Source organism: Bacillus sp. FSL R9-9492 (assembly GCF_038007365.1).
In the GTDB taxonomy this organism is placed as follows: Bacteria; Bacillota; Bacilli; order Bacillales; family Bacillaceae_G; genus Bacillus_A; species Bacillus_A mycoides.
In genome coordinates this window covers 5,086,484-5,201,826 of sequence record NZ_JBBOXC010000001.1, presented here as the reverse complement: position 1 = coordinate 5,201,826, position 115,343 = coordinate 5,086,484, and the positions used below count along the sequence as shown (strand labels likewise).

At 36.2% G+C, this 115,343-nt stretch carries 111 protein-coding genes, 1 tRNA gene, 1 other RNA gene, 3 pseudogenes, 1 riboswitch and 1 other annotated feature (2 of these 118 running past the window's edge); of the genes and pseudogenes, 89 read left to right on the top strand and 27 right to left on the bottom strand.

Going from position 1 to position 115,343, the window contains the following annotated elements:
* From prfB to MKY70_RS26830, 8 genes are all read left to right on the top strand, one after another.
* Positions 1-191, top strand: a protein-coding gene (gene prfB, locus MKY70_RS26865; protein ID WP_140152393.1) for a peptide chain release factor 2 (it extends 908 nt beyond the left edge of the window). Within the gene, positions 1-191 belong to an annotated coding region that runs on past the window's edge; the region does not span the whole gene.
* A 458-nt stretch (positions 192-649) separates the two neighbouring features.
* The gene (gene cccB / locus MKY70_RS26860) at positions 650-973 is read left to right on the top strand and encodes a cytochrome c551 (protein ID WP_088033369.1); all 324 of its coding nucleotides are present in this window, start codon (positions 650-652) and stop codon (positions 971-973) included.
* A gap of 324 nt (positions 974-1,297) precedes the next feature.
* A complete protein-coding gene (gene ftsE, locus MKY70_RS26855) occupies positions 1,298-1,984 on the top strand; it encodes a cell division ATP-binding protein FtsE (protein WP_002016128.1) in 687 nt (228 codons plus the stop codon).
* The gene (gene ftsX / locus MKY70_RS26850; protein ID WP_002089596.1) at positions 1,974-2,867 is read left to right on the top strand and encodes a permease-like cell division protein FtsX; all 894 of its coding nucleotides are present in this window, start codon (positions 1,974-1,976) and stop codon (positions 2,865-2,867) included. The genes ftsE and ftsX overlap by 11 nt, the downstream gene beginning before the upstream one ends.
* 118 nt (positions 2,868-2,985) lie before the next feature.
* The gene (locus MKY70_RS26845; RefSeq protein WP_012261984.1) at positions 2,986-4,422 is read left to right on the top strand and encodes a S41 family peptidase; all 1,437 of its coding nucleotides are present in this window, start codon (positions 2,986-2,988) and stop codon (positions 4,420-4,422) included.
* 95 nt (positions 4,423-4,517) lie between these two features.
* On the top strand, positions 4,518-5,702 hold the full coding sequence (locus MKY70_RS26840; RefSeq protein WP_172798714.1) for a PDZ domain-containing protein: 1,185 nt from the start codon (positions 4,518-4,520) through the stop codon (positions 5,700-5,702).
* 128 nt (positions 5,703-5,830) lie between these two features.
* Positions 5,831-7,546 (top strand): ABC transporter ATP-binding protein, encoded by a 1,716-nt coding sequence (locus tag MKY70_RS26835; protein WP_002089591.1) that lies wholly within the window; start codon positions 5,831-5,833, stop codon positions 7,544-7,546.
* Positions 7,547-7,611: 65 nt separating this feature from the next.
* Positions 7,612-7,923: a heavy metal-binding domain-containing protein gene (locus tag MKY70_RS26830; protein WP_002068307.1), complete on the top strand. Its 312-nt coding sequence runs from the start codon at positions 7,612-7,614 to the stop codon at positions 7,921-7,923.
* A 133-nt stretch (positions 7,924-8,056) separates the two neighbouring features.
* Here MKY70_RS26830 and abc-f read toward each other — a convergent pair whose 3' ends face one another.
* The 4 genes from abc-f to MKY70_RS26810 all read right to left on the bottom strand — a co-directional run bounded on the left by abc-f (position 8,057) and on the right by MKY70_RS26810 (position 11,819).
* Complete coding sequence (abc-f, locus tag MKY70_RS26825; RefSeq protein ID WP_215574147.1) at positions 8,057-9,691, bottom strand: ribosomal protection-like ABC-F family protein; 1,635 nt, start codon at positions 9,689-9,691, stop codon at positions 8,057-8,059.
* A 264-nt stretch (positions 9,692-9,955) separates the two neighbouring features.
* Positions 9,956-10,501: a flavodoxin family protein gene (locus tag MKY70_RS26820; RefSeq protein WP_341026136.1), complete on the bottom strand. Its 546-nt coding sequence runs from the start codon at positions 10,499-10,501 to the stop codon at positions 9,956-9,958.
* A gap of 4 nt (positions 10,502-10,505) precedes the next feature.
* Positions 10,506-10,874 carry a MerR family transcriptional regulator gene (locus MKY70_RS26815; protein WP_002016114.1) on the bottom strand — a complete coding sequence of 123 codons (369 nt, stop codon included), beginning with the start codon at positions 10,872-10,874 and terminating at the stop codon, positions 10,506-10,508.
* Between the two features lie 51 nt (positions 10,875-10,925).
* Complete coding sequence (locus MKY70_RS26810; protein ID WP_341026135.1) at positions 10,926-11,819, bottom strand: LysR family transcriptional regulator; 894 nt, start codon at positions 11,817-11,819, stop codon at positions 10,926-10,928.
* Between the two features lie 152 nt (positions 11,820-11,971).
* On the opposite strand from MKY70_RS26810, the gene MKY70_RS26805 reads away from it, so the two are divergent.
* The 25 genes and pseudogenes from MKY70_RS26805 (at position 11,972) to MKY70_RS26685 (ending at position 34,423) form a co-directional block, all read left to right on the top strand.
* A complete protein-coding gene (locus MKY70_RS26805; protein ID WP_341026133.1) occupies positions 11,972-12,994 on the top strand; it encodes a YeiH family protein in 1,023 nt (340 codons plus the stop codon).
* A 236-nt stretch (positions 12,995-13,230) separates the two neighbouring features.
* Positions 13,231-13,428, top strand: a complete 198-nt coding sequence (locus MKY70_RS26800) for a helix-turn-helix transcriptional regulator (protein WP_000538359.1) — start codon at positions 13,231-13,233, stop codon at positions 13,426-13,428.
* Positions 13,429-13,439: 11 nt separating this feature from the next.
* Positions 13,440-13,828 (top strand): annotated as a pseudogene (locus MKY70_RS26795) (hypothetical protein).
* A gap of 18 nt (positions 13,829-13,846) precedes the next feature.
* The gene (locus MKY70_RS26790) at positions 13,847-14,068 is read left to right on the top strand and encodes a hypothetical protein (RefSeq protein WP_078184823.1); all 222 of its coding nucleotides are present in this window, start codon (positions 13,847-13,849) and stop codon (positions 14,066-14,068) included.
* A 309-nt stretch (positions 14,069-14,377) separates the two neighbouring features.
* Complete coding sequence (locus MKY70_RS26785) at positions 14,378-15,490, top strand: RNA-guided endonuclease TnpB family protein (protein WP_088033347.1); 1,113 nt, start codon at positions 14,378-14,380, stop codon at positions 15,488-15,490.
* Between the two features lie 120 nt (positions 15,491-15,610).
* A pseudogene (locus MKY70_RS26780) lies at positions 15,611-15,943 on the top strand (ATPase).
* A gap of 16 nt (positions 15,944-15,959) precedes the next feature.
* Positions 15,960-16,187 carry a hypothetical protein gene (locus tag MKY70_RS26775; protein ID WP_088033345.1) on the top strand — a complete coding sequence of 76 codons (228 nt, stop codon included), beginning with the start codon at positions 15,960-15,962 and terminating at the stop codon, positions 16,185-16,187.
* A 100-nt stretch (positions 16,188-16,287) separates the two neighbouring features.
* A complete protein-coding gene (locus MKY70_RS26770) occupies positions 16,288-17,049 on the top strand; it encodes a MerR family transcriptional regulator (protein WP_002034711.1) in 762 nt (253 codons plus the stop codon).
* Complete coding sequence (locus MKY70_RS26765) at positions 17,046-17,666, top strand: hypothetical protein (protein ID WP_088033343.1); 621 nt, start codon at positions 17,046-17,048, stop codon at positions 17,664-17,666. Before MKY70_RS26770 ends, MKY70_RS26765 begins: the two co-directional genes overlap by 4 nt.
* A 47-nt stretch (positions 17,667-17,713) precedes the next feature.
* A complete protein-coding gene (locus tag MKY70_RS26760) occupies positions 17,714-18,145 on the top strand; it encodes a DUF4362 domain-containing protein (RefSeq protein ID WP_341026436.1) in 432 nt (143 codons plus the stop codon).
* Between the two features lie 151 nt (positions 18,146-18,296).
* Positions 18,297-20,273 (top strand): excinuclease ABC subunit B, encoded by a 1,977-nt coding sequence (uvrB, locus tag MKY70_RS26755; RefSeq protein WP_002016097.1) that lies wholly within the window; start codon positions 18,297-18,299, stop codon positions 20,271-20,273.
* Between the two features lie 5 nt (positions 20,274-20,278).
* Entirely contained in the window at positions 20,279-23,149 is a 2,871-nt protein-coding gene (gene uvrA, locus MKY70_RS26750; protein WP_341074623.1) for an excinuclease ABC subunit UvrA, read from the top strand.
* A gap of 186 nt (positions 23,150-23,335) precedes the next feature.
* Positions 23,336-23,716 (top strand): phage holin family protein, encoded by a 381-nt coding sequence (locus tag MKY70_RS26745; protein WP_002089574.1) that lies wholly within the window; start codon positions 23,336-23,338, stop codon positions 23,714-23,716.
* A 156-nt stretch (positions 23,717-23,872) separates the two neighbouring features.
* Complete coding sequence (gene hprK, locus MKY70_RS26740; RefSeq protein WP_002016091.1) at positions 23,873-24,802, top strand: HPr(Ser) kinase/phosphatase; 930 nt, start codon at positions 23,873-23,875, stop codon at positions 24,800-24,802.
* 24 nt (positions 24,803-24,826) lie between these two features.
* Complete coding sequence (gene lgt, locus MKY70_RS26735; protein WP_002034719.1) at positions 24,827-25,639, top strand: prolipoprotein diacylglyceryl transferase; 813 nt, start codon at positions 24,827-24,829, stop codon at positions 25,637-25,639.
* Positions 25,640-25,705: 66 nt separating this feature from the next.
* On the top strand, positions 25,706-26,353 hold the full coding sequence (gene ppaX, locus MKY70_RS26730; protein WP_002089567.1) for a pyrophosphatase PpaX: 648 nt from the start codon (positions 25,706-25,708) through the stop codon (positions 26,351-26,353).
* 54 nt (positions 26,354-26,407) lie between these two features.
* The gene (locus MKY70_RS26725) at positions 26,408-26,914 is read left to right on the top strand and encodes an acyltransferase (RefSeq protein WP_002139159.1); all 507 of its coding nucleotides are present in this window, start codon (positions 26,408-26,410) and stop codon (positions 26,912-26,914) included.
* A 145-nt stretch (positions 26,915-27,059) separates the two neighbouring features.
* Positions 27,060-28,571 carry a tetratricopeptide repeat protein gene (locus MKY70_RS26720; RefSeq protein WP_088033339.1) on the top strand — a complete coding sequence of 504 codons (1,512 nt, stop codon included), beginning with the start codon at positions 27,060-27,062 and terminating at the stop codon, positions 28,569-28,571.
* A gap of 84 nt (positions 28,572-28,655) precedes the next feature.
* Complete coding sequence (gene trxB, locus MKY70_RS26715; protein ID WP_341026131.1) at positions 28,656-29,612, top strand: thioredoxin-disulfide reductase; 957 nt, start codon at positions 28,656-28,658, stop codon at positions 29,610-29,612.
* Between the two features lie 160 nt (positions 29,613-29,772).
* Entirely contained in the window at positions 29,773-30,579 is an 807-nt protein-coding gene (locus tag MKY70_RS26710; RefSeq protein WP_341026129.1) for a DUF368 domain-containing protein, read from the top strand.
* Between the two features lie 215 nt (positions 30,580-30,794).
* Positions 30,795-31,253, top strand: coding sequence for an NUDIX hydrolase (locus MKY70_RS26705; RefSeq protein WP_001190080.1), 459 nt, complete (start codon positions 30,795-30,797; stop codon positions 31,251-31,253).
* Positions 31,254-31,273: 20 nt separating this feature from the next.
* On the top strand, positions 31,274-32,155 hold the full coding sequence (rapZ, locus tag MKY70_RS26700; RefSeq protein WP_002016084.1) for an RNase adapter RapZ: 882 nt from the start codon (positions 31,274-31,276) through the stop codon (positions 32,153-32,155).
* 3 nt (positions 32,156-32,158) lie between these two features.
* Complete coding sequence (locus MKY70_RS26695) at positions 32,159-33,112, top strand: gluconeogenesis factor YvcK family protein (RefSeq protein ID WP_002016083.1); 954 nt, start codon at positions 32,159-32,161, stop codon at positions 33,110-33,112.
* Between the two features lie 88 nt (positions 33,113-33,200).
* The gene (gene whiA / locus MKY70_RS26690) at positions 33,201-34,151 is read left to right on the top strand and encodes a DNA-binding protein WhiA (protein ID WP_002016082.1); all 951 of its coding nucleotides are present in this window, start codon (positions 33,201-33,203) and stop codon (positions 34,149-34,151) included.
* 23 nt (positions 34,152-34,174) lie between these two features.
* Positions 34,175-34,423, top strand: a complete 249-nt coding sequence (locus MKY70_RS26685) for an HPr family phosphocarrier protein (protein WP_002068337.1) — start codon at positions 34,175-34,177, stop codon at positions 34,421-34,423.
* Positions 34,424-34,683: 260 nt separating this feature from the next.
* Here the strand turns inward: MKY70_RS26685 and clpP are convergent, their stop codons facing one another.
* The 8 genes from clpP to MKY70_RS26645 form a co-directional block, all read right to left on the bottom strand.
* Positions 34,684-35,265, bottom strand: a complete 582-nt coding sequence (gene clpP / locus MKY70_RS26680) for an ATP-dependent Clp endopeptidase proteolytic subunit ClpP (protein ID WP_001049163.1) — start codon at positions 35,263-35,265, stop codon at positions 34,684-34,686.
* Positions 35,266-35,505: 240 nt separating this feature from the next.
* Complete coding sequence (locus MKY70_RS26675; protein WP_002016080.1) at positions 35,506-36,375, bottom strand: DUF421 domain-containing protein; 870 nt, start codon at positions 36,373-36,375, stop codon at positions 35,506-35,508.
* Between the two features lie 20 nt (positions 36,376-36,395).
* Positions 36,396-36,602 carry a DUF1657 domain-containing protein gene (locus MKY70_RS26670; protein ID WP_002167398.1) on the bottom strand — a complete coding sequence of 69 codons (207 nt, stop codon included), beginning with the start codon at positions 36,600-36,602 and terminating at the stop codon, positions 36,396-36,398.
* Between the two features lie 9 nt (positions 36,603-36,611).
* Positions 36,612-36,962, bottom strand: coding sequence for a stage V sporulation protein AE (gene spoVAE, locus MKY70_RS26665; protein ID WP_000575919.1), 351 nt, complete (start codon positions 36,960-36,962; stop codon positions 36,612-36,614).
* Positions 36,959-37,975 (bottom strand): stage V sporulation protein AD, encoded by a 1,017-nt coding sequence (gene spoVAD / locus MKY70_RS26660; RefSeq protein WP_000938981.1) that lies wholly within the window; start codon positions 37,973-37,975, stop codon positions 36,959-36,961. Before spoVAD ends, spoVAE begins: the two co-directional genes overlap by 4 nt.
* Positions 37,976-38,452 (bottom strand): stage V sporulation protein AC, encoded by a 477-nt coding sequence (gene spoVAC, locus MKY70_RS26655; RefSeq protein ID WP_002129887.1) that lies wholly within the window; start codon positions 38,450-38,452, stop codon positions 37,976-37,978. It lies immediately after the preceding gene.
* 28 nt (positions 38,453-38,480) lie between these two features.
* Positions 38,481-38,969: a YhcN/YlaJ family sporulation lipoprotein gene (locus MKY70_RS26650; protein ID WP_002143725.1), complete on the bottom strand. Its 489-nt coding sequence runs from the start codon at positions 38,967-38,969 to the stop codon at positions 38,481-38,483.
* Between the two features lie 106 nt (positions 38,970-39,075).
* Positions 39,076-39,282: a DUF1657 domain-containing protein gene (locus MKY70_RS26645; protein WP_000216167.1), complete on the bottom strand. Its 207-nt coding sequence runs from the start codon at positions 39,280-39,282 to the stop codon at positions 39,076-39,078.
* A gap of 858 nt (positions 39,283-40,140) precedes the next feature.
* Here MKY70_RS26645 and MKY70_RS26640 point away from each other — a divergent pair.
* The 11 genes from MKY70_RS26640 (at position 40,141) to eno (ending at position 50,575) form a co-directional block, all read left to right on the top strand.
* On the top strand, positions 40,141-40,341 hold the full coding sequence (locus MKY70_RS26640; RefSeq protein ID WP_002129884.1) for a hypothetical protein: 201 nt from the start codon (positions 40,141-40,143) through the stop codon (positions 40,339-40,341).
* A gap of 355 nt (positions 40,342-40,696) precedes the next feature.
* Positions 40,697-40,772 (top strand) — tRNA-Arg (locus MKY70_RS26635).
* Positions 40,773-41,279: 507 nt separating this feature from the next.
* On the top strand, positions 41,280-41,477 hold the full coding sequence (locus tag MKY70_RS26630; RefSeq protein WP_341026124.1) for a DUF3955 domain-containing protein: 198 nt from the start codon (positions 41,280-41,282) through the stop codon (positions 41,475-41,477).
* A gap of 376 nt (positions 41,478-41,853) precedes the next feature.
* On the top strand, positions 41,854-43,161 hold the full coding sequence (gene rpoN, locus MKY70_RS26625; RefSeq protein ID WP_002016074.1) for an RNA polymerase factor sigma-54: 1,308 nt from the start codon (positions 41,854-41,856) through the stop codon (positions 43,159-43,161).
* A gap of 9 nt (positions 43,162-43,170) precedes the next feature.
* Complete coding sequence (locus MKY70_RS26620; RefSeq protein WP_002089547.1) at positions 43,171-43,416, top strand: glutaredoxin family protein; 246 nt, start codon at positions 43,171-43,173, stop codon at positions 43,414-43,416.
* Positions 43,417-43,551: 135 nt separating this feature from the next.
* Positions 43,552-44,580, top strand: a complete 1,029-nt coding sequence (gene cggR, locus MKY70_RS26615) for a gapA transcriptional regulator CggR (protein ID WP_341026122.1) — start codon at positions 43,552-43,554, stop codon at positions 44,578-44,580.
* A gap of 26 nt (positions 44,581-44,606) precedes the next feature.
* Positions 44,607-45,611, top strand: coding sequence for a type I glyceraldehyde-3-phosphate dehydrogenase (gene gap, locus MKY70_RS26610; RefSeq protein ID WP_002016071.1), 1,005 nt, complete (start codon positions 44,607-44,609; stop codon positions 45,609-45,611).
* 139 nt (positions 45,612-45,750) lie between these two features.
* On the top strand, positions 45,751-46,935 hold the full coding sequence (locus MKY70_RS26605; protein ID WP_002016070.1) for a phosphoglycerate kinase: 1,185 nt from the start codon (positions 45,751-45,753) through the stop codon (positions 46,933-46,935).
* Between the two features lie 32 nt (positions 46,936-46,967).
* Positions 46,968-47,723 carry a triose-phosphate isomerase gene (tpiA, locus tag MKY70_RS26600; protein ID WP_002016069.1) on the top strand — a complete coding sequence of 252 codons (756 nt, stop codon included), beginning with the start codon at positions 46,968-46,970 and terminating at the stop codon, positions 47,721-47,723.
* Positions 47,720-49,249: a 2,3-bisphosphoglycerate-independent phosphoglycerate mutase gene (gene gpmI, locus MKY70_RS26595; protein ID WP_002129880.1), complete on the top strand. Its 1,530-nt coding sequence runs from the start codon at positions 47,720-47,722 to the stop codon at positions 49,247-49,249. The genes tpiA and gpmI overlap by 4 nt, the downstream gene beginning before the upstream one ends.
* Positions 49,250-49,279: 30 nt before the next feature.
* Complete coding sequence (gene eno, locus MKY70_RS26590) at positions 49,280-50,575, top strand: phosphopyruvate hydratase (RefSeq protein ID WP_000103948.1); 1,296 nt, start codon at positions 49,280-49,282, stop codon at positions 50,573-50,575.
* A gap of 54 nt (positions 50,576-50,629) precedes the next feature.
* On the opposite strand, the gene MKY70_RS26585 is transcribed toward eno, so the two are convergent.
* Entirely contained in the window at positions 50,630-51,580 is a 951-nt protein-coding gene (locus tag MKY70_RS26585) for a nucleoside hydrolase (RefSeq protein ID WP_002034741.1), read from the bottom strand.
* Positions 51,581-51,866: 286 nt separating this feature from the next.
* Here MKY70_RS26585 and MKY70_RS26580 point away from each other — a divergent pair, with 286 nt between their 5' ends.
* The 8 genes from MKY70_RS26580 to MKY70_RS26545 all read left to right on the top strand — a co-directional run bounded on the left by MKY70_RS26580 (position 51,867) and on the right by MKY70_RS26545 (position 58,635).
* Positions 51,867-52,244: a CidA/LrgA family holin-like protein gene (locus MKY70_RS26580; protein ID WP_002016064.1), complete on the top strand. Its 378-nt coding sequence runs from the start codon at positions 51,867-51,869 to the stop codon at positions 52,242-52,244.
* Positions 52,241-52,933 (top strand): LrgB family protein, encoded by a 693-nt coding sequence (locus MKY70_RS26575; protein ID WP_002129877.1) that lies wholly within the window; start codon positions 52,241-52,243, stop codon positions 52,931-52,933. The genes MKY70_RS26580 and MKY70_RS26575 overlap by 4 nt, the downstream gene beginning before the upstream one ends.
* A 94-nt stretch (positions 52,934-53,027) precedes the next feature.
* Complete coding sequence (gene secG / locus MKY70_RS26570; RefSeq protein WP_002016062.1) at positions 53,028-53,261, top strand: preprotein translocase subunit SecG; 234 nt, start codon at positions 53,028-53,030, stop codon at positions 53,259-53,261.
* Between the two features lie 161 nt (positions 53,262-53,422).
* Positions 53,423-54,163, top strand: coding sequence for an alpha/beta hydrolase (locus MKY70_RS26565; protein WP_162836430.1), 741 nt, complete (start codon positions 53,423-53,425; stop codon positions 54,161-54,163).
* A 155-nt stretch (positions 54,164-54,318) separates the two neighbouring features.
* Positions 54,319-56,751: a ribonuclease R gene (gene rnr, locus MKY70_RS26560; RefSeq protein ID WP_445662079.1), complete on the top strand. Its 2,433-nt coding sequence runs from the start codon at positions 54,319-54,321 to the stop codon at positions 56,749-56,751.
* Between the two features lie 458 nt (positions 56,752-57,209).
* Positions 57,210-57,677, top strand: a complete 468-nt coding sequence (smpB, locus tag MKY70_RS26555) for an SsrA-binding protein (protein ID WP_002034685.1) — start codon at positions 57,210-57,212, stop codon at positions 57,675-57,677.
* A gap of 125 nt (positions 57,678-57,802) precedes the next feature.
* Positions 57,803-58,157, top strand: a transfer-messenger RNA (tmRNA) gene (gene ssrA, locus MKY70_RS26550).
* A 238-nt stretch (positions 58,158-58,395) separates the two neighbouring features.
* On the top strand, positions 58,396-58,635 hold the full coding sequence (locus MKY70_RS26545) for a topoisomerase C-terminal repeat-containing protein (RefSeq protein ID WP_341026434.1): 240 nt from the start codon (positions 58,396-58,398) through the stop codon (positions 58,633-58,635).
* 213 nt (positions 58,636-58,848) lie between these two features.
* On the opposite strand, the gene MKY70_RS26540 is transcribed toward MKY70_RS26545, so the two are convergent.
* The gene (locus MKY70_RS26540) at positions 58,849-59,724 is read right to left on the bottom strand and encodes an APC family permease (RefSeq protein WP_341026116.1); all 876 of its coding nucleotides are present in this window, start codon (positions 59,722-59,724) and stop codon (positions 58,849-58,851) included.
* Positions 59,725-60,289: 565 nt separating this feature from the next.
* Between MKY70_RS26540 and MKY70_RS26535 the strand changes: the two genes are divergently transcribed.
* The 9 genes from MKY70_RS26535 to MKY70_RS26495 all read left to right on the top strand — a co-directional run bounded on the left by MKY70_RS26535 (position 60,290) and on the right by MKY70_RS26495 (position 75,167).
* Positions 60,290-61,810, top strand: a complete 1,521-nt coding sequence (locus MKY70_RS26535) for a class I SAM-dependent DNA methyltransferase (protein ID WP_341026114.1) — start codon at positions 60,290-60,292, stop codon at positions 61,808-61,810.
* On the top strand, positions 61,800-63,065 hold the full coding sequence (locus MKY70_RS26530) for a restriction endonuclease subunit S (RefSeq protein WP_341026112.1): 1,266 nt from the start codon (positions 61,800-61,802) through the stop codon (positions 63,063-63,065). The genes MKY70_RS26535 and MKY70_RS26530 overlap by 11 nt, the downstream gene beginning before the upstream one ends.
* Positions 63,066-66,161 carry a type I restriction endonuclease subunit R gene (locus MKY70_RS26525; protein WP_341026110.1) on the top strand — a complete coding sequence of 1,032 codons (3,096 nt, stop codon included), beginning with the start codon at positions 63,066-63,068 and terminating at the stop codon, positions 66,159-66,161. It abuts the gene before it with no gap.
* A gap of 603 nt (positions 66,162-66,764) precedes the next feature.
* Positions 66,765-67,568 carry a hypothetical protein gene (locus MKY70_RS26520; protein WP_285603485.1) on the top strand — a complete coding sequence of 268 codons (804 nt, stop codon included), beginning with the start codon at positions 66,765-66,767 and terminating at the stop codon, positions 67,566-67,568.
* A gap of 97 nt (positions 67,569-67,665) precedes the next feature.
* Positions 67,666-68,607 carry a hypothetical protein gene (locus tag MKY70_RS26515; RefSeq protein ID WP_341026109.1) on the top strand — a complete coding sequence of 314 codons (942 nt, stop codon included), beginning with the start codon at positions 67,666-67,668 and terminating at the stop codon, positions 68,605-68,607.
* A gap of 510 nt (positions 68,608-69,117) precedes the next feature.
* On the top strand, positions 69,118-70,440 hold the full coding sequence (locus MKY70_RS26510; RefSeq protein ID WP_341026108.1) for a TniQ family protein: 1,323 nt from the start codon (positions 69,118-69,120) through the stop codon (positions 70,438-70,440).
* Positions 70,441-70,450: 10 nt separating this feature from the next.
* Positions 70,451-73,114 (top strand): TnsA endonuclease N-terminal domain-containing protein, encoded by a 2,664-nt coding sequence (locus MKY70_RS26505; protein ID WP_341026106.1) that lies wholly within the window; start codon positions 70,451-70,453, stop codon positions 73,112-73,114.
* A 6-nt stretch (positions 73,115-73,120) separates the two neighbouring features.
* A complete protein-coding gene (locus MKY70_RS26500) occupies positions 73,121-74,257 on the top strand; it encodes an ATP-binding protein (protein ID WP_341026104.1) in 1,137 nt (378 codons plus the stop codon).
* Positions 74,258-74,312: 55 nt separating this feature from the next.
* Complete coding sequence (locus MKY70_RS26495) at positions 74,313-75,167, top strand: TniQ family protein (RefSeq protein ID WP_341074622.1); 855 nt, start codon at positions 74,313-74,315, stop codon at positions 75,165-75,167.
* Between the two features lie 342 nt (positions 75,168-75,509).
* Here MKY70_RS26495 and MKY70_RS26490 read toward each other — a convergent pair whose 3' ends face one another.
* Positions 75,510-76,352, bottom strand: a complete 843-nt coding sequence (locus tag MKY70_RS26490) for a hypothetical protein (protein ID WP_341026101.1) — start codon at positions 76,350-76,352, stop codon at positions 75,510-75,512.
* A 925-nt stretch (positions 76,353-77,277) separates the two neighbouring features.
* Here MKY70_RS26490 and MKY70_RS26485 point away from each other — a divergent pair.
* From MKY70_RS26485 to alo, 6 genes are all read left to right on the top strand, one after another.
* Positions 77,278-77,955, top strand: coding sequence for a response regulator transcription factor (locus MKY70_RS26485; protein WP_113733821.1), 678 nt, complete (start codon positions 77,278-77,280; stop codon positions 77,953-77,955).
* A gap of 431 nt (positions 77,956-78,386) precedes the next feature.
* Entirely contained in the window at positions 78,387-79,400 is a 1,014-nt protein-coding gene (locus MKY70_RS26480) for a siderophore ABC transporter substrate-binding protein (RefSeq protein ID WP_341026100.1), read from the top strand.
* A gap of 19 nt (positions 79,401-79,419) precedes the next feature.
* Complete coding sequence (locus MKY70_RS26475; RefSeq protein WP_002166486.1) at positions 79,420-80,436, top strand: ABC transporter permease; 1,017 nt, start codon at positions 79,420-79,422, stop codon at positions 80,434-80,436.
* A complete protein-coding gene (locus MKY70_RS26470; protein WP_002089519.1) occupies positions 80,433-81,497 on the top strand; it encodes an iron chelate uptake ABC transporter family permease subunit in 1,065 nt (354 codons plus the stop codon). Before MKY70_RS26475 ends, MKY70_RS26470 begins: the two co-directional genes overlap by 4 nt.
* On the top strand, positions 81,494-82,246 hold the full coding sequence (locus MKY70_RS26465; RefSeq protein ID WP_002192292.1) for an iron ABC transporter ATP-binding protein: 753 nt from the start codon (positions 81,494-81,496) through the stop codon (positions 82,244-82,246). Before MKY70_RS26470 ends, MKY70_RS26465 begins: the two co-directional genes overlap by 4 nt.
* 568 nt (positions 82,247-82,814) lie before the next feature.
* On the top strand, positions 82,815-84,353 hold the full coding sequence (gene alo, locus MKY70_RS26460) for an anthrolysin O/cereolysin O family cholesterol-dependent cytolysin Alo (RefSeq protein ID WP_002167407.1): 1,539 nt from the start codon (positions 82,815-82,817) through the stop codon (positions 84,351-84,353).
* A gap of 51 nt (positions 84,354-84,404) precedes the next feature.
* Here the strand turns inward: alo and MKY70_RS26455 are convergent, their stop codons facing one another.
* From MKY70_RS26455 to MKY70_RS26445, 3 genes are all read right to left on the bottom strand, one after another.
* Positions 84,405-85,685, bottom strand: a complete 1,281-nt coding sequence (locus MKY70_RS26455) for a purine/pyrimidine permease (RefSeq protein ID WP_078173409.1) — start codon at positions 85,683-85,685, stop codon at positions 84,405-84,407.
* A 127-nt stretch (positions 85,686-85,812) separates the two neighbouring features.
* Positions 85,813-86,262, bottom strand: a complete 450-nt coding sequence (cynS, locus tag MKY70_RS26450; RefSeq protein WP_001081567.1) for a cyanase — start codon at positions 86,260-86,262, stop codon at positions 85,813-85,815.
* Positions 86,263-86,293: 31 nt separating this feature from the next.
* Positions 86,294-86,875: a beta-class carbonic anhydrase gene (locus MKY70_RS26445; protein ID WP_341026099.1), complete on the bottom strand. Its 582-nt coding sequence runs from the start codon at positions 86,873-86,875 to the stop codon at positions 86,294-86,296.
* A gap of 167 nt (positions 86,876-87,042) precedes the next feature.
* On the opposite strand from MKY70_RS26445, the gene MKY70_RS26440 reads away from it, so the two are divergent.
* Positions 87,043-87,474, top strand: coding sequence for an Lrp/AsnC family transcriptional regulator (locus MKY70_RS26440; protein ID WP_002016035.1), 432 nt, complete (start codon positions 87,043-87,045; stop codon positions 87,472-87,474).
* 270 nt (positions 87,475-87,744) lie between these two features.
* Here MKY70_RS26440 and MKY70_RS26435 read toward each other — a convergent pair whose 3' ends face one another.
* Positions 87,745-88,710, bottom strand: a complete 966-nt coding sequence (locus tag MKY70_RS26435) for a DUF4822 domain-containing protein (RefSeq protein ID WP_341026098.1) — start codon at positions 88,708-88,710, stop codon at positions 87,745-87,747.
* A gap of 459 nt (positions 88,711-89,169) precedes the next feature.
* Here MKY70_RS26435 and MKY70_RS26430 point away from each other — a divergent pair, with 459 nt between their 5' ends.
* The 7 genes from MKY70_RS26430 (at position 89,170) to MKY70_RS26400 (ending at position 92,559) form a co-directional block, all read left to right on the top strand.
* Entirely contained in the window at positions 89,170-90,129 is a 960-nt protein-coding gene (locus MKY70_RS26430) for a nuclease-related domain-containing protein (protein WP_341026096.1), read from the top strand.
* A 52-nt stretch (positions 90,130-90,181) separates the two neighbouring features.
* Positions 90,182-90,586, top strand: coding sequence for a phosphate-starvation-inducible protein PsiE (gene psiE / locus MKY70_RS26425; protein ID WP_044439305.1), 405 nt, complete (start codon positions 90,182-90,184; stop codon positions 90,584-90,586).
* A gap of 137 nt (positions 90,587-90,723) precedes the next feature.
* Complete coding sequence (gene speG / locus MKY70_RS26420) at positions 90,724-91,245, top strand: spermidine N1-acetyltransferase (protein ID WP_060749293.1); 522 nt, start codon at positions 90,724-90,726, stop codon at positions 91,243-91,245.
* A gap of 154 nt (positions 91,246-91,399) precedes the next feature.
* On the top strand, positions 91,400-91,609 hold the full coding sequence (locus MKY70_RS26415; RefSeq protein ID WP_002129860.1) for a DUF3955 domain-containing protein: 210 nt from the start codon (positions 91,400-91,402) through the stop codon (positions 91,607-91,609).
* Between the two features lie 31 nt (positions 91,610-91,640).
* The gene (locus tag MKY70_RS26410; protein WP_341026094.1) at positions 91,641-92,120 is read left to right on the top strand and encodes a DUF2975 domain-containing protein; all 480 of its coding nucleotides are present in this window, start codon (positions 91,641-91,643) and stop codon (positions 92,118-92,120) included.
* An 11-nt stretch (positions 92,121-92,131) separates the two neighbouring features.
* Positions 92,132-92,344, top strand: coding sequence for a helix-turn-helix domain-containing protein (locus MKY70_RS26405; RefSeq protein WP_341026093.1), 213 nt, complete (start codon positions 92,132-92,134; stop codon positions 92,342-92,344).
* On the top strand, positions 92,344-92,559 hold the full coding sequence (locus MKY70_RS26400; RefSeq protein ID WP_341026091.1) for a DUF3955 domain-containing protein: 216 nt from the start codon (positions 92,344-92,346) through the stop codon (positions 92,557-92,559). The genes MKY70_RS26405 and MKY70_RS26400 overlap by 1 nt, the downstream gene beginning before the upstream one ends.
* An 81-nt stretch (positions 92,560-92,640) precedes the next feature.
* Here the strand turns inward: MKY70_RS26400 and crcB (MKY70_RS26395) are convergent, their stop codons facing one another.
* Together crcB (MKY70_RS26395) and crcB (MKY70_RS26390) are read right to left on the bottom strand one after the other, a co-directional pair.
* Entirely contained in the window at positions 92,641-92,997 is a 357-nt protein-coding gene (gene crcB, locus MKY70_RS26395; RefSeq protein ID WP_002167412.1) for a fluoride efflux transporter CrcB, read from the bottom strand.
* Positions 92,994-93,398, bottom strand: a complete 405-nt coding sequence (gene crcB / locus MKY70_RS26390; protein ID WP_341026432.1) for a fluoride efflux transporter CrcB — start codon at positions 93,396-93,398, stop codon at positions 92,994-92,996. The genes crcB (MKY70_RS26395) and crcB (MKY70_RS26390) overlap by 4 nt, the downstream gene beginning before the upstream one ends.
* Before the next feature lie 54 nt (positions 93,399-93,452).
* Positions 93,453-93,512, bottom strand: a riboswitch (Fluoride riboswitch).
* 219 nt (positions 93,513-93,731) lie between these two features.
* Here crcB (MKY70_RS26390) and MKY70_RS26385 point away from each other — a divergent pair.
* The 5 genes and pseudogenes from MKY70_RS26385 to MKY70_RS26365 all read left to right on the top strand — a co-directional run bounded on the left by MKY70_RS26385 (position 93,732) and on the right by MKY70_RS26365 (position 97,852).
* A complete protein-coding gene (locus MKY70_RS26385) occupies positions 93,732-94,790 on the top strand; it encodes an endonuclease/exonuclease/phosphatase family protein (RefSeq protein WP_002167413.1) in 1,059 nt (352 codons plus the stop codon).
* A gap of 34 nt (positions 94,791-94,824) precedes the next feature.
* Positions 94,825-96,327: a DUF4077 domain-containing protein gene (locus MKY70_RS26380; RefSeq protein WP_341026090.1), complete on the top strand. Its 1,503-nt coding sequence runs from the start codon at positions 94,825-94,827 to the stop codon at positions 96,325-96,327.
* Between the two features lie 211 nt (positions 96,328-96,538).
* Entirely contained in the window at positions 96,539-96,934 is a 396-nt protein-coding gene (locus MKY70_RS26375) for an SET domain-containing protein (RefSeq protein ID WP_000573650.1), read from the top strand.
* Positions 96,935-97,064: 130 nt separating this feature from the next.
* Positions 97,065-97,544 (top strand): annotated as a pseudogene (locus MKY70_RS26370) (hypothetical protein); the annotation flags it as partial.
* Between the two features lie 20 nt (positions 97,545-97,564).
* A complete protein-coding gene (locus MKY70_RS26365; protein ID WP_060749387.1) occupies positions 97,565-97,852 on the top strand; it encodes a DUF3986 family protein in 288 nt (95 codons plus the stop codon).
* Positions 97,853-97,944: 92 nt separating this feature from the next.
* On the opposite strand, the gene MKY70_RS26360 is transcribed toward MKY70_RS26365, so the two are convergent.
* Complete coding sequence (locus MKY70_RS26360) at positions 97,945-98,064, bottom strand: DUF3967 domain-containing protein (RefSeq protein WP_002016020.1); 120 nt, start codon at positions 98,062-98,064, stop codon at positions 97,945-97,947.
* A 351-nt stretch (positions 98,065-98,415) separates the two neighbouring features.
* Here MKY70_RS26360 and murB point away from each other — a divergent pair, with 351 nt between their 5' ends.
* The gene (gene murB, locus MKY70_RS26355) at positions 98,416-99,333 is read left to right on the top strand and encodes a UDP-N-acetylmuramate dehydrogenase (RefSeq protein ID WP_002016019.1); all 918 of its coding nucleotides are present in this window, start codon (positions 98,416-98,418) and stop codon (positions 99,331-99,333) included.
* Between the two features lie 107 nt (positions 99,334-99,440).
* Positions 99,441-99,657: a binding site (T-box leader), on the top strand.
* A 57-nt stretch (positions 99,658-99,714) separates the two neighbouring features.
* Positions 99,715-100,977 carry a tyrosine--tRNA ligase gene (gene tyrS, locus MKY70_RS26350; RefSeq protein ID WP_012261963.1) on the top strand — a complete coding sequence of 421 codons (1,263 nt, stop codon included), beginning with the start codon at positions 99,715-99,717 and terminating at the stop codon, positions 100,975-100,977.
* 264 nt (positions 100,978-101,241) lie between these two features.
* On the opposite strand, the gene MKY70_RS26345 is transcribed toward tyrS, so the two are convergent.
* The 3 genes from MKY70_RS26345 to MKY70_RS26335 form a co-directional block, all read right to left on the bottom strand.
* Entirely contained in the window at positions 101,242-102,420 is a 1,179-nt protein-coding gene (locus tag MKY70_RS26345) for an NAD(P)/FAD-dependent oxidoreductase (RefSeq protein WP_002016002.1), read from the bottom strand.
* A gap of 44 nt (positions 102,421-102,464) precedes the next feature.
* The gene (locus tag MKY70_RS26340; RefSeq protein WP_002016003.1) at positions 102,465-102,905 is read right to left on the bottom strand and encodes a DUF1641 domain-containing protein; all 441 of its coding nucleotides are present in this window, start codon (positions 102,903-102,905) and stop codon (positions 102,465-102,467) included.
* Between the two features lie 435 nt (positions 102,906-103,340).
* Entirely contained in the window at positions 103,341-103,685 is a 345-nt protein-coding gene (locus tag MKY70_RS26335; RefSeq protein ID WP_088033313.1) for a winged helix-turn-helix transcriptional regulator, read from the bottom strand.
* 383 nt (positions 103,686-104,068) lie between these two features.
* Here MKY70_RS26335 and MKY70_RS26330 point away from each other — a divergent pair, with 383 nt between their 5' ends.
* From MKY70_RS26330 to MKY70_RS26320, 3 genes are all read left to right on the top strand, one after another.
* A complete protein-coding gene (locus MKY70_RS26330; protein ID WP_341026430.1) occupies positions 104,069-105,232 on the top strand; it encodes an MFS transporter in 1,164 nt (387 codons plus the stop codon).
* A gap of 15 nt (positions 105,233-105,247) precedes the next feature.
* Positions 105,248-106,087, top strand: coding sequence for an aldo/keto reductase (locus MKY70_RS26325; RefSeq protein ID WP_341026087.1), 840 nt, complete (start codon positions 105,248-105,250; stop codon positions 106,085-106,087).
* A 122-nt stretch (positions 106,088-106,209) separates the two neighbouring features.
* On the top strand, positions 106,210-107,148 hold the full coding sequence (locus MKY70_RS26320) for a thioester domain-containing protein (protein WP_341026086.1): 939 nt from the start codon (positions 106,210-106,212) through the stop codon (positions 107,146-107,148).
* Between the two features lie 41 nt (positions 107,149-107,189).
* Here MKY70_RS26320 and MKY70_RS26315 read toward each other — a convergent pair whose 3' ends face one another.
* The gene (locus MKY70_RS26315) at positions 107,190-107,828 is read right to left on the bottom strand and encodes an NAD(P)-dependent oxidoreductase (RefSeq protein WP_341026085.1); all 639 of its coding nucleotides are present in this window, start codon (positions 107,826-107,828) and stop codon (positions 107,190-107,192) included.
* A gap of 304 nt (positions 107,829-108,132) precedes the next feature.
* Between MKY70_RS26315 and MKY70_RS26310 the strand changes: the two genes are divergently transcribed.
* The 4 genes from MKY70_RS26310 to MKY70_RS26295 all read left to right on the top strand — a co-directional run bounded on the left by MKY70_RS26310 (position 108,133) and on the right by MKY70_RS26295 (position 114,378).
* Positions 108,133-109,563, top strand: a complete 1,431-nt coding sequence (locus MKY70_RS26310) for an alanine/glycine:cation symporter family protein (protein ID WP_341026084.1) — start codon at positions 108,133-108,135, stop codon at positions 109,561-109,563.
* A gap of 222 nt (positions 109,564-109,785) precedes the next feature.
* The gene (locus tag MKY70_RS26305) at positions 109,786-111,228 is read left to right on the top strand and encodes an alanine/glycine:cation symporter family protein (RefSeq protein WP_033708503.1); all 1,443 of its coding nucleotides are present in this window, start codon (positions 109,786-109,788) and stop codon (positions 111,226-111,228) included.
* Between the two features lie 299 nt (positions 111,229-111,527).
* Entirely contained in the window at positions 111,528-112,709 is a 1,182-nt protein-coding gene (locus tag MKY70_RS26300) for a NupC/NupG family nucleoside CNT transporter (RefSeq protein ID WP_002089478.1), read from the top strand.
* A 487-nt stretch (positions 112,710-113,196) separates the two neighbouring features.
* On the top strand, positions 113,197-114,378 hold the full coding sequence (locus tag MKY70_RS26295) for a NupC/NupG family nucleoside CNT transporter (protein WP_341026082.1): 1,182 nt from the start codon (positions 113,197-113,199) through the stop codon (positions 114,376-114,378).
* A 46-nt stretch (positions 114,379-114,424) separates the two neighbouring features.
* On the opposite strand, the gene MKY70_RS26290 is transcribed toward MKY70_RS26295, so the two are convergent.
* On the bottom strand, positions 114,425-115,343 hold the 3' portion of the coding sequence (locus tag MKY70_RS26290; RefSeq protein WP_088033286.1) for a DUF418 domain-containing protein. The gene runs 251 nt beyond the window's last position; only the last 919 of its 1,170 coding nucleotides appear in the window; its start codon lies beyond the right edge, outside the window — the gene reads right to left on this strand; it ends in the stop codon at positions 114,425-114,427.

Below are 115,343 nucleotides of genomic sequence, written 5' to 3'. Positions count from 1 at the left end.
AAGCACAATTAGATGAGATTCGCGGAGAGCAAAAAGAAATTGGATGGGGCAGCCAAATCCGTTCTTACGTATTCCACCCGTATTCTCTTGTGAAAGACCATCGTACAAATACAGAAATTGGTAACGTGCAAGCAGTTATGGATGGAGAAATTAATCCATTTATTGATGCGTATTTACGTTCTCGTATTTAATAAGAGAAAAAGCCAACAGAATTGTTGGCACATGCTGAGGTCCAAGAGGATATAAAGAGGTTTATCTTATTTATATTGATGAAATAAAGAGGAAGAGAAGTTGGAGGCTACAACTTCTCTTTTTGATGAGATTATATGTAGAATACAATGCCGTATATTGTTTTGTAAAAAGTAGAGAATAGTAAAACAGAGTGATAATAGAGTAGGACTTTATATGGGATTTCTCTGTTTTATTTTGGAGAAACAGGTTCTTTATAGAACTTTCTAATGTGTTCACAGAATTGAAACAATTTATGAAAGCTTTATTCTATTAAGGTTCTCACTATATTTGTAAAAAATATGAAATACACCTTAGTTTTTCTATATAAAGATAATGCTTATAATGAATATTGAATGTCTTATGAAGACTATTGCCTAGTTATGAATGAAAAGAGTATCAACAATGGGGAGTGATAGAAGTGAAAAAGAAATTGTTGGCTATTGCGTTAGGGACATCAGTTGTTCTTACTTTAGGAGCATGTGGAAATAAAGAAGAGAGTAAACCATCAAAACAATCTGCAAGCACAGATAGTGCAGAACAAATCTTCCAAAAAAGTTGTATAGGTTGTCACGCTAAAGATTTATCAGGAGCAACTGGACCAGATTTACGAAAAGTCGGACAGAAATACGATGCAGCAGAGATTGAAAAGATTATTGAAAAAGGCCGGGGTTCAATGTCACCAGGAATTATTCAAGGTGAAGATGCGAAAAAAGTAGCTGAATGGTTAGCGGAGCATAAATAAGAAACGTAATTAATAAACGAGCTGATTGTATAACTTGACCGAAAAGTGCTTCGAGTTAAGTAATTACATGAGCTCGTTTACCTTTTCTTAGGATGTAACATAACTGTAACAAAACTGTATCCGAATTGGAAACCGATTGATGTTACAATGGGGTTTGTAGAATTTTGATGAAATATATTACATAGAGTAGCATTGCTAATAAAAAGCATGTATGGAAGCTACCTTCAACAAGAATGGTCGAGCGAAAATAAAGGTTTTTCTTTTATTTTCAAATGTACAGAAAAGTATTTCGAAAAAAAATCATTAAGTATTGGGTGATAAATAATGATAAAAATGACGAATGTTTATAAGGAGTACCCAAATGGTATGAAAGCCATTGCTGGTCTCACAGTTAACATTAAACAAGGTGAATTCGTATACGTAGTTGGACCGAGTGGAGCCGGAAAATCTACATTTATTAAAATGATGTATCGTGAAGAGAAGCCATCTACAGGATCAATTAATGTAAATGGACTTGTAATTGAAACATTAGCAGAAAGAGATGTTCCATATTTCCGTCGTCAATTAGGCGTAATTTTCCAAGATTTTAAATTGCTACCTAAATTAACGGTATATGAGAATGTTGCGTTTGCTTTAGAAGTAATTGAAGAAGAGAAAGAAGCGATTCGTGAGCGCGTTACAGAAGTATTAGGTCTTGTTGGTCTTGAAGAGCGTGCCGATGCACTTCCAAATGAACTTTCAGGCGGAGAGCAACAACGTGTGGCGATTGCAAGAGCGATTGTAAATAAGCCAAAGGTTGTAATTGCCGATGAGCCAACAGGTAACTTAGATATTGAAACAGCTCTTGATATTATGAAGATTTTTAAACGTATTAATGAGCGTGGTACAACGATTGTTATGGCGACACATAACGCAGATATCGTAAATACAATTCGTCATCGTGTAATTGCAATTGAAGGCGGAAGAATTGTTCGAGACGAGATTGAGGGAGGATACGGATATGAAGGCTAAAACCCTTAGTCGACATTTGCGAGAAGGTGTGAAAAATCTATCCCGTAACGGATGGATGACATTTGCTTCTGTAAGTGCAGTAACAGTTACATTATTACTTGTAGGTGTCTTTTTGACAGCGATTATGAATATGAACCATTTTGCGACGAAAGTAGAGCAAGATGTAGAAATTCGTGTGCATGTTGATCCAGCAGCAAAAGAAGCTGATCAAAAGAAATTAGAAGAAGATATGAGTAAAATTGCGAAAGTAGATTCTATTAAATATTCTTCTAAAGAAGAAGAGTTGAAACGTTTAATTAAAAGCTTAGGCGATAGTGGAAAAACGTTCGAGTTATTTGAGCAAGATAACCCACTGAAAAACGTATTTGTTGTAAAGGCGAAAGAACCAACAGATACGGCAACAATTGCGAAAAAGATTGAGAAAATGCAGTTTGTAAGTAATGTTCAATACGGTAAAGGTCAAGTTGAAAAATTATTTGATACTGTAAAAACTGGTCGTAACATCGGGATTGCGTTAATTGCTGGTCTTCTATTCACAGCGATGTTCTTAATCTCTAACACAATTAAAATTACGATTTATGCTCGTAGTACTGAGATTGAAATTATGAAACTTGTTGGTGCAACAAACTGGTTTATTCGTTGGCCATTCTTGTTAGAGGGATTATTCCTAGGAGTATTAGGATCAATTATTCCAATTGGCCTAATTTTAGTTATGTATAATTCGTTGCAAGGTGTGTTTAATGAAAAACTTGGCGGAACAATTTTCGAGCTTCTACCATACAACCCATTCGTATTCCAATTAGCTGGTTTATTAATGTTAATCGGTGCATTAATCGGTATGTGGGGAAGTGTAATGTCAATTCGTCGCTTCTTAAAAGTATAAAAAGTTGCAAACATAATTCGTACAAGCTTATCATATAGTAGAAATAGGTAAAGGCATCACACATCGTGTGATGCCTTTTGCTACACCACCTGTGTGTTCTGGAAAGGGGAATTCCGCATTGAAACGTAGAGTTGCAATTATTGGAATGGTTGTTGCATTTTTAATTGGTGCTGGCGGGATGTTTGGTGGTATGTACTGGTTTGGGATAAACCCAGCGTATGTAACGCAAACAGTATCGAATGGTAATGCTGGCACAGCGCAAGGGAATTTGGTAAAGATTAATGAGGCGTATGCACTAATTGATTCACGTTATGTGGAAGACGTGAAAGACGACAAATTAGTCGAAGGTGCGATACAGGGAATGTTGTCTACGCTGAAGGACCCTTATTCCACGTATATGGATAAAGAAACGGCAAAACAGTTTAGTCAGTCACTGGATCCTGAACTTGAAGGGATTGGAGCTGAAGTGAACAAGACGGACGGTAAGCTTATTATCGTATCGCCAATTAAAGGTTCACCAGCAGAAAAGATAGGAATTAAACCGAATGACCAAATTTTATCTGTAGATGGAAATAGTGTGAAAGATTTATCACGTGAAGAAGCAGTATTAAAAATTCGTGGTAAAAAAGGAACGACTGTTGCAATTGAAATTAAGCGCGCAGGAGTGGCTGATCCGATAGAATTTAAAATTAAGCGTGAAAAGATTCCGATTTTCACTGTATTTAGTTCCGTAAAGCAAGATAGCGGAAAAGATATCGGTTATATGCAAATTACTTCTTTCGCTGAAAATACTGCGAAAGAATTTAAGGATCAGTTAAAAGAGCTAGAGAAGAAAAACATAAAAGGCTTAGTTATTGACGTGCGTGGTAATCCTGGCGGTTATTTAAATAGTGTAGAAGATATACTAGGAGACATCATGACAGATAAAAAGCCAATGCTACAAGTAGAACAGCGAAATGGTGAGAAGAAGAAATTCTCTACGGAACTGAAAGAGAGAAAGTCATATCCAATTTCAGTATTAATTGATAACGGAAGTGCTTCTGCTTCAGAGATTTTAGCTGGTGCGCTAAAAGAAGGAGAAGGATACGATTTAATTGGTGAAAAAACGTTTGGTAAAGGTACGGTTCAACAGGCTGTTCCATTTAAAGATGGCAGCAATATTAAATTAACAATGTTTAAATGGTTAACACCAGATGGCAATTGGATTCATAAAAAAGGAATCGCGCCAACTGTAGAAGTGAAGCAACCAGATTATTATCATGCGACACCAATTCAAATTGAAAAGACACTTTCATACAATTCAAATGATGTACAAGTAAAACACGCGCAAGAAATGCTTAAGAGCTTAGGATATGTACCAGGACGTGAAGATGGATACTTTAGCAAAGAGACAGAATCAGCACTAAAAGCATTCCAAAATGCGAATGAGATGGAAGCAACAGGACAACTTGATAAAAAGACAGCTGAAGCGATTCAAACTAAAATCATTGAAAAAATCCGTTCTGGAGAAAATGATTTACAATTACAGACGGCATTGAAATTAATAGCGAAATAAGAAAGAATACAGGCACTTTGATGCCTGTATTTTTTTATGTGTTAAATATGATAAGATAAAAAGAAAGAATGATATAAATGGTGGTGAATGAATTCGTGGAGGCATGGCTTTTTGAAATATTACGAGCAGTTGGACGTTTTTTCTTACACCCTGCTGTCTATGTATTTTTAATTAGTAGTATCTTCGTTGGATACTTACGTATATTACGAGAACGAAAAGATTTTTCTTTTAAAGTATATGATATTTGGTTTGAACTACGAACAACTCTATTTGCAGGTATTGGGTACGGATTAATCGTATCTATTATTACGATTGGGCTTGGGCTTGTTGTTTCAAAAGCGAGTTTATGGGCAATTTTACTTTGGACGTTATTATTCGGATTAACTGCTATGTATCGATATTTATCTGTAGCTTATACTTTCGGAATCGCGATTGCACTCGTGTTGTTATCGTCTAAGATGCCAGTTTCCTTCTTACAGCTTGGAGAAGGTGAAGAGGGTACGATTGTATCCCTTGCTATTTTACTAGGCGTTATGCTCGTTGTAGAGGGTTTGTTAATCTCTAAAAATGCAGTTCGTTATTCTACGCCAAAAATTAACAAAGGTAAGCGTGGACTACGAATTGGACTACATGAATCCAATCGTTTATGGCTTGTACCAGTATTTATTCTTATACCAGGAGACGCGGTGACAGGATTTATTTCTTGGTGGCCTGTCGTTTCAATAGGTTCGACTACATACTCTTTATTCCTCGTTCCATTTTTAATTGGATTTATGAGAAAGGTTAGAAGTTATGAGCCGACGGAAGCTTTATTATTTACAGGAAGACGCGTCTATGGTTTAGCGGGGCTCGTACTCGTTTTAGGTATCGCAAGTTACTGGTGGCACGTACTCGCAATTATCGCGATGGGAGTCGCAATGCTTGGACGCTTTACAATCTCGATGCAAGAGAAAATTGCAGACGAGAAAAGACCAGCATACTTTGCCGCACGTAATGATGGACTTGTTGTGTTAGATACAATTCCGAATACAATTGGGGCAGAGATGAATTTAAAGCCTGGAGAAGTTATTACGAAAGTAAATGGAATCATTCCAAGAAGTACCGAAGAGTTTTATGACGCGCTTCAAACGAAGACGACAGGAGCGTTTTGTAAATTAGAAGTAGTAGATACAAATGGTGAGCTTCGTCTTGCTCAAACGGCATTATACGCCGGGGGACATCATGAATTAGGTGTTGTATTTGTTCAGCAAGAGCACGAGTGGGATTCGGAAGCTATATAAAATAAAATGGAAACCTTCATCAAATATAGATGAAGGTTTTTTTAGTTTCATAGACGGATAACTTGAATAATTATTTGATAATGGTTATCATTTAGAGAGTCTTTTAATTTGGAAAAGGGAGGAAAGGTATGCTACGTAAATTTTTTTCTTACTATAAACCGTACAAAGGTTTATTCGTACTCGATTTTTCCTGTGCAGTTATCGCAGGTTTACTCGAACTTGGTTTCCCGCTTATCGTAAATCAATTTATTGATAAGTTATTACCAGGACAAAACTGGACGCTTATTTTATGGGCTTGTTTCGGTTTGTTCGTAGTTTATGTGTTAAATGCAGGTTTGCAATATGTCGTTACATATTGGGGACATATGCTTGGGGTTAACATTGAAACAGATATGAGGCAGAAATTATTTGATCACATTCAAAAGCTATCATTCAGATTTTTTGATAATAATAAAACAGGTCATTTAATTTCACGTCTTACAAACGATTTAATGGAAATTGGAGAAATTGCTCACCATGGACCAGAAGATTTATTCATTGCCATTATGACTTTAGTTGGAGCATTTTCATTTATGATGATGATTAACTGGAAGTTAGCACTTCTAACATTCTTCGTAATCCCGTTCTTATTATGGTTGGCACTTTACTTCAATAAAAAAATGACAGGTACGTTTAGACGTTTATTCTCAGACGTTGCTGATTTCAATGCATGTATCGAGAACAATGTAGGTGGTATCCGCGTTGTACAAGCATTCGGAAATGAAAAGTTTGAGAAAGAGCAATTTGCTGTAAATAATGCTCGTTTCCGTACAACAAAATTAATGGCGTATAAAATTATGGCGTTAAATTCATCGATTAGTTATATGCTGATGCGTCTTGTAACACTCTTTGTATTAATATGTGGTACATGGTTTGTTCTGCAAGGTGAATTAACGTACGGTGGATTTATTGGATTCGTTTTATTAACGAATATTTTCTTCCGCCCAATTGAAAAAATTAATGCGGTTATTGAAAGTTATCCGAAAGGAATCGCTGGTTTTAAAAGATATGTAGAACTTCTGGAAACAGAGCCGGATATTGTAGATTCTAAAGATGCAATAGAAGTTAAACATGTACACGGCGATATTCAATACAATAACATCACGTTCGGATATGAAAATAAAGAGCCGATTTTAAACGATATTAGTTTGAAAATACATGCAGGTGAAACAGTTGCTTTCGTTGGACCATCAGGGGCAGGGAAAACAACACTATGTAGTTTATTACCTCGTTTTTATGAACACTCATCTGGATCAATTCAAATTGATGGCATTGACACGAAAGAGATGACGTTATCGTCACTTCGTAAGCAAATCGGAATTGTACAGCAAGATGTTTTCTTATTCTCAGGAACAATTCGTGAAAATATCGCTTACGGAAACTTAAAAGCTTCAGAATCTGAAATTTGGCAGGCGGTAAAACGTGCTCAGCTAGAGGACTTAATTTACTCGCAACCAGACGGTTTAGATACAGTTATCGGTGAGCGTGGTGTGAAACTTTCAGGAGGACAAAAGCAGCGCTTGGCAATTGCCCGTATGTTCTTGAAGAACCCGCCAATTTTAATTTTAGATGAAGCAACTTCTGCGCTAGATACAGAGACAGAACTTGCTATCCAAAAATCACTTGCAGAACTATCTGTTGGTCGTACAACATTAGTTATTGCTCACAGGCTTGCAACTATTAAAAATGCAGATCGTATCGTTGTTGTAAATAAAGATGGTATTGCAGAACAAGGTTCGCATGAGGAACTAATCGAACGAGGCGAGGGTTACAGCCGATTGTATGAGGCGCAGTTTAGTTCGTAAATATAATTTCTGCTGAATTAGTGCACCATAAGTAAGTGGAAATCTTATATGGGAGGCTATAAAGCATGATTGTAACAACAACTTCTACAATTCAAGGGAAAGAAATTATTGAGTATATCGATATCGTTAATGGCGAAGCAATCATGGGTGCGAATATCGTGCGTGACCTTTTCGCTTCTGTCCGTGACGTTGTCGGTGGTCGCGCAGGCGCCTACGAAAGTAAATTAAAAGAAGCGCGCGACATTGCAATGGAAGAGATGAAAACTCTCGCAAGACAAAAAAATGCGAACGCCATTGTTGGTATCGACGTGGACTACGAAGTAGTTCGCGAAGGGATGCTAATGGTTGCGGTGAGTGGGACTGCTGTTCGTATATAAAGTGAAAAGCCGTGCTGGTGCACGGCTTTTTGTTGTTATTGTGTCTAACATGATAGGTAGGGTGATATTCTATGTCGAAGCCTCGATATTTCTTGGGAAATGTGGAAGGTCCCGTCGATATATGGGGAAGACATTAGAGCGCTTCTTTACACTGCCGAATTCGAACTAATAATTTTTCGTATTCTTGTTCGAGAAATGTGATGTCATCATGCTGATTTGGGATAGAAATCCGGCTGATGATTTCTGTTAATTTTGTTTGTAATCGTAATAATTCTTGTTCAGTAACGTTTACAGAAGCTTGGGTGGTTCTTTTTGTGTATTGCTCGTAATTGCCGTGGAATATTCTTGGTTCGCTCTCATCTACTTGTAGAATATGGTTTGCAACAGAACGAATAAAGGCACGGTCATGGCTAATGAAAAGTATTGTACCAGGATACTCCTGTAACATGCTTTCTAATTCTTCTTGCGTTGCCAAGTCTAAATAGTTTGTCGGTTCGTCGAGCAGAAGCATATTATAGTTTCCTAAAAATACTTTTGCGAGTGCAACCTTCATGCGTTCTCCACCACTTAAGATGTGCACAGGTTTATGAACATCTTCACGGCGGAATAGGAGCCGTGCAAGTATTGTTCGAACGAACGATTCTGTATAGTTTGTTTCTTCTAGAACGTTTTCTAAAATTGTTTTATCTGTTTTTAAAATAGATAATGTTTGTTCAAAGTATCCAATTTTACAACTTTTCGAAAGCTGAATGCCACGCTCGTTCGCGAGAAGCATTTTGAACAAAGTTGTTTTTCCGCTTCCGTTTTCCCCTAAAATAGCAAGCTTTGCCCCAGGGACAATTGTTCCATTCATATTTTTAAATAGTGTGCGATCCCCTATTTTCTTCGTTGTTTTATTAAACTGAACAACTGCTTTACTATGAATTGGTGTGTGGTATTGTACGTCAAACTGAGCTTGAGAAAAGTCCTTCGGTTTTTCTTTCTGTTCCAACTTTTCAAGGCGTGTTTCTAGTGCTTTCGCTACTTTGCTAACATTTTCTTGCCCATGAGCCCCGCTGCACTTATAAAGTTTAGATTCAGATGAACTGAACCGTGTTGGGATTTTTGTCATGCTAGAAGCACGTTGCTTTCTTTGTGAAATTGACTGTTCTAACCGATTTTTTTCTTGTATATATTGATCATATTCTGCCTGCTTTTGTATTCGCTCACGTTCTTTTTGCTTTCGATAGTTTGAATAATTACCTTTATATTCTTGAATAGTACCGTCTTCAACTTCGATGATTTTTGTACATATGGCATCTAAAAGATCACGATCATGCGATATTAAAACAAGTGCACCTTTATAAGATAAAAGTGCCTTTTCTAATTGCTCTGTACCGAACATATCTAAGTGACTTGTTGGCTCATCAGCAAATAGAATGCCTGCATCTTGTTCGAGGGCATGGGCGATCTTTAGGCGCATTCGTTCACCGCCGCTCATTGAATTTGCGACGTTTGAAATATTCCATTTGCCCTTAGCGAGGGAAGAAGCGGTTTCCGGTATTCCCTCGCTAAGCTGTGGAATGATGGCGATAGAACTATGATGAGTTACTGTGCCTTTGTCAGCTTCTATTTCTTTACTTAATATTTGTAATAACGTAGATTTTCCAGCTCCGTTGACTCCGACAATCCCTATACGATCGTTTGCTTGAATTTCTAGTGATGGTAACGTAAATATGGTGCGATCACCAAAGCTCTTTTCGATATTACGTGCGATTAAAATAGTCATAAAAAAACCTCCCTAGTTTCACTAGAGAGGATAAATGTCGCCCTTCAATGTAAAAATCGTACATAAATAAACGATTTTTTACATGATTGTATCGAAAGAAAGTATCGACAAATGGACAGACTAATCCTCTGCTAGTTTTCATCATTTTTGTTCACTATTTGTGATGGATGAAATAAATAAGAGAATTAGAACTTCATTGGTCAAAGTACCTTCCTTTCATAATATTATTTTTATTGTATGCGCATACAAATGGATTTGTCAAACTTATTTCTGTGTGCTATTTTTGAATTTATTATTATACAATTGTGCTTTTGCCAGCGCCTCAGCATCGTTCTTGATTTCATCTAGTCCATTCGCATCCCCAATAATATACCCTTCAAATGATGAACCAACAAAATCAAAGATATATTGAAACTGGGCGATAAGCGGCAATGCTTTCAGTTTTGGACTGTCTCCGCCAACGATGACAACGTACATTTTTTTGCCTTTCATTTTTTCTTTGAAATGAAGAGATTTATTACGCAAGCTTTGTGACCAGCGATCAACGAAGTTCTTCATGTGGCCACTCATTCCGTACCAGTATAGCGGTGTAGCGAAGATAATCGTGTCGTGCTCTAGCATGCGCTCAATTAACTGCTCGTAGTCATCATTTACAGGTTGAAATCCTTCTACATCATGGCGCTGATCTATGATTGGGTGGACGATATGATTACGCAAGTAAATTTGTTCTGTTTCAATCCCATCAATCACCATATGTGTTAAAGCTTCCGTATTTCCGTTTTGTCTTGAACTGCCATGTATAACAAACATGTAATCATCCCTTTTCTTTTGCTTGTTTTAGGAGTGAAACGTGTTTTTGCAAATTCGTTTGAATGTTGGAAAGTAATGTGATTTGCTTTGTTACCTCATCAAGTTTGTCTTCGTAAAGTGCAAGGATACTACTACACGGATTTTCGTAGAGATGTGGCTCGATTTCGAGGCAACGTAGCATTCGTTCTGTTTCTTCTAAATTTAAGCCGATTTGCAAGTACATTTGAATCAGCTCTACTTTTTCGATTGCACTTTCATCAAAATCACGGTAGCCATTTGCTAGGCGTTTCGAAGGGAGTAATCCCTTTTCTTCATAATGTCTTAGTGCCCTTTCGCTAACCCCAGTTTCTTTTGATAACTCTCCAATTCGCAATGCGTTTCACTCCTTTTACATGTATTGTAAACCTTCACACTAATGTGAAGGTCAACTTTGTTTTTTCGCAAAAGAATCTACGTGTTTTAAAAAGACTTGAATAGCTTTAGACGGGATAAAATATTTGCCGCGCACGATGGAGAATGGACGGATTAGCTCTTCGTTCGGAACAGGGATGTGGAATAGTTCTTTTGCTAATAGTTCTTTTCGAACAGTCCAATCTGAAAGGATAGCGATGCCAAGACCGGCTGCAACGGCTTCCTTCACGCTTTGAATACTGCTAAATGTAAAGAAGCGTTTCATTTTTAAATGATGTTGGTGTATAAATCGATCGCTATAGGCACGTGTGCCAGAGCCGCTCTCCCTTAATACCCAGACTTGGTCTTGCAATGCATTTTCGTTAATCCCCTTGATATGGAGCAATGGATGGTTTGGCGGGACGACGAGTTTCATTTCATCTTGCATAAAAGTTTCAACATCTACGTCAGCGTATACGACTTGGCCTTCCACTAAGCCGATATCAATTTGATTAGAGCGGAGACTTTGCAAAACTTCTTCCGTATTGGAGATAAATGTATGAACTTCGACGTGTGCATTTTCATTGGCAAAGCGCGCAAGTATTTTTGGAAGTAAGTATTCGCCAATTGTAAAGCTAGCGCCGATGCGAAGTGTTCCTGTTACAACGTTATGCAGCTCGTTAATTTCTTGTTTCGCATCTTCATAAAGTGAGAGCATCTGCTTTGCGTGTATGTATAATATGTTTCCAGCTTCCGTAACTTGGACGTGCTTTGGGGAGCGCTGAATAAGTGTAGTCCCAAATTCATTTTCCAGGTTGCGAATGTGCATACTAACGCCAGGTTGTGAAAGGTTTAATAGTTCCGCGGCGCGCGAAAAATGTTTTTGTTCAACGACAGTAACAAAGATTTTCAAAATGTCTACGTTCATTTGTTAGGCCCCTTTATTTTTGCTTTTATTTTATCATAAGTATTTCTGATGATAGGGATTCAATATTGATATTAAACTTATTATTAAAACTCTCTTATAATGTAACTAGAAAGAACATGCATGTTCCAATACGATTATTGGGGTGGTACAAAGTGGAACAAACACTTGTTATACAAAAGAAGAAGGGCTTTGGATTTTCGCAAGGTATTGGGATTACGTTATTAATCGCAATCGCCGCGAAATATTTAGCAGAGCTTCCATTTTTAAATATTATGGGACAATTAGTAATCGCTATTCTAATCGGGATGGTTTGGCGCGCGGCAATCGGGATTCCTCAAGAAGCGATAGTGGGAACGAACTTTGCGAGTAAGAAGTTGCTACGCTTTGGGATCATCTTACTCGGAATGAGGTTAAATTTTGTTGATATTGCGAAGGCGGGACCGAAAGTATTGGTCATCGCTGCGGTTGTTATTACATTTACGATTTTCGTTGTATATGGGCTAACGAAAGTATTTAAGGTAGAAAAGAAACTCGGAATTTTAACAGCGTGCGGAACAGCAATTTGCGGCGCGGCTGCGGTCGTGGCAATTGCACCGCAAGTGAAAGCGAAGGATGAAGAAACGGCAGTTGGGGCAGCGATTATTGCAATTTTAGGTACAATATTTACACTTATTTATACGCTATTATACCCAGTGCTTGGCTTCTCACCGTACGGTTACGGTGTATTCTCAGGTGCGACATTGCACGAAATCGCTCACGTTATCGCTGCGGCGGCGCCAGGAGGTAGCACGGCTGTAGACATCGCAGTTATTGTGAAATTAACGCGCGTTGCGATGCTTGTGCCAGTAGCGATTTTAATTGGATTATGGTTTGGTAAGAGTGAGGACAGCAAGGAAAAAAGATCGTGGCGCGACCTTCCGATTCCTTGGTTCATCTTCGGATTTTTAGCAATGAGTGCGGTGCATTCGATTGGGATTATCCCAGAAGTTGTTGCCGGATATATTGTAGTAATTGCGTACATGCTTATTGCAATGGCGATGGCAGGGCTAGGCTTAAATGTAGAGTTTAAAACGTTCCGCAAATTAGGAAGTAGGGCATTCGTGGCAGGGTTGATTGGCTCGGTTTGCCTATCTGTTCTTGGGTATGTTCTTGTGTATGCTTTAGGATTTATGTAGTAGGACGAAGAAGCTGTTCCAAAAGATATTTTGGGACAGCTTTTTTCTTATGATTATAGTGCTACGGATGTCGATATATTTAAAAAATCGCTGATATAAATTGAATTACTCTTGTACTTGGTTAGAGAAGATGTTCAGTGAAATGTTTTACTAAAATTTGTAAAGATATCTTTACTTGCAACTGGAAAATATTTATAATTAAAGTAAAGATATCTTTACTTTCGAAGGTGGAGCCTATGGGTGTGAAAAATAAAATAAAAGAGTTAAGAAAGCAACATCATATAACGCAAGTTGAAATGGCAAAGGCGATGCAGGTGACACGGCAGACGATTGTGGCGATTGAAAACCATCATTATAACCCGAGTCTAGAGTTATCCCTAAAAATCGCCAAATATTTTGGGGTGAAGGTGGAGGAAATATTTACGCTAGAGTAAGGGGAGAAAAAATGGAAGATACTAAAAAGTTATTGATTGGTGCGACTATTGGATTGTTTTTGGGAGACATTGTAGTTCATATTATGAATCCGGCTATACCAATTTTACCGCTCGTAGTGAGTAACGTTTTAGCAATTGTATTTTTGATAGTGTATGCCTATTACAAAAAGCGTAAGTACAAAAAAGAAGAACTTCCAGATATAGATGAGCGAGTAAATGAAAATATAAAAAATATGTAAATGTCTCATTTGTATTCGCGTTTCTATTGCTTATTGTTTATATTGTTGCGAGTAAAGCAATGGGCAGAGCTGTTATACCAGTGCAAGAAATATTTAGGATATGTAGTTCCTTATTTGCGGGTAGTCTCATCATAGGAGTCATGATAGGGAAACGAGCATAGAGATAGGAGGAATGAAAAATGCAAGATGAGTTTGAGAGATTCCAGTCAGATAAAGCGTTTAAATATGTAGGGTTATTTTTTACGATTAGTTTAGCGATATGGAGTTTATATAATTTAATTGTTGATGGAAATGCTGGTATGCCGTTTGTTTTATTTGTACTAGGGCAGTGGGTGTATTTTCTTGTGAACTATTGGCCGAAGTGGAAGTATAGAAATCAACAAGAGGCTGATCATGTATGAGTAAGTAAGATGTTATACGGTTCATAGGAAGTTTGTTTTTAGCGGGTCTTGCTTTAACGTATTATCCGAAAGAAGTCTCCTTCCTCAAGCGTGTGAAAGACGATAGTCTAGCGGCAGGTGGGAGATGAATTTCAGTTTGCGGTAGTCAGAAAATTGGTTTTCTTCTTTATTTTGCCTCTGATATAATCAGTCTTATAAGAGGTAAAGTTTGGTATAACAATGAAAGTAGATAATAATCTTGTAATGTTCAGGTTGTGTGATCACCGTCATAGCTTATGGGAAATGAAGCGAAAACTGAGGTGAATGGATATGACAAAGCAGAATAAGGCGTACAAATTTCGTCTGTATCCAACAGAAGAACAAGCACATCTCATACGTAAAACGTTCGGGTGTGTACGCTTTGTATATAATAAAATGTTGGCTGAACGAAAAGAAGTATATGAAAAACACAAAGCGAATAAGGAAGAACTGAAGAAGAAAAAATTTCCTACTCCTGCGAAATACAAGGCGCAGTATGAATGGTTGAAAGAAGTTGATTCATTGGCATTGGCCAACGCGCAATTAAACTTGCAAGCTGCGTATAAGAATTTTTTTAGTGGTCAAAATGATTTCCCTACATTCAAAAGTAAAAAAAGTAGAAAATCCTATACAACGAATCGAGTAAACGGAAATATTATGTTATTTCATGGTTATATCAAATTACCAAAATTGAAAATGGTGAAACTGAAGCAACATAGGGAGATACCGCCAAATCATATCATCAAATCGTGTACGATTTCGATGACACCTACTGGTAAATACTATGTGTCCATCTTGACTGAATATGAAAAAGAGATTGTACAAAAAGAAGTACAAAGTATAGTTGGATTAGACTTCGCAATGGCTGAATTGTACGTGAGTAGCGAAGATGAGAAAGCCAATTATCCTCGCTTTTATCGCCAGATGTTAGACAAATTAGCGAAGGCACAACGAGTATTAGCCAGACGTGTAAAAGGTTCAGAGCGCTGGAATAAACAGCGCATTCGTGTAGCGAAATTGCATGAAAAGGTCGCCAATCAACGTAAAAATTTCCTTCATCACAAGTCTAAAGAATTAGCTACGAATTTTGACGTTGTAGCAATCGAAGACTTACATATGAAAGGAATGTCACAAGCGCTTCGCTTTGGTAAAAGTGTAGCGGACAACGGTTGGAGGATGTTTACGACATTTTTAGCATATAAGCTACAAGAACAAGGAAAACAGCTTGTAAAAATAGATAAATGGTTTCCTTCTACAAAGATGTGTAGTCGTTGTGGCAACAAAAAAGAAATGCCATTATGTGAGCGCATGTATGTGTGTTCGTGTGGACTCACAATCAATCGTGACTATAACGCAGCGATCAATATCAAAAAGGAATCCATACGCTTATTAGCGTTGGCATAAATAGTAACAAAATAACCTTTGGAACAAGGGAGTTAGCTCGGCTGTCCTAGGACAAATTCGTTAGCTATCAAAAGTAGCGATGAACCGAGAAGCCCCCACTTAGGGGTAAGCTCGTAAGAGATATTAAGTGGGGGTAGTTCACGTATTTCTTGGGGAACGATCTTCATATCGAATGTAGCACTAGTCATTTTATATGGTATTTCGGAATATAGAGAACAGAAGCGTTTGAAAGAAGAGAGAGTACCGTCAATTGATGAGCGAGTTGTGAATAAGATGAAGTCATATTTTACGATTTGTATTACAAGCTGCGTTTTTTTGTTCATTATGTAACTTTGTGTAAATAAGTATTTAGATAGGCAAGTAGTACATGTAAATGAGTTATTATATATTGCTATTTTTGGTTTATTAATAAGTATGGCATCGACGAGTGTGTTAGCAACAAGGAATAGATAGAAAAAGGGGAACTGGGATGGGATTACCGGTATTATGTGTCGCTACGGCTATTTTTGCTTTGTTTTGGGGAATACAAAACTTCTCTCGTAATCCAGTGCCAAGTGCATGTATTATGATTGGTGCTGTAGGTTTATCATACTATTTATTAATTTTAGCGCATTATCATAAAACAGCAACAAGTGTTGTTGTAGGGGCAATTATTTTATTTTGTGGGCGTGCTATACAAAAGGGGTTATTTCCATAAAAGCTGTTTATACAAAAGGTATAAATAGCTTTTTGTATTTTTTTTACAAACTACTTGAAAGTTACGTTACGTCACCTTTTATAATGAAGGAAAAGAGGTGATGGAGTTGATTTCAATTCAAGAACTAACGAGGGAAACAGGGGTTACAGTAAGGACGTTACGTTATTATGATCAAATTGATTTATTAAAGCCGAGTGGGAAAACTGATGGAGGACATCGGTTATATAGCGAGAGAGATGTTGTTCGTTTGCAGCAAATTTTATTTTTAAAAGAAATGGGGTTTTCATTAAAAGAGATTACGAATATGTTAATAACGGATGAGCTCAATTTAAAAGTATCGCTTGAAAAGCAACTTAGATTTGTACAGGAAGAACAGAAAAAATTTAATCGAATGGAACGTATTTTACAGGCAGTTGTTTATTCAGTAGATGTGGAGGGAGAACTGGATTGGAAAGTTATGTTTGAACTCATTCAGCTTTCGAAACAGTCTCCGCGAATACGTGAGATGTTTCAAAATGAAGTTTTTTCTAAGGGAGAACAAAAGTTGCTTCATAATTTGCCGAACATGAGTGAAGAAGACCCGAATGTTTTAGAATGGGTAAATTTATTAAAGCAACTACGTAACTTTATGAAAGACGGTAAGGAAGCATCATGTGATGAGGTACAAGGCGCAACAAAGAAATTAATGCAGAAGTGTTTAGAGATGGCAAATGGTGATGAAGCATTTTTAGATAAATTGTGGGAAGTAAGAAAGTCAAAAGAAGATTCACAGAAAATGAGTATGTATCCAATTGAAGAAGAGCTTCTATTATATATGGATGAGGCTTTTCGTATATATGACGAAAGGGAGAGGGATAAATGAGTATACTTGCAGAATATCGTTGGTATTTTTTAATTGGGGCAGAGATTGTATTTTGGTTATCGGCTATCGGATTCTTTTTACTAAGGTATGGATTTCGCTTGAAAAAGGCAAGTTTTATTATGGGGATTGTGCTACTTGTAAATGAAGTGTTTATTTTAACTTTAGGAGTAGTGGACTACTATCAAACAGGGAAGTTCTCTAATTTTCAAATCATTACGGTAATCATTTTATTATATGCAGTTTTTTATGGGAAAAAGGATTTGAAGAAATTAGATATATATGTACAAAAATTAGTTGCGAAGTGGCGGAATGAACCGGCGCCTATTATCGAAGAACCACTTGAAGTAACAGGGATGGCGCATGCGAAGCAGGAAATAAAAAATTGGGTTTTACATCTTATTTTGTTTATTGCTGTTCATATATTCTTTTTCTTCATGTATGGGCTTATTCCAGTAGAACAGTGGGGAAATTGGTTAGAGTCAGGAATCGTTTTAAATAAAGCAGCAAGCCGTGTAAGCCAGGTATGGGCTATTATTCTTTTAGCGGATACTGTAATTTCATTTTCATATGTGATTTTTCCGAAGAAGGAGAAAGGAAACAAGAAGCTACTTTCATAGAGGAAAGTAGCTTTTTTCTAGTATACCAATAGTTTGTATAGGAGAGGATAACAATAGGAAAAAGAACAGGTTTTATATGCTTATTTCTCTTTAGTTTAGTAGCATGTTCACAACCTAACAGTGCAATTGATAAGAAGAATGATGTCTTTGCAAAGGGGGCGGAAATTTCTAATCTAGATAAATTCGAGAAGTTCGTTTGGAATGTGGAACAAGGGGAAGTTGATAAAATAAGAATTGTACAGTATACACATGAAGGTGACCCGATTTTTCAAACGTTAGAGCATAGTGAGAAAGATATACTTTATGTGTTAGATAATAGACAAGATCAATTTGCTGGTGACCATAAAGGGTTACATAAAGATAGTTGTAAAAGGATTGTTAAAGAGCAACGTGAATCAGAAACGGCATATAGGTTAATAGATTGTACGAATGAAAATGGGCGCAATGGATATGACTTATTATATGTACTTAAAAAATAGAGTTAGTAGAGGAAGGAAGTATTTATTCCTTCCTTTTTCTATATATAACTTGTCGAAAATTTTACCGAATATCTGTTCGTTTTTTTAGGTTTTTTATGGGCATTCGTGGTAAAATAATAATACAGATTTTTATGAGGAGGTCGGTTTTTAGTTGGAACATCCATTTGAAATTATCTCAGAGTATTCCCCGCAAGGTGATCAGCCGGGAGCGATAGAGAAGCTTGTAGAGGGAATTAATAGTGGAAAGAAAAAGCAAGTGTTGCTTGGAGCGACAGGAACGGGTAAGACATTTACGATTTCAAATGTCATTAAAGAAGTGCAGAAGCCAACACTTGTAATGGCTCATAATAAAACGTTAGCAGGACAGTTATATAGTGAGCTGAAAGATTTCTTTCCTAACAATTCTGTGGAGTATTTTGTTAGTTATTACGATTATTATCAGCCGGAAGCGTACGTACCACATACGGATACGTTTATTGAAAAAGATGCGCAAATTAACGATGAAATTGATAAATTACGCCACTCGGCAACGTCTTCCTTATTTGAACGAGATGATGTTATTATCGTTGCGAGTGTTTCGTGCATATACGGTTTAGGTTCTCCGGAAGAATACCGCGAGTTAGTTGTTTCGCTTCGAGTTGGTATGGAAAAGGACCGCAATCAATTGCTTCGTGAACTTGTTGATGTACAGTATGGACGTAATGATATTGATTTTAAGCGTGGTACATTCCGTGTGCGCGGAGATGTAGTTGAAATCTTCCCCGCATCACTTGATGAGCATTGTATTCGAATTGAATTTTTTGGGGATGAAATAGATCGTATTCGAGAAGTAAATGCATTAACGGGTGAAGTATTAGCAGAACGTGATCATGTAGCAATCTTCCCGGCATCTCACTTCGTTACACGTGAAGAAAAGCTGAAGGTCGCTATTGAAAATATCGAAAAAGAATTAGAAGAGCGTTTAAAAGAATTAAATGATAACGGTAAGTTGTTAGAGGCGCAGCGCATAGAACAGCGAACGCGTTATGATTTAGAAATGATGCGCGAGATGGGCTTTTGTTCAGGGATTGAAAACTATTCCCGTCATTTAACACTTCGTCCAGCAGGTTCAACGCCGTATACGCTTTTAGATTATTTTCCAGAGGATTTCTTAATCGTTATGGATGAGTCGCATGTATCGGTTCCGCAAGTAAGAGCGATGTATAACGGGGACCAAGCACGTAAGCAAGTGCTTGTTGATCATGGATTCCGTCTGCCATCAGCTTTAGATAATAGACCGCTCACGTTTGATGAGTTTGAAGAGAAAACGAATCAAGTTATTTACGTTTCGGCAACGCCAGGACCGTACGAGTTAGAGCAGTCACCGAAAGCAATAGAACAAATTATTCGTCCAACAGGGCTTTTAGATCCACCAATTGATATACGACCAATTGAAGGACAAATAGATGATTTATTAGGAGAAATCCATGACCGGATTGCGAAAAATGAACGTGTATTAATTACGACTTTAACGAAGAAAATGTCAGAGGATTTAACGGACTATTTAAAAGATGTAGGAATTAAAGTGAATTATCTTCACTCTGAAATTAAAACATTAGAGCGTATTGAAATTATCCGTGATCTTCGCCTTGGTAAGTTTGATGTACTTGTCGGTATTAACTTATTACGAGAAGGATTAGATATTCCAGAAGTATCACTTGTAGCTATTTTAGATGCTGATAAGGAAGGTTTCTTACGTTCAGAGCGTTCATTAATTCAAACAATTGGTCGTGCGGCGCGTAATGCAAACGGCCGCGTTATTATGTACGCAGATCGCATAACGAGATCAATGGGAATTGCAATTGAAGAAACACAGCGTCGTCGTAGTATACAAGAAGCTTACAATGAAAAGCATGGTATTACGCCGAAAACGATTCAAAAAGGAGTACGTGACGTTATTCGTGCGACAACAGCAGCTGAGGATACGGAAATATATGAAGCAACACCAGCTAAGAAGATGACGAAAAAAGAACGTGAAAATACAATTGCGAAGATGGAAGCAGAGATGAAAGAAGCAGCAAAGGCATTAGATTTCGAGCGTGCAGCTGAATTAAGAGATTTACTATTAGAATTAAAAGCGGAAGGGTGAAAAGAGTGAGTAAAGATTTTATTGTTGTAAAAGGTGCTAGAGCGCATAATTTAAAAAATATTGACGTAACCATTCCGAGAAATCAGCTTGTTGTTGTGACGGGATTGTCTGGTTCGGGGAAATCATCGTTAGCATTCGATACGATTTATGCAGAAGGGCAGCGTAGATACGTGGAATCTTTATCTGCGTATGCGCGCCAGTTTTTAGGGCAAATGGATAAGCCGGATGTTGATATGATTGAAGGTTTATCTCCAGCGATTTCAATTGATCAAAAAACGACGAGTCGTAATCCTCGTTCAACGGTTGGAACGGTAACGGAGATTTATGATTATTTACGTTTATTATTTGCACGAATTGGTACGCCGATTTGTCCGAATCATGGAATTGAAATTACATCACAAACAGTGGAACAGATGGTAGACCGTGTTCTTGAATATCCTGAACGTACGAAGTTGCAAGTGCTAGCGCCTATCGTGTCAGGGCGTAAAGGTGCGCATGCGAAAGTATTAGAAGATATTAAGAAGCAAGGTTATGTTCGTGTGCGCGTTGATGGAGAGATGCTGGATGTATCGGAAGAGATTACTTTAGAAAAAAATAAGAAGCATTCAATTGAAGTTGTTATTGACCGTATTGTTGTGAAAGAAGGAATTGCAAGCCGACTTGCAGATTCACTAGAAAGTGCTTTAAAGCTTGGCGGGGGCCGAGTTTTAATCGATGTAATGGGAGAGGAAGAACTTCTATTTAGTGAACATCATGCTTGTCCACATTGTGGTTTTTCAATCGGAGAATTAGAGCCGCGTATGTTCTCGTTTAATAGTCCGTTCGGCGCGTGTCCTTCTTGTGATGGACTTGGATCGAAGTTAGAGGTAGATTTAGAACTTGTTATTCCGAACTGGGATGTATCATTAAATGAACATGCGATTGCTCCTTGGGAACCGACAAGTTCACAATATTACCCGCAATTATTAAAATCTGTGTGTAATCATTACGGCATCGATATGGATATGCCGGTGAAAGATATACCGAAGGATTTATTTGATAAAGTGCTGTACGGAAGCGGGGAAGAGAAGCTTTATTTCCGCTATGTGAATGAATTTGGTCAAGTAAAGGAAAATGAGATTTTATTTGAAGGTGTTATTCCGAATATTGAGCGTCGTTATCGTGAGACGAGTTCTGATTATGTTCGTGAGCAAATGGAGAAATATATGGCAGAGCAAGCTTGTCCGAAGTGTAAAGGTGGACGCTTAAAGCCTGAGAGTTTAGCTGTTTTCGTTGGTGATAAAACGATTGCCGATGTAACGAAATATTCTGTTCAAGAAGTACAGGAGTTCTTCTCAACTGTTGAGTTAACGGAGAAACAACAAAAAATTGCTCATTTAATTTTAAGAGAAATTCAGGAACGTGTCGGGTTCTTAGTGAACGTCGGTTTAGATTATTTAACGTTAAGTCGTGCCGCAGGAACTTTATCAGGTGGTGAGGCGCAGCGTATTCGTTTAGCGACACAAATTGGTTCTCGCCTTACTGGCGTACTTTACATTCTTGATGAGCCTTCTATTGGTTTGCATCAGCGTGATAATGATCGTCTTATTCGTACATTGCAGGAAATGCGTGATTTAGGAAATACGTTAATTGTTGTTGAGCATGATGAAGATACGATGATGGCTGCTGATTATTTACTTGATATCGGACCTGGTGCAGGTATTCATGGTGGTCAAGTTGTATCAGCAGGTACACCAGCTGAAGTTATGCAAGACGAGAATTCATTAACTGGGAAATATTTAAGCGGTAAAGAGTTTATTCCGGTACCACTTGAAAGACGTAAAGGTGACGGACGTAAAGTGGAGATTGTCGGTGCGAAAGAAAATAACTTAAAGAATGCAAAAATGTCATTCCCTCTAGGAACATTTGTAGCAGTAACAGGCGTATCTGGCTCTGGAAAAAGTACGATAATTAATGAAGTACTATACAAATCATTAGCTCAAAAGCTATATAAGGCGAAAGCGAAGCCAGGGGCTCATAAAGAAATTAAAGGTCTTGAGCAGTTAGATAAAGTGATTGATATTGATCAATCACCAATCGGGCGTACACCACGTTCAAATCCGGCGACATACACTGGTGTATTTGATGATATTCGTGATGTATTTGCGCACACGAATGAAGCGAAAGTACGTGGGTATCAAAAAGGACGTTTCAGCTTTAACGTAAAAGGCGGCCGTTGTGAAGCGTGCCGTGGTGATGGAATTATTAAAATCGAAATGCATTTCTTACCAGACGTGTATGTTCCGTGTGAAGTTTGTCACGGTAAACGTTACAACCGTGAAACGTTAGAAGTGAAATATAAAGATAAGAATATTTCTGAAGTGCTAGGGATGACAATTGAAGATGGGGTAGATTTCTTTGCTAATATCCCGAAAATTAAGCGTAAACTTCAAACGCTTGTAGATGTAGGGCTTGGTTATATGAAATTAGGACAACCAGCTACGACGTTATCAGGTGGTGAGGCGCAGCGTGTGAAATTAGCTTCTGAATTACATCGTCGTTCTACAGGGCGTACGTTATACATTTTAGATGAGCCAACGACTGGCTTACATGCACATGATATTGCACGCCTTCTAGAAGTGTTGCAACGTCTTGTTGAGAGTGGTGAGACGGTACTTGTAATTGAGCATAATTTAGATGTTATTAAAACAGCTGATTATATTATTGACCTTGGACCAGAAGGCGGAGACAAAGGCGGACAAATCGTTGCTTCTGGAACGCCAGAGCAAGTAGTGAAAGAAGAGCGCTCTTATACAGGTAAGTATTTAAAAGAGATTTTAGATCGTGATAAAGCAAGAATGAAAGAGAAAATAAAAGAAGTAGAGTTATCACAATAAGTTGTTAATAAAAACCGAGTGGGAATTACACTCGGTTTTTATTTCACTAAGGGAAACTGGTAAGAATGTTAGTAGGTATACAAGTATAAAGAATAGAATAAATTGGTATAAGTGTTTGCATGTTACTTGCGTTTATTATCTATTAGCGTATGATGAAATATATATGTTAAAAGGATGTGTAAGGAAATGAGATGGATTGTATCACTTCTTGTAAATAGCGTTGTGTTAATCGCTGTATCCGGACTTTTAAAAGGGGTTGCACCAGACGCATTTTACATAGCAAATATACAAACTGCAATTATTGCGAGTATTATATTGGCGATTTTAAACGTATTTGTAAAGCCGCTTTTAATTTTAATTACGCTACCGATTACTCTTGTAACTTTCGGTTTCTTCTTAATTGTTATTAATGCGATTACATTAAAGATGACGGATTCGTTATTAGGGGACGCCTTTAATATATCTGGATTTGGTGTAGCGATTGTTGCGGCAATTTGTATTTCTATTTTTAATATGATAATTGAAAAAGTAATTGTTGAACCATTACATGAAAAAAAGAGAAAATGACAAAAAGAAAAACATTTCATGATTCATATGAAATGTTTTTTTCTATTTATTAGAAACCGAGTTTCTTGTTTCCAGAAAAAAATGGTACAATATCCGATAGAATGGAATTTTACATCAAATGAGACTGAACCCGCAGCGGAGTGGAGGTTTATACATATGCCGAAAGTAAGGACAAAAGATTTAATTGAACAATTTCAATTGGAGTTAGTAAGTGGTGAAGAAGGGATTCATCGTCCGATTGATACGAGTGATTTATCGCGACCTGGAATTGAAATGGCAGGATTTTTTACATATTATCCAGCTGATCGCGTGCAGCTTCTTGGGAAAACGGAGCTTACGTTCTTTGATACGTTAACGACAGAGCAAAAGCAAGAGAGAATGAAAGCGCTTTGTACTGAGGAGACGCCTTGTATTATTGTAACTCGTAATCAAGATGTACCGGATGAGTTATTACAAGCATCACGTGAATCAGGCGTGCCTTTATTACGTTCTGCTCAAACGACGACGAGATTATCAAGTCGTTTAACAAACTATTTAGAAGGTAAGTTAGCGCCAACAACAGCTGTTCATGGTGTGTTAGTAGATATTTATGGTGTTGGTGTTTTAATTACAGGTCAAAGTGGTGTCGGGAAAAGTGAGACAGCGCTTGAACTTGTAAAGCGTGGTCACCGCCTTGTTGCGGATGATAGCGTAGAAATTCGTCAAGAAGATGAAGATACATTAGTAGGGAGCTCACCTGATTTAATTGAGCACTTATTAGAAATTCGTGGTCTAGGTATCATTAACGTAATGACGTTATTCGGTGCAGGGGCAGTACGAAATTATAAACGTATTACACTTGTTATTAATCTTGAAATTTGGGATCAAAAGAAAAATTATGATCGCTTAGGTCTTGATGAAGAGAAGATGAAGATTATTGATACAGAACTTACGAAGATTACACTTCCAGTTCGTCCTGGTCGAAACTTGGCTGTTATTATTGAAGTAGCAGCGATGAACTTCAGATTAAAACGTATGGGAGTCAATGCGGCACAACAGTTCTCTGAACGATTAATGAGTGCGATTGAGTTAGGAAATCAAGAGTAGACTCTGGAGAGGGAGGTCATATATATGCTGTTAGGTTCTGTACCACAGCTTGACCGTATAGCAGTCCAACTTGGGCCGTTCCCTGTTTATTGGTATGGGGTTATTATCGGTACAGGTGTGCTATTAGGTCTTTGGCTAGCAACTCGCGAGGGAGAAAGGCTTGGTATTCACAAAGATACATTTATCGACCTTGTATTAATCGCAGTACCAATTGCCATTCTTTTTGCGAGAATGTATTATGTCATTTTTGAATGGGAATATTATTCGCAAAATCCGAGTCAAATTATTAATATTCGTCAAGGTGGTTTGGCGATTCATGGTGGTTTAATCGGGGCTGTTATTACAGGAATCCTTTTTGCGAAACGACGCGGGCTTTCATTCTGGAAGTTAGCGGATATTGCTGCGCCGAGTATTTTACTAGGACAAGCAATTGGCCGATGGGGAAACTTTATGAACCAAGAGGCGCATGGTGATGAAGTAACGAGACAGTTTTTAGAAGGTCTTCATTTACCAGATTTCATTATTAATCAAATGTACATTGATGGTGTGTATTATCACCCAACGTTTTTATATGAATCATTATGGAACTTTGCAGGTGTTATTTTACTACTCGCGTTAAGAAAAGTGAATTTACGCCGTGGTGAATTATTCTTCACATATTTAATTTGGTATTCAGTGGGACGCTTCTTCGTAGAAGGTTTGCGTACAGATAGTTTAATGTTAGGACCACTTCGTATTGCACAAGTAATGTCTATTGGAATTGTTGTTATTTCTATCATTTTCATTATTGTGAGACGAAAAATGGGGCAAGCTGATAAAAGATATTTAGAAAATTAGAGAAAAGTAGCATCTTATAGAAGATGCTGCTTCTTTCATATTCAGGTAATGAAAGGATTAAGGACGATGAAAATAAATACAGTGTTATTTGATTTAGATGGAACGTTAATTAATACAAATGAACTTATTATCTCTTCTTTTTTACATACGTTAAATCACTATTATTCTAATCAGTATAAGCGTGAAGATGTATTGCCATTTATCGGTCCATCTTTGCATGATACTTTTAGTAAGATTGATGCAAGTAAGGTTGAAGAGATGATTACATGTTATCGTCAATTTAATCATGAGCATCATGATGAATTAGTGGAAGAGTATGAAACTGTATATGAAACGGTTCAAGAATTGAAGAAGCAAGGTTATAAGATCGGCATCGTTACAACGAAAGCGAGACAGACGGTTGAAATGGGATTAAAGCTTTCGAAACTTGATCAGTTTTTTGATGTTGTCGTGACGATTGATGATGTGGAACATGTGAAACCACATCCAGAACCACTTCAAAAAGCATTGAAATTATTAGATGCAAAGCCAGAAGAAACATTGATGGTTGGTGATAATCATCATGATATCGTCGGTGGACAAAATGCAGGTACGAAAACAGTAGCGGTTTCATGGACATTGAAAGGTAGAGCGTATTTAGAAGCGTATAAACCAGATTATGTGCTAGATAAAATGAGTGATTTACTACCGATTTTGTCCCGCATTAACGGGTAGTGAGATTCCTGCCGGTTAAAGTGTCACTTTTATATAAGTAGAGGAGAGAGTTCAGTGCGACGGACAACGCGCTATCCTGTTTCAGGAGAAAATTCATTGTGGAATGTGTATAAAACAGTTTCTTTTTGGAAGGTAATGAAAAATTTTATTATCATCCAAATCGCACGTTACACGCCATTTTTATCCGTAAAGAATTGGTTATATCGCACGTTTTTACGGATGGAAGTAGGAAAGAAAACGTCGTTTGCACTTATGGTAATGCCAGATATTATGTTTCCAGAAAAGATTACTGTGGGAGACAATTCAATTATCGGCTATAATACAACGCTTTTAGCGCATGAATATTTAATTCGTGAGTATCGACTTGGAGAAATCGTCATAGGGAATGAAGTTATGATTGGAGCGAATACGACAATTTTACCAGGTGTGACAATTGGAGATGGAGCTATCGTTTCTGCAGGCACACTTGTCCATAAAGATGTACCAGGCGGCGCTTTCGTAGGCGGAAATCCGATGCGTATTATTTATACGAAAGAGGAAATGGCCACTAGAGAAGGTTGATGTTAAAAATGTAACATTTCCCTTCTCTTTTTATGAATAAAAAGGAAATAATTGATTATAATATACTGTTTTGTTTTTTACGGAATCGTTTATACTTATAGATAGAAGAATGTGTGAACGAAGAAAACAAAAAACTGGAGGATATATGGGGAAAAATCAAAGAATATATAAGGAGAACGGACAAGTTATCTCTTTTAATCAGTTAGCGGACTTCTTTTATAAAAAAGGGATGAGGGCTTATAAAGGGCAAAAATTGCAAGATGCAATTAAATATTTTCGAAGAGCAGCACAAAGCGAGAAGGAGCCGTTTATTTTATGCCAACTAGCAATAGCATTATCTGAATCTGGTGAATATCAAGAGTCGAATCAGATATTTCTAAAGCTTGTTAGATCCAATCCTGAACTTGAGCAATGCTATTATTTTATTTCAAATAATTATGCATATATGGGCTTGTTTCAACAGGCGAAGAAGTATGCAGAGCGATATTTAGAAGTTGCGGAAGAGAAGGAATTTGTAGAAGATACATTAGAATTGCTTGAGATTATGGAAGAAGATGCAATGGGTGCGGAAGAGATTGAGGATGAAGATGAGCTAATTGTTATGCAAGAAGAAGCGAACCGCTACATTCGTAACGGACAATTAGAAGAGGCGATTGCTACACTAGAAGTTGTTACGAAAGAATATCCAGAATTTTGGTCAGGACATAATAATTTAGCGATTGCACATTTTCAATCAGGTAATGTAGATCAAGCGCTTAAGTTAACAGAAATGATTTTAGAGAAAAATCCTGGTAATATGCATGCGCTTTGTAATACGCTTATTTTTCTATATTCAATTGGAGAGCATAAGCAAGTAGAGTCATTAGCGGGGCAGTTAGTTTCGGTATATCCAATTTCATTTGAGCATCGTTTGAAACTTGGAACAACGCTTGCAACAATTGGTCATTTTGAACCTGCATATAAATGGTTCAAAGTATTAAAGCGTCAAGGGTACGAAGGAGACGTCAGTTTTTATTACTGGTTTGCATACTCTGCGTATATGGTGAAGGAACAGCAAGTAGCTGAAAAAATGTGGCAACATGTTGTAGAATTGCATCCTGATAAAAAAGGAAAAGAACCGTGGAATGCACTGAATTTAGCAGATGAAGGACAAAATCTTTTATTTGAAGAGTTACGAAAATCATTTCAGCAAAGTACGACGCTAGAAGAGAAAATGCTAGCTTTATATTTAATGAATGAATTGTCAACACCAGAGAAGGTTGGATTCTTCTTTGATGTAACGCAAGCGAAAAATGGTGTTCCAATCGTATCGCAACTTGCAAAATATTTCTTTTTACTTAATAGTCATAAAAGCATCCCAGCTGATTTACAGCAATTTGAACAGTGCGTACGAATCGCGGATGCATTATACAATTATACGAAAAAAGACGATGAATTAATCGAAGAGTGTTTAAATTTTTGGTTTTGCACGTTCATACGTTTATATACATCTGGAGCGACTTTTACAAATGTGTACGGTTGGTCAGCGGCAATTGAATACATTGTGCGCGGCGAACAAAGAAATAAGATGACACAGGCAGAGCTTGGTGCTGTATATAATGTATCTGTAGCGACTGTACGAAAGTATGTGCAGGCTGTTAAGCGCACGCACACGTAGGGTAGGCAAATCATTGGGAAAAAAATGATGCTAACAGTATAATGAGGGTAACTTAATGTGTATGAATGAATGGGAGTGAATAGTGTGTCAGAAGAAAAAATTTATGATGTCATTATTATTGGTGCAGGACCAGCTGGTATGACAGCTGCGGTATATACATCTCGTGCGAATTTAAGCACACTGATGCTTGAGCGTGGTATTCCAGGTGGACAAATGGCAAATACAGAAGAAGTAGAGAACTATCCAGGTTATGAGTCTATTTTAGGACCAGACTTATCAAATAAAATGTTTGAGCATGCGAAGAAATTTGGTGCTGAATATGCATACGGTGATGTGAAAGCAATCATCGATGGTAAAGAGTACAAAACAATTATTGCTGGTAAAAAAGAATATAAAGCACGTGCAATTATCGTTGCAAGCGGTGCAGAGTATAAAAAAATTGGTGTGCCAGGTGAAACAGAACTTGGCGGCCGCGGTGTATCATATTGTGCAGTATGTGATGGTGCATTCTTTAAAGGGAAAGAACTTGTTGTTATTGGCGGCGGAGATTCTGCTGTTGAAGAGGGTGTGTTCTTAACACGCTTCGCATCAAAAGTAACGATCGTTCACCGTCGTGACACTCTTCGTGCACAGAAAATTTTACAAGATCGTGCTTTCCAAAATGAGAAAGTAGATTTCATTTGGAATCACACTATAAAAGAAATTAACGATGCAAATGGTAAAGTAGGAAGCGTAACACTTGTAGATGTAAACAGCGGAGAAGAACAAGAAGTTAAAACTGACGGCGTTTTCATATACATCGGTATGTTACCATTATCAAAACCGTTTGTTGAGCTAGGTATTACAAATGAAAATGGTTATGTTGAAACGAACGAGCGTATGGAAACGAAAGTTCCTGGTATTTTCGCAGCTGGTGATGTTCGTGAAAAAATGCTTCGTCAAATTGTAACGGCAACAGGCGATGGTAGTATTGCAGCGCAGAGTGCACAGCATTATATAGAAGAGTTAGTAGAGGAACTAAAGACTGTAACAGAAAAATAAGGTTATTTTTCCTTTTGAGAAGAAAGCTACCGATAGGTGGCTTTCTTTTTTTGTCCAAATGTCAAACTATTGTCAAAAACAATTAAGAATATAATGATTCTTATTGTTATACTAGAATTTACGGGAAAAATCATTATAAGAAATGAGGAATTTATTCAGTATGGAATGGCGTAATATATATCGTGGATTTTGTATGGGCGTTAGTGATTTAATTCCTGGTGTGAGCGGCGGAACAATCGCTGTTGTGTTGGGAATTTATGAACAATTGCTCGCAGCAATTAGCGGATTTTTTAGTCGTGAATGGAAAAAACATTTAGCGTTTTTAATCCCACTTGCAGCTGGTGTAGCGGCAGCTTTTCTAACGTTAAGTCACGTTATTAAATATTTATTAGCAAATCATTATGAACCGACTCAATTTTTCTTTCTCGGTCTAATTATTAGTATATTACCGATGTTAATGAGAGAAGCTGGTGCAAAGGCAACGTTTAAAGGTAGTCATATTGCCCTGTTAATAATTGCAGCAATTCTTGTTGCAATAACAGCATTCTTTAAACCAGATAAGGCAGCTGATCCGATTACGACGTTAACAATTTTAAATGCAATTGGTTTATTTTTCGCAGGATGGATGGCTAGTATGGCTATGCTTCTTCCTGGAATTAGTGGATCGTTTATTTTATTAATTATTGGTGTGTATCCGACAGCAATTAACGCTTTAACTACACTCAATTTACCGTTAATCGTGGTTATCGGTGCCGGCGTGATGGCCGGATTTGTTGTAAGTAGTAAAGGAATTAGTTATTTGTTAGATCGTTATAAAAGTATGACATTTGCGGCAATTATTGGGCTCGTTATCGGGTCGATTGTCATTGTGTTCCCTGGCATTCCGACTGGTGGAATTTCAATTGTAAGTTCAATTATTACTTTTATTTTAGGATTTGCGGTTGTTACTTATTTCGGTAAGAAATAAGTGTTTTAATCCCCTTAACGATAAAAATCGTTAAGGGGATTTTTATGTGCTATTCATGGGAAGTAAGGTATTTTGATTGCTTGTTATAGAAATAATTTTTACAATTGCTTAGCGAAAGGGGACTGGCACCTTCGTTGTAGCAAACTGTTTTTGATAGTATAATGAAATGAGTATGCAGTGAGAAATTTTGCTGCAAGTAGCTGAGGTGAAGAAACATGCAAAGAGTGACAAACTGTGTGTTAATTAGAGATAATGAAGTACTCTTACTCCAAAAACCTCGCCGGAATTGGTGGGTTGCACCGGGCGGGAAAATGGAGCGTGGTGAGACAGTAAGAGATTCCGTTGTTCGCGAGTATCGTGAAGAAACAGGTATTTATTTAAAGAATCCAGCATTAAAAGGGGTCTTCACTTTTGTCATCCAAGAAGGTGATAAAGTTGTTTCTGAATGGATGATGTTCTCCTTTTTAGCAACAGATTTTGCAGGAGAAAACAAATTAGAGAGCGAAGAAGGCATCATTGGTTGGCATACATTTGATAAAATTGATGATTTAGCAATGGCACCAGGAGATTATCACATTATTGATTATTTAATTAAAGGGAATGGTATAATCTACGGTACATTTGTATATACCCCAGATTTTGAGTTGCTTTCATATCGATTAGATCCGAGTTAAACCTGCAAGGAGAGGATACGATGACAGAGAATAATGATATAAAAATGGTAATTATTACAGGGATGTCTGGAGCTGGAAAGACGGTAGCGTTACAAAGTTTCGAAGATTTAGGATATTTTTGTGTAGATAATTTACCACCGATGTTATTGCCGAAGTTTATTGAACTTATGGCAGATTCAAAAGGTAAAATGAATAAAGTGGCACTCGGTATTGATTTACGTGGCCGAGAGTTTTTTGAATATTTATGGGGAGCGCTTGATGATTTATCAGAACGTACATGGATTATTCCTCATATTTTATTTTTAGATGCGAAAGATAGCACACTTGTAACTCGTTATAAAGAAACGAGACGTTCACATCCACTTGCGCCAACTGGCTTGCCGTTAAAGGGAATTGAAGCTGAGCGTGGTCTCTTAACTGATATGAAGGCACGAGCGAATATTGTGCTTGATACATCTGATTTGAAACCGAAAGAATTACGAGAAAAAATTGTTCACTTATTCTCAACAGAAACTGAGCAAGCATTTCGTGTAAATGTTATGTCATTTGGATTTAAGTACGGAATTCCAATTGATGCTGATTTAGTATTTGATGTTCGTTTTTTACCAAATCCATATTATATTCCACATATGAAGCCATTAACAGGACTGGATGAAGAAGTTTCGTCGTATGTGTTGAAATTTAATGAAACACATAAGTTTTTAGAGAAATTGACGGATCTTATCACTTTCATGCTGCCTCATTATAAAAGAGAAGGCAAGAGTCAACTTGTAATTGCGATTGGATGTACAGGTGGGCAACATCGTTCTGTTACGCTTACAGAGTACCTTGGGAAACATTTGAAACCAGAGTATAGCGTTCATGTATCTCATCGTGATGTGGAGAAGAGAAAGGGCCATTAAGGGATGAAAAAAGAGAGAAAACCTAAAATTGTTATCATGGGAGGTGGAACTGGACTTTCTGTTTTATTAAGAGGATTAAAACAATATCCTGTTGATATTACAGCAGTTGTAACAGTAGCCGACGATGGAGGCAGTTCAGGTAGACTACGTGATGAGCTAGAAATTCCACCTCCAGGTGATATTCGTAACGTACTTGTTGCGTTATCGGATGTAGAACCATTAGTGGAAGCTTTATTTCAGCACCGTTTTACAACTGGAGACGGACTGAAAGGGCATGCGTTAGGAAATTTACTATTGGCAGGTATGACTTCGATTACAGGAGACTTTTACCACGCGATTACGGAAACGAGTAAAGTATTAAATGTCAGAGGACGTGTATTACCAGCAGCGAATCAAAGTGCGGTACTTCATGCAGAATTAGAAGATGGAGAAATTGTAACAGGTGAATCAAAGATTCCTCATTTCGGGAAGAAGATTAATCGTGTCTTTTTAACTCCAGAAGATGTAGAACCGTTATGTGAAACGTTGACGGAAATTAAACGAGCTGATTTGCTTGTTTTCGGTCCAGGAAGTCTGTACACAAGTATATTACCGAATTTAGTTGTTAACAAAATTGGAGACGCTGTTCTTGCTGCAAAAGCGAAGAAGGTATATGTATGTAATGTTATGACGCAAGCGGGCGAAACGAAGGGTTATACTGCGTTTGATCATGTGCAGGCGTTACATGATCATTTAGGTAAACCATTTATCGACACTGCGATTGTAAATAATCGTGATATTCCTCGTGAATTACGTAAGTTATATGAGGAAGAGATGTCGGAACCAGTGGCACTGGATACAAATCGTTTTGCTGAACATAATATCGAAATCATCCAAGATCGATTAGCGAAATATGATGATCGTGTTGTAAGACATGATACATTAAAGTTAGCTTCTATTTTATATTCATTGTTATAAATGAGCGTTGCCTCATTTGAGGTAACGCTCCTCATTCATATAGGACAAGATTTTTGTTCCAAAGTAATAGTATAAGGAGGTGTTGACTGTGTCATTTGCATCAGAAACAAAGAAAGAGTTGACCAACCTTGAAATGAAGGAATGCTGCGAGAAATCAGAATTATCGGCGTTGCTTCGAATGAACGGATCGCTTTCTTTTTCAAACCGTCGCCTATCTATCGATATTCAAACGGAAAATGCAGCAATTGCAAGAAGGATTTATACGCTTTTGAAAAAAGGATATGATGTGACGGTAGAATTACTTGTTCGTAAAAAAATGCGATTGAAGAAAAATAATGTATATATCGTGCGGCTTGTTGAGAAGTCTCGCGAAATATTAGCAGATCTTCACATTGTTCGAGATGACTTTTCGTTTATTCGAAATATATCGCAGGAATTAATCGAGAAGAAATGTTGTAAACGATCGTATTTACGCGGTGCATTTTTAGCAGGTGGTTCAGTAAATAACCCAGAAACATCATCTTATCATTTAGAGATCTTTTCGTTATATAAGGAACATAATGATTCTATATGTGAACTGATGAACGGATTTGATTTAAATAGTAAGACGTTGGAAAGAAGAAAAGGGTACATTACGTATTTGAAAGAAGCTGAAAAAATTACAGAGTTTTTAAACATTATAGGTGCTCATAATGCACTTTTAAGATTTGAAGATATTCGAATTGTTCGCGATATGCGTAATTCAGTAAATCGTTTAGTTAACTGCGAAACAGCTAATTTAAATAAAACAATTGGTGCAGCGCTAAGGCAAATTGAGAACATCCGCTATATTGATGAGACGGTGGGGCTTGATATTTTGCCAGATAAATTAAGAGAAATTGCACAGTTACGAAGAGATTATCAAGATGTAACATTGAAAGAGTTAGGTGAGATGGTATCCGGGGGGAAAATTAGTAAATCGGGTATTAATCATCGTTTGCGTAAAATCGATGAAATTGCAGAGAAATTACGCGCGGGGGAAACAGTAGCAAAAAAATAAAAGGTTAAAGGGGAAATGGAGCTGTGGTTCAAAAACTGGTTAAAGTGGCATTAAAAAACGGCTTACAAGCACGTCCGGCTGCGTTGTTTGTACAAGAGGCAAATCGCTTTCATGCGGATATCTTCATCGAGAAAGATGGAAAGACAGTGAATGCAAAGAGCATAATGGGGATTATGAGCTTAGCAATCGGAACTGGTAGCATGATTACAATCACAACAGAAGGTTCAGATGCAGAAGAGGCTTTGGAAGCATTAGCTGCATATGTACAATAAAGGGTTATCGCGAATGTGCGATAGCTTTTTTTATTTTTCTGTTTGTGGGGTGAGGTGAGTTTGAGTGGTGGGGGTATGTGATACCCTTGTACATAATAAAAAAAGCGCCCTGTAATAGGGCGCTTCCGCTTTTAGTTGTATCCAGCTCCAGCGGCTAGAACAGTCGGTCGTTTCGCCCCTTCATTCGAGGCAAAAAGCGCCTCGGAATCAGGGGTTCCAACTTCCTCCTGTTCTAAACGAGCCGCCTCCGCTTTTAGTTATTAACGATTTGTAAAGATCTTATCGATTAAGCCGTATTCTAGAGCTCTTTCTGCTGTCATGAAGTTGTCGCGGTCTGTGTCGCGTTGTAGAACTTCAAGTGGTTGACCTGTGCGGTCAGCAAGAATTTGGTTTAATTTTTCACGTAAGAATAGGATACGTTTTGCAGCGATTTCGATTTCAGTCGCTTGACCTTGTGCTCCGCCAAGTGGTTGGTGAATCATAACTTCACTGTTTGGAAGTGCGTAACGTTTTCCTTTTTCACCTGCTGCAAGTAAGAATGCACCCATAGATGCAGCCATACCGATACAGATTGTTGATACTTGTGGTTTAATAAACTGCATTGTATCGTAAATTGCCATACCAGCTGTGATAGAACCACCAGGGCTGTTGATGTAAATGTGAATATCTTTTTCTGGATCTTGAGATTCCAAGAATAAAAGCTGGGAAACGATTGAGTTTGCTACGTTGTCATCAATTGCGCTACCAAGCATAATGATGCGATCCTTTAATAGTCGAGAGTAAATATCGTAAGCGCGTTCTCCACGATTTGTTTGTTCAATTACTGTAGGAATTAAATTCATCTGTTATTTCCTCCTTTAAAAGCTTTCTTAGTCTTATAATACAATTATGGTCAATGAAGGTCAAACGAAACCACTTTAAATCAAAAAATATGTAGTTGTATCATGATTTATTCGCTATGTTTTTAAAATTCCCTGCTTATGTATCTTCAACATCATAACCGAATTACATAAATTTAAACGTGATTAATGGTGTGGGAAAGGCAAAAGAACGCCTTTTGTATAGAAGCGTTCTTTCATTTTTTATTCTTTTAACAAATAGGTTACTTTATTTAAGATTTTCTCGATTTGTTTTGCGTTTTTACTATACATATCACTCGCTGATTTTGATTTCGTTTCTAAAGAGAATAATTCAAGATCAGCATTGCATTTCTTTAAGGATGCCAATAGTAAAGGCTTGTTTTGAGGAGAAGGCATTTGGAGTTTATCATTATAGATGTCGATAGTAAGTTGTCCGTATGAATCAACTTGACCAAGAAAGACATTTTCAATGACAACACCGAGTTTTTCTAGCTCAGAATGTAACCAAGCGCGATTATGCCCGCTAGCAGAAAGAGGTTCATCTAGTACATTTCCATCCATAATAACAGTTTGCGGTTCTTTTTCGTTTGGCACTTTTAAGCTGATATCTTTTGCTGTAAGTGGTTGGCGATCTTTCTTTAATAATACATTTAATTCACCGCTCGGTTCTAGTACAGCAAATTCAACATCAGCCACGCTGAACGCATTTTTTCCTCTGAGAAGCTCAAGTAATTCATCACTTGTATACTTTTCTTTCTTTAAGTTATCTTCAAGTATTTTTCCATCTTTTATTAATACGGTAGATTTTCCTTCAAAAAAATCTCGAGCTGTTTTGTTCTTTAAAGAGAGGATTCCAGTGAAAAAAGGTACCACAGCGAAAATGAGTATCGCAAAGACGCCGTGGAAAAATTTTGAATCAAGCCCTGTAGATACTTGGGCAGCGATGTCACCGATTGTCATTCCGGCTATGTATTCAAAAAAGGAGAGTTGAGAGATTTGTCTTTTTCCTAACCATTTCGTAATAGCGAATAAAATAATTAATATGAATACAGAGCGAAGAATGACAAGTGTCCATTCCGGCAGGTGAGACATAGTCATTTCCTCCAGTCTACTTAAAACCCTTTATATTGAGGTTCTTCACGTTCTAATACTGAAACCCTATTCTGTAAATCAGCGATGATGCTGTCCATTTCTAACATACATTCATGAAATACACGTTTTGATTCCGCGTCCTGTGAATTTAGTGAAAGGGAGCTTAAACTTGCTTGAGCGCCCCTTACACTGGCAAGGCAGGTTTTAACGCTAGCGATAACTGTCATACGAACACCTTATCCTTTCGGTTTGAATAGCAATGCTCCAATGAAGCCGAAAATAATGGCAGCTGATACACCAGCACTCGTTACTTTAAACATGCCGGTAATAACGCCGACGATGCCATGTTTGGCTGCTTCCTCCATCGCGCCATGAACGAGGGCATTACCGAAACTTGTAATAGGTACAGTTGCGCCAGCGCCTGCAAAGTCTATTAATGGTTCATACAGATTGAATCCATCTAATATAGCTCCAGCAACAACGAGTGTTGCCATCGTATGAGCGGGGGTTAGTTTGCCGACATCAAACATAAGCTGTCCGATTACGCATATGAGTCCACCAATGACGAAAGCCCAGAAAAAAATCATTGCGTTGCACCTCCAAATTCAATCGAAACAGCGTGAGCGATACACGGAATCGTTTCTTCTTGTTGGAATGTAAGTGGAGATAGTAAAGCGCCTGTCGCAACGACAAGTATTTTCTTGAATTCTCCTCTTTTCATTCGGTTTAATAAATGTCCGTATACGACTGTTGCTGAACAGCCTGGACCACTTCCACCAGCTATGACAGGTTGACCTTCTCTATAAATGATGATTCCGCAATCTTGAAATTGCTCGCTCTTTACCTTTGTTCCATGTTTATGTAGTAGGTCGTAAGCGATTTCGCGACCGACATGTCCAAGGTCACCTGTTACGATTAAGTCGTAATAAGAGGCGTCAATTTGTCGTTCGCGTAAATGAGCTTCAATCGTATCGACAGCAGCTGGGGCCATCGCACCACCCATATTAAAAGGATCTGTTAGTCCCATATCAATAACTCGTCCAATGGTGGCCGATGTTACTTGTGGACCATATCCAGTGTCGCTTAAAATAGCCGCGCCTGCACCGGTCACTGTCCACTGAGCCGTAGGAGGTTTTTGACCACCATATTCAGTTGGATAGCGGAATTGTTTTTCTACCGCAGCGTTATGACTTGATGCCCCAGTTAATAAATACTTTGCACCTTTTGCATTTACGATACTTGCGCCGAGTGCTAAGCCTTCCATAGAGGTAGAACAGGCGCCGAATAAACCGAGATAAGGTGTTCCGAGTGTGCGGCATGCAAAGCTCGTTGGAGTTATTTGGTTAATTAAATCCCCAGCGAGTACGAACTGAATATCGTCTTTACGGAGCTTTGCCTTTTCGGTAGCGCGGCTACAAGCTTCTTCAAATAAAATTTTATGCGCCTTTTCGTAAGAATCTTGTCCGAGCCATAAATCTTCATGCAGGGTATCGAAGTCTTCAGGAATTTTTCCATTTGCCTCAAATGGGCCACCGACTACACCTGTTGAGATGATAACTGGTTTGTTTTCGAATACCCATGTTCGGTGTCCTTGTAACATTTACAGCCCTCCCCATTGAAAGAGAATCGTTTTAATAAGAGCGATGACAAAAGCTGAAAATACGCCAAATAAGATGACCGATCCTGCTAGTTTAAACATGTTACCACCAACGCCGAGAACGAACCCTTCTGTACGGTGTTCAATACACGCGGCAATAACAGAGTTACCAAATCCAGTAACGGGAACTGCGGTACCAGCACCAGCAAATTGTCCGAGGCGATCGTAGACGCCAAATCCCGTCAGTAGCATGGAGATAAAAATAAGAGTTGCAACGGTAGGGTTCCCGGCAGATCTTTCAGTGAAATCAAAGTACGTAATATAAAAGGTGGAAATCAGTTGGCCTATTAGACAAATTAATCCCCCGACGAAAAAAGCTTTCATACAATTTTTTAAAACGGGGCGCTTCGGTTCGCGCTGTTGTTCGAATTTTTTATATTCTTGTTGTACAGGTGTTAAATTTTTATCTTTACTAGACATTTGAATCCTTCCTTCTCTTTTAGAAAGCTTAAATATTAGATCCCATTTCTGATTGAATGAGTTTTAACTGTTCTTTAATGCCATCCTTACTCACTTTCTTTTTCTTAATTTTGTTTTCAAGTTCTTCTATGAGCATAAAGATCTTTTTGTCTGTACTTACACGAATATCGAAAGTAGGGTTTTCATCACTTAGCTTCTTTTTTAATTTACTTCTTAAAGGCTTTAAACCAAATCTTTCGTGATGTTCAGGTTTAACGGCTATGTAAAGATCTAAATTTGTATTAACTGCGGTGGCTTCTGTAATTCCCTCTATAGTGAGAGCTTTTTTCTTAGCTTCTTGCGATATAGATTGATTAAAGGATTCTGTACTCATTTTTGTTAATTTAGGGCCCTTTTTCTCATCTGTTCGCTTAGCTTCTTCTTTCTTTACTTTTTTATCTAACGGGCTATTATCACATCCGGTAAGTGAACCGAATAGGAGCATAAATAACGCGGTTATGATTCCGAGTTTTCGCATTATAATCATTCCATTTCTATTGCATTATGTAATTTGAGAAAAAAGGATGATTGCATATCACCCTTTTTCTCAAATTGTGTACCATTAGATACAATGGCACCTTTGGTTATTGCTGTGTGTATTGTGGTTCTTCTTGCTGGACTTCTTCAACACGTGGGTTTAAAGAATCAATAATTGTTTGTGTTTGCTGCGCAGCTGTTTGGAAAAGTTGCTTTGCTTGTTGGTTATCCGTATCAAGAGCGAATCCCTCTAAGCTAGCTTGTGCACTTTTTAATCCAGAAACAGTTTGCTTTAGTTTTGTAATTACAGTCATTGAATGAAGCCCCCTTTGGAATATCAATTCAAAGATTATAATTTGTGGGTTTGGGTGAATTTATGATTGGAAAATTTAGGTTTTTGAAGTTGAAGCTTTGATTCAAGCGTCAATGAATTCTTTGTTATAGTGGCGCTTTATAAGATGGAAGAGGATGATATGTAATTCATGATGTAGGTATGTTACCTGTTGAAGATTAAAAAGTAACTGAAAATTACATGAGGTTAAATTTCTAATTATTCACAAAAAACATATCAATAAAATATATATATTTCTATTCTTATAGTTATTTTCAATTTAAAATAAAATTTTCTTGTATAGTAAAAAAAGGATGTGTTCAGTTTTAAAAAATAATATCTTCATTATCTTATTCGTTCAATCGAAGTCATTCACGAATTGTTTTGTTCATCGAAAGTCTTGCGAATTCTTTTAAATCAACGTTTAGAAGAGAAAGTCGAAAGTAACAAAAGTCATTTATGTTGTATTCGTCATTCATCAAAATGAATACGCTATTCACCACAAGCCAACCCAAACGAAAATTTTCCGAACCCTCCAAGCCACCCCGCTGAGCCGTCGCAGGAGTCCCTTAGAGATAGTATTTGTGATTTTTAAATCAGGGGGTTGATCTCTCGCGAAGTCCTGACGTAGCCCAGCGAATTGTCTTTTACCCAATCCTCGCCGAGTTTCTACTATCAAAGAAAATAACGTTTCTAATGCGATTGGGCAGCCGTTATCGGAACTTACCCCCGACAGTGTGTTAAAATTAATCTAAGCGGAAAACGAGGATCTCCAATTGACTGGACGTGTGATCGGTTGGACAGTTTAAGAGGGTTGTATAAAAAGGGAGATGGCGCAAAGATGGTGAGATCAAAAGAGAATGATTTAACGGAGAAATTGGCAGAAGGTCACCGAGAATATGGTGACGGCAACTTTACAGTACAGAACATCGGTGATGAAACTAACCCGAATTGGACTGTCGTAAAAAATGTGAGGAAGGGATCGGCAGGCATTCGTGAAGGGGAAGATATATTTAGCCTGCGATCAAAATATATAAAATAGTGCGGAGATGGGCGGGCATCACTTCGCCTGTCTTTTTTTTATAGACTATATGCGAAAAGTGCGATGCCGAGAGATGTAATTCTAGACGATTAGATTTAATATGATGAAGTATGAGCCTATATGCGTTCTATTTCGATTTAAGTAGATTAAGGGGGAACGAAAGAAGGAAAACTGCGCGCTAAAGCTAGTGTAGAAGAGGTTTTTATGCTTGCGTATTAGGTTAGCGTCAGGATATAATATCCATATGTAAAGAAGCGAACGTCTACGTGTTGGTGTTCGTATCCTACGTTTAACTTTCGGTAAGAACAAATCGGAAGAAGACGGAAGCAAACCGTTGATATTATCATAATCTCATGCGCCCATAGCTCAGTCGGATAGAGCGGTGGTTTCCGGTACCACGTCTGCCGGGGGTTCGAATCCCTCTGGGCGCGTCAAATACCGTGAAAGCCTTACTGTATCCATATTCCTTTGCGAAACCTTTTGGATAAACGTCATGTATTATACGTAATGATGACACGTTCTAGTCTAAAACGGAAAGGTTTATGATATTAAGTAAGTGTCACTCAATAACGTTAATAACACGTAGAAAAAATAGTAGTAAGATTAGGGAAACCCCTTGTATGTGATTAGAAATAATCGTGTACAGGGGGTTTTTTCGTTATGAAAGGAATTAAAAGACGTGCTATAGGGAAGTTACAGAGAGAGTAGAGACGGTGCAAGCTAAATATATACAGAAACCTAAAAAGGAATTGTAGTAAACCGATAGGGTAACAACATTTCGTGTATTCCATACATTTAGATTTTTTCTGATTATATCTTACAAATGTGTAAGATTTTTGTCATGTATTTGAATAGTACTAGCTAATAGGGTAGAGCTATAATACTGAGTATAAAGTAATTATTGGACGTTAAATAAACGTACAGACGGAGGAATTGAAATGAAAAAATATATGTTATCTTTACTACCACTTATCGCAGGAATCGGATGTTTAGTTAGTTTTAATATGATGGGTTCTAAAGTCGCAGCTGACGGAACTATTGTAGAACCATTTTATTTATTACCAATGGGTTATTCATTATTAGCAATCGGTGTAATTGGTTTAGGTGTAAATGTAATTAAAAAAGTTACTAGATAAAAGAAACATTATATATTACGTGTGAATGTTATGTAGTGAAATTCAAAAAAACCTTGTATGTGATTGGGAGCAATCGTGTACAAGGTTTTTTGTTGTGAAGTGTTATTGCTTGGTTGAGTTGTTTATAAGAGGAAGCAGGATTTTATTCTATCTTCTTTTTATTTCTCTCTTGTTATATCTAGTTATAAGATTTACTATTAGTATGTGGTAATAACTTTTACACGTTATTATTTTCTTTCAATATTATTCAAATTTAGGTTGTAAGATGTAAATCTCATTAATACATATAAATTAATAATATTTTGGAATGGGTGTCTGCGATAGGATTCTCCTTTTACCAAACTTATTGTACAATAGAAACAAGGGGGAGATTAGTTTGAAGGCAAGTCTTTTACAAGAACAAAGCTTACGTTTGGCAATGACACAAGAGTTAAGGCAAGCGATTACAATGCTCCAGTATAATGTACAAGAATTATCGGAGTTTTTGTATGAGCAATCGTTAGAGAATCCCCTTATTGAGTTAGGTGGTTTTGAGAGGGAGAAGAAAAAGAGCTCTAACACAAGTAAAAGTACCCGCAAACAAGTCGAGAATCAAATGGAAATCTACAGTGTGGATTCTACAACGATTCAGCAACATTTATTAAATCAACTACAGTATTATAAAATAGATGAAGAAGAGCGAAAAGCAGCTTCTTTCATTATTATGAACATGGATGGAAATGGCTATTTACAAGAAACAAATGAAGAGTTATCAGAGCTTCTTTCTGCGCCAATTGATGTAGTGGACTGTTCCGTGGAGCTTGTTCAATCGTTAGAGCCAGCAGGGGTAGGTGCGCGTAATATTCAGGAATGTCTATCAATCCAATTGAAGCGCTTACAAAGAAGGAATGGGTTAGCGGAAGAAATTATAGATGATCATTTTAATTATTTCGTTAAGAAAGATTGGCGAAAGCTCGTTCAAGTGTTGAAGTGTACCAACGAGGAATTACAGGATGCGGTGAACTGTATTACATCATTGCAGCCGAAACCAGGTCTTGCATTTTCTTCTGATAAACCACTTTATATTGTGCCTGATATGGCGGTAAAAAAAGATGGCGATCATCTCGTTTTACAGATGAATGAGAGAAATATGCCAAGAATTGAAATTCACTCTGAGTATAGTGCGTTACTAAATAATAGTGAAAGTGAAGTGGCTTCTTACGTATCGGAGAAGTATCAGCATGTGCAATGGATTATGCGCAGTTTGAAACAGAGAAAACAAACACTCTTACAAGTGATGAATATTATTATGGAAAAACAGCATGATTTCTTCTGGGGAGGTCCAGAGTATTTAAAACCACTTGCTTTAAAAGAGGTGGCGGAAGAGTTAGGTGTGCATGAGTCTACAATTAGTCGTGCAACGCGTAATAAATATGTACAAACGCCGCACGGTTTATTTGAGATGAAATCGTTCTTTAGTAATTCTATTTCTACGACGGAAGATGAGGCGGTTTCTACAAAGCGTGTGAAACAATTCATTCAAACGCTTGTTGGAGCAGAAAATAAGAAAAAGCCACTTTCGGATCAAAAGATTTCAAAATTATTAGAAGAAGAGCATGAAATCGTTATTTCTCGAAGAACGGTTGCGAAGTATAGAGAACAAATGCATATTCCTGCTTCGTCTCTAAGAAAAACAATTGGATAGGTGAAGAAGATGAAGGTTGTACTATATACAAAAAAAGATTGTGGTCTTTGCGTGAAGGCGAAACAAGTTTTAAAAGAAGTACAATATGAATATTCTTTTCAAATTGAGGAAATAGATATATATGAAGATAATGACCTTTTAGAGAAATACCATCTAATGATTCCTGTTGTAGAAATAGGCGGAAGACAAGTAGAATATGGTAACATTCACAAAGGTGTCATAATAAACTATATAAACAATGCAGTTAAGAGTTGAATAAGTTTCTGTCTCCTGTTACAATAATACACGTAGCAGGGATTATTTTTTTAACCTAAGTGGGACGGAAAATGTCACTACGGGACATAAAGTGACCACGAAGGGAAATGAACCGATGTAGTGAGGAGAAAAGATATGCGCTCATGGATTCAGAACACAAAAAAATTATTACCTGATCTGCTACCTGTTATGCAAACGAGAATGCAAGTGCTTCAGTACATTAGGCTTATGCAGCCGATTGGAAGAAGAAACTTATCTGCAAGTCTCGGTATGACAGAACGAGTATTGCGAAGTGAAGTTCAAGTTTTGAAAGAACAAAACTTAGTTCACGTCGCTTCTTCTGGAATGACTTTGACAGAAGAAGGAACAGCTTTAGTTCTTGCTTTGGAAGACTTTATGAAAGAAATTTCCGGGTTAAAGGTTTTAGAAAAACAACTTAAGGAAACATTAGACTTGGATGAAGTTTTCGTTGTCCCTGGTGATAGTGATGAATCACCTTGGGTCAAACTGGAGATGGGCCGTGCTTGTGTGACTTGTATAAAAGACCGTCTGACAGTGAATAATATCGTTGCTGTGGCTGGAGGAACTACGCTAGCTGCTGCTGCGGACATGATGCAACTTGATTGCAAAGATTTACATATGCTATTTGTCCCAGCACGTGGTGGAATTGGAGAAGGTGTCGAGTTAGAAGCCAATACCATTTGCGCCAAAATGGCACAAAATACGATGAGTAATTATCGCTTATTGTATGTTCCAGATCACGTTAGTAGCGAAGCATATGCGTCTATTGTAACAGAGCCCTCCGTGAAAGAAGTTCTTGAGTTGATTCGATCTTCCAATATCGTCATTCATGGAATTGGTGATGCGTTAACAATGGCACGTCGCAGAAATACTTCAGAAGCAGATTGGTTAAAGATTCAGGCAAGCGAAGCAGTTGGCGAAGCTTTCGGTTACTACTTTAATGAACAAGGAAGTGTTGTTCATAAAGTAAGAACAGTTGGTATGCAACTTGAAGATTTACAACATGTATCTCACGTTGTCGCAGTCGCTGGAGGTTCTTCAAAAGCAAAAGCAATACAGGCTGTAATAAAGCAAGGGCACACTTCAATTCTAATTACAGATGAAGGTGCAGCAAAACAATTAACAAAGGGTATTACCCTTTAATATAATCCCCCAAGGAGGAAATTTAAATGACTAAAATTGGTATTAATGGATTTGGACGTATCGGACGTAACGTATTCCGCGCAGCTCTTAACAACTCTGAGGTAGAAGTAGTAGCAATCAACGACTTAACAGATGCTAAAACATTAGCTCACCTTTTAAAATATGATACAGTTCACGGAACTTTAAATGCAGAAGTATCTGCTAACGAAAACAGCATCGTTGTTAACGGTAAAGAAATTAAAGTTATCGCTGAGCGTGACCCAGCTCAATTACCATGGAGCGACTACGGAGTAGAAGTAGTAGTAGAATCTACTGGTCGTTTCACTAAAAAATCAGACGCTGAGAAACATTTAGGTGGATCAGTTAAGAAAGTTATCATCTCAGCTCCAGCTTCTGACGAAGATATCACTGTAGTTATGGGTGTTAACCACGAACAATACGATGCAGCTAACCACAACGTAGTATCTAATGCTTCTTGTACTACAAACTGTCTAGCTCCATTCGCTAAAGTATTAAACGAAAAATTCGGCGTAAAACGCGGAATGATGACAACAATTCACTCTTACACTAACGACCAACAAATCTTAGACTTACCACACAAAGATTTACGTCGTGCTCGTGCAGCAGCTGAAAACATGATCCCAACATCTACTGGTGCTGCTAAAGCTGTAGCATTAGTATTACCAGAACTTAAAGGTAAATTAAACGGCGGCGCTGTACGTGTTCCAACTGCTAACGTTTCTCTTGTTGACTTAGTTGTTGAACTTGACAAAGAAGTAACAGTTGAAGATGTAAACGCAGCATTCAAAGCAGCTTCTGAAGGCGAATTAAAAGGTATCCTTGGATACAGCGAAGAGCCATTAGTATCTATCGACTATAACGGATGTACAGCTTCTTCTACAATCGATGCATTATCTACAATGGTAATGGAAGGTAACATGGTTAAAGTACTTTCTTGGTACGATAACGAAACTGGTTACTCTAACCGCGTAGTAGACCTAGCTGCATACATGACTTCTAAAGGTCTTTAATTCTTAAGTATATAAGCAATCAATGACAAAACGAGGGAGAGGGTTTGTTCCCTCTCTCTCTTCTTTCGTTTTAGAAGCAAATGTGTTAAGCTTTTGAATGGGTTTTGTCAATCCTAACTAGTAGTCGGAGGGAAATCCAATGAACAAAAAATCAATTCGTGACGTAGATTTAAAAGGTAAGCGTGTATTTTGCCGCGTTGATTTCAACGTACCTATGAAAGAAGGCAAAATTACAGATGAAACTCGTATCCGTGCAGCTCTTCCTACAATTCAATATTTAATAGAGCAAGGTGCGAAAGTAATTTTAGCAAGTCATTTAGGCCGTCCAAAAGGTCAAGCAGTAGAAGAATTACGTCTTACTCCAGTAGCAGCACGTTTAGGCGAGCTTCTTGGTAAAGATGTTAAAAAAGCGGACGAAGCATTCGGACCAGTTGCACAAGAAATGGTTGCAGCAATGAACGAAGGCGACGTATTAGTTCTTGAAAACGTACGTTTCTATGCGGGCGAAGAAAAGAACGATGCAGAACTTGCGAAAGAATTTGCAGCTCTTGCTGATATCTTCGTAAACGATGCATTCGGTGCAGCTCACCGTGCTCACGCTTCTACAGCAGGAATCGCAGACTACCTACCAGCAGTATCTGGTTTATTAATGGAAAAAGAGTTAGATGTATTAGGTAAAGCACTTTCTAACCCAGAACGTCCATTCACAGCTATCATCGGTGGTGCGAAAGTAAAAGATAAAATCGGTGTAATTCGTCATCTATTAGACAAAGTAGATAACTTAATCATCGGTGGCGGACTTGCTTACACATTCGTTAAAGCATTAGGTCATGAAATTGGTCTATCTCTATGTGAAAACGACAAAATTGAACTAGCTAAAGAATTTATGCAACTTGCAAAAGAAAAAGGCGTAAACTTCTATATGCCAGTTGATGTTGTAATCACAGAGGAATTCTCTGAAACTGCAACAACTCAAATCGTTGGTATCGACTCTATCCCTTCTACATGGGAAGGCGTGGACATCGGTCCTAAAACACGTGAAATTTATGCAGATGTAATTAAAAACTCTAAGCTTGTTGTATGGAATGGACCAATGGGTGTATTCGAAATGACTCCATTCGCAGAAGGTACAAAAGCAGTAGGGCAAGCATTAGCAGATGCAGAAGATACATACTCTGTTATCGGCGGTGGTGACTCTGCAGCAGCTGTTGAAAAATTCGGTATGGCTGATAAAATGAGCCACATTTCTACTGGCGGCGGTGCGTCATTAGAATTCATGGAAGGTAAAGAACTTCCAGGTGTAGTTTGTCTTAACGACAAATAAGTAGCAGCCAAAGAAAAAGGACGGTGCAAAGCATGCGTAAACCAATTATCGCAGGTAACTGGAAAATGAATAAAACTCTATCTGAAGCAGTTAGCTTCGTAGAGGAAGTTAAAGGTCAAATCCCAGCAGCTTCAGCTGTTGATGCAGTAGTTTGTTCGCCAGCTCTATTCTTAGAGCGCTTAGTAGCAAAGGCTGAAGGAACTGACTTACAAGTAGGTGCACAAAACATGCACTTCGAAAAAAATGGTGCATTCACTGGCGAAATTAGCCCAGTAGCACTTAGCGACTTAAAAGTAGGCTACGTAGTACTTGGCCACTCTGAGCGTCGTGAAATGTTTGCTGAAACAGACGAGTCAGTAAATAAAAAGACTCTTGCAGCATTTGAACATGGTTTAACACCAATCGTTTGTTGTGGTGAGACTTTAGAAGAGCGCGAAAGCGGAAAAACATTTGATCTAGTAGCAGGTCAAGTAACAAAAGCACTTGCAGGTTTAACAGAAGAGCAAGTTAAAGTAACTGTTATCGCTTATGAGCCAATCTGGGCTATCGGTACAGGTAAATCTTCTTCTTCTGCAGATGCAAATGAAGTATGTGCGCACATCCGTAAAGTTGTTGCAGAAGCTGTTTCTCCAGAAGCTGCAGAAGCTGTTCGTATTCAATACGGCGGTAGCGTAAAACCAGAAAACATTAAAGAGTATATGGCACAATCTGACATCGACGGCGCTTTAGTTGGCGGTGCTAGCTTAGAGCCTGCTTCGTTCTTAGGTCTTCTGGGGGCGGTAAAATGAGAAAGCCAACAGCTTTAATCATTCTTGATGGTTTCGGACTACGTGAAGAAACTTACGGGAATGCTGTAGCACAAGCTAAGAAACCTAATTTTGATGGTTACTGGAACAAATTCCCTCACACAACGCTTACAGCTTCTGGTGAGGAAGTAGGTCTTCCAGCAGGTCAAATGGGTAACTCAGAGGTTGGTCACTTAAATATCGGTGCTGGCCGCATCGTATATCAAAGCTTAACACGCGTAAACGTTGCAATTCGTGAAGGTGAGTTCGATCAGAACGAAACTTTCCAAAATGCAATTAAAAGCGTGAAAGAAAAAGGTACTGCTCTTCATTTATTCGGTTTACTTTCTGATGGTGGTGTGCACAGTCACATGAACCATATGTTTGCTCTTCTTCGCTTAGCAGCAAAAGAAGGCGTGGAGAAAGTATATATCCATGCATTCTTAGATGGCCGCGATGTTGGACCACAAACAGCAAAAGGTTATATCGATGCAACAAATGAAGTAATTAAAGAAACAGGAGTAGGACAATTCGCGACTATCTCTGGTCGTTATTACTCCATGGACCGTGACAAGCGCTGGGATCGCGTAGAAAAATGTTACCGTGCTATGGTGAATGGTGAAGGCCCTACTTATAAATCAGCAGAAGAGTGTGTAGAAGACTCTTATGCAAATGGTATTCATGATGAATTCGTATTGCCGTCTGTAATTGTTAACGAAGATGACACGCCAGTTGCAACAATCAATAATGATGATGCAGTTATCTTCTATAACTTCCGTCCAGACCGTGCAATTCAAATTGCTCGTGTATTTACAAACGAAGACTTCCGTGAGTTCGATCGTGGTGAAAAAGTACCTCACATTCCTGAGTTCGTTTGTATGACACATTTCAGTGAAACTGTAGATGGTTACGTGGCATTCAAGCCAATGAACCTTGATAACACATTAGGTGAAGTTGTTGCGCAAGCGGGATTAAAGCAACTTCGCATCGCGGAAACTGAAAAGTATCCGCACGTTACATTCTTCTTTAGCGGTGGTCGTGAGGCTGAATTCCCAGGAGAAGAGCGTATTTTAATTAACTCACCGAAGGTTGCAACGTATGACTTGAAACCTGAAATGAGCATTTATGAAGTAACGGACGCTTTAGTAAATGACATCGAAAATGATAAACATGATGTTATCATTCTTAACTTTGCAAACTGTGATATGGTTGGCCATTCTGGGATGATGGAACCAACAATTAAAGCAGTAGAAGCAACTGACGAATGTTTAGGAAAAGTTGTAGAAGCGATTCTTGCAAAAGATGGTGTAGCACTTATTACTGCTGACCATGGTAATGCCGATCAGGAGTTAACTGCTGAAGGTGGACCAATGACAGCTCATACAACTAACCCGGTTCCTTTCATCGTTACAAAAAATGATGTAGAGCTTCGTGAAGGTGGTATTTTAGGAGATATCGCCCCAACAATGCTTACACTTTTAAATGTGGAACAACCGAAAGAAATGACAGGTAAAACAATTATTAAATAATTTGCTTATATAAAAAGGAGAGAATTTATTATGTCAACAATTATTGATGTTTATGCTCGCGAAGTCCTTGACTCTCGTGGTAACCCAACTGTAGAAGTAGAAGTTTACACAGAAAGCGGCGCATTCGGACGCGCTATCGTACCAAGTGGTGCATCTACTGGTGAGCACGAAGCAGTAGAATTACGTGACGGTGACAAATCTCGTTACCTTGGTAAAGGTGTTCTTAACGCAGTAAACAACGTTAACGAAGCAATCGCTCCAGAAATCGTTGGTTTCGACGTAACTGACCAAGCTGGTATCGACCGTGCTATGATCGAATTAGATGGCACTCCAAACAAAGGTAAACTAGGTGCTAACGCTATCCTTGGTGTATCTATGGCAGTAGCTCACGCAGCAGCTGACTTCGTAGGTCTTCCATTATACCGTTACCTTGGTGGATTCAATGCAAAACAATTACCAACTCCAATGATGAACATCATCAACGGTGGTTCTCACGCTGATAACAACGTAGACTTCCAAGAGTTCATGATCTTACCAGTTGGTGCTCCAACATTCAAAGAATCAATCCGTATGGGTGCTGAAGTATTCCATGCACTTAAAGCTGTATTACATGACAAAGGTCTTAACACTGCAGTAGGTGACGAAGGTGGATTCGCTCCAAACCTTGGTTCTAACCGTGAAGCATTAGAAGTAATCATCGAAGCTATCGAAAAAGCTGGTTACAAAGCTGGCGAGAACGTATTCTTAGGAATGGACGTTGCTTCTTCTGAGTTCTACAACAAAGAAACTGGTAAATATGACCTTGCAGGCGAAGGCCGTACTGGCTTAACTTCTGCAGAAATGGTTGATTTCTACGAAGAGCTTTGCAAAGACTTCCCAATCATCTCTATTGAAGATGGTTTAGACGAAAACGACTGGGATGGTCACAAATTATTAACTGAGCGTATCGGTGATAAAGTACAATTAGTTGGTGACGACTTATTCGTAACTAACACGCAAAAACTTGCTGAAGGTATCGAAAAAGGTATCTCTAACTCAATCTTAATTAAAGTTAACCAAATCGGTACTTTAACTGAGACTTTCGAAGCTATCGAAATGGCTAAACGTGCTGGTTACACAGCAGTTGTATCTCACCGTTCTGGTGAAACTGAAGATGCTACAATCGCTGACATCGCAGTTGCAACTAACGCTGGCCAAATCAAAACTGGTTCTATGAGCCGTACTGACCGTATTGCTAAGTACAACCAATTACTACGCATCGAAGACGAACTAGGCGAAATCGCTGTTTACGATGGTATCAAATCTTTCTACAACATCAAACGATAATTGTAGAAAATAACGACAGACCGTGAGAAATCACGGTCTGTTTTTTTTTTTTTGCTAAAATTGTTCGTCTGTCATAAGTGACATGAAGTATTTAAAGAAGAGATTATAATCAAAATCGATAGCAATTTGCTGCGAGGGCCGATTGGTGAATGGGCTTGGTCCTACTAAAGAGCGGAAATCACCGATGCTTGCTCCTTGAGCGTAAGATTCGGTCATGACGGTAATTGGTGATTTGTAGTAGGTAAACATAGAATTATCAAGTAAAGCTAATATCGGTATCGTGTCATGAAAAGGGCAGCCTTTTAATTGTGGTAAAATTTTTTCGTAATATCCATAGTAGTAATGATCGAATAGAGGTTTGACGAGAGAAGCCTTTCCTTTCGCCTCAATATATTCAGCCATATCAGGTGTAACGATGGAATACTGAGTTACATTTAAAGGGTATATGTACATGTTGGATGCAGATTGTAATACAATGTTAGCCGCGATTGGATCGCCATAAAAATTCGCTTCTGATACGGGAGTTACATTACCTGGGTGCAGAAAGGAACCACCCATTACATAATAAGATTTAATTTGCTGCATTAAGTTTTTACATAAAATAAATAAAGCAGCTAGGGAAGTGAGTCGCCCTAAACTTACAATGATTAGTTCGTCTTTATACTGCTCGATAAGAGGGATAACTTCAAAAAAATTCTCCATTTCTCCGTTTTGTAACTTTTCATTTGGGATGATTGGCCCTAACCCTTCTTTACCGTGAATATTAGTAAAAAAAGCGGGTGGACCTCCATTGAGAGGACGGTCTGAACCACCAAATATTTTCATATCTCTATTTCTTGATTTTTGTTTAAGAAAATGAGCATTTTGTACGGCCATTTCTTTTGGAACATTGCCGTAATCAGCGACAATCCCAACAATTTCAATTTCATCGATAAAGAATGCGAGGAGGAGGGCTATCGCATCGTCGATTCCAGGATCACAAAAAATGAGAATTTTTTTAGACATGCGTTCACCACCTATCTTTATATATATATGTGTGCTAGAGAGAAGGCAGAATAAAAATGGAGTGAAGAATTTTGTTTTATTAAAATAATAACCAACAAAATTCAGAAAATATAAACTTTATATATTAGGTCAAGGTTTTTGACATAAATCACATTAGGAAACGCAGTCATATCAAGGGTGTAAGCGTATAATATAGTTGGTTTTCGTTGTCGATTTGATAAATTGCAGGTTTTTACAATTTATACTATGATAAGGATATTAACAGAAGATCGTATAAACATGAGGGATGATGAACATGAAACTTACAAAGATTCTTGTCCAGATTGCTGCTCTTTATGTATTTTATATGGTTGGAAATTGGGTGCAAGAAATGTTGAATCTTCCGATTCCAGGAAGTTTGATTGGGATGTTCCTCCTACTTGTTTTGCTTAGCCTAAAAGTACTTCCAGTGAAATGGTTTGATTTAGGAGCAGAAACACTCGTTGCTATTATGCCGTTTTTATTAATTCCGCCAACGCTTGGCTTAATGAATTACGGTGCTTTTTTTATGAGTAAAGGAATTTCCCTTTTCATTACAGTTGTAGCGAGTACGTTTTTAATTATTATTGTCGCAGGACATACAGGACAATATCTTGCGAATAGAAAGGAAAAAGAGACACAATGAGCCAAATATTAATCGGAATCGGTTGGGTTCTTTTTACGGTGCTATTATATCAATTATCTAAAAAAATCTACAAATTATTTCCAACACCATTTACCATTCCAATGCTTGTTGCAACAGGATTAATGGCTTTCTTATTTATAATGCTTGATATACCATATCAAAATTATATGGAAAGTGGTGGTGGCTGGATTGCGAAGCTACTAGGACCAGGTGTTGTAGCATTTGCAATCCCGCTTTATAAACAACGTCATGTTTTGCAAAAATATGTTGTACCAATTGCTGGTGGTGTATTAGTAGGTACAACAGTTGCTATTGCAAGTGATTTTGCTATCGCCACACTTATGGGAACAGATAAAAGCTTAATTTTATCTTCTTTACCAAAATCAGTGACAATGCCAGTTGCGATGAGTGTATCTGAACAAGTTGGTGGTGTCCCGTCCTTAACAGCAGCATTCGTCGTTATCGCAGGGATTACTGGAACGATTTCAGGACCAATTTTATTAAAATGGAGCCGTGTTACAAACTCAGTTGGTAAAGGGATTGGCTTTGGATGTGCGTCTCATATTATGGGTGTTATGAGAGCGATGAAAAATAATGAGCATGAAGGTGTTATTGGATCGGTAACAATGACATTAACAGCAATTTTGACATGTTTGCTTGGACCGTTATTCGCAATGATGTTCATGTAATAGAAGAAAAGCGAGAGCGATTCTATAGCTCTCGCTTTTCTATAGGATTTATGCTACATTTAAAATAACTGAATCTTTGTAGGAGGTACGCCAAGTGCATACGTTATTATCAGTTTTACTTATTATTGTATCGATTTTAATGATTGTTATGGTACTTATGCAGTCTAGTAATAGCTCAGGCCTTTCAGGCGCTATTTCAGGTGGTGCAGAGCAATTGTTTGGTAAGCAAAAAGCACGTGGAATTGAAGCGGTATTAAACCGTGTTACAGTTGTCTTAGCTGTACTATTCTTCGTACTAACAATTGGTGTTACGTACTTAAATTTATAAAATTAAAAGAAGAAGCGTTAGCGGATTATGCTAATGGTTCTTCTTTTTTTAATTTGTTATTCGAAAAAAGTTTCTAATTAGATTATAGAATTATAAATATGGTACACTAAGAATAGAAAGAATACGACTAGATTACAGAAGAGAAAGAGGAGAAGTACATGATGAAATTAGCATCTCCAAAACCATTTACATTTGAAGGTGGAGACCGCGCTGTTTTATTATTGCATGGATTCACAGGGAACTCAGCTGATGTACGCATGCTAGGGCGTTTCTTAGAGAAGAAAGGCTATACTTGTCATGCGCCAATTTATAAAGGACACGGCGTACCACCAGAAGAGCTTGTTCATACAGGTCCTGAAGACTGGTGGAAAGATGTAATGAATGCCTATCAGCATTTAAAAGATCAAGGCTACGAGAAAATAGCTGCGGTTGGATTATCATTAGGCGGAGTATTCTCATTAAAACTTGCTTATACATTACCGATTTTAGGTGTTGTACCAATGTGTGCACCGATGTACATTAAAAGTGAAGAAATTATGTACCAAGGTATATTGGCATATGCCCGCGAATATAAAAAGCGTGAGCAAAAATCACCAGAACGTATTGAGCAGGAAATGTTTGAATTTAAACAGACACCGATGAATACATTAAAAGCATTACAAGAGTTGATTCGTGACGTACGCAATAATGTTGATATGATTTATGCTCCAACATTCGTTGTACAAGCACGCCATGATGAGATGATTAATACAGATAGTGCTAACATTATTTATAACGGTGTAGAATCTACGTTAAAAGACATTAAATGGTATGAAGACTCTACGCATGTCATTACACTTGATAAAGAACGTGATGTGCTACATGAGGATGTATATAACTTCTTGGAGCAACTAGATTGGTAAGGTCTAGTTGCCTCTTTTTTTCATAAGGAATTTTTTGTGAAAACTGTAAAAAATCATTGGGAGATGATGAAAGTTTCACTTTATACATCCCCCATCTTTCGGATACACTAAATAATATAAGGGTTTAAAGGAGGTATTTCTGCTTGGAAGAAATCATGCAAGAACATATTGATAAGTTGTTATTATTTATGAGGGAAGAAGCGTATAAACCGTTAACGATACAAGAATTAGAATCGGCATTTGGAATCGAAGGCTCTGAGGGCTTTAAAGATTTCGTAAAGGCACTTGTAATGATGGAAGAGAAGGGGCTTGTTATCCGCACACGTAGTAACCGCTACGGTCTTCCAGAAAAAATGAATTTAGTACGCGGTAAATTAATTGGGCACGCACGTGGTTTTGCGTTCGTCGTTCCAGAAGAGAAGAAAACAGGAGATGATGATCTTTTCATCCCGCCGACAGAATTAAATGGTGCACTTCATGGTGATACAGTATTAGCACGTGTTAGCGCACAATCAAGTGGATCACGCCAAGAAGGCGCGATTGTTCGTATTTTAGAGCGTGGAACGAAGGAACTAGTTGGTACATATACAGAGTCAAAGAACTTTGGATTTGTTATACCTGACAATAAACGCTGGACAAGTGACATTTTCATCTTGAAAAGTGCATCTATGGGCGCTGTAGAAGGCCATAAAGTAGTTGTGAAAATTACGGGCTACCCAGAGAACCGTTTAAGTGCAGAAGGTGAAGTTATTCAAATTCTAGGTCATAAAAATGACCCAGGAGTAGATATTTTATCTGTCATTCATAAACATCATTTACCTTTAGCATTCCCTGAAGAAGTGATGGAGCATGCAAACAGTGTACCAGAAACGATTTCAGAAGAAGATATAAAAGATCGTCGTGATTTACGTGATCAAATGATTGTTACAATTGATGGTGCGGATGCGAAAGACTTAGATGACGCTGTTACAGTAACGAAGCTTGAGAACGGTAACTATAAGCTTGGTGTTCATATTGCGGATGTAAGTCATTACGTTCAAGAAGGTTCTCCAATTGATGTTGAAGCAGCAGAGAGAGCAACGAGTGTATATCTTGTAGACCGTGTAATTCCGATGATTCCGCATCGTTTATCAAACGGTATTTGTTCATTAAATCCGAAAGTAGACCGTCTGACACTATCTTGTGAAATGGAAATCAACAATCTAGGTGATGTTGTAAAACACGAGATTTTCCAAAGTGTAATTAAAACGACAGAGCGTATGACGTATGCTGACGTAAGAAGCATTTTAGAAGATGAAGACGAAGCACTAATTGAACGTTACGAGCCGCTAGTACCAATGTTTAAAGAAATGGGGCAGTTAGCACAAATTTTACGTGAAAAACGTATGCGCCGTGGTGCGATTGACTTTGACTTTAAAGAAGCGAAAGTACTAGTAGATGAAGAAGGAAAACCGACTGATGTTGTAATGCGTGATCGTTCTGTATCAGAGAAGTTAATTGAAGAGTTTATGCTTGTTGCGAACGAAACAGTAGCGGAGCATTTCCACTGGATGAACGTACCGTTTATGTACCGTGTCCATGAAGATCCGAAAGAAGATAAGCTTGAGCGTTTCTTCGAGTTTGTAACAAACTTCGGATATGCAGTAAAGGGACGTGCAAATGAAATACACCCTCGTGCATTGCAGCAAATTCTTGAAATGGTTCAAGGTCAGCCGGAAGAAATAGTCATTTCAACAGTTATGCTTCGTTCTATGAAGCAAGCACGTTACGATTCGAACAGCTTAGGACATTTTGGTTTATCAACTGAGTTCTACACGCATTTCACATCGCCAATTCGTCGTTACCCAGATACGATTGTTCATAGATTGATTCGTGAATACATCATTAATGGTAAAGTAGACAACGAAACGCAAGCGAAATGGCGTGAAAACTTACCTGAGATTGCAGAGCACTCTTCTAATATGGAACGCCGTGCTGTTGAAGCAGAGCGTGAAACAGACGAAATGAAAAAAGCAGAGTATATGGTCGATAAGATCGGTGAAGAGTATGACGGTATGATTAGCTCTGTAACAAACTTCGGTTTATTCGTAGAGCTTCCAAATACAATTGAAGGTCTTGTACACGTTAGCTATTTAACAGATGATTACTACCGTTATGACGAAAAACATTTTGCGATGATCGGAGAACGTACAGGTAACGTATTCCGCATCGGTGACGAAATTACAATTCGTGTTATTAACGTAAATAAAGACGAGCGTGCAATCGACTTTGAAATCGTTGGCATGAAAGGCACACCTCGTCGTAAGTTCAAAGATCGTCCAGTTGTGATTGAACAGCCAAGAACAGGCAGAAAGAAACGCGGTGGACGTAGCGAACGTAGTAATGAGCGCGGTGGTGAACGCGGCACAGGAAGAAAGTTTGATCGTGGTGGACAAGGAAAAGGACAAGGAAAAGCATCTGCATCTGCATCCACATCCGCTAGTCAGCCAGGGAAAAAAGATGGTAATAGTAATAGTAATGGTAAGAAGAAAAAAGGATTCTTTGAAAATGTACCAGGATTCAAGAAGAAAAAGAAAAAGCGCAAGTAAGAAAAGAGTGGCTTCGCCTCACATTCTGAGCGAGCCACTTTCGCTTTTTATTGAATCCAGCTACAGTGGCTAGAATGTTCGGTGGCTTCGCTTCTTTCCAGGAGGCAAAGAGCGCCTCAAGGTCAGAAGCTCCATCCACCTCACATTCTGAGCGAGCCACTTTCGCTTTTTATTGAATCCAGCTACAGTGGCTAGAATGTTTGGCGGCTTCGCTTCTTCCCAGGAGGCAAAGAACGCCTCAAGGTCAGAAGCTCCATCCACCTCACATTCTGAGCGAGCCACTTTCGCTTTTTATTGAATCCAGCTACAGTGGCTAGAATGTTTGGCGGCTTCGCTTCTTCCCAGGAGGCAAAGAACGCCTCAAGGTCAGAAGCTCCATCCACCTCACATTCTGAGCGAGCCACTTTCGCTTTTTGTTTACATTTGTTACAATGGTAAAAATAGAGGAGGGACGTTATATGCCAAAAGGTACAGGTAAGGTTATTGCGCAAAATAAAAAGGCATTTCATGATTATTTCATCGAAGAAACATACGAAGTAGGGCTTGTCCTTCAAGGAACGGAAATTAAGTCGATTCGCGCTGGACGCGTGAACTTGAAAGACGCGTTTGCACGTATACATAACGGTGAAGTATGGGTTCATAATATGCATATTAATACATATGAACAAGGGAATCGTTTCAATCACGATCCGCTACGTACAAGGAAGTTACTTCTTCATAAAAAAGAAATTGATAAGCTAGCAGGTTACGCAAAAGAAACAGGATATGCATTAGTTCCAGTTAGAATCTATTTGAAAAATGGATTTGCGAAAATGGCACTTGGTTTAGCAAAAGGTAAGAAGCAATATGATAAGCGTCACGATTTAAAAGAGAAAGAAGCTAAACGTGAAATTGCACGCGTGTTCCGTGATCGTCAAAAGATGTAATACAGATATTTACATTTGTAAAACGGCGCGCGTATGATATAATAACTTATGTAAGATTGTTGCACATTGAAAAACAGCTCTTAGTAGCTATCACGATATTTCTTCGTATGCTCCATTTTTATCATGGGGACGTTACGGATTCGACAGGGATAGTTCGAGCTTAGGTTGCGAGTCGAGGGGATCGGCCTCGTTAAAACGTCAAAGCCTATAATTGGCAAACAAAACAATCTTTCTTTAGCTGCTTAATTGCACTAAAGGTTCCTCCCTCCATCGTCCATGTGGTAGGGTAAGGGACTCAAACTAAGTGGACTACGCCGGAGTTCGCCGTCTGAGGGCGAAGGAAGAGAACAATCAGACTAGCAACTTGGAAGCCTGTCGATAGGCCGAAGAGTTCGCGAAATGCTAATATATCGACTACACTCGTAGAAGCTTAAGTGCCGATATTTTTGGACGTGGGTTCGACTCCCACCGTCTCCACCAATACATAACTGTTTGGTGGTTTTTTATTTATAACAAGAAGCATAAGATGGCCGTTTTGGCCAACTTATGCTTCTTTTAGTTTACGGCCAACTTATGCTTCCTGTGAGGGAGTGGCCTTTCTTGTTGTTTGCTAATATTTTTCATGTATTTAATAGTTTATAGCCAATATGTAGCCTTGGAATAAAGTTTGATTAAAACTTAATTAGAATTCTTTAATCGAAAAAGATTAAAACGATACATCTTTTTTATAAACAGTACGACTCTATTTCAAAGCTACAGCGCGAGCTATCCTAAATGTCAGTTTACTTTACCTGATAATTCCCGTAAGAAGAAGTTAGGAAAAACAAATGTGAAAAACTTGCTCGAAGGTAAAGAAACGGTGATTAAGAATATTAAAAAAGCTGATAAAAATACGTACAATGCGGTAGTAAAGCTGAACGAAAAAGAATTAATTGATTTTGTTGCATTTTCTAAGTAGGTATATGGAGAGGAAATGTCATATATGCAAACTGTAGAATTCATGAAGAAAAAAGTTTCAATTTGTATGACAATCAATATCTAAATGTAAGGGGTAGCTTGTAAATAGCAAGCTACCTCTTTTTAATATCACTACCAATAGAACAGTAAACATTTTTATAAACAGTATAACTTTATGTAAATGCGGTGTCAGGTATTCAATATCATATTTTTTCTATTGACTTGATCGTTCTTGTTCATAACGTCTATTAACTAAATCCTTTAATTCATCCCACAATGATAACACTTTGTTTATACCTTCCATTAAATCATCCGTACTTGGTAAATCACTATTGTTCATTTTTGGTCGAATAGTAATTGCAATTGTCTCATTCCACATTTCAACCTCTCTATATCTAAACGTTCTAGGATTATCAGAATCTGCTACACTTCCAATTTTATCTGTTGCATTACCTAATACGCATAAAAATTCATGATATTTATTTCGATTGGCCCCGTCAAAAAAGGGGCCTTGTAAACTGTTCCAATAGTCAGCTAAAGAGTCATGAAATAAACACCATCCATCATGTACTTTATTAAAAGGAAATGCTTCTTGGTCTAACCTTTTTAATCTCTCAATTATGTCATTAAGTTGCATCATTTCATTATACTCATTTGATGTTATTTCAAACTTCCAATTTCTAATCATTTCATCTGTTTCTATAACGTCTTCTTCATTTGATTCTATAACATCTTCTTTTCTTTGAGATTCTAATATTTCTTTTAATCCATATAAACCAATTACAATCCCAAAACCTATCACCGTAAAGCCATCACCCATAGAAGAGATAAATGCATTGTTTGCCTTATCCGGATATATCCAATTAATCATTAGAGCTACAAAGCTAATAAGTGCAATGCCGAGTGTTACTATAGAATACTTTTTGAATTTGGTCATTTCCAGCAAATCTGAAATGCTTAGAAAAGTAGCTGTTACAGATATAAGGGCAATAACGATAGCAGGGATTGAAGAATCGAAAAAACGATAAACCCCAGCAATAATTAAAATTGCAGAAAAAGCTATTACAAAATATGCCGATTTAAAGTTCATACTTTCCACCATTCCTAATTAAATTTTCTTTCCTATTTTACCAAATTATATAGTTGTTTTAGAATAAAGTTTGATTAAAATTCCTCAATTGAAAGAGACAATGCATCGCAACTTTTTTATAAACGTCATACCCTTATTCTAAAGCCACACATTTCATCCAATGGCCCTATTGTGGAACAAAGAAATACTCTACAAAACGAATCTTTTTATCAATCTTTATTATAAATGATTGAACTTTATTTTAAATCAACATTAGTTACTTAGATGCCGGAATTACAAGTGAAGATAGAAAGAGAAGGAATTGTTGTGAAAAAAGCTAAGCGTAGTAGGAAGAACGTTAAACATAGGGCACGATTATTAAAAGGAAAATTAATTTAATAATTTTATGTAAAGAATCTTTATGTGATAATAATTAATATAGTATATGAATAGATGAAGAATCTTAAGGCTTCAAGCTGTTATAATAGATATATTGATGTGAAAAACTTATAAGTGAAAATATATGAAACGAAGAAATTTATCATTTACTATGTGACGTTTCATAGAGTATCGAGGAGGCAACAAAGTGGCGACAGCAAACTTAGGTTTTGAAGAAAAGCTATGGCAGATGGCAGATAAATTACGTGGATCGATGGATTCAGGTGAATATAAAAACGTTGTATTAGGATTGCTATTTTTAAAATATGTATCGGATGCTTTTGAAGAAAAATACGAGGAATTAATGGCGGATGAATGGGCGGATGAAGAAGATCGCGATGAATATGTAGCAGAGAATATTTTCTTTGTGCCACAAGAAGCACGTTGGTCATTCATCAAAGACAATGCGAAAAAACCTGAAATTGGTCAATTAATCGATGCAGCGATGGTTGCAATTGAAAAGGAAAACTCTTCACTTGTTGGGGTACTACCAAAATCATTTGCACGCCCAGAGTTAGATAAAACACGTTTAGGTGAAACAATCGACTTATTTTCATTTAAAATCGGTGATGAAGAAAGCCGCTCAAAAGATATTTTAGGTCGTGTATATGAATATTTCTTAAGTAAATTTGCAAGTGCAGAAGGAAAAAATGGTGGCGAATTCTATACACCTTCAACTGTTGTCCAATTACTTGTTGAGATGTTAGAGCCGTTTAAAGGTCGTGTATATGACCCTGCTTGTGGTTCAGGTGGTATGTTTGTTCAATCATCGAAATTCGTCAAAGAACATCAAGGACGTATTGATAATTTATCTGTCTATGGACAAGAGTCTAACCCCACAACATGGAAGCTTGCGAAGATGAATTTGGCAATTCGTGGAATTGATGCAAACTTAGGCGCTTACCATGCAGATACATTCCATAATGATTTACATAAGGGCCTAAAAGCAGATTATATTATTGCCAATCCTCCATTTAATATTAGTGACTGGGGTGGCGAGAAATTAACAGACGATGTACGCTGGCAATACGGTATTCCACCAAAAAGTAATGCCAACTACGCTTGGGTACAACATATGGTGTCAAAACTAGCACCAGCTGGCACAGCAGGATTCGTTTTAGCTAACGGTTCAATGTCATCAAATACAAGTGGTGAAGGTGACATTCGTGAAAACTTAATCGAAAACGATTTAGTGGAATGTATCGTTACTTTACCTGGTCAACTATTCTACTCAACGCAAATTCCCGTTTGTCTATGGTTCGTGTCGAAAAACAAAGTGAAAACAGGTAAGCATGAAAGAAACAATAAAATACTATTCATTGATGCATGTAATCTAGGCTTCATGGCAACACGTACACTAAAAGAATTCGCCTTAGAAGATATTAAAAAAGTAGCAAATACGTTCCATGCATGGAGAGGGACGAATGAGCAAACATATGCAGATGAACTAGGATTTTGTAAAGAAGCAACTTTAGAAGAAGTACGAGAAAATGATTATATTTTAACACCAGGTCGATATGTTGGATTAGCAGAGCAAGAAGATGATGGGGAACCATTCGAAGAAAAGATGGCTCATTTGACAGGAAAACTGTCAGAGCAATTCGCTAAATCAAAAGAGCTAGAAGACCAGATCCGTCGAGCATTGGGAGGGATCGGATATGGAATTTAATACTTTCATTACCTTGGGAGAAGTTGTTGATCTCTTAGGTGATGGACTACATGGAACCCCAAAATATGATATCAATGGAGAGTACCATTTTATAAATGGAAATAATTTAATTAATGGGGATATTGTCATTAAAGAAAATACAAAGAAAGTTGACTTGGGTGAATACCTAAAATATAAAAAAAAATTAAATTCTAGAACAATATTGGTATCTATTAATGGAACTTTGGGAAATGTAGCGACATATAAAAATGAAAAAGTTATTTTAGGAAAAAGTGCATGTTATTTTAACGTGAAAAAAGAAATTAATAAAGACTATATAAGATATATTGTAGAGGATGGGAATTTTCAAAACTATATAAGACAATTTGCTACAGGTACTACAATAAAGAATGTATCCTTAAAAACCATGCGTGACTATAAATTCTATTTACCAGGTGTGAAACAACAGATTAAAGTTGTCAATACTTTAAAACCTATTGACAACTTAATTAAAACTAATAGAGAGATAATATATAACTTAGAAAAATTCGCTCAAACCCTTTTCAAACATTGGTTTATCGATTTTGAATTTCCAAATGAACAAGGACAACCGTATAAATCAAGTGGCGGCGAAATGGTGGAAAGTGAGTTAGGAGAGATACCTAAGAACTGGACAGTAATTACAATAAAAGATGTATGTGATGCTAATAAAGGAAGTCTATCTAAAAAGGATAACTGGTCTTATATTAATTATCTTGATACAAGTAATATAACTAATAATTCTATAGAAAATATACAATTTATTGATGCCACTAAAGATAAAATTCCAAGCCGAGCTAAAAGAAAAATACAACCTAATGACATTGTATATTCTACAGTTCGTCCTAACCAATATCATTACGGAATAATAAAAGAACCTACCGAAAATATGATAGCTTCAACTGGGTTTACAGTTTTAAGAAGTAAAGGTGTGTATCCAAATGATTTAATTTATTTATGGCTTACTCAAAAAGAAGTAACAGATAAATTACAGGCAATAGCTGAACAAAGTACAAGTGCCTATCCTTCTATTAAAGCTGACGATATTTTATCAATGAAAATATTACTTCCTCAAAAAAAAGAACTAGCTGTGCTAGCCGAAATAATTGAAGTTCAAAATAAGGTGATTTGGAATAAACAACAAGAAAATAAAAAGTTATCTGAACTACGCGATACCCTTCTCCCTAAATTATTATCAGGAGAAATCAAAATACCAGACGAAGTGGTGGTGGATTAGTTGTTTAAGTATAACGAATCAGAATTAGAAATTGCTGCACTTGAATGGTTAGAAGAAATGGATTATGAAATTGTAGAAGGTCCAGATATTGCACCAGATGGCGATTACGCTGAACGTGAGAGTTTCCATGATGTTGTGTTAGTTGACCGATTGCGTGATTCGTTAAAAAAGATTAATCCAATATTAGATCGAAAAGTTATTGAAGAGGCCGTGCAAAAGATTATTGCCAACGCTTCACCTAATATTGTTCTCAATAACAAGCAATTCCATAAATTTGTAACGGACGGTATTGAAATACAAACACAAGGTACAGATGGTTATAACCCAACTGTATCTGTGTATGTATTCGACTTTGAAGATCCTAAAAACAATGATTTTATGGCTGTGAACCAGTTTACAGTCATCGAAGGACAAGCCAATAAACGTCCTGACATTATCGTGTTTGTCAATGGACTTCCACTTGTCGTCATTGAACTAAAAAATGCAACGAATGAAGATATTGATATTACAGATGCTTATAATCAGTTACAAACGTATAAGCACGCAATACCGACATTATTCCGTTACAATGCCTTTTTAATTGCGAGTGACGGCATTAATGCACGTGCTGGTTCATTAACTGCTAATGAAGAACGTTTTATGAAATGGCGTACGGTAGATGGTGAGACACTAGCTAGCCCTGCTGAGCCGCAACTTGAAGTGATGATTAAAGGAATGCTTGAGCATAGTCGTTTGCTTGATATTGTGCGAAACTTTATTTTATTTCAAACTGATGGTGTCGATACATTCAAAATTTTAGCAGCATACCACCAATATCATGCAGTGAATAAAGCAGTTAAAAAGGCGAAACTAGCAACAGCACAAAATGGTGACCATAAAATTGGTGTCGTGTGGCATACGCAAGGATCTGGTAAAAGCTTGTCGATGGTATTCTATGCTGGAAAGCTCATTAAAGCGATGAACAATCCAACACTTGTTGTATTAACTGATCGAAATGACTTAGATGATCAACTCTATAAAACATTCTCAATGTCTAAGGATATTTTACGTCAAACACCGAGCCAAGCTGAATCACGTGATAGCTTACGAGAGTTATTAAGCGTGGAATCGGGAGGAATTGTTTTTACCACGCTTCAAAAATTTGCACCAGATGAAGAGACTGGAGAAATGCCATGCTTAACGGATCGTACAAATGTTATTGTAATGGCTGATGAAGCACACCGTTCACAATATGGTTTTAGTGCAACTGTGACAAAAGACAATACGAAGTATGGCTTTGCCAAGTATGTACGCGATGCTTTACCAAATGCTTCATTTATCGGGTTCACTGGTACACCTGTTGAAGCTAGTGACAAAAATACACCTGCCGTATTTGGTGATTATATTGACGTTTATGATATGTCACAAGCTGTCGAAGACGGCGCAACGGTAAAAATTTTCTATGAATCACGTGTTATACCACTGGAATTACCAGAAGGGTTATCAATTGATGATGATTATGAAGATATTACCGAAGACCAAGAAACATCTGTTAAAGAAAAATTAAAATCAAAGTGGTCACGTCTAGAAGCAATTGCAGGTGCAGGTTCACGTGTTGAAAAAATGGCACAAGATATCGTATATCATTACGAAGAACGTCAACAAGCGATGTTTGGAAAGTCAATGATTGTTGTGATGTCACGTCGTATTGCCATTGATCTGTATAAAGAAATCATGAAATTACGACCAGATTGGCACTCAGATGATGACGATAAAGGTGTTATTAAAATCGTGATGACAGGGTCATCAAGTGATCCTGTGGAATGGCAGCCATTTATCGGCAATAAAAAACGTCGTGAATTTTTAGCTCGTCGTATGAAAGATAATGATGATCCTCTAAAAATTGTTATTGTGCGTGATATGTGGCTCACAGGCTTTGATGTTCCTGCAATGAATACGATGTATGTTGATAAACCAATGAAGGGGCATAACTTGATGCAGGCAATTGCACGCGTTAACCGTGTGTTTAAAGATAAACCAGGTGGTCTTGTTGTCGACTATATTGGGATTGCAGACAATTTAAAAGAAGCCTTAAAGCAATATACGGACAGTGATCGCAAAACAGCAGGGGTTGATACAGCTTTAGCGGTTGATGTGATGCTAGAGAAGCATCAGCTTGTATTAGAAATGCTACATGGACACGATTATTCAGGCTACAAATCTGAAAAATCATCATTTCGCATTAAAGCGATTGTGAATACGATGGATTATGTAATTGGCTTAGGTGAGGATGAAAAGAAACGCTTTTTAAATACAGTAACAGAGCTTTCAAAGGCGTATGCTCTTTGTGCAACAACACCAGAAGCTGAGGAATTAAACGATGAAATTGGTTTCTTTAAAGCAGTAAAGGCAAGTATAGTAAAAACAATCGGTGATGGCAGTAAAAAGAAAACAGCATCACAAATGGATGCTAAAATTAACCAACTTATTTCGAAATCGGTCATTTCTGAAAATGTTGTTGATATTTATAAGGAACTCGGCTTAGAAAATCCTGACATTTCAATTTTGTCAGATCAATTCTTAGAAGATGTTCGAGCATTACCTCAAAAGAATTTAGCAGTAGAATTATTAAATCGCTTGTTAAATGGAAAAGTGAAAAATGTTCAACGTAGTAATCTTATCCAAGCACGTAAATTTTCAGAGATGCTACAGAACTCACTAAATAAATATAATAAGCGTACAATTGAAACATCTAAAGTTATCGAAGAATTAATCGAACTTGCAAAAGAAATGGATGCAGCATATAAGCGTGGCGAACAAACTGGTATGGTTAAGGAAGAAATTGCGTTCTATGATGCTCTTGCTTCACATGAAACCGCTGAACAAGTTTTAGGTGATGATACGTTAAAAATTATTGCGCATGAATTAACTAAGTCCATCAAAGAAAACATGAGTATTGACTGGAATTTACGTGAATCCGCTCGTGCGAAAATGCGTATAAATGTTAAACGGTTGCTTAAAAAGTATGGTTATCCACCTGATCTTCAAGAGGATGCGATTGAAATTGTAATTGAACAAGCAGAGCGGATGTCAGAACAGTTAGTGTTAGAATTATAAGTTAGTAACTGGATACGAAATTACTTTCGTATCCAGTTTTTAATAATTAGCAAATTAAGATTTTACTGTATATGCTACATATAGTTATTCGAAACAATTCTTTACTTTATAGGAAAGTGTGGCTTTAAAATAAAGTTACGATGCTTATAAAAACTTATATATAACTGAAATAGAGAACGCTCATTTTGATCAAACTTTTTTCAAAATGAGCGTTTATTTTTATTATTAAATCCGCTCTTGTAGTTATTCTTTAATCAAACTTTCATAAATTATTAAAACCAACATCATGTAATGGATTAACTCTATTAAATAAAATCAGTTCAAAATACGTTTTGAACGTTGATTTATCAACACGATTAAGTTTTATTTTTGAAAAAGATTGATCAAAATAATCTTTTTATCTCATGAAAATACATGATTTTATAAAAAAGTTTGATCAGAAACAGTAACTAAACCTTTATGATTATGTTCTGCTTTTTAATTCTGTTAAATCCCTCCATTTTAAACTGAATTGAATTATAATAAATATATATTAAAAAATAAAGGTAAGGATAAATTTTCCAAAGGGATATAATGTTTCTTTAAAATCAGGGGGTTTTAGTTATGTTTTCAAGAAAAACGATTATTGAGGCTTTCACACTTGCAGAAAATCTTAAAAGTCATGCAGAACTCAATAATTTTATATTTAAACATGGATTAGAAGATGCAGATATTTCAGGTGTTTCAAAAACAGCACGGCTCACATCAATAGCAAAGTATTTAGTAAGTAAGAACGATGAGCACCTAACCTATGAGGTAGTGAGTGAGATTATCGATGAAGAAATTAAAAGGCTGCAACGCATTAATGGATTTTCCTATAAGGAAAATTTGTCTTTTGACTCTGAACATCCTAGTCTCTATCTATTGTTGAAACAAGATGGATTCGATATTGAAAATAATCAATTACAAAGGTTATTACCTAATTCATTAAATATTAAAGGTTCAAAAGAAGAAATTTTCATTTTACTAGATAAGCATGGTTTTAGCACCCCTAAAGGCCATTTAGAACAAGGGATAGAGTCACATGAACAAGGTCAATGGGCGGCTGCGAATGGACAGCTTCGTACTTATGTTGAAAGTTTATTCGATGAAATGGCTGCTTCGATTTACGGAAGTTTAAGTGCTGCGGGAGTTGACAGCCACGCTAGAAGAACTGCTCTATCAAGGACGAATCCACCTTTATTTGATACGGTACTAAATGAGTGGGTAGGAAACGGAACCGGATTGATTAATGGCTTTTATAAATACCTCCATCCTGCCGGACCTCATCCCGGATTATCCGATATAGAGGAAAGTACTTTTCGTCTACACCTTGTGATTTTAATCACCTCACATTTGATTAGAAGATACGATAAAAATTTTGTATAAAGGGGGCTCGCCCCATTAGTGTAGAAGTGAAGTATTTTAATACTAAAGTTTTGCCGATAATTATTTGAATTATTGATAACAGAACGAGGTTGATAAAATGAGCTTTAAAGCAGAAGTGTTACGTGTTTTGATTGCCTCACCTTCAGATGTTCAAAAAGAACGTGATGAGATTGAAACAGCAATCTTTGAATGGAATACTCGATTTGCTGAAGATATGCAAATTATCCTTCTCCCAAGTCGTTGGGAAAAAGATGTTGTTCCAGCTTACGGTGGAACTGATGCACAGCAGGTTATAAACGAACAGTTAGTAAACAAATGTGATATTCTTATTGGTGTGTTTTGGGCAAAGCTTGGTACACCTACAACAAGGCATTCATCTGGAACACTTGAGGAAATTAGTATTTTTATTGAGCAAAACAAAGAAGTTATGGTCTATTTTGTAGACAAGTATGTTCCGATGAATGCTAATTTTGATGAAATCAGAGAGGTTAATACTTATAAAGAAACATACGGACAAAAAGGAGTGTATGCTCCTTATAATGTAAATAAAATTATTGATCATTTATATCAAAAGGTAGTCAATTATAAAAAGAAAAATGAAGTGGTAAGCGAAAAGAATGAGGGGAATAATTTACATTTCACTCATCCTAAAGAGGCTGCTAAAGAAATAAATGAATTTTTTTTAGAACAAATCATATTATCTGATAAGCTAACCGAAAATGAATATTTAGTACTCCGTTACACACTTGATACTGAAAACCGTAATTTTGGTTTCCGATGGATGGAACAAGAAACACTGCAAAAGATAAAAGCTTGGGAAGAAAGAAAAGGCTTGACAACTAATATAGTAAATAATTATCACGGAGTAATAGAAAATCTAGCTGAACGAGGAATCATAGAAGTAAAGGAATATACTAGTTACGGTAATCCAAAATTATACACTATGCCTTTATCTACATTTAATCAACTTCGTCAGCTATCAAGCGAAGCAAAAAATGTAATTAATAAGGTAATGGTATCTTTTTATACTCTGTTTTAAACTGCCTTTTTTGCATGGAAGTTCTGTCTCATTAAATATCTTTAAAATAAAAATAAGGTGAGGAAAACCCCTTACCTTATTTTTATTTATTCTTAATTTAATTACTGTCCAATTAAGGATAAATGTTGCTTTGGAATAGAGTTTAACCAAAAGTGTCTCGCAAACCCGTATTTTTAGTAAATAAGAAGAATCGATTTTGAAAAAAGAGTGATTATTTTCCACCTTTGTTCTTAAGCAATAGCGCCCTTTAGCAGAGTAACTTTATTACTACTCAACAGCTCCTCAATTTTCCTTTCAATTCCAATCTTCTCTTCATTATAAATACGCCTATTTAGATAAATAGATACAAGGGGCGAAACATCGTATCCCTTTTATAAACACCTTGACTTTATTTAAAAGCAGCACTGTATTTTTTCACTCGATGCATCTAATCGTATCACTGCACTAGTTTACATAAAGAGATAAGTGTCCATATTTGTAATAGGATATTAAAAAAGTGCGGTGTTAAAAATGAGAAGTATCTATTCGCAAAGGAGTCAGTTGTATAGTTTACACCCCATTGGCGTAGAGGGGGCATATATTGAGTCTTTAACAAGTTACTTGATTAGGTTATCAGAAGCGCATCAAGTCTATCCATCTTCGTTAATCTCTTATGTTATTGCACCAATATTGGATAAAGAATTTCTTATCAAAAGTGCTACAAGAGGTGGCAATAGATTTTATGATGGTGCAAAGACAATGAATGGTTTTGGAAACAACGCGCTAGATATGATAGATACCTTAGGAAGAATTACTAAGGTAGAGGAATTGGGTAAATTGACGTTAGCATCGATAAAAGAAGTAGTGCCATTACGTTATTTATTAAAAAAATATCTCTCGTGGTGTTCAGTATGCTATGAAGAACAACTTAATGCTGGGGATGCCATTTATAATCCTCTGTTGTGGAGCCTTGAAATGGTTAATACATGTTCAAAGCATAAGTGTAAGCTAGAAACTGAGTGTTTTTTATGTCATAAAAGGATACCGATCTTACACAGAAAAAGTCAAAATGGGTATTGTCCTTATTGCAACAATTGGCTTGGAAGAGCAACAAACTCTAATAAACATTCAGACGAAAATGACTTTGATTACAAAATAACTTTAATGGCAGAACAAATTATAAAGCATAAAGAACAAATCAAAACTTTAGCGAGTAAGCAACAAATCATTAGAAACTTAAATCATCTTGTTGATATTTATACAGAGGGAAACATGCAGGAGTTTGCAAGAAACTTAAATTTAGCAAAGACAACTCTGTGGGATTGGTGTAATGGAAAAGTGTTACCTCCACTGGCTAGGGTGTTGGAAATATGTTACTTATTTAATATTTCACCAGTTAATTTTTATATCGAAGATATAAATGTAAATAAAGAGCAAATAGCTTTCAATGCAGGGGCTTATTCGAAAGGTACTAAAAAAAGAGAAATAAAATTTGATTATGATACAGCTTTATCAATACTTCAAAAATATGCCCACCACTCACAATCCACCGTATCAATGAATGTGTTAGCTAAACAGTTAGGATACTCCAAAAGAACGCTTTACAATCACTTCCCCAATTTGTGTAAAGCCATTTCAGCAAAGAATGCAAGTGTTATTAAAGAAAAGACAACTCAAATTTATGTTGGTAATTGTCTGATGATTAATCAAAATGTGAAAAGTCTTATACAACAAGGGGTATACCCAAGTAGACGAAGAATTGAGGAAATGGCAAATAAGCCAGGGTTACTAAAGGACAAGAAGCTAAGGGATTATTTTAATGAATTAATAGAAGATAAAACTTACTCAGGATAGGAGGTAACTTATGTTAAGTGAACAGGAATTTCAAAGTTGGTGTACACTGATGGATTTCAAGAAAGAAACGATTGAAACTGTCCAAAAGATTAGAACATCTCCTCCGTCTCGAAGTGTGAGAAGCTCAAAATATAATGTAGCTGGAAGATATCCTAGTAAAAAAATGGGGATGTCGATTCAATTTGAAAGTCACACTGTTGAGTTAGCTGCTATTTATTTAGCAGAGTATGATGACGATGTACTCGAATATTATGACCAACCTATTACTTTAAAGTTAGATTATACTCGTGAAAATGGGCGGAGAATATCGTTTTTTTATACTCCGGATTTTTTAGTATTAAGAAGAGATGGTGTGCAGATTGAGGAATGGAAAACAGAAGAACAACTAATTAAATTATCACAAAAAGATCCAGTTAGGTATTTCAAAGATGAGGAGGGGTGTTGGCGATGTCCGCCAGCTGAAGTGGCAGCCAGCCAAATTGGCTTGGAATTTTGTGTGAGAACATCGGCTGAAGTGAATTTAAACTTATACAGGAATCTTATATTTCTAGAAGATTATTTGAAGAATGAAAACTATACAGTATCTGAAGAAAAGAAAAGAGAAATAAGGAATATTCTTGCTTCCGAATTAGGAATGAAACTAGCTGAATTGCTTGTCTCCCTAAAAACAACAGATGCTGATGATGTATATACTTTGGTAGCTACAAATGAATTGTATATAGATTTAGAGCAATACATCATTGCTAAGTCCAGTGATGTCCCGGTCTTTTTAAGTGAACAGCATAGTGCAGCTTTTGAAAGTATCCGTTCAACAAAGCCTGAAAACACTTATCCAGTAACAGCCCTTACCGTAAATATTAACTCAACTGTTATGTGGGATGGAGTTACATGGATAGTTTTAAATATGGGTTTCAAATCTGTTTATCTTTATTCAGATGAAAATGCTTTTTTAGAACTACCAAAACTGTATTTTGTTGAATTACTTAATAATGGAAAGGTAGTGCCCGAAGATGAGAAGAGCGGAAGTCGAAAGTATGCTCCCTATCTGGACATTTTATTAGAAGCGGGACCAGAAGAGCTAGCAATAGCTAATAACAGAATGAATTTAGTTAAGCGAAGGCTAAATGAAGAGGAAATACCTAGTAACGAAGCTTCTGAACGGACCCTTAGGCGGTGGATAAAAAATTATAAAGAAGGACAGCAATTATATGGAAGTGGATATATAGGTTTACTCCCAAAGCACCAGCAGAAGGGGAATAGAGATCAAAGGCTTCCGGTAGAAACCATAACCTTAATGGAAGAGGTAATTGAAGATGAGTATGAAAACCTTAAACAAAAAAATAAGATTATTGTATACGGACAATTAGTTAATCTCTGTGAGAGTAAAAACATCCTAGTGCCTAGTTATAAGACTTTCTGTACAACAGTTCAGAATAGAAATCGCTATGAACAAGTCAAAAAGAGGCAAGGAGATCGGGCGGCTTACAAACATGAATCATTTTATTGGAACTTGGATCATAGTGTTCCACGACATGGGGATAGGCCATTTGAGATAACTCATATAGATCATACTCAGCTAGATGTACAGCTCGTATGCTCTAAAACAGGTAAAGTATTAGGGAGACCATGGCTGACATTCTTAGTAGACGCCTATTCCAGAGCTATTCTGTCATATCACATTTCATTTGAATCGGCCAGTTACAGATCGGTTATGATGACTCTAAGAGAATGTGTACGTAAGTATCATCGATTACCACAATCCATCGTAGTGGATGGAGGAAAAGAGTTCCACAGTATTTACTTTGATACATTTACAGCTATGTATGAAATTAATAAAAAAGTAAGGCCACCAGCCAAATCTAGATTTGGTAATGTAATTGAGAGATTATTTGGAACTTCAAATTCTAATTTCATTCATAACTTGCAAGGGAACACTAAAATTACGAAAAATGTTCGCCAAGTCACGAAAAAAGTGAATCCTGTAAATCATGCTGTTTGGACCTTAGAAGCGCTATATGGAGCATTAGAAAAATGGGTATCAACGGTATATAGCGATAATATACATCCAGCTTTAGAAGGACAGACTCCTGACGAAGCATTTAATGAAGGGATATATAGAACAGGAGAAAGAAGATTAGAACTTATTACGTATGACGAAAATTTTATAGTTACGACTTTGCCATCCACAAGGAGTGGAGTCGCTAAAGTAAATTCCTGCACGGGTGTGAAAGTTAATTATATAAATTACTGGAATCCTGCATTTAATAGTCCAGTATTGGAAAAACAGAGTGTACCTGTGAGGTATGATCCATTTGATATAGGTATGGCGTATGCTTATGTAAATAAGAAATGGATAACTTGTACATCAGAGTATTACCATGTGCTAAAAGGGAAAACAGAGCGAGAGCTAAAACTGGCTATGGAAGAGATTAAGAAAAGAAAGCAAAATCACGCAAAAGGCTATACTGTTACAGCTAAAAAAATTGCTGAATTTATTAATGGGATAGAGGAAAAAGAAAAATTAATGGCTGGAAGTCTAAAAAACACATTAGCTTCTAAGGATAATCAACGTGAAGTTGAGTTGGATTTACCTGTACCTTCTGCAACCAATACTAAAGATTTGATAAAAAATATGGAATTTCAAGAGTTCGAGATCTACCGAAAAGGAGGATGATATTAAATGGACGAAATTGAAAGGAAGTTTAATGGCTTTGAACTTTCTGATAAAGAAAGTAAGTTAAAAAAATTTGAGGACATGGTAATCGAGCATCCTATCATCAAACAAGTGAAAGAACAACTTATTTCTTACATTCATAATCCAGCGGGAACTTTTATTGTTTTAGTACTTGGGCCAAGCGGGGTGGGGAAAACTACCCTAGCCCAAGGGCTAGAAAAGTATTTCATCCAAGAGATGCGAGAAGAGTTAGAAAATGATAAAGGCAGAATACCTATAGTTAGAACCGAAATTGTGGGTTTCGACTCTGGAAAGTTTCACTGGAAAGATTATTATTATCGAACTTTAGAGGAATTACAGGAACCGCTGATAGATCATAAGATTTGTTTAGAAAATAGAAATATTCTTATGAAGAAGGATTATAATAGTAAATCTCCTTGGTATGCCTTGAGACGATCACTTGAAAACGCCTTTAGATTTAGAAATCCTGTGGCCTGTATAGTTGATGAAGCACAGCATTTGCTTAAGGTGTCTGGTGCCAAAAGTTTGCAAAACCAGTTAGATACAATAAAATCGCTAGCTAATAATACGAAAGTTCCACACATATTAATTGGAACTTACGAGTTAAAAGAATTTTTTAATCTAAGTGCACAGCTCAGTCGTAGAACAATAAGTATACAATTCCCGAGATACAGAGCGAGTGATTTGGAGGATTACCGTACTTTTCTTTCAATAATCCATATGCTACAGAAAGAATTGCCTTTAGAAGAAGAACCGAATTTACTTGAACATGCAGATTTTATTTATGAACGTACTTTAGGGTGCATAGGGATACTCAAGGACTGGCTCACACGTTGTTTAGGAGATGCTATTTATAATAGAAGGAAAACGATAACTAAAGAAATGCTATATACATATGCAATGCCTGTTAATGCTTTGAAGATGTTGATTGAGGAAATTGAGCAAGGTGAAGATTTATTTGAAGAGAATGAACAAGATAGGATAGATTTACTATATAAGATAGGATTAAAGGCTAGGGAAAAAGAAAAAAGCGCTAAAAAAGATGCAACTCCAAAAAGTGGCGTAGGAAGGCGTAAGCCGAAACGAGATCCTGTGGGAAAACAAGAATATCTTGAGGGGTAAAGATATGTATATATCAAGAAAGTGCTCAGCTAGTTATTTATATTCTCTAGAACCTATGAATGTTGGAACACCTATGGTGGAATGCTTAATGAGCTATCTTGGGAGGTTAGCTTTAGCGCATAATGTTGAGTTAACAACGCTTGCTGCTCATACTATAGCATTACACCCTTGTAAGCGGTCTTTGTACCCTAAGCAATTTGCATCAGTGCCTCGTTGGTGGAGTGCCTCATTTTACGGTACGGGGAAGACAGCCACAATGCTTGCTGAATCACTAGAATTATTAACATTACAAAAAGGTTTTAAGTATATGACGATGTTAACTTGGAAAGAAGTCATACATAATAGGATGTTTTATTGTGATACGAAGTGGTGTCCAGAATGTTTTGATGAATGGAGTGAAGCTAACAAAGAAATATATGAGCCTTTAATGTGGTATTTGACTAGTACAAGTGCATGTTTAAGGCACAAAAGAAAATTGGAATATTTATGTCCTAATCCTAAATGTGAAAAGTCGCAATCTGCCAAGATAGATCGCCCAGGATATTGTTATAGGTGTGGTAATTGGCTAGGACAAAAAGAATATAAATTTCTTCAGAAAGAACATAATTTAACTGAACGGGATGAATGGATTAATAGAAGTATAGAAGAATTATTGGAAATAGCACCATATGTCATTCCACCTACAATGGAACTAGTGTGTTCTATTATTGAGGGAAATATGAGAAAGTTTTTTCAAGGGAATCAAAAAGAATTTTGCTCAGTAACAGATATGCATCCCATTTCTTTAAGAGCTATCCTACGAAGGTCACAAAAAAGACTGCCGTTACGAGCTCTTTTATTATTAAGTTATTATACAAGAACACCTTTGTTAGAGGTAATGGGTGTATCATATAAAGATTCTAATGAATAAGCTAGTAATTTTGAATATCCTATGCTGCTAATAGGTATTTTTATTTGCTGTTTTGTAGAATTCACGGTCAGCTTATGGGTTAATAATTAACTTACAGCCAATTTATGCTATGTTAGATAAATACAATTTAATTTTTTAGCGAGAAGAAATGTTTTTGTAGATAAGAAGATACCAATGGCTCAAGTGATGGATAAGTCTGATTCAAAGGGTGTTTGAGGGGGGGGGAATGGGTATAAAAATTAAAAAGGAATCAAAAATTGATTCCTTTTTTAGATTAACGTGAGCAATATAAAAAATTTAGATTGCATACACTTTATTTGAGTTTTAATTTGTCCCAACTAATCAATTAACTATTTCTGAGGCTATATTGGTACTGTACTCTTTAATATTATAATTTTCATCACATAGAATACTTATATCTAAATTATTTACTTTGAAAATAAAACAATATTCATTTTTCGATTCGTCCTTAAACATATCAAATAAAAGTACTTCTTTTGTTTTTGAATTGCATCTCATTGCTACATCTTTTTTTAATCTTTTAAAGTTAACCGTATCTGTTCTATGCTGGAAGAGGTTTTTAGTTGCTGCACCTGCACCCATCAGAAGAATTGGTTTAATGATATCCCATGCAATACCAGAAGCAATTGAATCTTTTATGAAGATAATTGCTTCTACAAGAAGATCTCCTGCACCTGCTTCACTTCTTTTTACTTTGTTTGTGATAATATCAAATTCGATATTTGCTTCTCGCAGGTTTTGTTCAATTTCACAAACGTTAAATATCCCTTCGTCTCTTCCGCCTATTTTTATTAAAAATCCTTGTTCAGCATTTTTACTATCGTCATCATCGTTTTTTATACCTTCTATAAAATCTTTTTTACTCTGTACAAATTTCTCAGTTAACTCGAATATTTCTGTTGAAATTTTGATGTCTCTATTTCCATTACAATAAGGATAGCTAAGAGTAATAATGATAGAAATAGTCATTTCATTTTCATCAAAGGTGTAAGTTAACCAATCATTTTTTATTTCCATTAATTCCTGAAATAATACCTCTAAATCATTACTTTTAATACGGGAACTATAGAAAGAATGCTCTGTTAGTATCTCAGTGTCAACTTGTTGTTCCTCTGTATCGAATTCGATGTATTGTGCAATAAGTTTAAAATTTATTTCTTTCATAGATTATCTCTCTTTCTTATACATTTTTAAAATTATTTCAATCAAAAGCTAATATAGGGCTATGAAACTAATTCTTGATAATGGTCAAAAATCCTGCTTATATCATTTATTATGGATAAAAGGAAATTAAAAGGGTACTGTTGTTATTGTTATTGTTATTGTTATTGTTTTTGAAAATACAGATCATTCACATTAAGAATGGAGGAAGCTATGAAATTTGAGTTCTCACTAATAAATTCAGTAGAACGAAAATCCCCAAGTTATTTATATGCTGGTAAGGCCTGCTCAGATGCGTCATTTATCCTTTGGCCTATTATTGAATAAAATAATAGGCCTGACATTAGAAAAAATATTTACTGCGGAGTAGTGAATATGGAGGTAATAGGTATTTTTATTTGCTGTTTTGTGAAATTCAAGGTCAGCTTATGGGTTAATAATTAACTCACGGCCAATTTATGTTTCCAATCCTGTTGAATAATTAGATAATTATCTGCAAAAATAAGTGTTTTCTGGCCAACTTATGCTTCCAACCGCGGCCAACTTATAGGTAAAGTGACATTATTTTGTATGATATGAACCATAACTTTGCCAGAGTGGCGGGGGTATGGTTCTTTTTGTTTTGTGGTTTTATAAAATACTTAAGTTTCAGGGGATGGGGCGGTACCCTTGAAACAGAAACTGAGGGAATAGTTATTGATAATAAGCAGCTAGATAATATAGTTGCTCTTAATGATTAAATAATATGCATTTAAATCTTCATATATTTTGTGTTTTTATCCATATCTATTGTAAGATTATATAGAGTTCTCCTAATAAGCTGTTATAACGGCTTTTTTTAGGGATTTAATATTTATAAATCTTAAATTATTTTTTTTGGATAATTTTTTATCTAACTAAGTTATATTGAAGTAGAGGTGAACCATCGGTGAAGCAGGTGTTAGTAATTAAGAATGAACGGTCTTTTGCAAAGAAAATCGTAAGCGGTCTAACGCAAGAGGGCTATTTCATTTTAAAACTTCACAATGAAAACCAAGGTTTAAATATAATATATGAACAAAATTGGGATATTATCATATTGGATTGGGATTCATTAAGTATATCGGGACCAGAAATTTGTAGACAAATACGACTTGTTAAAACGACACCGATAATTATTGTGACCGACAATATTTCTAGCAAGGATTGTATAGCAGGGCTACAAGCAGGAGCAGATGATTATATTAGAAAACCATTTGTGAAAGAAGAATTAGTAGCGAGGGTTCAAGCTATTTTAAGGAGAAGTGACTGTATCCAGCAAAATGAGACAAACTTTTTTCAGTTTAAAGATCTCTTTGTTGATGCATCTAGCAATATTGTGAAAAAAGGTGGTAAAAATCTCATGCTTACTAAGCGCGAGTACGATTTACTTGTATTTTTAATCAAGAATAAAAATACAATATTGAGCCGTGAAATGCTTTTGAACCAGGTTTGGGGATATAACGTAGTAGTCAATCCCAATGTAGTGGATTTATATATTGGGTATGTAAGAAAAAAGTTAAAGTGCGAGAAGAGAGATAGATATATTCAAACGATACATGGCAGGGGCTATTCAATGATTGAATGATAAAATAAGATAATAGGTAAAGTACAGTTTTTTCTATTAAACCTGATAATCAAATAGTTTCTGTGAAATATTAAAAGACGGAAACTATAAAAAGAAGATTGCTACCAGGCAATGGATTATGAAAAAATTAACTATTAATGGGCATTTTTTTTGCAGTAGAAATCATGGTTTATAAGGTGCCCAATCTATTGATTAGTACGTGTGGGGGATGATTCTGGTGCGCATTAGATGAGACTGTATCTAATGTATGTTTAATTTTATTAACTCACACCATTCACAAGATTTTCACATAATTAATGACTATACTTATTAACAGGATGTTCAAATGAAAATGATTATCAATAGCAATTTAGATGCATAAAAGTTACTATCTAATTTAATCTATGGACGTTATCATTTTCAAACTAAATTACATTATAAGGAGTATACGTATGAAAAAAACTATGCTTTTAAAATTAGTAAGTATTCTAGCAATTTTCACTTTAATGTTAGTAGCTTGCTCAGATTCAAGTAAGGAAACTTCGAAAGCTAATAAAGGTGATAGTAGTGATAAGCCAAAAACGGTTGAAATCACTGATGCACATGGAACTGTTAAAGTCCCTGTAAATCCAAAAAATGTAGTTGCTTTAGATAATAGAACTTTTGAAACTTTAGCTGATTGGGGAATTAAATTAGCGGCTGCTCCAAAGGATGTAATGCCTGCAGATTCAGCATATGTAAAGGATAGTAAAGTTCAAAATATTGGAAATCACCGCGAACCAAATCTTGAAATTATTGCAGCGGCAAACCCTGAACTTGTAATCGTTGGTCAAAGATTTGCTGGCCATTACGAAGAAATCAAAAAATTAGTGCCAAATGCAGCTGTTATCGATCTTAATGTTGATGTTTCTGAGAAAGCTACTAAGCCTGGAGAAAACTTAGTAAAAGGACTTAAAGATTCTACAATTTCTTTAGGAAAAATCTTTGATAAAGATAAAGAAGCTAAACAAGTAGTAGCTGATTTTGATAAATCTATTGAAAATGTAAAATCTTCTTATAATGGAAAAGATAAAGTTATGAGTGTTATCGTTACTGGTGGGAATATTGGTTTTGCTGCTCCTCACTCTGGTCGCGTTTGGGGACCAATGTATGAGATTTTCGGTTGGACTCCAGCACTAGAAGTGTCTAATTCTACTGCAGGTCATAAAGGTGATGACGTTTCTGTTGAAGCTATTGCACAAACAAATCCTGATTGGCTTTTCGTATTAGATCGTGATGCTGCAACATCTGATGCTGCTACTTCAGCTCCTGCTCAAGATGTTATTTCTAAATCACCTGCTCTTCAAAACACAACTGCTGTTTCTAAAAAACAAGTTATTTATGCACCAGCAGATACTTACACAAATGAATCAATTGAGACTTATATAGAGTTATTTGGAAATATCGCAAAAACTTTAGCTAAGTAGTGTAAAGGAGTACGAAACAGTGTCAAAAAATATGATTTCTAGGGTTGAGAATATTTCTCAACCCCAGTTTTATAATCACAATAAAATATGGACAAAACCTTTTATAATAGCGATTATAGTTGTTATAATTTTAGGGATTATATCACTGTTTACTGGAGTTTATGATATACGTGGACAAGAGGACGGAATGGAGATGTTTTTCATCACTCGTGTTCCGAGAACAGTTGCATTAATGCTTACTGGAGCTGCAATGGCGATGGCAGGGCTCGTAATGCAATTAATTACACAGAATCGTTTTGTTGAACCTACTACAACGGGGACTATTGAATGGTCAGGCTTAGGCCTGCTTTTTGTATATTTATTATTTCCTGCCCCGACGTTAGTTCAAAGAATGACTGGTGCAATCATTTTTTCTTTTATAGGAACTATGATTTTCTTTCTATTTTTAAGAAGAGTTAAACTTCGTTCGTCTTTAATTGTCCCGATTATCGGATTGATGCTTGGAGCAGTTATTTCTGCAGTGTCTACTTTTTTGGGACTCCTTTTTCAAATGACGCAAAGTATTGAAACTTGGTTCGTAGGTTCGTTTGCTACCGTTCAGGTGGGAAGATATGAATATTTATGGCTGATTGTTATCGTTACTTTGCTTATTTTTATGTATGCTAATAGATTGACTTTAGCTGGACTAGGAGAAGATGTCGCAACAAGCCTTGGAGTTAATTACAATAGAATTGTTCTTTTTGGGACTGGCCTTATCTCTGTTGCAGTTGGAATTGTTGCAGCTGTTATTGGAAACTTACCTTTCTTGGGATTAATTGTTCCAAACATTGTTTCAATGTTTAGGGGAGATGATCTTAGGAGTAATTTACCTTGGGTATGTGTGATCGGAATGGGGACAATAACTGCCTGTGACATCATTTCTCGAACAATTATAAAGCCTTTTGAAGTACCTGTTTCTTTAATACTTGCAACAGTGGGAGCAGTCGTATTTATTACTATTTTATTGAGAAAAAGAAAACCAAGGAGGCTGCGATGATCACATTAGACTATAGAAATAAAGAAAATGTCGAAATCGATTCTAGCCTTCATAATGAAAGTAGATCAGCTAGCGCTTTTCGTTCTAAGAAGGAAGCAAGACGTTATTGGATTGTACTGATAACATTGATCGCTTTAGGTCTCCTTTCTTCATATGGACTTTTAGTTTATAACAATCCAGTTCCGATAGATTCACCTTCTTTTATCCCAGTTGTTAAGAGAAGGATAATAGCCATTGTTGCGATGATTATTGCTGCAGTTTGCCATAGCTTGTCGACAGTTGCTTTCCAATCTATTACGAACAATAAGATTATTACTCCTTCGCTTTTAGGTTTCGAATCACTTTATTCAGCAATTCATACGAGTACAATATTCTTCTTTGGTGCTAGTGCATTAATAAACTTTAATGGAATTGGATCGTTTGTATTCCAAGTTGTTGTTATGGTCTTCATGAGTTTGATACTTTATGGATGGTTACTTTCCGGTAAATACGGGAATTTACAACTTATGCTTTTAGTTGGAATTATTATTGGTACCGGACTAAATTCTGTGTCAACTTTTATGAGAAAGCTACTTGCGCCTTCAGAGTTTGATATTTTACAAGCGAAATTATTTGGTTCTGTTAATCACGCAGATCCTGCATATTTTCCTATTGTAATTCCTATGATCATAATTGTAGCAGTATTAATTTTTGCTCATTCTAAGAATTTGAATGTTTTGTCACTAGGAAAGGATGTTGCTACTTCTTTTGGAGTTAAATATCAACCTAGTGTAATTTATACGCTTGTATTAGTTGCTATTTTGATGTCCATTTCAACAGCTCTAATTGGGCCACTTACTTTCTACGGCTTTTTAGTAGCAACTTTGAGTTATCAGGCGGCGTCAACTTATGATCATAGATATATTTTTCCAATGGCTTTTGCAATAGGATTTTTGATAATGACGAGTGCATACTTTTTAATGTATCATGTATTCCATGCTCAAGGTGTAGTTTCAGTTATTATTGAATTATTTGGTGGAATAATATTCTTAACTATAGTTTTAAGGAAGAGGGCTTTATGATAAAAATTGATAATGTTAAAAAGTTCTATACTGATAAGGTGAAAATAGGACCTTTGGATATTGAAATACCAAAAGCGGGCTTTACTTCTTTAATTGGACCAAATGGCGCTGGAAAGTCAACGACACTATTGATGATTGGAAGACTTTTAGATATGGATGAAGGCCAAATTCAGGTAGCAAATATGGATGTTTCTGAATCCAAATCAAAAGACTTAGCAAAAGTTTTGACTATATTGCGACAAGAGAATCATTTTGTAACTAGGCTTACTGTTAGACAATTAGTTGGATTTGGGCGCTTTCCTTATTCAAAGGGAAGATTAACTAAAGAGGATGAAGTTATTATTTCTAAATATATCGATTTTCTAGATTTAACTAATTTAGAGAATAGATATTTAGATGAGCTTTCTGGTGGTCAAAGACAAAGGGCATATGTAGCGATGGTATTGTGCCAAGAGACTGAATATGTACTTTTGGACGAGCCTCTGAACAACCTTGATGTTGCTCGTTCTGTTCAAATGATGGAGCATTTGAGACGTGCGGCTAATGAATTTGGAAGAACAATTTTGACTGTTATGCATGACATAAATTTTGCAGCCAAATATTCTGATAAAATTTGTGCTATGAAAGATGGACAAATTGCTGCTTTTGGAACAGTAGAAGAGGTTATGGACCCGGAAATTTTGACAGATATTTTTGAAACAAAAATAGAAATTATCAATGGTCCTTATGGGCCAATTGCTGTTTATTAGTTACAAAGTGTAAAAAATGAGTATGTCAAAAAAATACTGTAGCTTGTGTAAATCATGCCAGCTACTCTAGTTGAAGTTGCTGTCTGTATTTTATAGGCAGCAGCTTTTTTTAATGCGGTTGCCCATGATAACTCTTAATATTTCTGGCTGCTCGTAACAGTCCTACATGTATTTCATTACTTCCGGTCCTGCGATGCTTCCAACAATAAACTTGTAAATTACTCATGAAATGCAAAGGAACGCTTCGTATTTCAAGTATTTACCAAACGAAAAATTTATCTCTGTATAACTTTTTATAAGAATTTAGCTTGTTTTTTTTGTATGTAATATTGCATATAAGAGTGTATTGATAAAAGTGTAAGGGGTCACTATAATGAGGGCATAAAGATAAATCACATTTTCGTAGCAATAAAAAAGGAGGGAATAATATGGAAATCGCAATGGCAGTTTTGAAATTTGTAGGTGGCGTAATCCCGTTAATTCAAGAACTTTTGAAAGCATTTATGTAGGTTTATTAGTTAGCTATCATTTATCAATCATTATCATATCTTACTAAAAAAAGAACGGGGTGATTTTTCTGAATATTAAGAAAAACACTAAAAGAAGAAAGTTCCTTGCGTGTTTATTAGTTAGTCTATGCACTATTAATTATTCATCTATTTCCTTCGCAGAAACACAAGTAGGTAATGCAACTGATGTAACCAAAAATGCTAGTGGCATTGATACTGGTATAGCAAATCTTAAATATAATAATCAAGAGGTTTTAGCTGTAAATGGTGATAAGGTAGAGAGTTTTGTTCCGAAAGAAAGTATCAATTCAAATGGTAAATTTGTAGTAGTGGAACGCGAGAAAAAATCACTTACAACTTCACCAGTCGATATTTCGATTATTGATTCTGTGGTGAATCGTACGTATCCAGGAGCGGTACAACTTGCAAATAAAGCTTTTGCAGACAATCAACCGAGTTTATTAGTGGCTAAGAGAAAGCCTTTAAATATTAGTATAGACTTACCTGGCATGAGAAAAGAAAATACAATTACTGTCCAGAATCCGACATATGGTAATGTGGCTGGAGCAGTAGATGATTTAGTATCTACTTGGAATGAAAAGTATTCTAAAACACATACGTTACCTGCAAGAATGCAGTATACAGAATCAATGGTTTATAGTAAATCACAAATCGCAAGTGCCCTTAACGTTAACGCCAAATATCTTGATAACAGTCTAAACATTGATTTTAATGCGGTTGCAAATGGAGAGAAAAAAGTGATGGTAGCGGCATATAAGCAAATATTTTATACCGTAAGTGCTGAACTACCTAACAATCCATCCGATCTTTTTGATAATAGTGTTACTTTTGGTGAGTTAACTCGTAAAGGTGTAAGTAATTCGGCCCCACCTGTTATGGTCTCAAATGTAGCTTATGGTAGAACTGTTTATGTAAAATTAGAAACAACATCTAAGAGCAAAGATGTACAAGCTGCTTTTAAAGCCTTACTTAAGAATAACAGCGTCGAAACGAATGGACAGTACAAAGATATTTTTGAAGAAAGTACTTTTACTGCTGTAGTATTAGGCGGAGATGCGAAAGAGCATAACAAGGTTGTTACTAAAGATTTCAATGAAATCCGAAATATCATTAAAGATAATGCTGAATTAAGTCTTAAAAATCCAGCATACCCAATTTCATATACAAGTACTTTTTTAAAAGATAATGCAACTGCTGCTGTTCATAACAATACAGATTATATCGAGACGACAACTACAGAATATTCAAGTGCTAAAATGACACTGGATCATTACGGTGCTTACGTTGCGCAATTTGATGTATCTTGGGATGAATTCACATTTGATCAAAATGGTAAAGAAGTACTAACACATAAAACATGGGATGGTAGCGGCAAAGACAAAACGGCTCATTACTCTACAGTTATCCCTCTTCCACCAAATTCAAAAAATATAAAAATCGTAGCAAGAGAATGTACTGGTCTTGCATGGGAATGGTGGAGAACAATTATTAATGAACAAAATGTTCCATTAACAAATGAAATAAAAGTTTCAATTGGAGGAACAACATTATACCCAACTGCTAGTATTAGTCATTAGGTATAAAAAGGCGCCCTGTAAGCAGGGCGCTTTTTTACTTAGTCACAAATTTTACTCTTTCCAAAACTGTTCCAATAGAATGACAAGCATGGTACCCACAAGTAATCCATTACTTAAAACATATTGTAAGGAAGAAGGAATGCCGCTAAATGCACTTTCTGGAAGAAACATTATTCCCAAACTGATTAATAATGAAATTCCTAATATAGTTAATCGGCGTTGATTTAATTCTTCACGTAAAATGGATTGAAATGAAATGCCTATTACTTGGACAAATGTTGCTAAAAGTGCGGCATTAGCAATAGGACCTGGTAGCAAGGATATAAAGTTTACAATTGAAGGAATAAAAGAAATTCCTGCTAATATAAGACTTGCTATAAGGAACGACTTCACTTTTCTTTGTCCTGTTAGTTGAATAAATCCTGCTGATGCAGGTAATGGTACAATTCCAATTGTAGAAAACAACGACGAGATAATATGCGATATACCTCCGGCCCACACGCCGCGGTTCAGTATTTGCTTTTCATTTTCTTTAGATAACGGAGCCACTTGTTTTACAGCCGAAATAGCAGCGATTGTATTTGCAACTAAAAGAAATGTAAATAAAGTTGCAGTTAGAGCCATTCCAATATCTAATCTAGGTGTGCCCCAAGAAAATAGCTCTGGTAACTTAACTAACGGTGTGTGTGAAGGCATATGAGATGATTTTCCTAATACAGCATACAAAAGCCAACCACATGAAATTCCAAGTAACACAGCGTAACTTTTCATCCATCCGTTCCCTTTAATTGATAAGAAAGTAATAAGGGCAAAAACAAAGAGCGCAATAGCAGCCGTTGTATAATCAGGATGAGTTACAGCTCCTTGTAATCCCATCATTCCTTTTAGTAACACACCACTAAGCTGAAGAGATAATATTAAAAGAAAAGTTCCTGTAACCAAGGGTGTAAATAAACGTAGAATTCGATGAACAAGCCCTGTTATACCAAGGACGAAGAGTAATATACCTGCAATAATTAATCCGCCTTCTAAAAGTTGTAATACATCCTTTGCACTTTGTCCCTGATGCATAGCGACTTGTCCCAATATGACAAATATACTTACCCATGAACCGGCTGGCCCATCCGCTATGGGATAGCGATGCCCAAACCATGCTTGTATAAATGAACTTACTCCTACAACTAAAAAAGTTCGTTGCATTAATGTTGAGATATCTTCTATTGATAAATGGAATATGCCACCAATAATGATAGGCAATGCAATTGCATTTGCTAATAAAAACACAAACCACTGTAGAATACTAAAGCTCGTATCGACGTATTTTTTATTCATATTATTCTCCCTTGTATAAAAAGAATCTCATAGTAAAAATCCATCCTTTCTACACAGCTAGATTAAAAAGGATGGATTTTGTAAATCTATAAAATTACTTTAATCATATAGATAGATTTTTAATTAATTACCATGTACGGAACGGTAAGAATTTCCCGTTAAGTGTAATCACGATACGAGGGTCGCCACCTTTTGGATCTTCTTGTGTGTCCACACCTAGATTGAAGTTAATTGCACTCATTACACCTTCGCCAGCTTTTTCTAGAATTAATTCTCTAAGAGTTGGTGCGTATTGTAACATCATTTCATATAATCGATATAAGATTGGGTCAGTAGGAGGCATTTGCATTACTTGACCTCTAAGTGGAACTACTGTTAATGCTTGAACTACTTCTTCATCTAATTCTAATAGTTTACCGATTTTTTCTGCTTCTGGACGTGTCATTGTAGCTTGTCCTAATAACGCTGTTACAACCCAAGTCTCAGAGTTTTCACTTACTTTTGAAATTTCTTCCCATGTTAAACCTTTTGCAATTTTTGCTTCCATAATTTTTTGCGTAGCTTCTTGTCTATTCATATTTAATAACTTCCCTTCATTTAAGTAATAATTAATGTTTCATACCATTTAATGCTTTATATCCATCAACTATTAAATCTAATTTACCTGTGTGAGGATCAATAACTAAACCATGTACAGGAACATCTTTTGGAATAAGTGGATGATTTCTTACTAAATCAACATTAGCTTGAGTTGAACCGTTGACATCATCGAATCCAAATAACCATTTTTCAAGGTCAACACCAGCATATTCAATCGCTGATAAAATTTCTGGTGAAGCTACTCCACGATCTAATATTTTTTGAAGTGTTCCTTTTGGATTAGTTTGGCTCGCACCACATCTTTGGTGTCCGATAAGGAAGATTTCATCTGCATTTAGATCATATACTGATGCGACAACACTTTGCATAACACTATCGAAAGCAGAAGCAATTTTACCACCTGCATTTCTGATAACTTTTGCATCACCATCGTGTATATCTAAAGCTTTTGGAAGTAGCTCAATTAAACGAGCGTCCATGCAAGAAACAACAACCATACGTTTTTTAGGCATTTTTGTCGCTTCACGAGGAGCGTATTCTTTATTTTCTACAAATTGTTCATTGAACGATAAAATCTCTTGTAATAACATATTTGTAACCTCCTTTAAATCTAGATGTATTTTTTTGTTGCGTCCTCTGTGTTATAAGTAAATATAACTGATAAACAATGTGATGTAAGAGGATAAACTAAGTATAGTGAATTGTATCGACAAGCAGAATAAGTTGGCGAAACACTTTCTGGCTTTCTACTTTCACGATGAAAGGATTGGTTTATATCATTGATCAAACAGATTTTGAGATACTGAAATTATTAGGAGAAAACTCAAGAATACAATGGAAAGAACTTGGTCAAAAAATACATATGACGGGGCAGGCTGTAGGAAATCGAATTCGAAGATTAGAGGATTTAGGGATTATTGAGCAATACACAATCGCAATAAACCGAATCAAATTAGGACAAGTAGTGACTGCATTTGTTACTTTATTCGTAACAACAGCTAATCATCAAGAGTTTATGAATTTCTTTCAAAAAGAAGAAGGGATTTCTGAAGTAGACCGTATAAGTGGTGAGGGATGTTATTTATTAAAAACACATTTTGCTTCTAATGAAGAATTGGATAACTTTCTGGGGCGACTATTAAAGTATGGGAATTATCGTGTTAACTTATCAATAGGAAAGTTAAAATAAGATTTCTTTTTTTGAGGGTTATAGTAACCTTATTTGCTAAACCTTATTTGTATAGAGATAATAAAATTTTCATCTTAAATAGTCGGAGCCTTACTACAATTTATGTGTAGTAAGGCTTTTTAAAGCTGTTAAAAAAATGAGAGATATTATATTCAACAATCGTGCTGAATTGTTGAGGGGGATATAAGACAATTTTTTTCAAGGGAATCATAAATGATTTTTCTTTAAAAAAATCCTGTAGCTCAGTACAGGATTTTGAATTAAAATTTATTAAAAACTAAATTGTGGTTTCATATCACCTTTATAAGGCTCATGTTCAACGAATATAGTTATGTCTTTACCCGCTTGGTCTTTACCAGTTCTTTTATACGTAAATTTCTTATTATTCAGTTCAGTAAGTTCAAGAGCCGCACCATATTTATTATTTCCAATTGATACATGAGCTCTTATTTTATTTTCGTGTACAACATCGAAGTAGCCATAATCACCGCGGCTTTGACCTGTTTCGCTATTGAAGAACTCGTATTTATTAGACTTGTCATCAAATTTTGCTAGACTTATAAAATTCGAATTAAACTGCGTTACATCATTACCGGCTTCATCTAATACCTTTGTTCCATGCCAAAGGGTTCCGCCTAAAATTTTATCTCCATCCACGTTTTTAACGATATCACCTGTAGTAGAGTTTAGCTGCTTATCCGGATCCGTGAAAGAAAGCTCTTTTTCTTTATATGGAACATGTTCAACGAAAACTTCTACATCTTTACCGTTAGCATCTTTCCCCATTCTTTTATAGGTAAATACATTTTTATTTAGCTTTGTCATGTCAACAACAGCTTGATACTTCATTGATTCTGAAATTAATATTCTTTTCTTCCCATCATTTGTGACAAAGAAAGTTCCTTTATCGCCACGGCTTGCACCAGTCTTAGCATCAAAAAATTCATATCTTCCTGACTTCGCATCATATTTTGCAAGACCAATGAAGTTTACATTTTTTTTCGTTAAGTCATTTTTATCTTTGTCATACACTCTTGTACCTTGCCAATTTGTCTCGCTAAGAATATTAGCCATTTTTTGCCCTTTAGTTAACTTATTTTCCTTTTTAGTATCTTTCGCAGCTTGTTCTTGTTTTTGTTTACTATGATTTTCTTCAGCTTTCGTGCCAGCGCAACCTGTTAATGCTAATGTGAATCCTAGCAGTATGGATGATAGTACTTTTGTTTTTTTATTCATTTTTATCGTCTCCTTATTGTATGATTTTAGTTAGTACGGTTTGCGATTATAGTAGTAGTTCATCCTTCTGAATCTTTGTTATATGAAAAGATTCAGGTTGAATCAATGAACTTAGTTGCTACGTTTATTATGTTAATCCCAGAGTATAAACTCCCTCTAAATAAATCATTAAAAAAAGATAAACTAATTCCTAAAAAATTTTCATATTTATAAAAAGGACTTTTATATACGGTGAATGATAATACCCCATTTTGAAAATGCCGTAATCAAAATGGGGTATTATCATTATGATTACAGTGCGATTTTAGATGTGATGCTATACTATGTATAGGGTTTTTATGGATGTATCTTGTGTCGTTTTTTGTCGGTAAGTCGATATATTTCGAAAATCGCTGATATATTTGGAGTTGCGGTCGATATATTTGAAAAATCGCTGATATATTTTGGAGGGGGATAAAGATGATTGTGAAAGAGCGGAAAATGCCCATGCATTTGCTCCAGTTAGAAGCTCTACTTAGAAGATTGCCTATCCATCATCCAAAAAGGAGTATGGTGGCTGAAAATCTAGCAAAATTTATGGCTGGCTATAAAGGAGAGCAGGCAATTGAATATCCGCTTAGTTTTCTACCCGAAGCAGAATATAGTATTTTACATGATATAAGATTATTTGATCAAAAACATTATTTTCAAATTGATACGATTGTAGTTTCTTCATATTTTCTTCTTTTTCTTGAAATAAAAAATATTATTGGTACATTAATTTTTGATGCAAAGTTTAATCAGCTCATTCGAATATCAGATGATGCTTCTGAAGAAGGTTTCCCAGATCCGCTTTTACAACTGAAACGGCAAGAGATGCAGCTGAGAAAATGGCTGAGTCTACATGGTTTACATAATCTTCCGATTGAATCCCTTGTTGTAATTAGTTCACCTCGTACAATTATTAAAACTTCAGATAAAATACTTCTTAGTAAAGTTATCCACAGTGCAAATTTACCTAATAGAATAAAACAAATTAAAAATCAATATAAAGAAAAATCGCTTGGCGATATAAATGGACTTATAGATCAAATTATGAATGAGCATTCTCCACAGCGACAAAATATTCTTGCGCAATATAAAATTAAAAAAGTGGAATTGCTAAAGGGCGTACAGTGTGAGGAATGTTTTACAATGGCAATGTTAAAAGAAAAACAGGGATGGCGTTGCTCAAACTGTAATAGTGTGTCTAAACATGCTCATTTACGTGCTTTACAAGATTACACACTTCTATTTGAAATGATAACTACTAATAGAAAATTGAAGGATTTTCTTAATATGCAATCTAGCTCTGCTGTTAAAAGACTCCTCCAAACAATGAACATCCCCCACACAGGGGAAAACAAAGGACGAATATATGATTTAACTTCTTTCCAATGATAATTTTGCTATAATGAATAAGTACTTACACGAAGGGGAGCTAAAAGAGAAAATGAAGTCATTTAATATCGATCATTATATAGCTAGCGTTTTACAGTGGATATTAAATATAGCGTTAATCATATTATCCATTGTTTTATCAATCTTTTTAATTAACGAGACGATTACTTTTGTTCAATACATATTTTCAGCGAAGAAATACACACCGTATAAGTTAGTTGAAAGCATCATTGTCTACTTCTTATACTTCGAGTTTATCGCATTAATTATTAAGTATTTTAAATCTAATTATCATTTTCCGTTACGGTATTTTATTTATATCGGGATTACGGCTTTAATTCGATTAATTATCGTGTCTCACGATGAACCGATGGAGACGTTGTTATATGCAGGGTCTATTCTCGTTTTAGTCATTTCTTTATACATATCAAATATGAGGGATTTGAGAAAAGAGTAGTGCAGACATAAGTTTGCACTACTTTTTGTGCCTTGACCTTCAAGTTACTTGAAGGTTTACAATGTAATTAGGACGTTTGAAATCGAAAAAAATTGAGAAATTAAGTGAAGAGGTTATTTTACTTGGAGGTTATAGAAATGAGTCAGGAATTAAAGTTACGTCCTTTAGAACGGGAAGATTTAAAGTTCGTGCACGAACTTAATAATAACGCACATATTATGTCTTATTGGTTTGAAGAGCCGTATGAGGCTTTTGTAGAACTACAGGATTTATATGATAAACATATCCACGATCAAAGTGAACGCCGTTTTATCCTGGAGAAAGATAATGAGATGGTTGGATTAGTTGAGTTAGTGGAAATTGATTATATTCATCGAAGAACTGAATTCCAGATTATTATTGATCCGAATTATCAAGGACATGGTTATGCAGCGGAAGCGACGCGTTTAGCGATGGATTACGCTTTTTCTGTATTAAATATGCATAAACTCTATTTAGTTGTTGATAAAGAGAATGAAAAGGCTGTACATGTTTATAAAAAGGTTGGATTTATGGTAGAAGGAGAACTTCTCGACGAGTTTTTCGTTGATGGAAACTACCATAATGCGATAAGAATGTGCATGTTCCAGAAGGAATATTTTAGAGTGAAGAGGCTATAGACAATAATTGTCTATAGTCTTTTTGTTATTTAAGTCAACAACTTTTTATCGTTTTACGATAAAAAGTTGTTGACTTAAAATGTTCCGGGACTTATTATGAGGGTAGCAAAAGGAATGCGGAAAAATTAATTGTGAAATTAAAGGAGAATATATTATGAAAAATAAATTTTTATTAGCTATCGTACTAATATCGTTAGGAGTTACCTGTTTATTAATGCACGGTACAACTAGTAAAGTGGCGGATAATGGGCTTCTTGTAGAACCTTTCTTTTTCCTAGTACCAGTAAGCTACCTATTGTTCTTTAGTGGTATTGGTGTGTTGCTAGTTGGATTTATCACTTCAAAGTTGAAAAAACAGCAATAGATAAATGCTGTTAGTTTAGGAGCGGGTTTTTGTGAAACAAAACGAATTGTCATTATGGTTAAAGTTAATTATCATTCTTTGCGGATGTTTTGGTTTATTGTTCTGCATATATATTGGGCCAGAAACGGGAAGAGCGGTATTGTTAGTTTCAGAAAATTTGAAGGGACTATATAAGCCATTCGTACTGTTCATTTGGATCACAGGAATTCCATTTTTTAGCGCTTTATTTTTAGGGTGGAAAATATGTTCAGATATTGCCTCACACAAAGCCTTTACTGTAAAAAATGCGAATCGATTAAAGAGGATTAGTATTTTATCTATGACTGAAGGTGTTTTATATATCGGAGCATTACTATATATTTTCGCAGCTGGAAATTATCATACGAGCATTTTAGTTATTCTATTACTTATTTTATTCTTCTCAGTCGTTATATCGATTTTTACTTCCTTGCTTTCTCATTTAATTAGAGGAGCAAGTGAAATAAAAGGTGATAACGACTTAACGATTTGAGGTGCTCTGTTATGACGATTGTAGTAAATCTCGATGTAATGTTAGCGAAAAGAAAAATGAGTGTGACAGAGTTATCTGAGAAATTAGGAATTACAACGACGAATGTCTCGATATTAAAAAATGGAAAAGCAAAAGCAATTAAATTCTCAACTTTAGAGAAGATATGTGAAGTTTTAGAGTGTCAGCCAGGTGACATTTTAGAGTATAAAAAGGAGGAATTATGATGAAGAAAAAATACTTATTAGCGTCTAGTCCGATATTTTTAGGAGTGTTATGTATAATTATGTTTAATATAATTGGTTCCGAAGTGAAGCCAGATGGAACTTTAGTAGAACCATTTTTCTTAATGCCATTAGCTTATTTATTTGTTTTTACTGGAATTATTGCGATTTTGTTCGTGGCTGTTTTCTCGATGTTTCGAAAAAAGCAAGCGCGATAAAGTTTAACTTTATTTTCCATTCCATTCCATATGGCGGGACATACTTCTTATGAAAGAAAGCGACTCAATAGAGTCGCTTTTTTATATTCCACCGAGCTTCATTCCAAGGAATGCGAATAGGATACCAATTATGTAAGTAGTACTTAAATATAAAAGGAATGTGTAAATTTTTTTGCGATTGAGAAGCTGAATGGACTCTAATTTAAGTGTCGAAAATGTGGTGAATGCGCCCATAAATCCAGTTCCTAATAATAATTGCCATCCTGTAGAGACTCCGTTGCCAATTATATACCCGAGTAAAAATGCTCCTGTTATATTAATAAGGAATGTAGCAATTGGAAAGGGTGTTTTATTTCTTTTTTTAAACCAATTGCTAATTGCAAATCGTGTAATCGCACCGAAAAACCCTCCAGTTGCCACTAATAAAGCTTCCATCATAAGCGATCACCTTCCGTAAGATGTTTCTTAATTAAGAAATCACCTAGTGTATAGCCAAGACTAGACATAATGAGGCCGCCAAGTATGCTACATGATACATATAAGAAAGCCGTGCTCCATTCAGAATGATTGATTAATTGCACAGTTTCTACACTAAATGTTGAAAACGTCGTAAAGGAACCGATGAATCCAGTCCCGATGCCTGTGATAACCTCTGAAGGTAAGATGTTTAGCCGGGCGATATACGTAGTTAGCCATGCTAATAAGAAGCAGCCGGCTAAGTTAATGAGTAATGTAGCTAATGGAAAAGAATGATGCCAAAATGTATGAATAGTAAGACCTAAATAATAGCGGGAAAGGGCTCCTAATATGCCGGCGATGCCAACGATAATATAAATCAATTTTCTCACCTCTTTAAATAGCTTGCTCAAAAAAATAGACTCCTACCAGTAGTTATACTGGTAGGAGTCATTAGCTAAGCAGCGGTTATGGCGAACTCCATCGCCTATGATTATTACATATAGTGTACTAAACATTGCGTTTAATTTCCAGTGGAGAAGTTGGTGCATTTTGTATTTATATAATAGTTTAAGATAAGGAATCATTACTTATAAACTAAATATAGTGATATAAGGTTTTCAGTGTGATAAAATATTTCGTATGTCTGTCATTTTTTTATTTAACTGAAAATAAAGAAAAGTAAAATCGTATGTTTTAGAAAAGGAGTCGTTTGTTTGAAAAAGTTATTAAAAATAGTACTTATATGTATTTTAGTAGGTGTGGGAGTTGTAGGTGGGTTTTTAGCTTATATGACACTTACAAAAGAACAGCCGGCTGATGTTATAAGCTTGAAGGTGGAAAACAATAAGGAGCGCGTAATTGCGCATGAAAATGAATTTAAAGTTACAACATTTAATATTGGATATGCTGGACTAGATAAGGATCAAGACTTCTTTATGGATGGGGGAAAAGGGTCTGGTTCAAGTAGTAAAGAACAAACGGAAACTAACTTAAAGAATATGCTTTCGTTTTTACAAAATGAGAATAGTGATTTTGCGCTATTACAAGAAGTAGATATAAAATCAATGCGATCATTTGATGTAAATGGGCATGAATTTTTGAAAAAAGGACTGCCTGATTATACTTCTTCGTTCGGAAAGAACTATGATACAAAATGGGTTCCTGTACCAATCACAAGTCCAATGGGATATGCTGAAGCTGGATTAAGTACATTTTCTAAATATACGGTTCAAACAGCGAAGAGATTTCAGCTTCCTGGAATGGAGCCGTGGCCAAAGCGTTTATTTGATTTAGACCGAGCGATTGTTGAACATAAAATTCCTGTTAATAATGGGAAATTTGTTAGACTCGTAAATTTACATTTGTCTGCTTATGATGAAGGCGGAAAAATTAGAAAGCAGCAAGTGGAGTATTTAAAAGAATATATGAACAAGCATTATAAAAATGGTGATTATGTAATAATGGGCGGAGACTGGAATCAATTAATTTCTAACGCTCAGTTAAGTGATCCGAAGTTCGTGAAAGAGCGTCCTGAGTGGTTAGTAGAGTTACCAAAGGACTTTACTGATGGTGGCTTTAAGTGGGCTGTAGATCCGTCTGTTATGACTGTGAGAGATGATGTGAAGAAATATGTGGAAGGTGAAAATTTCGTCACGATTATTGATGGCTTTATCGTTTCACCGAATGTTGAAATTGTAAATGTACAAGGGAAAGATTTGAAGTTTGAAAATAGCGATCATAACCCAGTGAGTGCGGTATTCAAGCTGAAGTAATCGATACGTATGAGTAGAAGGTGGGGCTTCATATATGGAGTGGTTAAAGAGAACTTGTTTTTCTAACCTTGAGAAAGAATCACAGAAAAATCATTTATTGCTATTTATCACGATGTGTAGTTTCTTCCTTGGGATAATCGCGATTGGGTATTACGGATATATTTTTACAGAGAGAGCAATAGTATTTTGGATGTGTGGTATTTCTATCGTAGTATTTGGAACGCTGCTTACTTTTATAGAAAGTATGGAAGCAATGTATAAATACATCATGACATGTATGCTACTTATTATGTCTTTCATTATGGTACAAGCATTTAATGAAAGCCCAGCTGTATTTCAAATGGTCTATTTTACATTAGCGGTTTCACTTATTTATTTGAGTGAACGTCTTATTTTAATTCTTGGCGGGGTAGCAGTTGTTGTTACATTTATACTTTGTAGTTATTGGCCAAATCAATTTTTTGCGTATACAGCGTCATCTGAAGCTGCAAATTTCGCAAGCTTGTTAGCGATTGTAACGATCGCTATGTGGGGTGTCACAAAGATTGGTTCTAATCTTTTGGCTCGTTTAAGGGATGAGAAGCAAGCGGTGATGAAGAAAGCTCAGGAGTTAGAAGAAACGCAAAGGCTTATTGAGGAAACTGTTGTGAAGTTAGATAGTAATTTCAATCATTTAAGACAAAATATGAATATATCGATGGAGTCAATGAGTGAAATTAACTTTGCTTTTGAAGAAGTAGCAGTGGGAACTCAATCGCAATCAGAGATGATGTCACGTTCAGTAGAAGTATTGAATGATATGGAGGGAAATATTGACCAAATCATCTCTCAAGTAAGAAATGCGTCGATGCGTGTTGATAAAAGTTTGGAAATCTCAAAGGGTAGTGTAAATACTTTAAGAAATTTTGAAGCTAACATGAGAAGTTTAAATGATGTTGTTTCACAATCAGGAACGATATTTAGAGAATTAATGACACAATCGAAACAAATTAATGAAATTGTAGATGTAATAACGAATATTTCAAGTCAGACGAGTTTGCTAGCTTTAAATGCAAATATTGAAGCTGCAAGGGCAGGCGAGCATGGAAAAGGTTTTGCTATTGTAGCGAATGAAGTATTAAAGCTTGCTGAAGAATCGAATCGTTCTGCGGGGAGAATTCAAGGAATTTTGAAGGAGTTTAGTAATCAAGCAAGTAAAGTAGAAGTGCTGGTAGAGAAGTCAGAAAGAGTACAAGAAGAATGTAACGAAATGTTAGCAAGTGTTTTGACGAATGTAACGGATTTAGGGAAGTTTATTGATGCGATTAATGATGTAATGAGGGAGATTGTTGGTCATCAAGAAAGTTTCCAAGCTAAAACGACGAATATCGTAAAGGACGTTACACATGCTTCTAACGTAATTCAACAAACTTCTGCAGCTACGGAAGAAGTGTTAGCGAGTGTTGAAGAAGAAAAGCATCGAAATAATATATCGGTGAAGACGTTACATACTGTTAGCGAGCAAGTGAAGTTGCTAGAAGATATTTTAGAAAAGTAATATCTCTTAAAAAGGGTACACCATGTGTGCTCTTTTTTCATTTAAATGAATACTTGATAGTAATTTAATTGCTTTTCTGCGCGTTTTCTGCCAAGCTTAAGGAGATAAACTGAGACTTTAATTAGTGGGGCTATACGCTACTGATTATTAGTTGAACCCCGCAAATAGCGGAATAAAATACTTCAAAGAAAGAATTATATAGGTGACGCATATGATCGAAGTTAAGACTTCTGAACTTAGTGATGGAGAATTTAATAGAGGGGTATTTGCAACTCGTGATATTAAAAAGGGTGAGTTGATTCACTCAGCACCAGTTATCTCTTATCCGAATGAACAGCATGAACACATTGAGAAAACGTTACTTGCTGACTACGCATTTGAGTATGGGGTAAATCATACGGCATTCCTGTTAGGATACGGCATGTTATTTAATCATGCATATAATCCGAATGCAACGTATGATATTGTCTTCGAGAATCATACGTTTAACTTCTTTGCTTACAAAGATATAAAAGCGGGAGAAGAGATTCTAATCAATTATAATGGTGAAGTTGATGACGATGAGCTATTATGGTTTGATAAGGAAAAAGAAGAGAACGAAAAATAATTTAATGAGTATAGAAAGGGCACATTCTGTGGGATGTGCTCTTTTTTTATGGCGTGTCCAGCTCATCTGGTCCGCTGCTTGCTGGTGAAAATCCAGTCTCTAAGTAAGAGCCAAGTCGTCTAGTAGCTGACAGGCAGATGGTGGTATTGATTTATCTAATGTTGATGTTTCTAACTTCGATTTTGAAAAATTCGAGAACGAATATGATTTTTTAGTAACTGACCCTGTATTTTTACAATTAGAAGGAGAACTAAGTAAACCAAGAGTTGAATATGTTATTGAAAAAAATCCTCTTACAGGTGAATTAATAGTTAAACAAGAAATATTACCAGCTCTTGTTATTGGAGCATTAAGGGTTTTAACTTCAAAAGTGGGAAGAACAGCTGCAGATAAAGGTTGGAAAATAGCGAGACCTTATGTACAAAAAGCATTAGACGCACCAAATAAATATATTCTTGAAGGTCCATATAAAACTAGAATTATTCAAGTCAGATCTAAAGTTACTAAAAAAGTGTTATTTAGGTTAGATTATGGTCCAGTAAAAAATAAAGGACCATATTTACATTATCATGTCCCGCCAAATTTGAATGATCATCATATTATTTGGTAAAGGAGAGATTATTTAATAGTATGTGTAACTATGAAGAACACCAACATATGCATATAGGATATTATGAAGATGGATATGATTTAGAAGTTATTGCATATAAGAAAATAGACAAGCCTATATGGGATGTTTTTATTGAAGAATATGAAGCTGACGCGGATTTTTTGTATGAATATGCTAGTAAACATAATTTAGGTGGGAAATTTGTTGGTTACGGTTTGAAAATATTTTCAATAGGGGATAAAGATGCTACTGAAGAACAATCTAGATTAATTTTTGAAAAGTGGTTAAAAACTAATAGCATTGTTTAAAATTTGGTTTATCTTTATTCCACTAATCGAAAAGGTAGAAAAGTATACTTTTCTACCTTTTTGTAGTTTATATACAAACCTTACCAAAACTTCTACCACGGCTTTTTCTTCTCTTTCGCAACTGCCACTTCATCTTGAAATTCCTTCGTTAAATCCTTTGATTCCTGTATCTCACTTAGTATCTTCATGAGAGTCTTATCTCCTGCTTTCAATCGATTTTCTTATATGTCATAAACAAAGTAAAGATTACAAAAAAATACCACTTTTCTTTCGTATGGTATAGTAAGATATTGAAGGGTATTACTTTGAAAAACCTATATATTTTACAAATTGTTGTCTATATGGTTACATGTCAAGTTTAGTAGCCCATTTGGGTTGCTTTATTATGCGATATATATTTTAATATGAGTGGAACCTCTTATAATTTAAGAGGTTTATAGGTGTGCTTTATGTACACTGTATTCACCACGTTAGCTGTTGTTTTGGAATGCATTTTTATGTGGGGATATTATGGACCCGTATATAGCGGGATAAAAAGATTATAGAAATAGAGGAATCGTAAAATGAATATGCACGAGGTTTATAAATATTTAAGTACAGTATTGCCTGAAGGTCATGTGAAGCAAGATGAAATGTTAAAGAATCATACGCATATTAAAGTGGGCGGGAAAGCGGATGTGTTCGTTTCTCCTACGAATTATGATGAAATTCAAGAAGTTATAAAGTATGCGAATCAATACAATATTCCAGTTACGTTTTTAGGAAACGGCTCTAATGTTATTATTAAAGACGGTGGTCTGCGCGGGATTACAGTAAGTTTAATTCATATTACAAATGTTACTGTAACAGGGACAGCGATTGTTGCGGGGTGTGGTGCAGCAATTATTGATGTGTCACGAATTGCATTAGATCACTGTTTAACAGGACTTGAGTTTGCTTGTGGTATACCAGGTTCAGTTGGCGGAGCGTTATATATGAATGCTGGTGCATATGGCGGTGAGGTTGCATATGTGCTAACAGAAGCTGTCGTAATGACAGGTGATGGAGAGCTACGTACTTTAACGAAAGATGCATTTGAATTTGGATATCGTAAGAGTGTATTTGCGAACAATCATTACATTATTCTTGAAGCGAGGTTTGAACTTGAAGAAGGTGTACGTGAAGAGATTAAGGAAAAGATGGATGATTTAACGTATAAGCGTGAATCAAAACAACCTTTAGAGTATCCTTCATGTGGCAGTGTATTTAAGCGTCCACCAAATAATTTTGCGGGTAAGCTTATTCAGGAATCAGGACTGCAAGGTAAGCGAATTGGCGGAGTTGAAGTTTCTTTAAAACACGCTGGATTTATGGTGAATGTTGATAACGGAACTGCACAAGATTATATCGATTTAATTCATTTCGTACAAACAACTGTTGAAGAAAAATTCGGTGTGAAATTAGAGAGAGAAGTAAGGATTATTGGAGAAGATCTACAGTAATCTTTGAATAAAAAACGTATAAAAGTATGAATTATTTCGAAATAACATTTGGGTATTGTTGACAATTTGATTTGGATTCAATATAATGGCTAATAATTTAACAAATAAAATATACGTTGAAAGAGCCCAGTAGCAGTTTGTCACTGTTATTAAAGAGAGCTAGGGATTGCTGGAACCTAGCACAAACAAACTTGTGAATTACACTCTGGAGTATCTTAGGTAACGCTAAGCGGACTAGCAATCGATATTATTGCTAAGAGTGGTATGAATAGCTATGCTATTTATGCAAACTGGGTGGTAACACGGTGAATAATCGTCCCTATGTCTATTGTAGACATAGGGGCTTTTTTGTTTTCAAAAAAATAAAGGGGATGACAAAAGATGAATATTATTGATGAATTAGAATGGCGCGGTGCTGTGAATCAGCAGACAGATGAAGAAGGTTTACGTAAGTTAGTAGAAGAGAAAAAGATTTCACTATACTGCGGAGTTGATCCGACTGGTGATAGTATGCATATCGGACATTTGATTCCGTTTATGATGATGAAGAGATTCCAATTAGCTGGTCATCATCCGGTTATTTTAATTGGCGGGGCAACAGGAACAATTGGTGATCCAAGTGGACGTCAATCAGAGCGTCAACTGCAAACTTTAGAAGTGGTGCAGCATAATGTAGATGCGTTAACAGCGCAAATGAAAAAGCTATTTGACTTTGGCGGGAATAGCGAAGTGAAGATGGTAAATAACTATGACTGGACACATAAAATAAACATTATCGAGTTTTTACGTGATTACGGAAAAAACTTTAGCATAAATAGCATGTTAGCGAAAGATATTGTCGCAAGTCGTTTAGATACAGGGATTTCTTTCACAGAATTCACGTACCAAATCTTGCAAGCGATGGATTTTCATCATTTATACACAAAAGAAGATGTTCAATTGCAAATTGGTGGTAGTGATCAATGGGGAAATATTACGAGTGGTTTAGATTTAATTCGTAAGTTAGAAGGTCATGAAGCGAAAGTATTCGGATTAACGATTCCATTATTATTAAAATCAGATGGTACGAAGTTTGGTAAATCAGCAGGTGGTGCTATTTGGCTTGATCCGGAAAAGACAACACCGTTTGAATTTTACCAGTTCTGGGTGAATACAGATGACCGTGATGTAATTAAATACTTGAAATACTTTACGTTCTTAACGAAAGAGCGAATTGATGAATTAGCAGCGAAGGTAGAAACAGAGCCTCATAAACGTGAAGCACAAAAAGTATTAGCGGAAGAAATGACGAAATTCGTTCATGGAGAAGAAGCATTTTTACAGGCAGTGAAAATTACAGCAGCGTTATTTAGCGGAGATATTAAGTCGTTAACAGCTGATGAAATTGAACAAGGCTTTAAAGAGATGCCGACATTCCAATCTTCAAAAGAGACGAAAAATATCGTAGAGTGGCTAGTTGATTTAGGAATTGAACCTTCTAGACGTCAAGCGCGTGAAGATATTAATAATGGGGCTATATCTATGAATGGTGAAAAAGTAACGGATGTCAGTAGGGATGTTACTGTAGAAAATTCATTTGATGGACGATTCATCATTATTCGTAAAGGGAAGAAGAACTACAGCTTAGTGGAATTAGGAGAATAGTTCTTGTGAAAGAGCGGAAGTAGGGAAGATATCTACTTCCGCTCTTTTCATATACACAATTTCGACATAAAAAAGTCAGTATATTTTGATAATTAAAGAGGTTATATTATTCTTTTGTCGAATAAATAAGTTAGAGAAAATTACGGATAAAGTGAAACTTTAATCAGTGGGGGGTTTTGTTCATCCCCACTGATTATCAGCCCGCAAATAGCGGGATAAAAATAGCCCGAACCATGCAGGGCATGATTCGGGCTTGTATTCAGATTAGTAAGCTAAGCTGAATAGACCTTTAATGTGTGATAAGTAACGAACGTTACTTGCTTCTTTCATTAATGATGCTGGTAAACCTTTAAGCGGAGTATTGCTTGCTCCGATTGTAGCAACAGCATCTTTACGTCCTAGACTAGCAAGTGTTCCAGAGTTGATAGGTGCGAACTCTTCGAATGCTTTGCCTTCTAGTGCTGCGTATAAGTTGTATCCAATTAACTCACCCATTTGCCAAGCGATTTGTGCAGTTGGTGGGTATGGACGACCGTCTGGAGAGAAGACAACAGCGCTGTCTCCAGCAACGAATACGTCTTTGTGAGAAGTAGATTGTAGATGTGCATCAACAGTTGCACGACCGCGGTTTACTTCAAGACCTGATTCACCAATTAATGGGTTACCTTGTACGCCGCCTGTCCAAACGAATGTGTTAGCAACGATTTTTTGACCGTCTTTTAAGTCGATTTCATTACCAGCAACGTTTGTTACAGGAAGACCTGTTAAGAATGTAACACCGCGTGCTTCTAAGCTAGCAGTTGCACGTTCGATTAAGTGGTCTGGTAATACTGGAAGGATTTTTGGACCTGCTTCAACAAGAAGAAGTTTAACTTCTTTTGGATTTACGCCGTGGCTTTTTGCAAGTTTAGGCATAATGTCAGCAAGCTCACCAACTAGCTCAACGCCAGTTAATCCGCCACCACCGATTACGATTGTAGCATCAGCTTCGTTTTTCGTTTTAGCGTATTCACGAATACGGTCTTCAACATGTTTGTAGATTTTGTTTGCATCAGCAGCAGATTTTAATACCATGCTGTTTTCTTCTAGTCCTGGAATACCGAAGTAAGCAGTTTTACTTCCTAAAGCAACTACAAGTGCATCGTAAGATAAAGTAGTGCCACCAGCTAGTTTGATTTCTTTGCTATCAACTGAGAATGACTCAACTGTTGCAATTTTAAGATCGATGTCTTTACCTTTGAAAAGCTTTGTAAGTGGCATTGCAATTGCTTGCTCAGCAACGTTACCAGCTGCAAGGCGGTGTAATTCAGTGATGATTTGGTGTGTTGGGTATTGGTTAATCACTGTAACTTGTGCTTCTGATTTGCTGTAATATTTACGTACGTTTAAAGCGGCAAGAAGACCGCCATAACCAGCGCCTAAGATGACAATTTGTTTTGACATAGTATGATATCCCCCGTCTTTACTAATTGTTGTTATAAGTTAAATTATTTATTGTTACGTTCTGCACTAATTTGAAGGTATGCGTTCACAAAGCGGAACATTTTTTGTGCTTGTGGGTCTTTTAGTAATTTTAATAGACCGAACAGGCCGATAACTTCGTTGCTTTCATCAGCACGATCTTTCGCTTCGATAGCAGTTGCAGCCATGCTTTTCACTGTATCTTTTACAGGTTCTACAAGCTCTGTGATTGCACTAACAGTGTCGCTTTTTAATACTTCATCAGTAGCAACAGTTTGAGCGAAGTCATAAGACTTAGTTAAAATGTTAACAAGCTCAGTTAATTTTGGAAGCTGTTCTACTAGTGTTGTTAATGATTCTTGTACCTCAGGTTTTAACAACTGATCAAGTACATCAAGTTGTCCTTGGCTAGCAGAAATTTGTACAGTTTCTTGTTCTGGCTTTGTTTGAGTCATAGTTTCTGGCATCTCCAATTCTCCTTTACGATAGCAATACTCTTATTTTTTATAGGTAAGATAGTAAACGCTTATGAAACTTTATACAAAGTTTCACAAAGCACAATAAAATGCCTTTAAATTTATGATAGCAAGTAAGCTGAAATCATAAATCCAAAACCATAATGTCCTACCTATTATTTATGAACTGTCCGATACATGGCTTGTCCGCATAATGGAAAGTTCCCTTATCGGAAAGTGTATATAATATATATCCTATATTATATACTATATACACGTATGTTAACATAAAAATGATTCCTAATTATTTGATATTGAGCCCGTAACCTAGTAATGACAAGGTATGAAAGCGCATAAATTATTTTACTTCGATGAGAAGTATACCTATATAATAATAAAAAAAGGAAAAAACAAACAAATTCACGTTCGTTTTTTCCTTTTTTCTTATTATTCACTCTCTGCGATTAGCATCGAGGTGTTGCCGCCTTTTTCAAGATGGCATTCGCCCCAAGTACAAAGAGAGTCAAGGATCGATTCTAAAGACCAACCGTAGTCGGTAAGAGAATATTCTACTTTTGGTGGGACTTGATTATATACCTTTCTTTGAATAACGCCGTCGTCTTCTAATTCACGTAATTGCTGTGTTAACATCTTTTGTGTAATACCAGGCATTAAACGTTTTAGTTCACTCGTTCTCTTTGTACCTTTCGTTAAGTGACAAAGAATAACAACTTTCCATTTTCCGCCGATAACCTCTAAAGTCGCCTCTACAGGAATATTGTATTTCTTCATATGAAACCCTCCTTTGGTAAATGCAGATTTCAAAAGTAAGCTAAATAATAAAAATGTTACTTTTTAGTACCTATAGCACTTTAAAGTACGTACTTTTTATTATGTTAAATATGTTTCATAATAGCACATGTAAGAGGCAAATGAGTAGTATGGTACTGAAAAGTGACTATGTTACTTTTTAGTGCCTATCGTACTTTAAAGTGCGTTCTTCAAAAAAAGGATGAAACCATTCATAATAGCATTTGTAAGTATGAAATATATTTTTTAGAAGATAAAAGGGCCTTTTTATCATACTATTATGATTGGATTTCTTGTAATAAGGAGGAATTCAATTGAGTTCATATACAGTATCATCTTCAGAAGTTCAGACGAATCGAAGAAGTATGTTTGCTTTATTGGCACTAGCAATTAGTGCGTTTGGGATTGGTACAACTGAGTTTATTAGTGTCGGTTTATTACCATCTATTTCAAAAGATTTAAATGTTTCGGTTACAACAGCTGGTTTAACTGTTTCCTTATATGCGTTAGGAGCAGCGGTAGGAGCTCCTGTTTTAACAGCGTTAACGGCTAGTATGTCGCGAAAGACATTATTAATGTGGATTATGGTTATTTTCATTATTGGTAATGGCATTGCGGCGGTAGCAACAAGCTTCACTGTACTAATTATCGCAAGGATTGTATCTGCATTTGCGCATGGTGTGTTTATGTCGATAGGATCTACAATTGCTGCGGCAATCGTACCAGAGAATAAACGTGCTAGTGCAATTGCGATTATGTTTACTGGATTAACAGTTGCGACTATTACAGGTGTGCCAATTGGGACATTTATCGGTCAGGAATTTGGCTGGAGAGCATCGTTTATGGCGATTGTGGTAATTGGAATTATTGCTTTCATCGCAAACAGTATATTAGTCCCATCTAATTTAAAAAATGGTGTACCTGTATCATTTCGTGATCAGTTCAAACTAATTAAAAATGGAAGACTGTTACTTGTTTTCATTATTACTGCACTTGGATACGGCGGAACATTCGTAACATTTACGTATTTATCACCGCTATTACAAGAAGTAACAGGATTTGAAGCAAGTACTGTTACCATCATTTTATTAGTGTATGGAATCGCAATTGCGATAGGGAATATGGTCGGCGGAAAATTATCGAATCATAATCCGATTCGAGCGCTATTTTACATGTTCTTTATTCAAGCGATTATATTATTTGTTTTAACATTTACAGCACCATTTAAAGTAGCTGGATTAATCACAATTATTTTCATGGGGTTATTCGCATTTATGAATGTTCCAGGGCTACAAGTATATGTCGTTATATTGGCTGAGCGCTTCGTTCCAAGTGCGGTTGATGTTGCTTCAGCGATTAATATTGCCGCATTTAACGCAGGAATTGCTTTAGGTTCTTATATAGGTGGCCTTGTAACGAATTCGTTAGGATTAATCCATACTGCTTGGGTAGGCGGCATTATGGTAGTAGGCGCTGTTATTTTAACAGCGTGGAGTGTGACATTAGAAAAAAGAGATCAAGCAAAATAAAGGAGAGAAAATAAAATGAAAAATTTACAAAGTAAAGCAGTATTGAATAATGGTGTAGAAATGCCTTGGTTCGGTTTAGGTGTATTTAAAGTAGAAGAAGGACCAGAACTTGTAGAAGCTGTAAAATCGGCGATTAAAGCAGGATACCGCAGCATCGATACAGCTGCAATTTACGGAAATGAAAAAGCTGTGGGTGAAGGAATTCGTGCAGGTATTGAAGCAACTGGTATTTCAAGAGAAGAATTATTTATCACTTCAAAAGTATGGAATGCAGATCAAGGATATGAAGCAACAATTGCTGCGTATGAAGAGAGTTTAAAAAAATTAGAACTAGATTATTTAGATCTATATCTTGTTCACTGGCCTGTAGAAGGGAAATATAAAGATACGTGGAGAGCGCTAGAAACACTTTATAAAGAAGAGCGTGTACGTGCAATTGGCGTAAGTAACTTCCAAATCCATCACTTACAAGATGTAATGAAAGATGCAGAAATTAAACCGATGATCAACCAAGTAGAATACCACCCTCGCTTAACACAAAAAGAATTACAAGCTTTCTGTAAAGAACAAGGTATTCAAATGGAAGCATGGTCACCACTTATGCAAGGTCAATTATTAGATAACGAAACATTACAAGAAATTGCTGATAAACACGGCAAAACGACAGCGCAAGTGATCTTACGTTGGGACTTACAAAATGGAGTTATTACAATTCCAAAATCAACGAAAGAACACCGCATTATTGCAAATGCTGATGTATTTAATTTTGAATTAACTAAAGAAGATATGGAAAAAATCGATGCATTAAACCAAAATCACCGCGTCGGTCCAGATCCAGATAACTTTGATTTCTAATAGAGGTAAGTTTAAAGAGTGCAAAAAGTTTGCACTCTTTTTTATTTTGTCTATGCATAAAAAACGTTTCTAACTAAATAATAAATAGTAGTAAATTTGTTATTATATAAGGGGTTGTAGACATGAATATAAAACGATCGTTCAAGCTAGTGGCCGCTTTTTTGAGTGTTTTATTTGTATTTGCGAACTTATTATTCCCACTTCAAAAAGCATTCGCAGAAGTTATGGATCATACGAAGTATGAAATGGATTGGAGTTATAGTAGGTCAAAGAAGAAACCAATTCGAACAGAGCTTATTAAAACGGCAGATGGCAAAATTGCTTTTTGCTTAAATGTAGATTTGAAATCTCCGAGCGGCCAAGATTTACCTGAAATGGGTAAAGTAGATATTAACGTGTACCGTGTACTATTAAACGGGTATCCGCAGAAGAGCCCACAAGAATTAGGTGTTTCTGACTGGAGAGATGCACATTACGCAACGCAGCTTGCGGTGTGGAATGCGTTAAAACAAATTGATATTAACGATTTAGATTTCCGTAATAAAAATGTAGAAAAAGTCACGAAAGCTATAGTTGAAAAAGCCAATGCTAGTGAAGATTTACAAGAAATTACGATGAGTGTAATACCGTCAGAAGAACAAGAAGCCGTATTAAAAGATGAGTTTTTTGAAACTGGTTTATATACAGTGCAAACAAATGCAAAAAGCGGAACGTATAAAGTACAAGCAACAGGTGCACCAGAAGGCGCGAAGTTCGTAAATGAAAAAGGTGAAGCGAAAGCCGAATTTAATGTTGGAGAGAAGTTCCGCATTTTAATTCCGAAACAAACGCCAGCAGGTGGATTTAGCTTTAAAGTATCAGGGAATTTAACGAAATTACAAGGAATTGCACATAAAGGCACACCAACAATTCAAAATGCGGTTGTATTACTTGAGCGTAGTGAAGAGAAGACAAGTCCAGAGTTAGCGGTTAGTTGGAAAAAGTCAAATGGTCATGATAATAAACCAAATAAACCCTATACACCAAATGAACCACATAAACCGAATCAATATAACAGATGATGAAAAAAGCTCGTAAACATTATGTTTACGAGCTTTCTTTATTATTCAGCTTCAGAAACAACTGTGAAGCGTTCGTTTACGTGTTTTGGATTTTCAATTTCATCAAGTGCTGCAACTGCGAAGTCTTCATAACTTACGTAGCTATCACCTTTTGCATTAACAAGAAGATTATCTTTACCAGCTTGGTAAGAGCCAGTACGTTTTCCTAATGCGAATAGTGCAGAAGGACTGATGAATGTCCAAGTAATATCATTTGTTTGTTGTAAGATTTCTAAGTTTTTACCTTGGTTTTGAGCAGTTGCAAGATATTCATTTGGGAATCCTGGTGTATCAAATACACGTGTTGTTTTCTCTTCGTCTACAAATAAGCTACCAGCGCCGCCAACAACAAGTAATTTTGTATTAGGTGCACCTTTCATAGCTTCGATAAGTATGTTTCCTGCATCTACGTGAAGGTGTTCTTGTCCGGCTGGAGCACCGAATGCATTTACAACTACATCAAATGCTTGTAGGTCATTAGATGTAAGAGTGAATACATCTTTCTCTAAAATCTTTACATTTTCTTCTGTAATTTTTGCAGCGCTTCTTACGATTGCAGTTACTTCATGTCCGCGATCTAATGCTTCTTTTAAAATACGACTTCCTGCTTTTCCGCTTGCTCCGATAATTCCAATTTTCATAATGATTCCCTCCAAGTTTCTTTATTAAAGTGTATATCTAAAAATAAATGAATTTAGTGTAATTAGGTTTGTTACAACTCGATGTAATCATTATAGTTACAGGTGTGCATTTTTGTCAATGGTGTTGTTTATGAAATTATTTTTTATTTTAGTATGCGCACCTGATGAAAGTAGATTCAGAAAAGAGCATTGTATTCGTAAGGTGAATCCTAATATTTGGAAGTTATAAATTGTCGAAAAATGTTGATTTTTGAATATTTTTTGAATATAATTCGATTTATGGAGAAAAGGAGGGGTTAATTGTATGAATATTTTAGAACAATTCGTTTCATCAACGAATACAATTCTTTGGTCATATATTCTTATTGCAATGTTAATTGGTTTAGGGCTTTATTTTTCTATTAAATTGAAATTCGTACAACTTACTCATTTAGGGGAAATGATTCGATTAATGAGTGATGGCTTAACTGGAAAGACACGTAAAAAGGGAAGTGTATCGTCATTCCAAGCATTTTGTATGAGTTCAGCAGCTCGTATTGGTATCGGGAACTTAGCTGGTGTAGCGCTAGCTATTTCTATGGGAGGACCAGGAGCTGTATTTTGGATGTGGGTTATTGCGATTATTGGGGCGTCTTCAAGTTTCGTAGAAAGTACGCTTGCGCAAATTTATAAAGTAAAAGATGGCAGTGGCTTCCGTGGTGGTCCTGCTTATTATATGGAAAAAGGTTTAAATAAACGTTGGATGGGAATTTGGTTCTCTATTCTAATTACAATTACTTACGGATTAATTTTCAACTCCGTACAAGCAAATACAGTTACATTAGCATTTAAAAATGCTTTTGGTATTGAGCGTTATGTTGTAGGGATTGTACTTGCGGTATTGGTTGGGGTTATTATTTTTGGCGGTGTGAAAAGTATTGCGCGTATGTCAGAAATGATTGTTCCGCCGATGGCAATTATTTATATTGCAGTAGCTATTTTCGTCGTTATTAAAAATTATTATTTAATACCGGATATGTTTACAGAAATCTTTAAAGGGGCATTTGGTTTAGATTCAGCTGTAGGTGGCGGTATTGGTGCTGCAATGAAGTTTGGTATTCAACGCGGATTATTTGCGAACGAAGCAGGTATGGGTAGTGCACCAAACGCGGCAGCAACAGCGGATGTAACACACCCAGCAAAGCAAGGTTTTATTCAAACAATTGGCGTATTAGTAGATACATTCTTAGTATGTACATCGACGGCATTTATCGTACTATGTTCTGGTGCATATAAAGCAACAAATTTAGAAGGTATTGAGTTAACGCAAAATGCATTAAGTTCACAGATTGGTCCGTGGGCAAGCAGTTTCTTAGCAATTATTATTTTCTTATTTGCATTCAGTTCTCTTCTAGGAAACTACTATTATGGTGAAACAAATATTGAATTTATTAAACAAAGTAAAACTTGGTTAACAATTTACCGTATTGCGGTTGTAGGAATGGTACTATTCGGTTCTGTTGCGACGCTTCAAGTTGTATGGAATATGGCGGATTTATTTATGGGACTAATGGTAATGACAAACTTAATTGCGATTACACTTCTTGGCCGATTTGCATATGCTGCGTTGGCGGACTATGTGAAACAAAAGAAACAAGGAAAAGATCCGGTATTCAGCGCAGATTCTATTCCTGGTTTAACGAACACAGAGTGTTGGGATAAGTCAGCGGTAACGGATAAAGAAAAAGCAGTATAATAAAAAGGCGAGCATCGAGATGAATTCGATGCTCGTTTTTTTGTTGTAATTAATGATATTAAGGCTAAAAGATGATTAATATAATTTTTATAAAAAATACGGATGTTATAATTGTTAACATTTTCATGTCATAAAACCTTACATTTCTTGTCGAAAATTCTTGATTGTTAAAAGTTTTTAGAATATAATCTTCTTAGTGTTATGAAGAGGGGGAACGCAATGATGGATTTTTTAACTAGTGTTATTGGGGATATAAATAATGTTCTTTGGTCATATATTATTATTGCAATGCTAATTGGACTTGGGCTTTATTTTTCTTTCCGAGTAAAGTTTGTTCAAATACGTTACTTTGGAGAAATGATTCGTTTACTTGGGGATGGAGCGAGTTCAAAAACAAGAAAAGCGCAAAAAGAAAAAAGTGGTGTATCATCATTCCAGGCTTTTTGTATGAGTACAGCTTCTCGTGTAGGTACTGGTAACTTAGCTGGTGTAGCTATCGCAATCTCAGCAGGTGGACCAGGAGCGGTATTTTGGATGTGGTTAATCGCGGTAATTGGGGGTGCTTCTGCATTTGTAGAGAGCACATTAGCGCAAATTTATAAAGTAAAAGATGGGAATGCGTTCCGTGGTGGTCCAGCGTATTATATGGAAAAGGGTTTAAAGAAACGCTGGCTAGGAGTTGTCTTCTCTGTTCTAATAACAGTTAGTTTCGGATTAATTTTCAACGCCGTGCAGTCAAACACAGTAGCAGCGGCTTTTGATGGAGCATTTAACACAGATGGTAAGTTTGTAGGTCTGTTTATGGCTGGTTTACTTGCAATCATTATCTTCGGCGGAGTAAAACGTATTGCACGTGCGGTTGAAATGATTGTTCCAGTAATGGCAATTATATATGTAGCAGTGGCATTATTCGTTGTTGTAACAAACATTACGGCAATTCCATATGTATTTAAAGAAATTTTCTTACATGCTTTCGGAATTAAAGAAGTAGTGGGCGGGGGATTAGGAGCTGCGATTTTACTAGGGGTAAAACGTGGATTATTCTCAAATGAAGCAGGTATGGGTAGTGCGCCAAACGCAGCTGCGACTGCAAACGTAACGCACCCAGTTAAACAAGGTTTCATTCAAACTTTAGGGGTATTTACAGATACATTATTAATTTGTAGTTGTACAGCATTTATCATTTTATTATCAGATGTGCCTGGAGCGGCTGATTTAAACGGAATTCAATTAACGCAACAAGCATTAAGTCAACATATCGGACCGTGGGCTTCTATATTTGTAGCAGTTGCAATCTTCTTGTTTGCATTTAGTTCATTAGTAGGTAACTACTACTATGGTGAAACAAATATTGAGTTTTTAAATGGAAGTAAAGTTTTACTAAATGTTTATCGAATCGCGGTACTTGGTATGGTTATGTTAGGTTCTGTAGCAACAATTCAAATTGTTTGGGACTTAGCAGATTTATTCATGGGTATCATGGCTATTATTAACTTAGTGGCGATTGTATTCCTTTCTAAGTATGCTTTCGCGGCATTATCAGATTACGTAAAACAAAAGAAACAAGGAAAAGATCCAGTCTTTTATGCGGAGTCTATTCCTGGTTTAAACAATACAGAGTGCTGGGACAAGCCAGCAGTAGCAGATAAAGAAAAAGCTGTATAATAAAAAGGAACGAGCATCAGAGAAATTTGATGCTCGTTTTTTTTATGGTGATAAACTAAAGGAAGAGGGAAAATACGAACATTAATGAGTGTTTTATAATAAAATGTATTTTTTTAATAAAAGTGCGGATGTGAGTTATAATTTGTGTTAGAATGGAAAATGGCTTTGAGACAAGAGATTTTATGGTTTTTCATATCCGATTGAAGGTTTTGGAGGAGAAATGGAAAGTTCGGATTATTCCTTGTTTTGAGTAGTCAGACGTTCAACGTTAATGAAGAGTTAAATGGAGGATTTTATTAATGAAGTTTGTTATGTTTCTTGTAGGACTACTAGTTGTATTCGTACTCGGCTTTCTTATAAGTTCTGATCGTAAGAAGATTAAGTATAAACCAATCGCAATTATGCTTGTTATTCAGCTAGCGTTAACGTATTTCTTATTAAATACGCCAATTGGTTATATTTTAGTAAAAGGAATTTCAGATGGATTTGGAGCGCTTCTTGGATACGCGGAATCTGGAATCGTTTTCGTATTTGGTGGCCTTGTTAATAAAGGAGAGGTTTCATTCTTCTTAACAGCTTTATTACCAATCGTATTCTTTGCAGTGTTAATCGGAATTCTGCAACACTTTAAAATTTTACCGATATTTATTCGTGCTATTGGTACTATGCTAAGTAAAGTAAATGGTTTAGGAAAATTAGAATCATATAATGCAGTAGCGGCCGCAATTGTTGGGCAAGCAGAAGTATTTATTACAGTAAAAGATCAATTAAGTAAAATCCCAAAACATCGTTTATATACACTATGTGCATCTTCCATGTCGACAGTATCGATGTCGATCGTTGGTTCTTATATGAAAATGATTGAACCAAAATATGTAGTAACAGCACTTGTATTAAATTTATTTAGTGGTTTCATTATCATTCATATTATTAACCCGTACGATATTACAGAAGAAGAAGATACACTGAAGTTAGAAAATAAGAAAAAACAGTCATTCTTTGAAATGTTAAGCGAATATATTATGCTTGGTTTCACGATTGCGATTACGGTAGCAGCAATGTTACTTGGTTTCGTAGCATTAATTACAGCAATCAATAGCTTGTTTGATTCAGTGTTCGGTATTACATTCCAAGCTATTTTAGGATATATTTTCTCTCCATTAGCATTCGTAATGGGTATCCCGCAAGCAGAAATGGTAACAGCGGGACAAATTATGGCAACAAAATTAGTATCAAACGAGTTTGTTGCGATGCTTGATCTAGGAAAAGTAGCTGGTGATTTATCAGCTCGTACAGTTGGTATTCTTTCTGTATTCCTTGTATCATTCGCGAACTTCTCATCTATCGGAATTATTGCAGGTGCAACGAAAGGAATCGATGAAAACCAATCAAACGTTGTTTCATCATTCGGATTACGACTTGTATACGGTGCGACATTAGTAAGTCTTTTATCCGCGATTATCGTTGGTGTTATGTTATAAAGTGAAACTTTAATCAGTGGGGGCTTTATCCCCCGCTGATTATTAGCCTTCACCAATCGGGCTTTTACGGGCAGTTAATCACCCACCTAACTTCTTTGTTTTCGCTGAATTTTGAGGTGGGGGTCTTACTGCCCGTTAAAGCGGGGTAAAAAGGGAGGCCCTAGCTCATAGCTAGGGCTATTTTTTATGGTGAATTTACATAAAAAACCCAATCGGTTAGGAATATATTAACATATAAAAATCTTTTAAAATTTATATTGCATTTCAATTAGATAACGCTTACAATTTGATTTGTAGGTGGTATCCATTTCAGACGTTAAATACGGTAGAAAAGAAGAGACTACCTGTTATAAATTGCAATTTATGTAAACGCTTACCTATTTTAGAAGACAGTTCAAAATATTTTAGGGGTTCATATTTTTTAACATTAATGGTCAGACGTCATTCGTTATACGACTGATAACTCATGGAAGTGGAGGATTCACATATGAAGTTAGTAATGTTTCTAGTCGGTTTACTTGTAGTATTTGTACTAGGGTTCCTTATAAGTTCAGATCGTAAGAAAATTAAATATAAACCAATTGCAGTTATGCTTGTAATTCAATTGGTACTTGCGTATTTCTTACTAAATACAAAGGTCGGATTTGTATTAGTAAAAGGGATTGCAGATGGATTTGGCGCTATTTTAAAATTTGCGGAAGCAGGGGTTAATTTCGTATTTGGTGGTCTAGCAAATGATGGACAAGCACCATTCTTCTTAACAGTATTATTACCAATTATTTTCTTAGCAGTACTAATTGGAATCTTACAACATATTAAAGTTTTACCGATTATCATTCGTGCAGTCGGTTTCGTATTAAGTAAAATTAACGGTTTAGGAAAACTTGAATCATATAATGCAGTAGCAGCGGCAATTGTCGGCCAAGGTGAAGTATTTATTACAGTAAAAGATCAATTAAGCAAATTACCGAAAAATCGTTTATACACACTTTGTGCATCATCAATGTCAACAGTTTCGATGTCAATCGTTGGTTCTTATATGAAGATGATTGATCCAAAATATGTAGTAACAGCACTTGTACTAAACTTATTTAGTGGATTTATTATCATTCATATTATTAATCCGTATGATGTGAACGAAGAAGATGACATTTTAGAATTACAAGAAGATAAGAAACAAACATTCTTTGAAATGTTAGGCGAATATATTATGCTAGGTTTCTCTATCGCTGTAACAGTAGCGGCGATGTTAATTGGTTTCGTAGCATTAATTACAGCAATTAACGGTGTGTTCGATTCTATTTTCGGAATCACATTCCAAAGCATTTTAGGATACATCTTCTCACCATTAGCATTCGTAATGGGTATTCCAACATCAGAGATGCTAACAGCAGGACAAATTATGGCAACGAAATTAGTAACGAACGAATTCGTTGCAATGCTGGATCTAGGAAAAGTAGCTGGCGATTTATCAGCTCGTACAGTAGGTATTTTATCTATCTTCCTTGTATCATTTGCGAACTTCTCATCTATCGGAATTATCGCAGGTGCAACGAAGAGTATCGATGGCAAACAAGCAAACGTTGTATCTTCATTCGGATTAAAACTTGTATACGGTGCAACGTTAGTAAGTATATTATCAGCGATTATCGTTGGGGTTATGCTTTAATAAATTAAGAAAAGCAATGAGCGTGTGGGCTCATTGCTTTTTTTGTTTAACTTGCTTTATCCAAACTTCTTTTAAATCGTGGTCTCTCTAAATAAGTTCCCAGTCTCCATACATATTCAACAGGCCCCATTCGATATTTCCGTAGCCAATATGTGCTAACCAATAGTTGAATCGTATAAATTCCGATGGTTAAAAGAATACCGAAGAAGTATCCGATTTTACCGAATAAGCCAAAGCCATAACCGTAAAAAATTGTTGTTGCGATAATGGATTGAGCTAAGTAATTACTAACCGACATTTTCCCCATATTCGCCATATATGTTAGTAAGCGCGATGCTTTTTTGTAATGAAATAATAAAATAATTGTGCTTCCGTAAAAGAATGTCATGGTTACTGATGTAAGGCCATCTTGTAACATAATTAAAATTGGATGCTTTACGAACATGGCTAAGATTTTAATTGTAAAAGAGAAAATACCAGTGATAAGCCAAATCTTTTTGATAGAAGGTATGTGTTTATCAATCTCAAATAGCCAGCCCTTTTTTCCTACATACATTCCGAGTAAGAAAAGTGGGGACATAAAAATTATTGCGAAAATTGATATGAAAACTAGTCCGAAGAAACCGTTAATCCCAATATACTCGAAAGGATTTTCAGTTAATCTAAAGTTGACATGATCCATATAGCTTCCAGTTTCATGAACTTTATGCTCTTTTTCAATATAAGGAGCAAAATCATTAATATTTGTATTTGGATCAGTTTGATAAGACATAAGTGTAATGAGTGCGAGTAGAATAGTTGCCCAAATCAATAATGTTTTTGGTTTTCTATTTATAAACATCATTAAGAAAATCCCGATAAGCCCGTATGCAAATAAAATATCTCCGGACCAAACAAAGGTGCCGTGAATGAAACCTAGTAGTAAAAGAATGCTAATACGCCTTATATATGTAGGGAAAAACTTT

Bases quoted from the DNA above. Each gene is read 5' to 3' on its own strand.
- ftsE (WP_002016128.1), top strand. From the start codon at position 1,298: ATGATAAAAATGACGAATGTTTATAAGGAGTACCCAAATGGTATGAAA.
- ftsX (WP_002089596.1), top strand. From the start codon at position 1,974: ATGAAGGCTAAAACCCTTAGTCGACATTTGCGAGAAGGTGTGAAAAAT.
- MKY70_RS26835 (WP_002089591.1), top strand. From the start codon at position 5,831: ATGCTACGTAAATTTTTTTCTTACTATAAACCGTACAAAGGTTTATTC.
- MKY70_RS26830 (WP_002068307.1), top strand. From the start codon at position 7,612: ATGATTGTAACAACAACTTCTACAATTCAAGGGAAAGAAATTATTGAG.
- abc-f (WP_215574147.1), bottom strand. From the start codon at position 9,691: ATGACTATTTTAATCGCACGTAATATCGAAAAGAGCTTTGGTGATCGC.
- MKY70_RS26820 (WP_341026136.1), bottom strand. From the start codon at position 10,501: ATGTTTGTTATACATGGCAGTTCAAGACAAAACGGAAATACGGAAGCT.
- MKY70_RS26810 (WP_341026135.1), bottom strand. From the start codon at position 11,819: ATGAACGTAGACATTTTGAAAATCTTTGTTACTGTCGTTGAACAAAAA.
- MKY70_RS26800 (WP_000538359.1), top strand. From the start codon at position 13,231: ATGGGTGTGAAAAATAAAATAAAAGAGTTAAGAAAGCAACATCATATA.
- MKY70_RS26790 (WP_078184823.1), top strand. From the start codon at position 13,847: ATGCAAGATGAGTTTGAGAGATTCCAGTCAGATAAAGCGTTTAAATAT.
- MKY70_RS26785 (WP_088033347.1), top strand. From the start codon at position 14,378: ATGACAAAGCAGAATAAGGCGTACAAATTTCGTCTGTATCCAACAGAA.
- MKY70_RS26775 (WP_088033345.1), top strand. From the start codon at position 15,960: ATGGGATTACCGGTATTATGTGTCGCTACGGCTATTTTTGCTTTGTTT.
- MKY70_RS26770 (WP_002034711.1), top strand. From the start codon at position 16,288: ATGGAGTTGATTTCAATTCAAGAACTAACGAGGGAAACAGGGGTTACA.
- MKY70_RS26765 (WP_088033343.1), top strand. From the start codon at position 17,046: ATGAGTATACTTGCAGAATATCGTTGGTATTTTTTAATTGGGGCAGAG.
- MKY70_RS26745 (WP_002089574.1), top strand. From the start codon at position 23,336: ATGAGATGGATTGTATCACTTCTTGTAAATAGCGTTGTGTTAATCGCT.
- hprK (WP_002016091.1), top strand. From the start codon at position 23,873: ATGCCGAAAGTAAGGACAAAAGATTTAATTGAACAATTTCAATTGGAG.
- lgt (WP_002034719.1), top strand. From the start codon at position 24,827: ATGCTGTTAGGTTCTGTACCACAGCTTGACCGTATAGCAGTCCAACTT.
- ppaX (WP_002089567.1), top strand. From the start codon at position 25,706: ATGAAAATAAATACAGTGTTATTTGATTTAGATGGAACGTTAATTAAT.
- MKY70_RS26720 (WP_088033339.1), top strand. From the start codon at position 27,060: ATGGGGAAAAATCAAAGAATATATAAGGAGAACGGACAAGTTATCTCT.
- MKY70_RS26710 (WP_341026129.1), top strand. From the start codon at position 29,773: ATGGAATGGCGTAATATATATCGTGGATTTTGTATGGGCGTTAGTGAT.
- MKY70_RS26705 (WP_001190080.1), top strand. From the start codon at position 30,795: ATGCAAAGAGTGACAAACTGTGTGTTAATTAGAGATAATGAAGTACTC.
- rapZ (WP_002016084.1), top strand. From the start codon at position 31,274: ATGACAGAGAATAATGATATAAAAATGGTAATTATTACAGGGATGTCT.
- MKY70_RS26695 (WP_002016083.1), top strand. From the start codon at position 32,159: ATGAAAAAAGAGAGAAAACCTAAAATTGTTATCATGGGAGGTGGAACT.
- clpP (WP_001049163.1), bottom strand. From the start codon at position 35,265: ATGAATTTAATTCCTACAGTAATTGAACAAACAAATCGTGGAGAACGC.
- MKY70_RS26675 (WP_002016080.1), bottom strand. From the start codon at position 36,375: ATGTCTCACCTGCCGGAATGGACACTTGTCATTCTTCGCTCTGTATTC.
- MKY70_RS26670 (WP_002167398.1), bottom strand. From the start codon at position 36,602: ATGACAGTTATCGCTAGCGTTAAAACCTGCCTTGCCAGTGTAAGGGGC.
- spoVAE (WP_000575919.1), bottom strand. From the start codon at position 36,962: ATGATTTTTTTCTGGGCTTTCGTCATTGGTGGACTCATATGCGTAATC.
- spoVAD (WP_000938981.1), bottom strand. From the start codon at position 37,975: ATGTTACAAGGACACCGAACATGGGTATTCGAAAACAAACCAGTTATC.
- spoVAC (WP_002129887.1), bottom strand. From the start codon at position 38,452: ATGTCTAGTAAAGATAAAAATTTAACACCTGTACAACAAGAATATAAA.
- MKY70_RS26650 (WP_002143725.1), bottom strand. From the start codon at position 38,969: ATGCGAAAACTCGGAATCATAACCGCGTTATTTATGCTCCTATTCGGT.
- MKY70_RS26645 (WP_000216167.1), bottom strand. From the start codon at position 39,282: ATGACTGTAATTACAAAACTAAAGCAAACTGTTTCTGGATTAAAAAGT.
- MKY70_RS26640 (WP_002129884.1), top strand. From the start codon at position 40,141: ATGGTGAGATCAAAAGAGAATGATTTAACGGAGAAATTGGCAGAAGGT.
- MKY70_RS26630 (WP_341026124.1), top strand. From the start codon at position 41,280: ATGAAAAAATATATGTTATCTTTACTACCACTTATCGCAGGAATCGGA.
- MKY70_RS26620 (WP_002089547.1), top strand. From the start codon at position 43,171: ATGAAGGTTGTACTATATACAAAAAAAGATTGTGGTCTTTGCGTGAAG.
- cggR (WP_341026122.1), top strand. From the start codon at position 43,552: ATGCGCTCATGGATTCAGAACACAAAAAAATTATTACCTGATCTGCTA.
- gap (WP_002016071.1), top strand. From the start codon at position 44,607: ATGACTAAAATTGGTATTAATGGATTTGGACGTATCGGACGTAACGTA.
- MKY70_RS26605 (WP_002016070.1), top strand. From the start codon at position 45,751: ATGAACAAAAAATCAATTCGTGACGTAGATTTAAAAGGTAAGCGTGTA.
- tpiA (WP_002016069.1), top strand. From the start codon at position 46,968: ATGCGTAAACCAATTATCGCAGGTAACTGGAAAATGAATAAAACTCTA.
- gpmI (WP_002129880.1), top strand. From the start codon at position 47,720: ATGAGAAAGCCAACAGCTTTAATCATTCTTGATGGTTTCGGACTACGT.
- eno (WP_000103948.1), top strand. From the start codon at position 49,280: ATGTCAACAATTATTGATGTTTATGCTCGCGAAGTCCTTGACTCTCGT.
- MKY70_RS26585 (WP_002034741.1), bottom strand. From the start codon at position 51,580: ATGTCTAAAAAAATTCTCATTTTTTGTGATCCTGGAATCGACGATGCG.
- MKY70_RS26580 (WP_002016064.1), top strand. From the start codon at position 51,867: ATGATGAACATGAAACTTACAAAGATTCTTGTCCAGATTGCTGCTCTT.
- MKY70_RS26575 (WP_002129877.1), top strand. From the start codon at position 52,241: ATGAGCCAAATATTAATCGGAATCGGTTGGGTTCTTTTTACGGTGCTA.
- MKY70_RS26565 (WP_162836430.1), top strand. From the start codon at position 53,423: ATGAAATTAGCATCTCCAAAACCATTTACATTTGAAGGTGGAGACCGC.
- rnr (WP_445662079.1), top strand. From the start codon at position 54,319: ATGCAAGAACATATTGATAAGTTGTTATTATTTATGAGGGAAGAAGCG.
- smpB (WP_002034685.1), top strand. From the start codon at position 57,210: ATGCCAAAAGGTACAGGTAAGGTTATTGCGCAAAATAAAAAGGCATTT.
- MKY70_RS26540 (WP_341026116.1), bottom strand. From the start codon at position 59,724: ATGAACTTTAAATCGGCATATTTTGTAATAGCTTTTTCTGCAATTTTA.
- MKY70_RS26530 (WP_341026112.1), top strand. From the start codon at position 61,800: ATGGAATTTAATACTTTCATTACCTTGGGAGAAGTTGTTGATCTCTTA.
- MKY70_RS26520 (WP_285603485.1), top strand. From the start codon at position 66,765: ATGTTTTCAAGAAAAACGATTATTGAGGCTTTCACACTTGCAGAAAAT.
- MKY70_RS26515 (WP_341026109.1), top strand. From the start codon at position 67,666: ATGAGCTTTAAAGCAGAAGTGTTACGTGTTTTGATTGCCTCACCTTCA.
- MKY70_RS26510 (WP_341026108.1), top strand. From the start codon at position 69,118: ATGAGAAGTATCTATTCGCAAAGGAGTCAGTTGTATAGTTTACACCCC.
- MKY70_RS26505 (WP_341026106.1), top strand. From the start codon at position 70,451: ATGTTAAGTGAACAGGAATTTCAAAGTTGGTGTACACTGATGGATTTC.
- MKY70_RS26500 (WP_341026104.1), top strand. From the start codon at position 73,121: ATGGACGAAATTGAAAGGAAGTTTAATGGCTTTGAACTTTCTGATAAA.
- MKY70_RS26495 (WP_341074622.1), top strand. From the start codon at position 74,313: ATGAATGTTGGAACACCTATGGTGGAATGCTTAATGAGCTATCTTGGG.
- MKY70_RS26490 (WP_341026101.1), bottom strand. From the start codon at position 76,352: ATGAAAGAAATAAATTTTAAACTTATTGCACAATACATCGAATTCGAT.
- MKY70_RS26480 (WP_341026100.1), top strand. From the start codon at position 78,387: ATGAAAAAAACTATGCTTTTAAAATTAGTAAGTATTCTAGCAATTTTC.
- MKY70_RS26470 (WP_002089519.1), top strand. From the start codon at position 80,433: ATGATCACATTAGACTATAGAAATAAAGAAAATGTCGAAATCGATTCT.
- MKY70_RS26465 (WP_002192292.1), top strand. From the start codon at position 81,494: ATGATAAAAATTGATAATGTTAAAAAGTTCTATACTGATAAGGTGAAA.
- MKY70_RS26455 (WP_078173409.1), bottom strand. From the start codon at position 85,685: ATGAATAAAAAATACGTCGATACGAGCTTTAGTATTCTACAGTGGTTT.
- cynS (WP_001081567.1), bottom strand. From the start codon at position 86,262: ATGAATAGACAAGAAGCTACGCAAAAAATTATGGAAGCAAAAATTGCA.
- MKY70_RS26445 (WP_341026099.1), bottom strand. From the start codon at position 86,875: ATGTTATTACAAGAGATTTTATCGTTCAATGAACAATTTGTAGAAAAT.
- MKY70_RS26440 (WP_002016035.1), top strand. From the start codon at position 87,043: ATGAAAGGATTGGTTTATATCATTGATCAAACAGATTTTGAGATACTG.
- MKY70_RS26435 (WP_341026098.1), bottom strand. From the start codon at position 88,710: ATGAATAAAAAAACAAAAGTACTATCATCCATACTGCTAGGATTCACA.
- MKY70_RS26430 (WP_341026096.1), top strand. From the start codon at position 89,170: ATGATTGTGAAAGAGCGGAAAATGCCCATGCATTTGCTCCAGTTAGAA.
- psiE (WP_044439305.1), top strand. From the start codon at position 90,182: ATGAAGTCATTTAATATCGATCATTATATAGCTAGCGTTTTACAGTGG.
- speG (WP_060749293.1), top strand. From the start codon at position 90,724: ATGAGTCAGGAATTAAAGTTACGTCCTTTAGAACGGGAAGATTTAAAG.
- MKY70_RS26415 (WP_002129860.1), top strand. From the start codon at position 91,400: ATGAAAAATAAATTTTTATTAGCTATCGTACTAATATCGTTAGGAGTT.
- MKY70_RS26405 (WP_341026093.1), top strand. From the start codon at position 92,132: ATGACGATTGTAGTAAATCTCGATGTAATGTTAGCGAAAAGAAAAATG.
- MKY70_RS26400 (WP_341026091.1), top strand. From the start codon at position 92,344: ATGAAGAAAAAATACTTATTAGCGTCTAGTCCGATATTTTTAGGAGTG.
- crcB (WP_002167412.1), bottom strand. From the start codon at position 92,997: ATGATGGAAGCTTTATTAGTGGCAACTGGAGGGTTTTTCGGTGCGATT.
- MKY70_RS26380 (WP_341026090.1), top strand. From the start codon at position 94,825: ATGGAGTGGTTAAAGAGAACTTGTTTTTCTAACCTTGAGAAAGAATCA.
- MKY70_RS26375 (WP_000573650.1), top strand. From the start codon at position 96,539: ATGATCGAAGTTAAGACTTCTGAACTTAGTGATGGAGAATTTAATAGA.
- MKY70_RS26365 (WP_060749387.1), top strand. From the start codon at position 97,565: ATGTGTAACTATGAAGAACACCAACATATGCATATAGGATATTATGAA.
- murB (WP_002016019.1), top strand. From the start codon at position 98,416: ATGAATATGCACGAGGTTTATAAATATTTAAGTACAGTATTGCCTGAA.
- tyrS (WP_012261963.1), top strand. From the start codon at position 99,715: ATGAATATTATTGATGAATTAGAATGGCGCGGTGCTGTGAATCAGCAG.
- MKY70_RS26345 (WP_002016002.1), bottom strand. From the start codon at position 102,420: ATGTCAAAACAAATTGTCATCTTAGGCGCTGGTTATGGCGGTCTTCTT.
- MKY70_RS26340 (WP_002016003.1), bottom strand. From the start codon at position 102,905: ATGCCAGAAACTATGACTCAAACAAAGCCAGAACAAGAAACTGTACAA.
- MKY70_RS26335 (WP_088033313.1), bottom strand. From the start codon at position 103,685: ATGAAGAAATACAATATTCCTGTAGAGGCGACTTTAGAGGTTATCGGC.
- MKY70_RS26330 (WP_341026430.1), top strand. From the start codon at position 104,069: ATGTTTGCTTTATTGGCACTAGCAATTAGTGCGTTTGGGATTGGTACA.
- MKY70_RS26325 (WP_341026087.1), top strand. From the start codon at position 105,248: ATGAAAAATTTACAAAGTAAAGCAGTATTGAATAATGGTGTAGAAATG.
- MKY70_RS26320 (WP_341026086.1), top strand. From the start codon at position 106,210: ATGAATATAAAACGATCGTTCAAGCTAGTGGCCGCTTTTTTGAGTGTT.
- MKY70_RS26315 (WP_341026085.1), bottom strand. From the start codon at position 107,828: ATGAAAATTGGAATTATCGGAGCAAGCGGAAAAGCAGGAAGTCGTATT.
- MKY70_RS26310 (WP_341026084.1), top strand. From the start codon at position 108,133: ATGAATATTTTAGAACAATTCGTTTCATCAACGAATACAATTCTTTGG.
- MKY70_RS26305 (WP_033708503.1), top strand. From the start codon at position 109,786: ATGGATTTTTTAACTAGTGTTATTGGGGATATAAATAATGTTCTTTGG.
- MKY70_RS26300 (WP_002089478.1), top strand. From the start codon at position 111,528: ATGAAGTTTGTTATGTTTCTTGTAGGACTACTAGTTGTATTCGTACTC.
- MKY70_RS26295 (WP_341026082.1), top strand. From the start codon at position 113,197: ATGAAGTTAGTAATGTTTCTAGTCGGTTTACTTGTAGTATTTGTACTA.